Origin of the sequence: Haladaptatus sp. CMAA 1909 (assembly GCF_043952005.1) — an archaeon.
GTDB lineage: Archaea > Halobacteriota > Halobacteria > Halobacteriales > Haladaptataceae > Haladaptatus.
The window spans coordinates 2080840-2190307 of the sequence record NZ_JBIOAV010000001.1 but is presented as its reverse complement, the minus strand read 5'-3'; the positions used below and the strand labels follow the sequence as shown (position 1 = coordinate 2190307).

Annotated in this window: 117 protein-coding genes, 4 tRNA genes and 1 riboswitch (2 of these 122 running past the window's edge); of the genes, 61 read left to right on the top strand and 60 right to left on the bottom strand. The window is 62.5% G+C overall.

Annotation, left to right across the window (positions count from 1 at the left end; all coding sequences use genetic code 11):
• On the top strand, positions 1-837 hold the 3' portion of the coding sequence (locus ACGYLY_RS12000; RefSeq protein WP_395281383.1) for a hypothetical protein. The gene continues 306 nt to the left of window position 1, outside the view; 837 of the gene's 1143 nt are visible here — the last part of the coding sequence; its start codon lies off the left edge, out of view; it ends in the stop codon at positions 835-837.
• Here ACGYLY_RS12000 and ACGYLY_RS11995 read toward each other — a convergent pair.
• Positions 748-2061 carry a sodium-dependent transporter gene (locus tag ACGYLY_RS11995; RefSeq protein WP_395284118.1) on the bottom strand — a complete coding sequence of 438 codons (1314 nt, stop codon included), beginning with the start codon at positions 2059-2061 and terminating at the stop codon, positions 748-750. The two genes, ACGYLY_RS12000 and ACGYLY_RS11995, sit on opposite strands and share 90 nt — an antisense overlap.
• A gap of 191 nt (positions 2062-2252) precedes the next feature.
• Positions 2253-2326: transfer RNA gene (locus ACGYLY_RS11990), tRNA-Val, on the bottom strand.
• A gap of 85 nt (positions 2327-2411) precedes the next feature.
• Between ACGYLY_RS11990 and ACGYLY_RS11985 the strand changes: the two genes are divergently transcribed.
• Positions 2412-2681, top strand: coding sequence for a hypothetical protein (locus ACGYLY_RS11985; RefSeq protein ID WP_395281385.1), 270 nt, complete (start codon positions 2412-2414; stop codon positions 2679-2681).
• A 184-nt stretch (positions 2682-2865) separates the two neighbouring features.
• A complete protein-coding gene (locus tag ACGYLY_RS11980) occupies positions 2866-4821 on the top strand; it encodes an ABC transporter ATP-binding protein (RefSeq protein ID WP_395281386.1) in 1956 nt (651 codons plus the stop codon).
• Positions 4822-4885: 64 nt separating this feature from the next.
• On the opposite strand, the gene ACGYLY_RS11975 is transcribed toward ACGYLY_RS11980, so the two are convergent.
• The 4 genes from ACGYLY_RS11975 to ACGYLY_RS11960 form a co-directional block, all read right to left on the bottom strand.
• A complete protein-coding gene (locus tag ACGYLY_RS11975; protein ID WP_395281387.1) occupies positions 4886-5464 on the bottom strand; it encodes a hypothetical protein in 579 nt (192 codons plus the stop codon).
• Between the two features lie 109 nt (positions 5465-5573).
• Positions 5574-6416, bottom strand: a complete 843-nt coding sequence (gene otsB / locus ACGYLY_RS11970; protein ID WP_395281388.1) for a trehalose-phosphatase — start codon at positions 6414-6416, stop codon at positions 5574-5576.
• Positions 6413-7915 carry a trehalose-6-phosphate synthase gene (locus ACGYLY_RS11965; RefSeq protein WP_395281389.1) on the bottom strand — a complete coding sequence of 501 codons (1503 nt, stop codon included), beginning with the start codon at positions 7913-7915 and terminating at the stop codon, positions 6413-6415. Before ACGYLY_RS11965 ends, otsB begins: the two co-directional genes overlap by 4 nt.
• 192 nt (positions 7916-8107) lie before the next feature.
• Entirely contained in the window at positions 8108-8422 is a 315-nt protein-coding gene (locus ACGYLY_RS11960; RefSeq protein ID WP_395281390.1) for a hypothetical protein, read from the bottom strand.
• A gap of 81 nt (positions 8423-8503) precedes the next feature.
• Between ACGYLY_RS11960 and ACGYLY_RS11955 the strand changes: the two genes are divergently transcribed.
• The gene (locus ACGYLY_RS11955) at positions 8504-9241 is read left to right on the top strand and encodes a creatininase family protein (protein WP_395281391.1); all 738 of its coding nucleotides are present in this window, start codon (positions 8504-8506) and stop codon (positions 9239-9241) included.
• Positions 9242-9245: 4 nt separating this feature from the next.
• Here the strand turns inward: ACGYLY_RS11955 and ACGYLY_RS11950 are convergent, their stop codons facing one another.
• Together ACGYLY_RS11950 and ACGYLY_RS11945 are read right to left on the bottom strand one after the other, a co-directional pair.
• Positions 9246-9707, bottom strand: a complete 462-nt coding sequence (locus tag ACGYLY_RS11950; protein ID WP_395281392.1) for a DUF5790 family protein — start codon at positions 9705-9707, stop codon at positions 9246-9248.
• A 291-nt stretch (positions 9708-9998) separates the two neighbouring features.
• A complete protein-coding gene (locus ACGYLY_RS11945; RefSeq protein ID WP_395281393.1) occupies positions 9999-10331 on the bottom strand; it encodes a dihydroneopterin aldolase family protein in 333 nt (110 codons plus the stop codon).
• 85 nt (positions 10332-10416) lie between these two features.
• On the opposite strand from ACGYLY_RS11945, the gene ACGYLY_RS11940 reads away from it, so the two are divergent.
• The 6 genes from ACGYLY_RS11940 to ACGYLY_RS11915 all read left to right on the top strand — a co-directional run bounded on the left by ACGYLY_RS11940 (position 10417) and on the right by ACGYLY_RS11915 (position 13693).
• A complete protein-coding gene (locus ACGYLY_RS11940; RefSeq protein ID WP_395281395.1) occupies positions 10417-11025 on the top strand; it encodes a translation initiation factor IF-2 subunit beta in 609 nt (202 codons plus the stop codon).
• Between the two features lie 49 nt (positions 11026-11074).
• Positions 11075-11293 carry a hypothetical protein gene (locus ACGYLY_RS11935; protein WP_231184805.1) on the top strand — a complete coding sequence of 73 codons (219 nt, stop codon included), beginning with the start codon at positions 11075-11077 and terminating at the stop codon, positions 11291-11293.
• Positions 11294-11354: 61 nt separating this feature from the next.
• A complete protein-coding gene (gene azf / locus ACGYLY_RS11930) occupies positions 11355-12101 on the top strand; it encodes an NAD-dependent glucose-6-phosphate dehydrogenase Azf (RefSeq protein WP_395281396.1) in 747 nt (248 codons plus the stop codon).
• A 129-nt stretch (positions 12102-12230) separates the two neighbouring features.
• Positions 12231-12782, top strand: a complete 552-nt coding sequence (locus ACGYLY_RS11925; RefSeq protein WP_395281397.1) for an NUDIX hydrolase — start codon at positions 12231-12233, stop codon at positions 12780-12782.
• Positions 12779-13297 carry an NUDIX hydrolase gene (locus tag ACGYLY_RS11920; RefSeq protein WP_395281398.1) on the top strand — a complete coding sequence of 173 codons (519 nt, stop codon included), beginning with the start codon at positions 12779-12781 and terminating at the stop codon, positions 13295-13297. The genes ACGYLY_RS11925 and ACGYLY_RS11920 overlap by 4 nt, the downstream gene beginning before the upstream one ends.
• Positions 13298-13345: 48 nt before the next feature.
• Positions 13346-13693 carry a rhodanese-like domain-containing protein gene (locus ACGYLY_RS11915; protein WP_395281399.1) on the top strand — a complete coding sequence of 116 codons (348 nt, stop codon included), beginning with the start codon at positions 13346-13348 and terminating at the stop codon, positions 13691-13693.
• A 100-nt stretch (positions 13694-13793) separates the two neighbouring features.
• On the opposite strand, the gene yciH is transcribed toward ACGYLY_RS11915, so the two are convergent.
• The 6 genes from yciH to ACGYLY_RS11885 form a co-directional block, all read right to left on the bottom strand.
• Positions 13794-14087, bottom strand: a complete 294-nt coding sequence (yciH, locus tag ACGYLY_RS11910) for a stress response translation initiation inhibitor YciH (RefSeq protein ID WP_007979767.1) — start codon at positions 14085-14087, stop codon at positions 13794-13796.
• A 65-nt stretch (positions 14088-14152) separates the two neighbouring features.
• Positions 14153-16390 (bottom strand): DUF3488 and DUF4129 domain-containing transglutaminase family protein, encoded by a 2238-nt coding sequence (locus ACGYLY_RS11905; protein ID WP_395281400.1) that lies wholly within the window; start codon positions 16388-16390, stop codon positions 14153-14155.
• Positions 16387-17430, bottom strand: coding sequence for a DUF58 domain-containing protein (locus ACGYLY_RS11900; protein ID WP_395281401.1), 1044 nt, complete (start codon positions 17428-17430; stop codon positions 16387-16389). The genes ACGYLY_RS11905 and ACGYLY_RS11900 overlap by 4 nt, the downstream gene beginning before the upstream one ends.
• Position 17431: 1 nt before the next feature.
• Complete coding sequence (locus ACGYLY_RS11895; RefSeq protein ID WP_395281402.1) at positions 17432-18430, bottom strand: AAA family ATPase; 999 nt, start codon at positions 18428-18430, stop codon at positions 17432-17434.
• Between the two features lie 243 nt (positions 18431-18673).
• On the bottom strand, positions 18674-19981 hold the full coding sequence (locus ACGYLY_RS11890) for a PQQ-binding-like beta-propeller repeat protein (RefSeq protein WP_395281403.1): 1308 nt from the start codon (positions 19979-19981) through the stop codon (positions 18674-18676).
• 65 nt (positions 19982-20046) lie between these two features.
• Complete coding sequence (locus tag ACGYLY_RS11885; RefSeq protein ID WP_395281404.1) at positions 20047-20313, bottom strand: hypothetical protein; 267 nt, start codon at positions 20311-20313, stop codon at positions 20047-20049.
• 72 nt (positions 20314-20385) lie between these two features.
• Here ACGYLY_RS11885 and ACGYLY_RS11880 point away from each other — a divergent pair, with 72 nt between their 5' ends.
• Entirely contained in the window at positions 20386-20592 is a 207-nt protein-coding gene (locus tag ACGYLY_RS11880; RefSeq protein WP_395281405.1) for a hypothetical protein, read from the top strand.
• Here the strand turns inward: ACGYLY_RS11880 and ACGYLY_RS11875 are convergent.
• The 3 genes from ACGYLY_RS11875 to ACGYLY_RS11865 are packed head-to-tail and all read right to left on the bottom strand — an operon-like array spanning position 20555 to position 22867.
• Positions 20555-21535, bottom strand: a complete 981-nt coding sequence (locus ACGYLY_RS11875) for a 5,10-methylenetetrahydromethanopterin reductase (protein ID WP_395281406.1) — start codon at positions 21533-21535, stop codon at positions 20555-20557. The genes ACGYLY_RS11880 and ACGYLY_RS11875 overlap by 38 nt on opposite strands.
• The gene (locus ACGYLY_RS11870; protein ID WP_395281407.1) at positions 21522-22283 is read right to left on the bottom strand and encodes a coenzyme F420-0:L-glutamate ligase; all 762 of its coding nucleotides are present in this window, start codon (positions 22281-22283) and stop codon (positions 21522-21524) included. The genes ACGYLY_RS11875 and ACGYLY_RS11870 overlap by 14 nt, the downstream gene beginning before the upstream one ends.
• 53 nt (positions 22284-22336) lie before the next feature.
• The gene (locus tag ACGYLY_RS11865; protein ID WP_395281408.1) at positions 22337-22867 is read right to left on the bottom strand and encodes a metallophosphoesterase family protein; all 531 of its coding nucleotides are present in this window, start codon (positions 22865-22867) and stop codon (positions 22337-22339) included.
• 82 nt (positions 22868-22949) lie between these two features.
• On the opposite strand from ACGYLY_RS11865, the gene ACGYLY_RS11860 reads away from it, so the two are divergent.
• Positions 22950-24080 (top strand): PQQ-binding-like beta-propeller repeat protein, encoded by a 1131-nt coding sequence (locus tag ACGYLY_RS11860; RefSeq protein ID WP_395281409.1) that lies wholly within the window; start codon positions 22950-22952, stop codon positions 24078-24080.
• Between the two features lie 65 nt (positions 24081-24145).
• The gene (locus ACGYLY_RS11855; RefSeq protein ID WP_395281411.1) at positions 24146-25390 is read left to right on the top strand and encodes an NUDIX domain-containing protein; all 1245 of its coding nucleotides are present in this window, start codon (positions 24146-24148) and stop codon (positions 25388-25390) included.
• A 141-nt stretch (positions 25391-25531) separates the two neighbouring features.
• Here the strand turns inward: ACGYLY_RS11855 and ACGYLY_RS11850 are convergent, their stop codons facing one another.
• Entirely contained in the window at positions 25532-26104 is a 573-nt protein-coding gene (locus tag ACGYLY_RS11850; RefSeq protein WP_395281412.1) for a hypothetical protein, read from the bottom strand.
• A 111-nt stretch (positions 26105-26215) separates the two neighbouring features.
• On the opposite strand from ACGYLY_RS11850, the gene ddh reads away from it, so the two are divergent.
• Both ddh and ACGYLY_RS11840 read left to right on the top strand, forming a co-directional pair.
• On the top strand, positions 26216-27151 hold the full coding sequence (gene ddh / locus ACGYLY_RS11845; protein WP_395281413.1) for a D-2-hydroxyacid dehydrogenase: 936 nt from the start codon (positions 26216-26218) through the stop codon (positions 27149-27151).
• 219 nt (positions 27152-27370) lie between these two features.
• Positions 27371-28762: an FAD-binding oxidoreductase gene (locus ACGYLY_RS11840; RefSeq protein ID WP_395281414.1), complete on the top strand. Its 1392-nt coding sequence runs from the start codon at positions 27371-27373 to the stop codon at positions 28760-28762.
• 36 nt (positions 28763-28798) lie between these two features.
• Here ACGYLY_RS11840 and ACGYLY_RS11835 read toward each other — a convergent pair whose 3' ends face one another.
• From ACGYLY_RS11835 to ACGYLY_RS11815, 5 genes are all read right to left on the bottom strand, one after another.
• Positions 28799-30022 carry a M20 family metallopeptidase gene (locus tag ACGYLY_RS11835; RefSeq protein WP_395281415.1) on the bottom strand — a complete coding sequence of 408 codons (1224 nt, stop codon included), beginning with the start codon at positions 30020-30022 and terminating at the stop codon, positions 28799-28801.
• On the bottom strand, positions 30015-31517 hold the full coding sequence (locus tag ACGYLY_RS11830) for an APC family permease (RefSeq protein WP_395281416.1): 1503 nt from the start codon (positions 31515-31517) through the stop codon (positions 30015-30017). The genes ACGYLY_RS11835 and ACGYLY_RS11830 overlap by 8 nt, the downstream gene beginning before the upstream one ends.
• Positions 31518-32407: 890 nt before the next feature.
• On the bottom strand, positions 32408-33601 hold the full coding sequence (locus ACGYLY_RS11825) for a redox-regulated ATPase YchF (protein WP_395281417.1): 1194 nt from the start codon (positions 33599-33601) through the stop codon (positions 32408-32410).
• 120 nt (positions 33602-33721) lie between these two features.
• Positions 33722-34777: a dipeptide epimerase gene (locus ACGYLY_RS11820; protein WP_395281418.1), complete on the bottom strand. Its 1056-nt coding sequence runs from the start codon at positions 34775-34777 to the stop codon at positions 33722-33724.
• The gene (locus ACGYLY_RS11815) at positions 34777-35814 is read right to left on the bottom strand and encodes a DUF1611 domain-containing protein (protein ID WP_395281419.1); all 1038 of its coding nucleotides are present in this window, start codon (positions 35812-35814) and stop codon (positions 34777-34779) included. The genes ACGYLY_RS11820 and ACGYLY_RS11815 overlap by 1 nt, the downstream gene beginning before the upstream one ends.
• A gap of 151 nt (positions 35815-35965) precedes the next feature.
• On the opposite strand from ACGYLY_RS11815, the gene ACGYLY_RS11810 reads away from it, so the two are divergent.
• Both ACGYLY_RS11810 and ACGYLY_RS11805 read left to right on the top strand, forming a co-directional pair.
• Positions 35966-36655, top strand: coding sequence for a helix-turn-helix domain-containing protein (locus ACGYLY_RS11810; protein ID WP_395281420.1), 690 nt, complete (start codon positions 35966-35968; stop codon positions 36653-36655).
• A gap of 37 nt (positions 36656-36692) precedes the next feature.
• Positions 36693-36815 carry a hypothetical protein gene (locus ACGYLY_RS11805; protein WP_395281421.1) on the top strand — a complete coding sequence of 41 codons (123 nt, stop codon included), beginning with the start codon at positions 36693-36695 and terminating at the stop codon, positions 36813-36815.
• 445 nt (positions 36816-37260) lie between these two features.
• Here the strand turns inward: ACGYLY_RS11805 and engB are convergent, their stop codons facing one another.
• Positions 37261-37878: a GTP-binding protein EngB gene (engB, locus tag ACGYLY_RS11800; protein ID WP_395281422.1), complete on the bottom strand. Its 618-nt coding sequence runs from the start codon at positions 37876-37878 to the stop codon at positions 37261-37263.
• 151 nt (positions 37879-38029) lie between these two features.
• Here engB and ACGYLY_RS11795 point away from each other — a divergent pair, with 151 nt between their 5' ends.
• A complete protein-coding gene (locus tag ACGYLY_RS11795; protein ID WP_395281424.1) occupies positions 38030-39358 on the top strand; it encodes a TIGR00341 family protein in 1329 nt (442 codons plus the stop codon).
• Positions 39359-39390: 32 nt separating this feature from the next.
• The gene (locus ACGYLY_RS11790; protein ID WP_395281425.1) at positions 39391-40686 is read left to right on the top strand and encodes a TIGR00341 family protein; all 1296 of its coding nucleotides are present in this window, start codon (positions 39391-39393) and stop codon (positions 40684-40686) included.
• On the opposite strand, the gene ACGYLY_RS11785 is transcribed toward ACGYLY_RS11790, so the two are convergent.
• Positions 40656-41615, bottom strand: a complete 960-nt coding sequence (locus ACGYLY_RS11785; protein ID WP_395281426.1) for an NOG1 family protein — start codon at positions 41613-41615, stop codon at positions 40656-40658. The genes ACGYLY_RS11790 and ACGYLY_RS11785 overlap by 31 nt on opposite strands.
• A 101-nt stretch (positions 41616-41716) precedes the next feature.
• Here ACGYLY_RS11785 and ACGYLY_RS11780 point away from each other — a divergent pair, with 101 nt between their 5' ends.
• The gene (locus ACGYLY_RS11780) at positions 41717-42082 is read left to right on the top strand and encodes a DUF5518 domain-containing protein (protein ID WP_395281427.1); all 366 of its coding nucleotides are present in this window, start codon (positions 41717-41719) and stop codon (positions 42080-42082) included.
• Positions 42083-42230: 148 nt separating this feature from the next.
• Here ACGYLY_RS11780 and ACGYLY_RS11775 read toward each other — a convergent pair whose 3' ends face one another.
• On the bottom strand, positions 42231-42662 hold the full coding sequence (locus tag ACGYLY_RS11775) for an ester cyclase (protein WP_395281428.1): 432 nt from the start codon (positions 42660-42662) through the stop codon (positions 42231-42233).
• A 234-nt stretch (positions 42663-42896) separates the two neighbouring features.
• Between ACGYLY_RS11775 and ACGYLY_RS11770 the strand changes: the two genes are divergently transcribed.
• Positions 42897-43211, top strand: coding sequence for an ASCH domain-containing protein (locus ACGYLY_RS11770; protein ID WP_395281429.1), 315 nt, complete (start codon positions 42897-42899; stop codon positions 43209-43211).
• A 68-nt stretch (positions 43212-43279) separates the two neighbouring features.
• On the top strand, positions 43280-44146 hold the full coding sequence (locus ACGYLY_RS11765; RefSeq protein WP_395281430.1) for a RimK family alpha-L-glutamate ligase: 867 nt from the start codon (positions 43280-43282) through the stop codon (positions 44144-44146).
• Here ACGYLY_RS11765 and ACGYLY_RS11760 read toward each other — a convergent pair.
• From ACGYLY_RS11760 to ACGYLY_RS11750, 3 genes are all read right to left on the bottom strand, one after another.
• Positions 44133-44522 (bottom strand): Hsp20/alpha crystallin family protein, encoded by a 390-nt coding sequence (locus ACGYLY_RS11760; protein WP_231184772.1) that lies wholly within the window; start codon positions 44520-44522, stop codon positions 44133-44135. The genes ACGYLY_RS11765 and ACGYLY_RS11760 overlap by 14 nt on opposite strands.
• A 198-nt stretch (positions 44523-44720) precedes the next feature.
• Positions 44721-45056, bottom strand: a complete 336-nt coding sequence (locus ACGYLY_RS11755) for a hypothetical protein (protein WP_395281431.1) — start codon at positions 45054-45056, stop codon at positions 44721-44723.
• 423 nt (positions 45057-45479) lie between these two features.
• Positions 45480-46493 (bottom strand): type II glyceraldehyde-3-phosphate dehydrogenase, encoded by a 1014-nt coding sequence (locus ACGYLY_RS11750; protein ID WP_395281433.1) that lies wholly within the window; start codon positions 46491-46493, stop codon positions 45480-45482.
• 182 nt (positions 46494-46675) lie between these two features.
• On the opposite strand from ACGYLY_RS11750, the gene ACGYLY_RS11745 reads away from it, so the two are divergent.
• The 6 genes from ACGYLY_RS11745 to ACGYLY_RS11720 all read left to right on the top strand — a co-directional run bounded on the left by ACGYLY_RS11745 (position 46676) and on the right by ACGYLY_RS11720 (position 51053).
• Entirely contained in the window at positions 46676-47620 is a 945-nt protein-coding gene (locus ACGYLY_RS11745) for an aminopeptidase (RefSeq protein WP_395281434.1), read from the top strand.
• Positions 47621-47635: 15 nt separating this feature from the next.
• A complete protein-coding gene (locus ACGYLY_RS11740) occupies positions 47636-47968 on the top strand; it encodes a CHY zinc finger protein (protein WP_395281435.1) in 333 nt (110 codons plus the stop codon).
• A gap of 95 nt (positions 47969-48063) precedes the next feature.
• Positions 48064-48576 (top strand): hypothetical protein, encoded by a 513-nt coding sequence (locus ACGYLY_RS11735; protein WP_395281436.1) that lies wholly within the window; start codon positions 48064-48066, stop codon positions 48574-48576.
• Positions 48577-48647: 71 nt separating this feature from the next.
• Positions 48648-49298 carry an HVO_0476 family zinc finger protein gene (locus ACGYLY_RS11730; RefSeq protein ID WP_395281437.1) on the top strand — a complete coding sequence of 217 codons (651 nt, stop codon included), beginning with the start codon at positions 48648-48650 and terminating at the stop codon, positions 49296-49298.
• 49 nt (positions 49299-49347) lie between these two features.
• A complete protein-coding gene (locus ACGYLY_RS11725; protein WP_395281438.1) occupies positions 49348-50259 on the top strand; it encodes a class I SAM-dependent methyltransferase in 912 nt (303 codons plus the stop codon).
• Positions 50260-50285: 26 nt separating this feature from the next.
• Positions 50286-51053, top strand: a complete 768-nt coding sequence (locus ACGYLY_RS11720) for a protein-L-isoaspartate O-methyltransferase (protein ID WP_395281439.1) — start codon at positions 50286-50288, stop codon at positions 51051-51053.
• Positions 51054-51127: 74 nt separating this feature from the next.
• On the opposite strand, the gene ACGYLY_RS11715 is transcribed toward ACGYLY_RS11720, so the two are convergent.
• From ACGYLY_RS11715 to ACGYLY_RS11695, 5 genes are all read right to left on the bottom strand, one after another.
• Positions 51128-51772, bottom strand: coding sequence for a class I SAM-dependent methyltransferase (locus ACGYLY_RS11715; protein WP_395281440.1), 645 nt, complete (start codon positions 51770-51772; stop codon positions 51128-51130).
• Positions 51773-51859: 87 nt separating this feature from the next.
• Complete coding sequence (locus ACGYLY_RS11710) at positions 51860-52876, bottom strand: hypothetical protein (protein ID WP_395281441.1); 1017 nt, start codon at positions 52874-52876, stop codon at positions 51860-51862.
• 122 nt (positions 52877-52998) lie between these two features.
• Positions 52999-54249, bottom strand: a complete 1251-nt coding sequence (locus tag ACGYLY_RS11705; protein WP_395281442.1) for a hypothetical protein — start codon at positions 54247-54249, stop codon at positions 52999-53001.
• A 141-nt stretch (positions 54250-54390) separates the two neighbouring features.
• Positions 54391-54513 carry a hypothetical protein gene (locus tag ACGYLY_RS11700; RefSeq protein WP_395281443.1) on the bottom strand — a complete coding sequence of 41 codons (123 nt, stop codon included), beginning with the start codon at positions 54511-54513 and terminating at the stop codon, positions 54391-54393.
• Positions 54514-54646: 133 nt separating this feature from the next.
• Positions 54647-55132, bottom strand: a complete 486-nt coding sequence (locus ACGYLY_RS11695; RefSeq protein WP_395281444.1) for a carboxypeptidase-like regulatory domain-containing protein — start codon at positions 55130-55132, stop codon at positions 54647-54649.
• Positions 55133-55208: 76 nt separating this feature from the next.
• Here ACGYLY_RS11695 and ACGYLY_RS11690 point away from each other — a divergent pair, with 76 nt between their 5' ends.
• The 3 genes from ACGYLY_RS11690 to crcB (ACGYLY_RS11680) all read left to right on the top strand — a co-directional run bounded on the left by ACGYLY_RS11690 (position 55209) and on the right by crcB (ACGYLY_RS11680) (position 57136).
• Complete coding sequence (locus ACGYLY_RS11690) at positions 55209-56297, top strand: ATP-binding protein (protein ID WP_395281445.1); 1089 nt, start codon at positions 55209-55211, stop codon at positions 56295-56297.
• Between the two features lie 9 nt (positions 56298-56306).
• A riboswitch (Fluoride riboswitch) is annotated at positions 56307-56375 on the top strand.
• Positions 56376-56384: 9 nt separating this feature from the next.
• Positions 56385-56777, top strand: a complete 393-nt coding sequence (gene crcB / locus ACGYLY_RS11685) for a fluoride efflux transporter CrcB (protein WP_395281446.1) — start codon at positions 56385-56387, stop codon at positions 56775-56777.
• Positions 56774-57136 carry a fluoride efflux transporter CrcB gene (gene crcB / locus ACGYLY_RS11680; protein WP_395281447.1) on the top strand — a complete coding sequence of 121 codons (363 nt, stop codon included), beginning with the start codon at positions 56774-56776 and terminating at the stop codon, positions 57134-57136. The genes crcB (ACGYLY_RS11685) and crcB (ACGYLY_RS11680) overlap by 4 nt, the downstream gene beginning before the upstream one ends.
• Here the strand turns inward: crcB (ACGYLY_RS11680) and ACGYLY_RS11675 are convergent.
• The 6 genes from ACGYLY_RS11675 to ACGYLY_RS11650 all read right to left on the bottom strand — a co-directional run bounded on the left by ACGYLY_RS11675 (position 57133) and on the right by ACGYLY_RS11650 (position 62841).
• On the bottom strand, positions 57133-57570 hold the full coding sequence (locus tag ACGYLY_RS11675) for a universal stress protein (RefSeq protein WP_395281448.1): 438 nt from the start codon (positions 57568-57570) through the stop codon (positions 57133-57135). The genes crcB (ACGYLY_RS11680) and ACGYLY_RS11675 overlap by 4 nt on opposite strands.
• Before the next feature lie 52 nt (positions 57571-57622).
• Positions 57623-60073 (bottom strand): RND family transporter, encoded by a 2451-nt coding sequence (locus tag ACGYLY_RS11670; RefSeq protein ID WP_395281449.1) that lies wholly within the window; start codon positions 60071-60073, stop codon positions 57623-57625.
• Between the two features lie 6 nt (positions 60074-60079).
• Positions 60080-61681, bottom strand: a complete 1602-nt coding sequence (locus ACGYLY_RS11665) for a hypothetical protein (protein WP_395281450.1) — start codon at positions 61679-61681, stop codon at positions 60080-60082.
• Positions 61682-61870: 189 nt separating this feature from the next.
• A tRNA-Asp gene (locus tag ACGYLY_RS11660) sits at positions 61871-61943 on the bottom strand.
• A 119-nt stretch (positions 61944-62062) separates the two neighbouring features.
• Positions 62063-62482: a group I intron-associated PD-(D/E)XK endonuclease gene (locus tag ACGYLY_RS11655; protein WP_395281451.1), complete on the bottom strand. Its 420-nt coding sequence runs from the start codon at positions 62480-62482 to the stop codon at positions 62063-62065.
• 286 nt (positions 62483-62768) lie between these two features.
• Positions 62769-62841 (bottom strand) — tRNA-Asp (locus ACGYLY_RS11650).
• A gap of 285 nt (positions 62842-63126) precedes the next feature.
• Here ACGYLY_RS11650 and ACGYLY_RS11645 point away from each other — a divergent pair.
• The 9 genes from ACGYLY_RS11645 to ACGYLY_RS11605 all read left to right on the top strand — a co-directional run bounded on the left by ACGYLY_RS11645 (position 63127) and on the right by ACGYLY_RS11605 (position 73422).
• Positions 63127-63354 carry a DNA-directed RNA polymerase subunit H gene (locus ACGYLY_RS11645; protein ID WP_395281452.1) on the top strand — a complete coding sequence of 76 codons (228 nt, stop codon included), beginning with the start codon at positions 63127-63129 and terminating at the stop codon, positions 63352-63354.
• Positions 63354-64910 (top strand): DNA-directed RNA polymerase subunit B'', encoded by a 1557-nt coding sequence (locus tag ACGYLY_RS11640; RefSeq protein WP_231184752.1) that lies wholly within the window; start codon positions 63354-63356, stop codon positions 64908-64910. The genes ACGYLY_RS11645 and ACGYLY_RS11640 overlap by 1 nt, the downstream gene beginning before the upstream one ends.
• On the top strand, positions 64910-66736 hold the full coding sequence (gene rpoB / locus ACGYLY_RS11635; protein ID WP_395281453.1) for a DNA-directed RNA polymerase subunit B: 1827 nt from the start codon (positions 64910-64912) through the stop codon (positions 66734-66736). The genes ACGYLY_RS11640 and rpoB overlap by 1 nt, the downstream gene beginning before the upstream one ends.
• Before the next feature lies 1 nt (position 66737).
• Positions 66738-69668, top strand: coding sequence for a DNA-directed RNA polymerase subunit A' (locus ACGYLY_RS11630; RefSeq protein ID WP_395281454.1), 2931 nt, complete (start codon positions 66738-66740; stop codon positions 69666-69668).
• Between the two features lie 44 nt (positions 69669-69712).
• On the top strand, positions 69713-70894 hold the full coding sequence (gene rpoA2 / locus ACGYLY_RS11625; protein WP_395281455.1) for a DNA-directed RNA polymerase subunit A'': 1182 nt from the start codon (positions 69713-69715) through the stop codon (positions 70892-70894).
• Complete coding sequence (locus tag ACGYLY_RS11620) at positions 70894-71325, top strand: NusA-like transcription termination signal-binding factor (protein WP_395281456.1); 432 nt, start codon at positions 70894-70896, stop codon at positions 71323-71325. The genes rpoA2 and ACGYLY_RS11620 overlap by 1 nt, the downstream gene beginning before the upstream one ends.
• A 330-nt stretch (positions 71326-71655) precedes the next feature.
• The gene (locus ACGYLY_RS11615; protein WP_395281457.1) at positions 71656-72222 is read left to right on the top strand and encodes a hypothetical protein; all 567 of its coding nucleotides are present in this window, start codon (positions 71656-71658) and stop codon (positions 72220-72222) included.
• 151 nt (positions 72223-72373) lie between these two features.
• Positions 72374-72802 (top strand): 30S ribosomal protein S12, encoded by a 429-nt coding sequence (locus tag ACGYLY_RS11610; protein WP_007979666.1) that lies wholly within the window; start codon positions 72374-72376, stop codon positions 72800-72802.
• Positions 72803-72804: 2 nt separating this feature from the next.
• On the top strand, positions 72805-73422 hold the full coding sequence (locus ACGYLY_RS11605; protein WP_395281458.1) for a 30S ribosomal protein S7: 618 nt from the start codon (positions 72805-72807) through the stop codon (positions 73420-73422).
• Between the two features lie 278 nt (positions 73423-73700).
• On the opposite strand, the gene ACGYLY_RS11600 is transcribed toward ACGYLY_RS11605, so the two are convergent.
• Positions 73701-74462: a DUF5781 family protein gene (locus ACGYLY_RS11600; protein WP_395281459.1), complete on the bottom strand. Its 762-nt coding sequence runs from the start codon at positions 74460-74462 to the stop codon at positions 73701-73703.
• A 141-nt stretch (positions 74463-74603) separates the two neighbouring features.
• Here ACGYLY_RS11600 and ACGYLY_RS11595 point away from each other — a divergent pair, with 141 nt between their 5' ends.
• A complete protein-coding gene (locus tag ACGYLY_RS11595; RefSeq protein ID WP_395281460.1) occupies positions 74604-76790 on the top strand; it encodes an elongation factor EF-2 in 2187 nt (728 codons plus the stop codon).
• A gap of 208 nt (positions 76791-76998) precedes the next feature.
• Here ACGYLY_RS11595 and ACGYLY_RS11590 read toward each other — a convergent pair whose 3' ends face one another.
• The gene (locus tag ACGYLY_RS11590) at positions 76999-77142 is read right to left on the bottom strand and encodes a hypothetical protein (protein WP_395281461.1); all 144 of its coding nucleotides are present in this window, start codon (positions 77140-77142) and stop codon (positions 76999-77001) included.
• A gap of 187 nt (positions 77143-77329) precedes the next feature.
• On the opposite strand from ACGYLY_RS11590, the gene ACGYLY_RS11585 reads away from it, so the two are divergent.
• The 9 genes from ACGYLY_RS11585 to ACGYLY_RS11545 all read left to right on the top strand — a co-directional run bounded on the left by ACGYLY_RS11585 (position 77330) and on the right by ACGYLY_RS11545 (position 83182).
• Positions 77330-77869: an amino acid-binding protein gene (locus ACGYLY_RS11585; RefSeq protein ID WP_395281463.1), complete on the top strand. Its 540-nt coding sequence runs from the start codon at positions 77330-77332 to the stop codon at positions 77867-77869.
• Positions 77866-78816, top strand: a complete 951-nt coding sequence (locus ACGYLY_RS11580) for a homoserine dehydrogenase (protein ID WP_395281464.1) — start codon at positions 77866-77868, stop codon at positions 78814-78816. The genes ACGYLY_RS11585 and ACGYLY_RS11580 overlap by 4 nt, the downstream gene beginning before the upstream one ends.
• 145 nt (positions 78817-78961) lie before the next feature.
• Positions 78962-80227: a translation elongation factor EF-1 subunit alpha gene (tuf, locus tag ACGYLY_RS11575; RefSeq protein WP_231184741.1), complete on the top strand. Its 1266-nt coding sequence runs from the start codon at positions 78962-78964 to the stop codon at positions 80225-80227.
• Positions 80228-80230: 3 nt separating this feature from the next.
• Positions 80231-80539 carry a 30S ribosomal protein S10 gene (gene rpsJ / locus ACGYLY_RS11570; protein WP_007979652.1) on the top strand — a complete coding sequence of 103 codons (309 nt, stop codon included), beginning with the start codon at positions 80231-80233 and terminating at the stop codon, positions 80537-80539.
• 117 nt (positions 80540-80656) lie between these two features.
• The gene (locus ACGYLY_RS11565) at positions 80657-81274 is read left to right on the top strand and encodes a rhomboid family intramembrane serine protease (RefSeq protein ID WP_395281466.1); all 618 of its coding nucleotides are present in this window, start codon (positions 80657-80659) and stop codon (positions 81272-81274) included.
• Positions 81275-81279: 5 nt separating this feature from the next.
• A tRNA-Ala gene (locus ACGYLY_RS11560) sits at positions 81280-81351 on the top strand.
• Positions 81352-81527: 176 nt separating this feature from the next.
• The gene (locus tag ACGYLY_RS11555) at positions 81528-81875 is read left to right on the top strand and encodes a hypothetical protein (protein WP_395281467.1); all 348 of its coding nucleotides are present in this window, start codon (positions 81528-81530) and stop codon (positions 81873-81875) included.
• Positions 81876-82288: 413 nt separating this feature from the next.
• The gene (locus ACGYLY_RS11550) at positions 82289-82765 is read left to right on the top strand and encodes an Lrp/AsnC family transcriptional regulator (RefSeq protein WP_395281468.1); all 477 of its coding nucleotides are present in this window, start codon (positions 82289-82291) and stop codon (positions 82763-82765) included.
• 108 nt (positions 82766-82873) lie between these two features.
• Entirely contained in the window at positions 82874-83182 is a 309-nt protein-coding gene (locus ACGYLY_RS11545; RefSeq protein ID WP_395281469.1) for a HalOD1 output domain-containing protein, read from the top strand.
• Here the strand turns inward: ACGYLY_RS11545 and ACGYLY_RS11540 are convergent, their stop codons facing one another.
• The 5 genes from ACGYLY_RS11540 to ACGYLY_RS11520 all read right to left on the bottom strand — a co-directional run bounded on the left by ACGYLY_RS11540 (position 83183) and on the right by ACGYLY_RS11520 (position 86817).
• The gene (locus tag ACGYLY_RS11540; RefSeq protein ID WP_395281470.1) at positions 83183-83791 is read right to left on the bottom strand and encodes a uracil-DNA glycosylase family protein; all 609 of its coding nucleotides are present in this window, start codon (positions 83789-83791) and stop codon (positions 83183-83185) included.
• 33 nt (positions 83792-83824) lie between these two features.
• Positions 83825-85126, bottom strand: coding sequence for a ribonuclease catalytic domain-containing protein (locus ACGYLY_RS11535; RefSeq protein WP_395281471.1), 1302 nt, complete (start codon positions 85124-85126; stop codon positions 83825-83827).
• Positions 85127-85168: 42 nt separating this feature from the next.
• Complete coding sequence (locus tag ACGYLY_RS11530) at positions 85169-85471, bottom strand: hypothetical protein (RefSeq protein ID WP_395281472.1); 303 nt, start codon at positions 85469-85471, stop codon at positions 85169-85171.
• 46 nt (positions 85472-85517) lie between these two features.
• The gene (locus tag ACGYLY_RS11525; RefSeq protein WP_395281473.1) at positions 85518-85997 is read right to left on the bottom strand and encodes an RNA-binding protein; all 480 of its coding nucleotides are present in this window, start codon (positions 85995-85997) and stop codon (positions 85518-85520) included.
• 106 nt (positions 85998-86103) lie between these two features.
• Positions 86104-86817: a DUF1028 domain-containing protein gene (locus ACGYLY_RS11520; RefSeq protein WP_395281474.1), complete on the bottom strand. Its 714-nt coding sequence runs from the start codon at positions 86815-86817 to the stop codon at positions 86104-86106.
• 274 nt (positions 86818-87091) lie between these two features.
• Between ACGYLY_RS11520 and sepF the strand changes: the two genes are divergently transcribed.
• Positions 87092-87451, top strand: coding sequence for a cell division protein SepF (gene sepF, locus ACGYLY_RS11515; RefSeq protein WP_231184694.1), 360 nt, complete (start codon positions 87092-87094; stop codon positions 87449-87451).
• Here the strand turns inward: sepF and ACGYLY_RS11510 are convergent.
• Genes ACGYLY_RS11510 through ACGYLY_RS11500 form a run of 3 tightly spaced genes read right to left on the bottom strand, consistent with a single transcriptional unit; the run spans position 87448 to position 89421 of the window.
• Positions 87448-87840, bottom strand: a complete 393-nt coding sequence (locus ACGYLY_RS11510) for a DUF5611 family protein (protein WP_231184693.1) — start codon at positions 87838-87840, stop codon at positions 87448-87450. The two genes, sepF and ACGYLY_RS11510, sit on opposite strands and share 4 nt — an antisense overlap.
• Before the next feature lie 50 nt (positions 87841-87890).
• Positions 87891-88730 carry an oxidoreductase gene (locus ACGYLY_RS11505; RefSeq protein WP_395281476.1) on the bottom strand — a complete coding sequence of 280 codons (840 nt, stop codon included), beginning with the start codon at positions 88728-88730 and terminating at the stop codon, positions 87891-87893.
• A 52-nt stretch (positions 88731-88782) separates the two neighbouring features.
• Positions 88783-89421 (bottom strand): FAD-dependent oxidoreductase, encoded by a 639-nt coding sequence (locus ACGYLY_RS11500; RefSeq protein WP_395281477.1) that lies wholly within the window; start codon positions 89419-89421, stop codon positions 88783-88785.
• A gap of 91 nt (positions 89422-89512) precedes the next feature.
• Between ACGYLY_RS11500 and ACGYLY_RS11495 the strand changes: the two genes are divergently transcribed.
• From ACGYLY_RS11495 to ACGYLY_RS11480, 4 genes are all read left to right on the top strand, one after another.
• A complete protein-coding gene (locus tag ACGYLY_RS11495) occupies positions 89513-91270 on the top strand; it encodes a 2-oxoacid:acceptor oxidoreductase subunit alpha (RefSeq protein ID WP_395281478.1) in 1758 nt (585 codons plus the stop codon).
• A complete protein-coding gene (locus ACGYLY_RS11490; RefSeq protein ID WP_231184689.1) occupies positions 91267-92130 on the top strand; it encodes a 2-oxoacid:ferredoxin oxidoreductase subunit beta in 864 nt (287 codons plus the stop codon). The genes ACGYLY_RS11495 and ACGYLY_RS11490 overlap by 4 nt, the downstream gene beginning before the upstream one ends.
• Positions 92131-92322: 192 nt before the next feature.
• Entirely contained in the window at positions 92323-92520 is a 198-nt protein-coding gene (locus ACGYLY_RS11485; RefSeq protein WP_395281479.1) for a hypothetical protein, read from the top strand.
• Positions 92517-93749 (top strand): digeranylgeranylglycerophospholipid reductase, encoded by a 1233-nt coding sequence (locus ACGYLY_RS11480; RefSeq protein WP_395281480.1) that lies wholly within the window; start codon positions 92517-92519, stop codon positions 93747-93749. The genes ACGYLY_RS11485 and ACGYLY_RS11480 overlap by 4 nt, the downstream gene beginning before the upstream one ends.
• Positions 93750-93764: 15 nt before the next feature.
• Here ACGYLY_RS11480 and ACGYLY_RS11475 read toward each other — a convergent pair whose 3' ends face one another.
• On the bottom strand, positions 93765-94073 hold the full coding sequence (locus ACGYLY_RS11475; RefSeq protein WP_395291144.1) for a MazG nucleotide pyrophosphohydrolase domain-containing protein: 309 nt from the start codon (positions 94071-94073) through the stop codon (positions 93765-93767).
• 122 nt (positions 94074-94195) lie between these two features.
• Here ACGYLY_RS11475 and ACGYLY_RS11470 point away from each other — a divergent pair, with 122 nt between their 5' ends.
• Positions 94196-95347: a glycoside hydrolase gene (locus ACGYLY_RS11470; RefSeq protein ID WP_395281482.1), complete on the top strand. Its 1152-nt coding sequence runs from the start codon at positions 94196-94198 to the stop codon at positions 95345-95347.
• Here ACGYLY_RS11470 and ACGYLY_RS11465 read toward each other — a convergent pair.
• Both ACGYLY_RS11465 and ACGYLY_RS11460 read right to left on the bottom strand, forming a co-directional pair.
• A complete protein-coding gene (locus ACGYLY_RS11465; RefSeq protein WP_395281483.1) occupies positions 95344-96087 on the bottom strand; it encodes a 4-phosphopantoate--beta-alanine ligase in 744 nt (247 codons plus the stop codon). The genes ACGYLY_RS11470 and ACGYLY_RS11465 overlap by 4 nt on opposite strands.
• A gap of 51 nt (positions 96088-96138) precedes the next feature.
• Positions 96139-96972, bottom strand: a complete 834-nt coding sequence (locus tag ACGYLY_RS11460; protein WP_395281484.1) for a pantoate kinase — start codon at positions 96970-96972, stop codon at positions 96139-96141.
• Positions 96973-97090: 118 nt separating this feature from the next.
• On the opposite strand from ACGYLY_RS11460, the gene ACGYLY_RS11455 reads away from it, so the two are divergent.
• Both ACGYLY_RS11455 and ACGYLY_RS11450 read left to right on the top strand, forming a co-directional pair.
• Complete coding sequence (locus ACGYLY_RS11455) at positions 97091-97393, top strand: UPF0175 family protein (RefSeq protein WP_395281485.1); 303 nt, start codon at positions 97091-97093, stop codon at positions 97391-97393.
• A complete protein-coding gene (locus ACGYLY_RS11450; RefSeq protein WP_395281486.1) occupies positions 97390-97929 on the top strand; it encodes a hypothetical protein in 540 nt (179 codons plus the stop codon). The genes ACGYLY_RS11455 and ACGYLY_RS11450 overlap by 4 nt, the downstream gene beginning before the upstream one ends.
• 107 nt (positions 97930-98036) lie before the next feature.
• Here ACGYLY_RS11450 and aspS read toward each other — a convergent pair whose 3' ends face one another.
• The 6 genes from aspS to ACGYLY_RS11420 all read right to left on the bottom strand — a co-directional run bounded on the left by aspS (position 98037) and on the right by ACGYLY_RS11420 (position 103462).
• The gene (gene aspS / locus ACGYLY_RS11445; RefSeq protein WP_395281487.1) at positions 98037-99332 is read right to left on the bottom strand and encodes an aspartate--tRNA(Asn) ligase; all 1296 of its coding nucleotides are present in this window, start codon (positions 99330-99332) and stop codon (positions 98037-98039) included.
• A gap of 89 nt (positions 99333-99421) precedes the next feature.
• Entirely contained in the window at positions 99422-100036 is a 615-nt protein-coding gene (locus ACGYLY_RS11440; protein WP_395281488.1) for a TetR/AcrR family transcriptional regulator, read from the bottom strand.
• Entirely contained in the window at positions 100033-100836 is an 804-nt protein-coding gene (locus tag ACGYLY_RS11435; protein WP_395281489.1) for an ABC transporter permease subunit, read from the bottom strand. The genes ACGYLY_RS11440 and ACGYLY_RS11435 overlap by 4 nt, the downstream gene beginning before the upstream one ends.
• Positions 100829-101803: an ABC transporter ATP-binding protein gene (locus ACGYLY_RS11430; RefSeq protein WP_395281491.1), complete on the bottom strand. Its 975-nt coding sequence runs from the start codon at positions 101801-101803 to the stop codon at positions 100829-100831. Before ACGYLY_RS11430 ends, ACGYLY_RS11435 begins: the two co-directional genes overlap by 8 nt.
• A gap of 164 nt (positions 101804-101967) precedes the next feature.
• Entirely contained in the window at positions 101968-102690 is a 723-nt protein-coding gene (locus tag ACGYLY_RS11425) for a phosphoglycerol geranylgeranyltransferase (protein WP_395281492.1), read from the bottom strand.
• Positions 102691-103024: 334 nt separating this feature from the next.
• Positions 103025-103462: an ester cyclase gene (locus ACGYLY_RS11420; RefSeq protein ID WP_395281493.1), complete on the bottom strand. Its 438-nt coding sequence runs from the start codon at positions 103460-103462 to the stop codon at positions 103025-103027.
• A 127-nt stretch (positions 103463-103589) separates the two neighbouring features.
• On the opposite strand from ACGYLY_RS11420, the gene ACGYLY_RS11415 reads away from it, so the two are divergent.
• The gene (locus tag ACGYLY_RS11415) at positions 103590-104234 is read left to right on the top strand and encodes a helix-turn-helix domain-containing protein (protein ID WP_395281494.1); all 645 of its coding nucleotides are present in this window, start codon (positions 103590-103592) and stop codon (positions 104232-104234) included.
• Between the two features lie 136 nt (positions 104235-104370).
• Here the strand turns inward: ACGYLY_RS11415 and ACGYLY_RS11410 are convergent, their stop codons facing one another.
• Positions 104371-106854 (bottom strand): DNA topoisomerase I, encoded by a 2484-nt coding sequence (locus ACGYLY_RS11410; protein ID WP_395281496.1) that lies wholly within the window; start codon positions 106852-106854, stop codon positions 104371-104373.
• Between the two features lie 178 nt (positions 106855-107032).
• Here ACGYLY_RS11410 and ACGYLY_RS11405 point away from each other — a divergent pair, with 178 nt between their 5' ends.
• Together ACGYLY_RS11405 and ACGYLY_RS11400 are read left to right on the top strand one after the other, a co-directional pair.
• The gene (locus ACGYLY_RS11405) at positions 107033-109243 is read left to right on the top strand and encodes a histidine kinase N-terminal 7TM domain-containing protein (RefSeq protein ID WP_395281497.1); all 2211 of its coding nucleotides are present in this window, start codon (positions 107033-107035) and stop codon (positions 109241-109243) included.
• 95 nt (positions 109244-109338) lie between these two features.
• A protein-coding gene (locus ACGYLY_RS11400; RefSeq protein ID WP_395281498.1) for a response regulator crosses the window boundary here: on the top strand, positions 109339-109468 show its start. The gene runs 443 nt beyond the window's last position; only the first 130 of its 573 coding nucleotides appear in the window; the start codon lies at positions 109339-109341; the stop codon falls past the right edge of the window.

Here is a 109468-nt window from a genome sequence, read left to right as displayed (position 1 = left end):
GCGTTTTCGGCCATCCTCCTCTGGCGGATCTGCGCCGAACGGAACGCCCCCCGCGTCGGATTGATGGCCGGACTACTGTTCCTGACGAGCGTCCCCGCGACCGGCGGTACCGTCATCAACGTCCGCTCGTTCGCCATCGCGGGCATCCTCCTCGCGCTGTGGTTCGATCACCCCCTCGCACGCGGTGTAACTATCGCCGTGGCGGGTCTGTTCTCCCAACACGCCGTGTTCGCCATCCCCGTTCTCGCCTACGACGGTCTTCGCTACCTCGAACGCGATGACTGGGTGGAATGGCTCGCGACGTTCGTCGCCGGTGGACTCGGCGTCGTCGCCGTCTCCTTCGGGTTCGTGTATCTCGCGTGGGGACCCGCGTCCTTTCAGGGCGCGCTCTACTGGTCGTTCGGTGCCGCGAAGAAGTACACCACCAACCCGGTCGTTCCGTCCCTCATCGGCGACACGAGTCGCTGGCTCGCCGCTCTCTACCGTTCGACCATCAAACACCTCTTCCTCCTCGTCCCCGCCGCGGCAGTCGTCTACCAACTCCTCACTGAACGCGGGTCGAAGCGCATCCTTCGCTCGACGAACGCCCCCGTCGTGACCGCAACCCTCCTCGCGTTCTCGATGACGATTCCCCTCTTCGTCCGCGCCTACCGCGCTTACTGGTTGTATCCGCTTCCGTTCCTCGCCCTCCTCGCGAGTATCGGCTACCAGCAACTCTTCACGCTCGGACGGGTGGAGTACCTGTCCTCAGACGAGATGAATGCCGAAGAACGTCGTCACGCTGATCACGAGCGTCATCGTAACCGCAATCAGCACGACGATACGGACGTGCCATAGCCAGTATCTCGGCAGGAATCGCTCGTGGAGACCCTCCCCGAGTTCCGACATCGCTTCTCGACCGTACACCCATCCGACGAAGACGGTCACGAGGAATATTCCGACCGGCAGTAACACTTCGCTTGCAAACGAGTCATACAGTTCCAGCGTGTTCGTGTTCAATGCGGTCGGCAGGCCGAAGAGGAACGCGGCGAGGCCGAGTCCGCCGGCGATGACCGGCCGTCGAACGTCGAAGTTGTCCACGAAATACGCGGTCGGTATTTCGAGCAGGCTGATGGACGACGAGAGGGCGGCGATGAGGACCACGAAGTAGAACACGACGCCGAACGCTTCGCCGATCGGCAGTGTTCGGAACGCGTTCGCGATACTCACGAAGATGGCTCCCGCCCCGGCCTCTCCCGGCTTCACGTTCTGTGCGAACAGCAGCGGGAACACGGTCAGTCCGGCCAAGTAGCCGACCAACGTGTTCACGATGACGACGGCAAACCCATCCGTAACGAGGCTGTCGGACTCCTCGACGTACGAGGCGTACGTTATCATTATCCCCGAACCGAGCGACAGCGTGAACAGCACCTCACCGATAGCGGACGGGATGAGCGTGTCGAGGTTTGCGAAGAGATAGCCGAAGTCCGGGTTGAGGAAGTAGTCGTATCCTGCACCCGACCCCGGAAGCGTCACCGCGTAGATGGCGAGCCCGACCATCAGAACGACTATCGACGGAACCATCACTTTCGTCGCGAGTTCGATACCTCGCTCGATGCCGAACGTCACGATTCCCACCGTAATGAGCAAAAAGACGGCGGCGAAGGCGACCGCATCCAGTCCGGCGGCGGCGAATTCGAAGTGCGAGGCCGGATGGCCGAAGTACGCTCCGCCCGGACTCTCGATGAGATAGCGAATGACCCACCCGCCGACGACGCTGTAGTATGCCAGCACCCAAAACGACGCTATCGCGGCGATAACGCCTGCAACCTTCCAAACGCTCCCGCCGCGTCCGTACGCGTCCACGACGTTTCGATGTGCCCGCCGTCCGATCGTGAACTCCGCGAGCATCGCAGGGAGCCCGATGATGAGCACCGCGACGAAATCTGCGAGGAGAAACGCCGCCCCACCGTTCTGTGCCGCCTCGTACGGAAACCGCCAGATGTTGCCCAACCCCACCGCGCTCCCGATAGCGGCCATGATGAACCCGAGCCGCGACGTCCAATGTTCTCGAGGTGTTATTCCCTCTCGAACACCCCCGATTACAGTGTCAATACTTGTCACGAGATATGCACACTATTAGCATGACAATACCTTTGTTGACCGATTTCTCGAAAGTCCGGAACCGAAAACGACGGATTCTGCTCCTCTTTTCGCTTCTACGAATCTTCCCTACGTCATGTCCTGATGCGGCAACTCCTCGCAAAATTCGATGGGTTCGGGCGGATTCGAACCACCGACCTCGGCCTTGTAAAGGCCGCGTCATAACCAACTAGACCACGAACCCGTACCCGGGAAAAATCGCTCCGGAGGAATAACTGTTACTTTCTCCGTTTCGTAACGACTACCACGCTCGCTAGCAATCCGCAAGTATGGACGATACGCTCTCCGCGCTCGGCGAGCAGGACGGTTGGAAGGTGGACGGATTCGCCGCCCGCGTACACTATCGCGGCGCTGACGACTTCTACAGCATCGAGTACTACCAACCCAGCGACTGCGTCATCTACTGGAAAGTGAAGGGGGACGGTGACGTGGCGGTTCCGGTTGGGCGCAACACGGTGCCCGACCCGCTTCGTGACCGCGTGCGCATGGATTTGACCGAGGCCGGTATCGACCCCGACGTCGAAGCCCGCAAGTTGTAACGCCGTACGATCGTATGCGTGTCGGCAGCGAGTGAACTGCTTCGTCTCCGCATTTTCCTTACATCTGCCCGAATATTTATGCACGAATCGGCCGCACCATGTGTCGGTGAAAACACGAACCTGCGAGTGAGTGTTTCGATTCGTAGGAAACTCTTATCAATACGGTGTCCCTTGAGAGAGAACAATGAGCATACACGCAGACGAAGACGACCCGTTCGAGGAACAACGGGAAAACGCCGACAACCCGATGCGGCGTCTGTTCTTCGAATACGGGGGCGAGAATCGGCTCGCCTTCGTCGTCGGGGTCCTCTCCAGTTTCTTCGCCCGGATTCTCAACCTCTTACCGCCGATAATTCTCGGTGTCGCCCTCGACTCGCTAATCTCCACTGAAGAGCAAATTCCCTATTCGAAAGCCCTCTCCGGACAAGTCCCGTTTCTGTCCGTGAACGCGGCACGCCGGATTACGCCGCCCACCGAAACCGGTCAGTTCTGGTTCTCCGTCGTCGTTATCGGAATCGCGTTCGGCGTGGGGGCGATGTTCCACTGGGGACGTAACTGGGGCTGGAACTCGTTCGCCCAGAACATCCAGCACTCCGTTCGGACCGACACGTACGACAAGATGCAGCGACTCGACATGGAGTTCTTCTCGGACAAACAGACGGGGGAGATGATGTCCATCCTCTCGAACGACGTGAACCGATTGGAACGGTTTCTCAACGACGGGATGAACTCCGCGTTTCGTCTGGGTGTGATGGTCGTCGCCATCGCGGCTATCCTCTTCACCATCAACTGGCAACTCGCGCTCGTGGCGCTCGTTCCGGTGCCGCTCATCGCGCTGTTCACCTACAAGTTTATCCAGATAATCCAGCCGAAATACGCGGACGTGCGCTCCTCCGTCGGCGAGGTCAACTCCCGACTCGAGAACAACCTCGGCGGGATTCAAGTCATCAAGACCAGCAACACGGAGTCGTTCGAATCCGACCGCGTCGAGGACGTGTCGGGCGACTACTTCGGCGCGAACTGGGACGCCATCGTCACTCGCATCAAATTCTTCCCGTCCCTGCAGATTCTCTCGGGTCTGGGGTTCGCCCTGACGTTCGTCGTCGGCGGTCTTTGGGTATTCCGCGGCGGGGCTCCGTGGTTCTTCTCGGGGGACTTGGGTCCCGGCGAGTTCGTCACGTTCATGCTCCTCACCCAGCGGTTCATCTGGCCCATGGCGCAGTTCGGATCCATCATCAACATGTACCAGCGCGCGTACGCCTCCAGCGCCCGCATCTTCGGCCTGATGGACGAACCGAGCCGGATTCAGGAGGACCCGAACGCGGAGGACCTCGTCGTCACGGAGGGCGAAGTCGTCTACGACGACGTGACCTTCGGCTACGACGAGAGCGAAACCATCGTGGAGGACATCACCTTCGAAGTCGAGGGCGGCGACACGCTGGCACTCGTCGGCCCCACCGGCGCGGGCAAATCCACCGTCCTCAAACTCCTCCTCCGCATGTACGACGTGAACGAGGGAGCGATCCGCATCGACGGCACCGACCTCCGCGACGTGAGTCTCCCCAGCATCCGGCGGAACATCGGCTACGTCAGTCAGAACACCTTCCTGTTCTACGGGACGGTCAAGGAGAACATCGAATACGGGACGTTCGACGCCACGGACGAGGAAATCGAGGAGGCCGCGAAAGCCGCCGAGGCACACGAGTTCATCAGTAACCTGCCCGACGGCTACGACACCAAAGTCGGGGAACGCGGCGTGAAGCTTTCCGGCGGCCAACGACAGCGTATCTCCATCGCCCGCGCCATCCTGAAGGACCCGGAGATCCTCATCCTCGACGAGGCGACCAGCGACGTGGACACCGAGACGGAGATGCTCATCCAGCGCAGTCTCGACAAACTCACCGAGGACCGCACGACGTTCGCCATCGCCCACCGCCTCTCGACGATCAAGGACGCGGACAAGATCGTCGTCCTCGAAGGCGGCAAAATCGTGGAACGCGGTCGCCACGACCAACTCATCGCGAACGACGGCCTGTACGCTCACCTCTGGGGCGTGCAAGCCGGAGAAATCGACGAACTACCACAGGAGTTCATCGAACGCGCCGCCCGTAGAACGGCACGAACGGACGCTAACGACTGATCACGATCGGGCATCGACCGCCGGCGACTGACCGCGGCGGTTCGCATCCGCATCGCCTCGGCGGCTATCGTCGACCGCGGTGATAGCGCCGTCCGCCTTTTTCGACCTGCAAATCCCCTTGTCGGGTGAGCGCGGCGTCCGTCCGCCATTCGTACTGTCGTATCTCGTCGTCGCGTTGCCGTCGTCGCTGCTCCGTTCGCTCCCTGACCAACTGTCGTCGTCGTTTCCACTCCGGGTCACGGGGGCCGCCGTACTTCGGTATCTCCCCCGTCTCCTCTTTCCGCGTCTCTTCTTCCTCTTTCCTTTCACCCTTCGATTCCGCCTCGGATTTTCGGACCTCTATTTCCCGTCCCCCCTCGTCGTTTTCTTCCCGCTCGTGTTTGGGAATCCGACTTCCGTACCGGCCACGATACGAGGAGGACCCCACCGGGCGTTCAAACTCACCTTCCGGCGGCCGTCTTCCTTCGTATCGTGCCGACCCCGCTGGCGGGTGAGGTCGCTCCTCGTGAGATTCCCCTTCGTGCCGTCGCTCTTCATGTGAACGCCCTTCGTGTCGTTCCTCCGATCTCGATGCGTCGTCCGCCTCCCCTCCGGTGGCTCGCCCCTCTTCTGCTTCTCGCCCGGTGTTCTCGTCGGGTACCATTGGCTCTCTGCCCCAGAATATTCACAAAACCGAATAAACCGGCGTGACCGTTCAGACGGTTCGGTTCCTCCGTCACCGGTTTCGTGACGGGTAACGGTGGGTTTCCCCGCTACTGCGTCGATGCCGTGTTCACCGTCGGCTCGGAGTGAAGGAACTCGACACCGTACTCGGCCAACCACGAGAGCGTCGTCCGTACCGCCGCGGGGTCGGCGACCCGATAACTCGCCATCGTCGGTGGTTCGTGTCCGACTTTGACCCCGAGTCCCGTCTCGGGAAGGACGTGGAACGCGTCCTCGTCGGTTCTGTCGTCGCCGATGTAGAGCGGGAGCCACGTCTCGTCGTCCGGTACACGCCGATCGTAGAGCCAGCGAATCGCTCGGCCCTTGTGCCACTCCACGTCCGGTCGCAGTTCGATGACCTGCTTTCCGGTCGTAACGCGCACGTCGGCAGTATCTTCGACGGTATCACGCACCGCTTCACGAACCTCCGGGACTCGCTCCTCGCTCGCGAGCCGATAGTGAACCGACGCGGTGACGCCTTTGTCCTCGACGAACGCTCCCTCCACGTCGGCGAGTTTCCCGTCGAGGGACGAGGTGAGACGGGCGATGTCGTCCGCGGCATCCTCGGCAACCGGATGCGTATGTCGTTCGCCGTCGGTACTGATCTCCAACCCGTGGTTTCCCGCGTAGGAGATGCCGTCGATATCGACCCGTTCCCGCAGGTCGTCCAACCCGCGGCCGCTGACGATGCCGACTTGGACGTCCTCAGAATCCCGAAGTGCTTCGATGACCTCTCGGGTCGCAGGCGGGAGTCGAACATCGTCAGGGTGCTCCTCTATCGGCGCGAGCGACCCGTCGAAATCGAACATGGCCAACATGCCGTCCGTGTCCCGCAATCGCGTCACCAGCGCATAGAGGTGATGACGGAGCGGGTCGGGTACGTCGTCGCTCATTGTCGTCGTAGTGATTTCGACGCCACTTCACGACCTCGTTGAATCGCTTCGATGGTCCGGAACTGGGTGTTCATCCACGCGTACACATCGTTCGAATGCACTTGTTTCCTGAGGCCGTGCATCCGTCGTTCCCGATCCGATTCGGGAAGCGTAAGCGCGCGTTCGATCGCATCAACGAACCCCTTCGTATCGTGTGGATGGACCGACACCGCCTCGTCGCCGAGTTCCTCGTCCGCACCCGCTAGCTCGCTCAGGAGGAGTACCCCCGAATCCTCGACTTGGGAGGCGACGAACTCCTTCGCCACGAGGTTCATCCCGTCCCGCCGAGCGCTGACGATGCAGAGGTCAGCCTCGCGGTACAGCGCCGCCAAGCCCTCCTTCGGCAGGTGTTCGTTCAGGTAGACGATGGGCGTCCACTCGTCGGTTCCGAAGCGGTCGTTGATGCGGTCAACTTCGTCTTCGACCTCCGCCTGTAACTCGCGGTACGCGTCGATTTGGGTCCTGCTCTCGCTCGCCTTCTGAACGTACGTGAACTCGCCGCGCCACTCTGGGTGCTGGTCCCAAAACCGCTCCAATGCGGCCAGTCGTTCGGGGATTCCCTTCGTGTAATCGAGCCGTTCGACGCCGACTGCGACCGCTTCGCCGAGTTCGTGCTCCCGTCGGAACTCCCGCCAGAACGTCGTCGCATCCTTTGACGTGGCGAGTTCCCGTCGTCCGTCCGCGTCGATACCGAGCGGGAAGGGACGAACGAACGTCCGTCTCCCCTCGTAGACGACGCTCCGAGTCGCCCTGTCCACTCGGGTTCCCGGCAGCATCGCGGCACAGTCGAGGAAGTTCTGACAGTAGCGTTCCGTGTGAAACCCGAGGAGGTCGTTCGCCAGCAACCCGTCGAGGAGCCGTTCGTACTGTGGGCACGCCTGGAACGCGTCCCAAGAGGCCCACGGAATGTGCCAGAACTGCATGCAGAACGCGTCCGGACAGTTCTCCCGAACCATCCGGGGTGCCACCCCGAGATGATAGTCTTGGAACCAGATCAGCGACTCCTCGGTCGCTTCGTCGGCGATGGCGTCCGCGAACGCACGGTTCGCCTGCCGATAGTGGTCCCAGAACGTCGTCTCGGTGTTCATTTTCGACGGGTAAACGTGACAGATGGGCCAGAGAACTTGATTGCTGTAGCCGTAGTAGTACCCCTCGACCCGTTCCTCGTCGAGTTCGACTCGTCGGAGGTCGTACGCTGGCGACTCCGGCGGGACCCGAACGCTCCCGTTCTCGTTAGTCACGTCGAAGTCCGCGTTTCCGCTTCCCCACGCGACCCACGTACCGCCGGCGGACTGCATTACGGGGTCGAGTGCCGAGGTAAGCCCACCCGCGGGACGGGTGACGGTGATCTCCCCGTCTTCACGTACGTGACTGTACGGTTGTCGATTCGATGCGACTATCAGTTCCCGGTCCCCGAGGAGCGAGGAGACCGTTTCCGCCGTCACTTGGTCCCCTGTCATGATTTCGTTCGTGACCCGTGGTCGAGACTTGCATGTCTGTATTCGCTGTTCATCAGTTGTCGGTTGGTCGTGACTCCGACGAATAAGGCAGTCGTCCGTTCAACTGGTTTCGCCCTAAAAAACGATGGTAACGAGCGCCTACGCCACTCGTAGCGAAAGCCTATCCTGAAGAAATCACTCCTTGCGTCCGGTTCAGAACGACTCCTGATCCGGGTCCTCCTCGGAGGTTTCCACGCCCCCCGCCCCGCGGTCCGTGTACCGTTGGCGACCGACCGCATCGCTATCCGCCATGTTGAGTATCGACTGTCGTACGTCGTCCGGTGACTCGTACGTCTCGTTGAGCGGTCCGATGACCTCTTCGAAGGTTTCGGAGCCGTTCGGATAGCCGATTTCGTACTCGCCGTACTCCGAGACGAGTTCGTCCACGTCCGCGGGATAGTCGTGGTCGTCCAGTTTCTCGCTCAGTTCCCCCAACTCCACGCCCTGTTCTCGTTCACGATCGGACATGGGAACGACGACAGCGGTGAGTCAGTAAGTCCTTCCGGCCGACCCGGCGATTACAAGGGGCTTCCCGCCCACGAAATCGATATGCATCTCTCCGACGCGACGTGGACCGACGCCGACGACGTGGAGACGGACCTCGCGCTTCTCCCCGTCGGAAGCACGGAACAGCACGGCCCGCACGCACCGCTCGGAACCGACTGGCTGAACGCCGACGTGGTCGCGGACGCGGGCGCGTCGGCCTACGACGGCGAGGTGGTCGTCGCCCCGCCGATTGCCGTCGGCGTGAGCGAGGAACACCGCCAGTTCACGGGCACGCTGTGGGTGTCGGAGGACACCTTTCGCCGGTACGTCCGCGAGACGGTCGCCAGCCTCGCCCATCACGGATGGGACCGGGTCGTCATCGTCAACGGCCACGGCGGCAACGTGGCCGCGCTTCGGGAAGTCGCGGGGACCATCACCCGCCACGACGAGGCCTACGCCGTCCCGTTCACGTGGTTCGAGGCGGTCGGTGACCACGGGAGCGACATGGGCCACGCCGGACCGCTCGAAACCGCGTTCCTCCGCCACACCCGCCCGGAACTCGTCCACGAGGACAGAATCGAGGACGCCCGCGAGGGCGCGAGCGACGGCTGGGGCGAGTGGGTATCCCACACCAACCTCGCCTACGACAGCGCGGAGTTCACGGAAAACGGCGTCGTCGGCGACCCGACGGACGGCGACGAGGAGCGCGGGGAGGAACTGGTCGAACTGGCGACGCGATCGCTGGTGAAACTGCTCGCGGCGGTCGAATCGCGGGACGTCGCTCGCCCCGACCACGAGTAGACACTTACTCTTCGTCTTCCTCTTCTTCTTCCTCGTCCGCCGCTTCCGCCTCGCCTTCGTCCGCGTCCTCCTCGTTCTCGGCTTCCAACTCCTCCAGCGACCCCTTCAGGCTCGGAATCGTACTCGCCAACTCGCCGACCTGCTCGCGGGCGTCCTCGATATCCGAGATGGCCGCGTCGATGGTCTCTATCTCCTCTTCCAGGTCGTCCGCGTCCTCGAACGCTTCGGCTCGCTGCCCCATCGCGTACCACTTCTTCGCGTCGTGGAGGTGTTCTTCCGCGTCGCCCACGTCGAGTGCCGACCGAAGCGCGTTGAGGGCCCCGAGCGTGTTCTCGGCGTCCGTCTTCCAGACGGCTTCGACGGCGGGCAGTTCTTCGCGGGCCGCCGCGAGGTTCTCCTCGACGTCCTCCCGCATTTCGTTCGCCGCTTCGCCGAACAGTTCATCATCGAAGGAAGCTTGGCTCATGTCGGTTGATTGGACGGGATTGCATTTAAAAGATAACCCGAAACCGGAAGTGAAACTCCACCTTTTGCTGCGCGGAAATCGCGGCGCAGCCGCGATTCTGCTGGCAAAATCTGGACCGAAACCTCGGTGCTCCCTCGACTCACGGCTCACTGGCGTTCGCCGTTCGTTTCCGTCCGCGCCGAGTCCGCTCGCTCCTCCGTCGCTCGCGGCGGGGTTGCTAGTTCTCGGCGGAAAGTCGGACGGCCTATCGCTCACGTTCGTTCGCTGGCCGAATTCGGTGTTTCACTCCTCTCAAATCGACTCGATTTTCATCAGCGGGTAGCCGTCCTCCATCTCCATTCGAGTGACGACTTCGGTTCCCTCGTGGTCGACGACGATTTCGACTTCCATGAACCGGCCTGTTAACTCGGTGTACCCATGGTCGATTTCGTCCGCGAGTTTTTCGGTTAGGATGTTCACTTCGACCGATTCGCAGAACGGTTGGTTCTCGATGCTCTCCTCGATTGCGCGTTCCAGACTGTCGGCGCTCTCGGGGCTGACGGGCGTCCCCGCGAACTGGTGATACAGCGCGCCGAACTTGATTCCGGCTTCGAAACAGGCGGCGTCTCGGGTCGTCGGTTCCATGGCCGAGACGAGGTCTCGGGGGGTTAAAGTTCGTGATGACATGGAACACGGAGAACCTTTACGTCTTCACCTCTCAACGAAGAATATGGATTACAATTCAGCCCTCGACAGAGGCATGGACGCCGTTCCGGAGCTCGAAACGAGCGACGAGCGGTTCAGCTATCCCGACCCGGCCGTACAGAAGGACGGGTCGTTCACGCGACTGACCAACTTGGACGACATCGCCGACGCCCTTTCGCGGGACGGCGAGCACGTTCACAGCGCGCTCCAGCGCGAACTCGGTACCAGCGGGAAGTACGAGGACGGCCAAGCGCGATACAGCGGGTCGTTCACGGAGTCCGACTTCAACACCGCGCTGGACGAGTACGTGGAGGAGTTCGTCATCTGTTCGGAGTGCGGCCTGCCGGACACGCGACTCGTGCGCGAGAACCGCAACCTCATGCTCCGCTGTGACGCCTGCGGTGCGTTCCGCCCGGTCACGAAACGAACCACGACGAACCGAACGCAACAGCGCGACGCCGTCGAAGAGGGTCGGACCTACGAGGTCAAAATCACCGGCACCGGACGCAAAGGCGACGGGGTCGCCGAACGCGGCGAGTACACGATTTTCGTCCCCGGCGCACAGAAGGGCGACGAGGTCCAGATTTACGTCGAGAGCGTCCGCGGCAACCTCGCGTTCTCCCGTCTCGCCTGAGCGGACTCCCAACGAAAGCTTCTTTTGGACCACGTTCGGATGAACGAGCATGTACGAATCGCTCCTCGAACTCGGCGTGTTCGCGCTGTACGTCGCCGGGTCGGGACTGTTGACGGTTCTCGGCGCACTGACGGAATATCAGGGGATCCAGAACGCACTCTCCGGCGATAACATGATGGCGCTGTGGTTCGTCTGGATGGGAACCGTCGCGCTCATCGCGGGCGTCATGCTCGCCCGTGACAAGGTTCTCCGCCGCGTCACCGCCTAAGTCCCCCATCCCACCCGAAAACCGTATGGTACTTATCGGGGTTGTGCCTCTAGCCGATTGAATGGACGATCCCGTTCTGCTCACGGGTTCCGAGGGCCGCGTCGGGTCGGCGATTCTCGGCGACCTCGAATCGAAGTACGAGTGGCGATTGCTCGACCGAGAACCACCAGCGGCGGAACCGTCTCACGAATTCTTCGTCGCGGACATCACCGACTACGACGCCGTGTACGAGGCGGTGGACGGCGTCGGTGCGATAATCCACCTCGCCGGGGACCCTCGCCCGGAAGCGCCGTGGAACAGCGTGCTCGGAAACAACATCGACGGTACCCACACCATCCTGCAGGCGGCGGTCGATGCGGGCGTCGAGAAGTTCGTCTTCGCCTCGTCGAACCACGCCGTCGGCGCGTACGAAACCGACGAGCGGAAACCCGACCTCTACCGGACCCACGACGAGTTCCGATTGGACGGCACCGAACTCCCCCGTCCGAGCAACCTGTACGGCGTCAGCAAGGCGGCGGGCGAAACGCTCGGCCGATACTACCACGACGAGTTCGGCATCAGCGTCGCCTGCGTCCGAATCGGCAACCTGACCGAGGGCCACCCGCCGATAGATTACGAGCGCGGACAGGCCATGTGGCTCTCCTACCGCGACTGTTCTCACCTGTTCGATTGCTGTCTGACCGCCGACTACGGCTACGAAATCGTCTACGGCATCTCGGACAACGACCGCAAATACTACTCCATCGAACGGGCACGCGAGGTGCTGGGCTACGACCCACAGGACAACTCGGCCCACCACGACGACTGACTTCGTTACCTCCCGCTTCCCCCTCGTCATCCCGCTTACCCCCTTCGTCCGTTTCTCTTCGTCCTCCACCTTCCCCTCCGCTTTCTCCCACCAGTTCGATTTTACCCACGCGTCACATCGGTTGCGACGATGACCGACGACTGGCGCGACCACGACTGGCCGGTGCTCGAATCCGAAGCCGAGTACGAAACCGGCTGGTACACCGGCGGCTACGACCTCGTGGAACAACCCGACGGGACGACGAAGAAATACTACTGGGCGGACCTCCCGCCCGCCGTCGTCATCCTCGCCGTCGAGGACGGACGGGTCGTCTTCGTCGAGCAGTACCGTCCCGCGATTCGAAAGGCCTGCTTGGAGTGTCCCGCCGGTATCGTCGAGGACGGCGAATCCTACACGACCGCCGCCGCCCGCGAACTCCGCGAGGAAACCGGGTTCGAGGCGGACGGCCTCTCGCTGCTCGAAACGTTCTGGGTGGCGACCGGCGTCCTTCGGCACGAACGCGGCATCGTCTTCGCGGAGGGGCTGACCCCCGTCGAACGGGAATTGGACGACAACGAGTTCCTCTCGGTGCGGACGATTCCGGTCGAGGACGCCCTCGCCGCCGCCCGCGAGGACCCGGCCAACGATGCGACGATAGAAGCGCTCCTCCTCGCGGAGGCGGAGAACCTGCTCGACCCATGAACTGGAAACTCCGCGCGCGACGCGGCCTGTCGCTCCTCGGGCACGCGGTCGGTTACGACACCCTCGAACGTCCGGACGGGAAGCGGGTTCGACGGAGTTGGTTCGACCCGCCGGACGCCGTCGCAATCGTGGCCCGAACGGGCAACGAACTCGTCCTCATCGAGGAGTACCGCCCGCGACTCGGCGAGCGAGTGCTCTCCTGTCCGGCGGGTCGAATGGACCCCGGCGAATCCTACGAGAGCGCCGCGAAACGCGAACTGTACGAGGAGACCGGCTATCGGGCAACGAACGTCGAACTCCTCGAAACGTACTATCCGTCGGCGGGTATGCGAAAACAGCGGGCGGTCGTCTTCGCGTCCGGCCTCTCGCCGGGCGACCAACACCTCGAATCGGACGAGTTCATCGACGTTCGGACGGTTCCCGTCTCCGACGCCATCGACGAAGTTTGCTCCGGGCCGACGTGCGGATGGGGACTTCCGCCGCTTCTTCTCGCACGCGAGGAAGGGTTGCTGTAGGGTTCCCAACCGGGTGGCTTATTCTTCCGGCACCCATAGCCTCGGCCGATGGATGCGGAAATTTCCACGGACGACGTGCACGAACTGGTCGAGTCCGACGAGGACGTTCGAATCGTCGATATCCGACCGGAACCACAGTTCGAGAGCGGGCACATTCCCGGAAGCGAGAACATCCCGTTCCACACGCTCCCCGACCGAATTTCCGAGTTGGACGGTGCCGACCGCGTCGTCACCGTCTGTCCCCTCGGCAAATCGAGCGTACAGGCCGCCCGACTCATCGGGTCGTACGAGGGCGTCCCGACTGACACATCCGTAGAGAGCATGGCCGGCGGCCTGAGCGACTGGGAGTACGATCTCGAATCGGCGGCCGACGCCGAACACGACGCGCCGTTCTGAGGTCGGATCTTCGTCTTCGGGTGCGGGAGTGACACCTCTCGACGCTTCGAAGACGGCTGAAGAATGAACGTGTAGTTGTATTCGGCCGACGGGCGCTTCGTCAGGCGACGTTGAACCCGCGGTCGCGGAGGAAATCCTCGACGCGCCCGGTATGGTTTCCTTGAAGTTCTATCTGACCCTGTTCGACCGTGCCACCGCAGGCAAACTTCGATTTCAGGTCCGAAGAGAGACTGTCGACGTCCACGTCTTTCGGGTCAAATCCTTCGATTATCGTTACCTCTTTTCCATAACGGCGCTCGTCGATGCGGATGGTGATCTGCTGGGATTCTTTTGCGACGTCTTCACAGACGCAAAGTTCCTGAGGCAGCCCGCACGTCGAGCAGACTTCCGACATTACGCATGGGGCTACGAAACCAACCTATTAAACATTGTCGGGTGTGTTGCCATATCGAACGGTGATTAGCCGTTCGTTCCGCCCCGACCCGCCCCGCGGACGATGTCGTTTACGAGCGACACGGCCTCGTCCGCGTTATCGCGCGTCACTTCGCCCGCGTACCGGGTCTTTTCGTACAACGACCCGACACGTTTTGCCCGCTCGTCCACGCCGACGTGCGAGAGCGAACTGATGTACTCGCGCGGCGTCTCCCCCGGGCGGCGCTTTCGATGCTTGCGCGACAGGTGGTACTCCAGCCTGTCGAACGCCCGTTCGACGTCCGAGTCCGGTTCGTCCCGCGGTTGCCAGCGCACCCACATGCTTCGATACGCGCGCTCGGCCAGTCCCGTCCGTCTCCCGATGAGCAACAGTCCGAGGAGCAACAGACCTGCGTAGAGGACCTGCGATTTCGAAGGCGGTTCGATGTGAATCCCGCCACCGCCAGTGCTCGCGTTCGTCGTCGTGGTGGTGCTCGTTGGACCGTTCGTGCCGATACCCGGATTGTTCCCGTTGCGGCGTTCGGGGACCGCCCCGCCCGTCGACCCGTTCGAGGTGTCGTTCGTCTCCTCGGACGTGGTGGGCGTGGGCGTCGTGGTCGTCGGTGTCGTGGTCGCGGGCGTCGTGGTCCACGTTCCGTTTTCGCTTCCCGCCGCGTCGATTCCGGTTTTTCCGTTCGTACGTGCGGTTTCGACTATCGACTGCTCGGTATCGACGCGCTCGTCGGTGGGTGTCGGGTCGAACCGGACCCATCCCGTGTCGGGGAAGTACACTTCGACCCACGCGTGCGAGTCGAGGCCGCGAACCACCCATGTATCCTCGCTCGTCCGCTGTCCGGAGGTGTAGCCGGTGACGAACCGCGCAGGAATCCCTTGCGTGCGGAGCATGACGACCATCGACGTCGCGTAGTAGACGCAGTATCCCTCGTCCATGTCGAAGACGAACGAGTCGGCGACGTTTCCGTTCGGCCGCTCCACGTCGAGCGAGTACTCCTTGTTCGTTTCCAACCACTCTTCGATGGCGACGGCCTCGTCGTAGGGGTTTTCCGCGTCGTTCGTGATTTCGGCCGTCCGCTCTTTCAACCGCTGTGACGTGCTTCCGGGAACGTGGGTGTACCGCTGTCGAACGTCGCTCGGGTAGTCGGTTCCGGCGTTCCGCAGCGTGCTCGGGATTTTGCTCGGAACCTGACTGACGACGCTGTAGGACTGGTTCTTCGTCAGCGGTTGTTTCGGTGAGAGGCTTCCGCTGCTACTGATTCGCGTGTTGCCCCGCTGATTCCCGAGGACCCGAATCGGCTTCCACGCGGCGGGCATCGCGTCGGCTCGGGTCGCTTTGACCGTGAACGTCTGCCGAATCTCGTAGGAGCTTCCCGGCGGCGGCGACTGCCGTTCGTAGGCGCTGCTGCCGCTGGTTTGAATCCAACCCTTTCCTGTGTAGCGGTCGTAGGACGCGACCTTCCAGTATCCCGAGTCGCTCGCGGTAACGGTGTACTGCACTTTCGGCGACAGTTCGATGCTCCCCTGTATCGAGAGCCGTGCGCTGTTGCTGACGAGGCCACCGCCACCGCCCGACCCGCCGCCGGTGTTCGACAGTATCGGACTCGCGCGTCCGCCGGGGACGACGCTCATCGTCGCCGAGAGGAGTATCATCGCGACCAGCGCGACGACCAACACGTCTATCTGACCGACGGTTCCGCCGTACCGCGCCATCGTCCCGAAGGCGACGATACCGAGCGCACCGAGCATCCCCGCGAGCGTCACGAGCGAACCGGCATCACCCGTGAGGACGAAAAAGGCGAGCGCGATGCCACCGCTCGCCGCCGCGAGTACGTATCGGCGGCGGCAGACGAGATACCACGGGACGAAGACGGTGGCAGGTGCGACACCCAGCGCCCACGCGCCGACCTTCCGCATCTCCAGAATCGAGAGGCCGGTCAACAGGGCGATGTTGTCCGCGAGAATCTGTCCGGCCTGCGAAATCACGTTGACTCCGCCCGGTATAGTCGCGTAGTAGGTGAACATCCCGCCGACGAACAACACCGTTCCGACGGCGAACGCGACCCACACCGGCAGTTTTCGCGCCAACAGGGTCGCCCCGACGAACGCACCGGCGGCCAACAGGAGGAGGTCCCCTCTGTCGCCCGCGATGTTCGCGATGTCGTAGAGGATGGTCAGATACGACCCGATGAGGACGGCGGTCGAAACCATCGCGAGCCCTCGATACGGAACCGTGACGCCGCCGAATTCGAAGCCCTCCGCTGTACTCATCGGTTCTCACCTCCGTCCGCACGGGCAACTCCGTCCGCACGAGGTGTTTCCGGCGCGGACGTCCCTCCGTCACCCGAGATGAACCGGTCGAACGACATCCTGTCGCCGCCCCACTCGATTTCCGCGCTTTCCCGCTCCGTCGGTCCCCGGACGAGGACGTCCGCTCGCGCTCGCTCGCGCTCGTGAACCCGTCCGCTCTCCATGCGCGCGAGCAGGGTGAGTATCTTCGTCTGCTGTTCCGGCACGCCGGACGGGGCGACGCGGCCTTCCGGCGTCGTCACGCCGACGGAGACGCCGCCGTCGAGGAGGGCCGACGCGATGCTGGCGGCCGCGTCCGCCACCGAATCGACGCGACCCGCGTCCGCATCGGCCGCGATCTCTATCCGTTTGCTCTCCTCCTGTGCTTCGAACTGCCGGACGAGCATCTCGCCCGTCGGCCGCTTCGCGCTCGACTTCCAGTGAACGTCCCGGAGCGGGTCGCCGGTTCGATACTCCCGTAGTTGCTCGAACTCGCGTCGGGCCGCGCTCACGTGGCTGTCTTCGAGCGCTTTGACCGTCGTGTCGCCGCTCACCGGCTCTATTCGCGGAAAGACGAGGATGGTCTCCCGTATCTGATGGGTGAACGTCCGCTCGAACAGGCCGAACACGTCCTTCGCGACGACGCGAACCGGTCCGATGGACTGCTCGCCGCGCTCGGCGAGGCGTACGTCGAACTCGACCGCCGTCTCGCCGATGCTCGTCTCCTTTGGCCCGCCGTCGTATTCGAGTCCGTCGCCGAGTTCCAACTCGACCGTTCCGGCGAACGGGTCGGGTGCGGTGAAGTCGAGTGCTACGGTCGCCTCCTCCTCGCGCGACCCGACGCTCGGCGCGGACACGTCGAGTCCCGGGTGCGTCGTCCGTTTCAGTTGGACGTACCCCACGACCAGTGCCACCAGAATCGGCCCGACGACGGCGTTCAGCGACCGTGCGCCGAACGTCCACGCCAGCAGGAACCCGGCGACACCGACGGCGACGAAGGTCGCGCCACGTCGCGTCAGCATCTCACTCCACCGGGACGTTGTCGAGGGCGTTTTGAACCATCTTGCGCCCCTCTTCGCCGCCCATGACGCCGGAACTACCTCGGATGCGGTGGGCGAGGACGACTTCCGCTTCGGCCTTCACGTCGTCCGGGATCACGTAATCGCGGCCGTTGAGGACGGCCCGCGCCTGCGCCGCGCGGAGGAGCGAAATCGACCCGCGCGGACTCACGCCGAGTTGACTGCGGTCTCGGGTGTAGTTGGCGAGTCGGGTGACGTACTCCCGAACAGGTTCTCGTACCGTTACTTTCGTGATGGTCGCCCGCGCCCGCCGGATGTCGCTCGCGCTCGCAATCGGGTCGAGTCGGCGAATTGGATGTTCGCCGACGACACGCCGGAGGACTTCGGATTCGTCCTTCGGGTTCGGATAGCCGAGCGAGAGTTTCTTCATGAACCGGTCGATTTCGGCGACCGGCAGTTCGTAGGTTCGGTCCTGTTCGATGGCGTTCTGCGTGGCGATGACGGTGAAGGGATTTGGGACGTCGTGGGTTTTCCCGTCTATCGTCACCTGCTCTTCCTCCATCGCTTCGAGGAGGGCGGATTGCGTTTTCGGCGGCGCGCGGTTGATCTCGTCCGCGAGAACGACGTTTCCGAATATCGGTCCGGGTTGGAAATCGAACTCGTTCGTCTTCTGGTTGTAGATGTTGACGCCGGTCACGTCGGACGGGAGGAGGTCGGGCGTGAACTGCACGCGCTTGAACGAACAGTCGATGGAGCGCGCCAACGAGCGGGCGAGCATCGTCTTTCCGACGCCGGGAACGTCTTCGAGAAGGAGATGGCCGCGCGCGAGAATCGTCGTCAAAATGTGTTCCGCGACGTCGTGCTGACCGACGATAACGTGTTCGATGTTGTCGATGATGCGTCCTGTCAAATCCGCCGCGTCCTCGACCGAAAGTGGGTCCGCAAATTCGTCTGTGGGTCGCTCTACAGGGGTCGGCTCGGGGTCTTTGTTAGCTTCCTTCATGCTATGAATGCGCTATTGAGTCGAAACGGGTCCTGATGGGCAGTGAAAACGCTGCTCCTGCGTCTTCCTCGTTACACGTACTATGGGGGCGTGCCTTTGTAACTTTTGTCGCTATTCGAAGAGGTGTTCCAGTTACCGTTGAATACTTTGTGGATTGGTCTTTCAACCGAAACGACAAATAGGGCAGGGTACTCCGTCTAACATGATTTCAAGGGAACAGTCCGGAACGAAAGGACAAGTCGGTTATCCAACCACGCAGTGTCCCGCTATTTCCGTGTCGCACTCGCCGACCGCAAACAGCCGACCGGCGTTCGAGTTGACGAAGACGAGTTCGTCCGCGACTGCCGGGGAACTCCGAGAATATCTGTTCCGTCCGAGCGCGAACTGTCCCCGCGTTTCGCCCGTCTTCGTGTTCAGAACGAACGTTCGACCGTACATCGTTTTCCGCTGCTCGTAGCCGTTCACGTAGACCGAATCTCCGGCGACGACGGGTGTCGTTCTGAGGTCGATTCGTCGTTTTTCCGACCCGCCGAACGTCCACACGCGCTCACCGGTTTCGACGCGACGAGCCACGAGGTTGAACTCCCCGATGTGATACACCAGTCCGTCGGCCACCGCGAAACCGGAATCCGCCCACCGCGGGCCGATTCGTTTGCGCCACAGTTCGGTCCCGTTCGTCGGGTCGAACGCGCCCAGATAATCGCGGTCACTGCGTCCGTCGTTGAGGCCGGAAAACAGCCGTCCGTCGGCGATGGTCGGGGTACCGTTCACGGGAATCCGTCGCCGCCATAGCTCTTCCCCAGTTCGCACGTCCAACGCCACGAGCCACCCGTTCGGATACCGGAACGGCACGTACACCACGCCGTCGGCGGCCGACAGTTGCCACATCCCGTCGAGTTCGGGGAACTCGGTCCGCCAGCGTTCGCTCCCGTCGTTCGGGTCGATTCCGTATACGGTCTCGACTTCCCCTCGCTCGTCGTACGACGTACTGTAGGTCCCCGCGATGACTACGTCGTCCGTCACGACGGGCGACACCACGTCCGGCGTCTGTTGTGACTCGTAGAGGTTGTCGAACGTCCACCGGACGGTTCCGTCCGTCCCCACCGCCTTCAGTCCCGGTTTCGTCTGCACGTAAACCGTATCGCTGTCGAGAACGAGGGAGTCCGAGGCGTAGAAGTAGTAAAATTCGTCCGAACGAAACAGTTCGGTCTTCCACCGTGATTCACCGCTCCCCGCGTCGAACGCTTCGAGCCACGCGCCACCCGCATCCGATTCGTTCGTCGTGCTTTCGCGGGAATAGACGGTGTAGACCCGCCCGTTTCCGACGACTGGCGAGGCCTGCAATGCGCCCCCGTCCGGTCGGTCGCGGTGCCAAACCTCGTACAGCGAAGTCGTGGGACCCTCGATCTTCGAACGGCCGGTATGTGCATTGTCGATGGCACTGCGAGGCCACGTCCCGGTCGTCGCGGGCGGGTCGAACGTCACGCACCCTGACAGCGCGGCGAGGGTGGTCCCGGCGGCGGCGAGAAACGAGCGTCGGTCGGAGGGCATCGTCGAATCGCTCTCGACCGCTCGGAATAAGTCTTCTCGAACGACGGTCACTTCGCCGGCGGACCTCACCACTCCTTGCAGTCGGCACAGACCATCCCGTCCTCGTCGCGCCAGCGTTTCTCGACCGTGGACCCACAGCACGCACACGCCGCACCCGTCGGCGTCCAATCGTACGTCGCTCGGGCGGGTTCGACTTCGGGAACCTCCGCCGATTCGTCGACTTCGGGAACCTCCGCCGACTCCTCCCGTTCACTCGGTTCTCCCGCTTCTTCCGTTTCATCCGACTCGCCCGTCTTCCCGGCGAAATCCGAGAGCGACCTATCCTCTGACACGTTCCCGCCTACGAAGCGCCCGGTCGTAAGCGTGACGGAGCATCCAAGTACCCCCGGTACGGAGTATCGGCCATGGCAGGACTCCTCTCCAACTTCACCGAAATGGCTCGGCTGTTCACCGACGTGGCGACGGCGACGTCGAACCCCATCCCGGCATTAATGTTGCTCTTCGGGGCCGTCTTCGTCGGCTTCTCCGTGCTGTTTTTCGCCTACCTGACGCTCGGCGGACTGGGTTCCGCGCTCATCTCCGACGTGCCCGGTCGAACGCCGCCGCAATAAGACCGATCGCATTCTCTCGGTCCGGACCGAGCGGCGATCCGGCGACGAAACTGTCGGCGTAGTCGAGGACGGCGGCGATTCGGTCGGCCACCGTCTCCGGCGTCCCGGCGATGCAGAAGGCGTCTATCATCGCGGGCGTCACCGCCTCGAAAGCCGCGGAGAACTCGCCGGTTTCGATTCGCTCGCCGATTTCTCCCGCCGCCTCGTGGTCGATTCCGTGTCTGTCGAGCACCGGCTCCGCCGTCCCGCCTACGACGAACGCCACCGGCGGACGGGCGGCCTCGCGTGCTTCATCCTCGTCTTCGGCCACGCTCACGCAGGCGTAGGCGGCGAAATCGAACTCGCCCCGCTCGTCCGGGCGCTCGGCCAACCCCTCCTCGATTCGGTCGCTCGCCCAGTCGAAATCGCGCGGATGTGAGGCGTTGACCAGCGCACCGTCCGCGTGTTTCGCGCTCATTCGAAGCATGTGCGGACCCTGTGCGCCGACGTACACCGGAATCTCCCCGACGTCGTAGTTCAGGCCCGCGTCCCGCGCGGTGAAGGTCCCCTCGTGGGTGACGCGCTCGCCCGCCCAAAGCCGCTGTGAAACCTTCATAGTCTCCAGAACGCGCCGGAGCGGTCTGTCGCGGTCGATGCCGAGGTTTCGGAGCGTCGAGCGGTCGCCCGCACCGACCCCCAGCACCGCGCGTCCGCCGCTCGCCTCGTCGAGCGTCGCGACCCGCGAGGCGAGCGTCACCGGATGGCTCTCGTAGGGGTTGACGACGCCCGGTCCGAGGCGGATGTCCTCCGTCGCGTCGGCGACCCGCGAGAGGACGGTGAACGGGTCGCGGTTGTTGTAGTGACTGCTGGCGAACAGCGTGTCGAAGCCCTCCTCTTCGGCGCGCTCGGCGAGCGCGACGAGATCGGAAACCGGTTCTTCGGGCGTGAGCTCAATCCCGTGCAAACTCCCACCCCCGGAGCGCCTGTCGGACGAAGTCGCCGTCGACCGACCGGAACAGGTTGTCGCTTCCCTCGTGGTCGCCGAACTCCCAGTCGCGGACGACGACGACCGGCAGGCCGTCGGCACCCTCGCCGCTCACGAGGTTCGCCGCCGAGGCGAGTTCGTCCACGACGGATTCGACCGTCACTTCGAGTTCGTGGCCGTCCCTGTCGCGTTCGCCCCGCCAGTCTCTGCTCGCGGGCAGTCCGTCCCACCCGATGGCGACGCCGCGTTGCCCGTGGCGGAACGGCCTACCGCAGGTGTCGGTGACGACCACGGGCACGTCGATGGAGAGTCCCGACCGAATCCGTGCGGCGCTCTCCCCCGGTCGTTTCGGGAGCAAAAGGAGGTCCGCATCCCCCGTGTTCGACCGGTCGATGCCCGCGTTGACGCCGGTGTGACCGAACCGCGTCGCGGTCAACAGGAATGGCGCTTCCATGATCAGTTCCGTGCTCTCTTCGAGGACGGCCTGTGCGAACCGCGGGTCCTTCTCCTCGCCCGAAATCTCCGACAGACGGCCCGCGATCTCCTCCGCTCGCGGGCTCGCCGGGAAGTCATCGAGCGTTGCGGTCCGCCCTTCCGCTTTCGAGACGATGGTACTCGCGACCAACAGCACGTCGCCGGGTTCGAGGTCCACCCGCTCCTCGACGAGGGTTGCGATGTCGTCGCCGGGTTCGACCTCGGGAATCCCGGATACCGCGAAGACGTTCATGGCTGGCCGTTGGTGCGCGCCGATAAAAACCCGACCGGAAGGTGCAAAACGGGTCAGCTTTCGTGTCGCTGAACGTCGATCTCGCCGTCCTCGACGGTAACGACGAACATCGTCGCCGTCTCCGCCGGGGCCGCCCCCGTGGCGCTCCCCGGATTCAACAGTCGGACGCCGTCGACGGTTTCGTCCATCGGTTCGTGCGTGTGTCCCGCGACGCCGACGACGGACGCATCGGTCGATCCTTTCGTCGTGGCTCCGTCCGCTTCCACCGTCTCTCGAACGATGCGTGCGACACGCTCCCCGTATCCCCGTTTCGGTCCCGTCCCGTGCGTGACGACGAACGTGACGCCGCCGAGTTCGAGGGTCGCCACCTCGGGCAGCCGAAGCGACGCCGGGTCCGTGTTCCCGCTGACGGCGGTGTAGTTTCCGTCGGTCAGTTCGTGGACCGACGCCAGCGCGTCCGCCGAATCGAAATCGCCCGCGTGGACGGTGTGGTCCGCCCGCATGACTCGGGTACGGACCCAGTCGGGGATTCGATTCGCGCGTGACGGGATGTGCGTGTCGCTGATGACGGCGACCCGGATCATGGTCGTGATTTCATCGTCCGGGTAGAAAAACGTTTGAGGGGTCGTCGCAACGTTTTAGTCCCCGCTTCTGGACTCCATAGGTATGGTCGGTCGTTCGTCCCGACGCGACTTTCTCCGCGCTACCGGTCTCGGCCTGTCCATCGTCGGCAGTGGCTGTACCGACCTTCAGGCGCAGTCCCCCAAGCAACAGCCACGCTGGTCGGTCGAGTTCGACGGAACCCCGGCGCGGGCCACGACGCTCACCGATGACGGTCTCGTCGTCGCGACGACGCTCACGGCCGACAGCGAACTCGGCCATCTTCGGTTCTCGGGTGCCTACGACCGACTCGTCGAACTGCCGCGAATTACGACACCTCCGGTGGTCTCCGACCGCGGCGCTCTCGTCGAGTCCGAGGGCATCATCCGCACCGTTCCGCTCGACGGCGAGGCTATGAGCCGGGTTCGGACCGGCTACTTGACGTTCGGTCGCTATCCGCCCGTCATCTCCGATTCCACGGTGTACGGAATCGCCTACAGCGACGAGTATGGGAAGTTCGTCGTCTTCGCCCTCGACGTGACCGCCGGGCGAATCCGGTGGCTTCGCCCGTTCGGGACCCTTCGGGCGTCCGTCTCCACCGACGGCGAACGCGTCTTCGCGGCCTCCCCGTCCGGCGTCGTCCGGGCCTACTCGGCCGAAGACGGGGCGACGCTCTGGCGATGCGGCGTCGGGAACGGCGCACGGTTGGCATACGCGGACGACGTCCTCGCCGTCGCCACGAGTAATGGAGTGGTCGCGCTCGACGCGGACGACGGCGCGGAGCGGTGGCGAACGGAGAGCGATTGGATAGCGTCCGTGGACGCCGTCCCCGAAATCACCGACTCGACCGTTTACATCGTGATATCGCTCTACTCGAACTATCATCGAAGCGTGCTGGAAACGGAGACGTACCTCATCGCGTACCGTCTCGACTCCGGTGCGGAGCGGTGGCGAACGCGCGTCAATTACGGGACTCCGATGACCGTGACGGCGGATTGCGTCGCCGTCGAGACGATGGAGGAAGTGGAAACCGACCGCGGCGACCGCGAGTTCCGAAACTATCTCACCGTGTTCGCTCCCGGCGGGCGACGACTGGTGAAGTACGACCTGCCCGAACGAGCGACCATGCGCCCCGTCGTCCGCGACGACGCGGTTATCGCCGGCTTCGGGAAGACCATCGCTTCCTACGACCGCTGAGTCGTCGGGCCACTCTCTCCCGTTTCATCCGAGACTTCAACTGTCGCTCTCCCGTCTATCCTCGTATGAACGAAACCCACGTCGTCACCTGCTTTCTGCGCAACCGCGGGGAGGTGTTGCTCCTCCGCCGAAGCGAGGAGGTCGGATCGTACTCCGGCAAGTGGGGCGGCGTCGCCGGACACGCCGAAGGCGACCCCGACGCGCTCGCACGCGAGGAAATAGAGGAAGAGACCGGACTGCTCTCGTCCTGTACGTTCGTCCGCGCTGGCGACCCGTTCGATGTGGACGACGACTCGCTCGACAAGCGTTGGGTCGTCCACCCGTATCTCTTCGACTGTTCGAGTCGAGACGCGACCACTGACTGGGAGACGACCGAGACGGCGTGGGTCCCGCCGACCGAACTCCTTCGGCGCGAGACGGTACCGGACTTGTGGACCTCCTACGACCGCGTCGCGCCCACGGTCGAATCCGTCGCCGAGGATACCGAACACGGGTCCGCGTACATCTCGGTCCGGGCGCTCGAAGTCCTCCGCGACCGGGCCGGATTGTGCGCGGTTCACGGCGGCGACTGGGACGAATTGCCCCACCTCGCGGCGAATCTCCTCGACGCCAGGCCGAGCATGGCCGCGTTGACGAACCGCGTGAACCGCACCATGTCCGATGCGACCGACGACGGCCGAACCCCCGCGGCGGTCGAACGTGCCGCAATCGACGGCATCGAACGCGCCTCCCGCGTGGACGAAGAGGCGACGGGCACCGCCCGCGAGCAGGTCGCCGACGAAACGGTGCTGACGCTCTCGCGCTCCGGGACGGTGCTGGACGCGCTTCGCGCCGCGGACCGCGTGTTCGTCGCCGAATCCCGACCCGCCCGCGAAGGCGTCGGTGTCGCGGAGTCGCTGGCCGACGGGACGGACGTGACGCTCCACACCGACGCCGCGATAGCGCACGTGCTGGCGACGGAGGACGTGGACCGCCTCGTCGTCGGAGCCGATTCCGTCCTCCCGAACGGCGACGTGGTGAACAAGACCGGAACCCGAGTGGCGGCGATGGCAGCGAGGAACGAGGACGTTCCGGTGTTCGTCGTCACCGCGACGGACAAGGTTCGAACCGGGGACGACCCCGTGCTGGAAGAAGGTGACTCGGACGCGCTGTACGACGGCGACGCGAACCTGTCGGTCCTGAACCCGACGTTCGACGTGACGCCCGCGAAGTTCGTCTCCGGCTACGTCACCGAACGCGGCGTTTTGGAGCGGGCAGATATCGGCGCGGTAGCCGACGAACTGCGGGAATTAGCCGAGTGGAACGACTGACCGAACGCGCAAGAGTCAAACCGCTCTGGTGGCTACTCCCGCTCGGGCGGCGGTGACGAAAGTTACCCCCTCCGAGCCCCTTGTGACGAGGATTTCTCCCGAGCCGCCCCTTCGATACGCCCCGAGAATCATCGCTCCCGACTACACGCTTTCCAGAACGGCGACGGCTATCACGCCAGCGGTGAGCGTGGTCCGTGGAATCGCTCCGGGACGCTCGATGTGCACGTCGTAGACGGTTCGCGGCGAGAGGCGTCCCGAAATCGTTCCGATGTGTTCGCCGTTCGGTGCCGTGACAGTGAACGTGCGCGGGAACGGCGAGAACACGTCCACGACGGTGTTCAGCGCGCCGGAGATGCTCCGGCGGGAGGAAAGTTCGGCGAGGGTCCTCCCGTCCGGTCGGTCGATGGTCCAGTGGTGGCGGCGAAAGTCCAACTCCTGTGAGAGGACGAGTTTCGTCTCGTCGGTCCCCGCTTCAACGAGCGCGTACTCCCCGGCGATGTCGAAAGTCTGGCCCGAATTGACGCGAAAGGCGAGGTTTTCGTCCGCATCCCGAAACGGAAAGGTGGCCCGGCCTTCCGACACCTTGCGTTCGGTCGTGAGCAGGGTCTCCCCGTCCGCGTCCGTAATTCGGAACTCCTCGCGGAGGAGGTGTTTCCTGACCGTACACTCCGTCTCCCCGAACGACCACCCGCCGATGTCGCCGCGTCCCGTCATTGTGCCTGCTTTCCCGCCGAATCGACAGTAAACTACCGATGCCGCGTGGGGCAATCAACGCCGCCTTCCCCCTTCCGAAGATTCATTCCGAAGCCGTGGATACCCCTCCCCATGGAGATTTCACACCTCGGAATCCACGAGTCGGTCGGTGCCATCTTCCCGGCGGAGCAACTGCGCGAGGAACTCTCCGCGCTCGACCCGACGGTCGTCGTCGTGGCGGACGGGGACGACGCGCTCTCGGACTGCGACGCGCTCGTCACGTTCGCCCACCGGGATGCCTTCCTCGACGCCGATCTCGAATGGGTGCACTCGATTCAGGCGGGCTACGACCGCTTCCCGCTCGACGAGTTCGGGGACGCGGGAATCGTCCTGACGAACAGCACGGGGATTCACGGCACGAGCGTCGGCGAGACGGTGTTGGGAACCATGCTCGAAATCGCCCGCCGCCTCCACAGATTCTCCCGTCAGCAGGTCGCTCACGAGTGGAACCGCCCCGACTGGGACGAACCGTTTACGCTCCAGCACGAGTCGATTTGCGTGGTCGGTCTCGGTACCCTCGGGCAGGGAATCGCAAAGCGCGCCGACGCCATCGGCATGCAGGTCACGGGCGTCCGTCGCTCCGCCGAATCGGTCCCGCACGTTCGGACGGTGTACGCGAACGAAGACCTCCACGAAGCCGTCTCGAACGCCCGGTTCGTCGCGTTGGCGACGCCGCTCACGGAGGAGACGGAAGGACTGATGGATGAAGCGGCGTTCGAGGCCATGCGCAACGACGCCTACTTCATCAACGTGAGTCGCGGCGACTGTGCCGACCAAGACGCCTTGGTCGCGGCGGTGCGGGACGGCGAAATAGCGGGTGCCGCCCTCGACGTGTTCGAGGAGGAACCGCTCCCCGAGGACTCCCCACTGTGGGACATGGACGACGCCATCGTCACGCCCCACGCCGCCGCCGCGGAGGTCGATTACTACCGACACATCGCGGAACTCGTCCGAGAGAACACACAGCACATCGACGCCGACGAGGAACTCACCAATCGAGTCGTGTAGCCGCTCGTCTCCGGTTCCGAGTTCCCGGTGATTTCGTCGATGGTGTCCACGTTTACCGAACTTCGTCCGAACGTACTGTGGATTCTGCGGATATCGCCGCCGTACGTTGACAGTTGGTAACATCTAACGTCGTCGGTGAAGTAGGGCAACTAGCGCCCGCTGCGATGGTGACTCGGACGCGAGGGACGTCCGCACGGGCGCGACAGGAGGAGGGGTACAATGGCAACGACAGCCAAAGACGCTGACGAAACGAGCATCGAGCGATTTCGGGAGGGCCTTCGAGGAACGTTGGTTCGGCCGGACGATCCGGAATTCGACGACGCGCGCACGATTTATAACGCGATGATAGACAAACGTCCCGGACTCATCGTCCGGTGTGCCAACGTCGGGGACGTCATCGCGGCCGTGAACTTCGCCCGCGAGAACGATTTCGACGTCGCCATACGAAGCGGCGGTCACAGCGGCCCCGGTCTGGGGTTGGTGGACGACGGACTGGTCATCGACCTGTCGGGCATGACGGGCATCCGCGTGGACCCGGACGCGAAGACCGTGCGAGTCGAACCGGGGTGCACCTGGGGTGACGTGGATTCCGCGACCCACGCGTTCGGCCTCGCGACCGTGAGCGGGCTCATCTCGACGACCGGCGTCGGCGGCCTCACGCTCGGCGGCGGGCACGGCTATCTGACCCGGAAGTACGGGTTGACGATCGACAACCTGCTGAGCGCGGACGTCGTGCTCGCCGACGGGCGCTTCGTTCGCGCGAGCGAAGACGAGAACGAGGACCTGTTCTGGGCGCTTCGGGGCGGCGGCGGCAACTTCGGCGTGGTCGTCTCGTTCGAATACGAGTTACACCCGGTGGAGACGGTGATCGCGGGGCCGCTGTTCTGGCCGATATCGGAACTCGAAACGACGATGCGCTGGTATCGCGAGTGGCTTCCGCAGGCGCCGGAGGACGTGTACGCGTTCTATCTGATCGCCGAGGTGCCGGGCGAACCGTTCCCGGAAGAACTCCACGGTGAGAACGTGTGCGGACTGGTGTGGTGCTGTCTGGGGTCGGAGTCCGACGCCGACGCGGCGCTTCAGTCGGCCCGCGACGTCGCCGAACCGCTGTTCGAACACGTCGATGAGATGCCCTATCCGGCGGTCCAGGGCATGTTCGACGGCCTGTACCCGCCGGGCGACCAATGGTACTGGAAGGGCGATTACGTGCGCGAGTTGACCGACGACGCCATCGCCGTCCACGAGCGGTTCAGCGAGGTGCCGACTCCACAATCGACGATGCACCTTTATCCCATCGACGGGGCGGTCCACGACGTCGCACCGGACGGGACCGCGTGGAACGTTCGCGACGCGAACTGGTCGATGGTCATCGTGGGCGTCGACGGCGACCCGGAAAACGACGAGAAGATCATCAAATGGGCCCGCGACTACTGGGACGCGCTCCACCCGCACACGGTCGGTGGCTCGTATATCAACTTCATGATGGAGGAAGGGGACGATCGGATACGGGCCAGTTACGGCGACAACTACGAGCGGTTGCGTGCGGTCAAGGCGGAGTACGACCCCGACAACGTCTTCCACGTAAACCAGAACATCGAACCGGCGGACTGAGAGTCGGGGGAACCCCGGTTTCTTCTCGTTACTTTGCTACTCCGACCCGACGAATCGCATTGCACCCTCGGCGACGATCCGCGCCGTCTCGACCACCTCGTCGGTGTAGACGAACTCGCCCGCGCCGTGGATGTTTTCGCCGTCCGGGCCGACGATGACGGTCGGCAGGTCCGCCCGGTCGCCGAGGTAGTTGAAGTCGCCGACGCTGGCGAAGTAGCCGAAGTCGGGAGAGACACCCGAGACGGACTCCGTCGCGCCGACGAGCGACGTTACGAGGTCGTGGTCCTCGGGCGTGACGTAGGGGCCGTATTTGATGCCGGGGTCCGGCGACTCGCGGAAGCCGATTTCGACTTCGCTCTCGATGTCGAGGTCCGCGACGGCCTCCTCGGCCTGTTCGCGTACTTTCTCCTCCGTTTCGCCGATGACGACGTGGCGGTCGACCATGAGGTGGGCGCGTTCGGGAACCGAGAGCGTCTGGCTGCCGCCCTCCAGCAGGAGGGGACAGACCGACCCGTCGCCGAGTTTCGGGTGACTTCCGACGTCGAGGTTCGAGAGCGCGTCGGCGACCTTCCCGGCATCGACGACGGCGTTGATTCCCTTGTGCGGTTGCGACCCGTGGGCCGCGTGGCCCTTGACTTCGATGTCGTAGAGGAACCGCCCCCGAGCGCCGAGGAGGAGCGCGGGATTCCGAATATCCTCTTCCTGTGCGAGAATCGGTCCCGGTTCGGTCACGATGGCGGCGTCGTAGTCGTCGGTGTAGCCGTCGCGGATGAGGCGGTCGGTGCCGAGTCCGTACGGTCCCTCCTCGTCCACCACGGCGGAAAGGACGACGTCGCCCGCGAGTTCGCCCTCCATCTCCGCCAGCGTTTCGAAGGCGACCATGACCGCGGCGAGGCCGCCCTTCATGTCGCAGGCCCCCTGTCCGTACAGTTTGCCGTCCTCGATTCGTCCCGAACAGGGGTCTTCCTCCCAGTCCTCGACCAACAGCACGGTGTCCATGTGCGCGTTGAGCAGGAGCGTCGGGGCGTTCGGGTCGTTGCCCTCCAATCGAGCGAGGACGTTGTCGCCCTCGTACTCCGTGATGTTCGGTTCGCTGACGTGGTGGTACTCGGGGTCGAGGCCGCGCGAATCCAGCCAATCGTACACGAACTCGCTCAGTTCGTGTTCCTCGAAGTACGGCGAGGGGATTTGCACCATCTCCTGTAGGAGGGAGATGGTCTCGTCCGGGTCGATTCGCGCGTGTTCCGCGGGTTCAGTCATCCGAGGTCACATCCCCGATGGTCGGGTCGTGGTCGTCGCTCGATACGCCTGGAAGCGTGTCGAGAATCGCGCCCACGTCGGTTCCGCGCCGGTTGCCGAGTCGCCAGTAGACGGCGAAGATGCCGAGTCCGACGACCATCCACGGCAGGTAGATGCGGAGCGTCGGCGCGCCCTCGAACGCGGTCCAGTACGCACTGGCGAGCGGGATGTTCCCGGCGAACGGCGACCCGAAGAAGTCCGCGAACGCACCCGGCAATCCCCCGAAGTTCGCAGCCTTCGTCAACAGGCCGACCGCGCCGAGGGCGGCAATGACGCCCGTGATGGGGGTGAGCCATCCGTAGTCGAATCCCGCCTGTTCCACGAGGTCCGGACGCGAGGCTCGGACGTACAGTAGGGTCAACGACACGGTGGCGTACGCGATGAGGTAGCTGAACGTGGCGATGACGATTGCCTCGTCGAGGCCGTCGCTCCAGAACGTCAGCGCCGCGGCGACGAGGTACAGCGTCAACAGGGAGTAGTGCGGCGTGCCGAACCGCTGACTCACCGCGGAGAACTGCTTCGGGAACACCTCGTCCCACGACCACGAGTAGGGCATCTTGATGCCCGCCGCCATCACGGCGTGGACGCTGGAGGCGGTGGCGAGCAGGCCGCCGAACGCGACGACTGCGGTCGCACTGTTACCCAAGAACGCCTCCGCCGCCGTCGCCAGCGGTCGCTCGGAGTTCGCCAGTACGGTGTAGTCGCCGACGACGCCGTAGATGACGGCGGCCGTCCAGACGTACAGGACGACGAGGAGAAGCGTCCCGCCGACCATCGCCAGCGGGAGGTTCCTGGACGGATCTTTGACTTCCGCGCCCATCTGCCCCGCGACGGCGATGCCGATGTACGCGTAGAACAGCGGGACGGCGGCCCCGATGAACCCGTCCATTCCACCGGTGAAGAACGGCTGGTAGTTCGCGGAGTTGACGTGGAACGACCCCGGAATGACGAGGACGAGGATGGCGAGCATCAGCACCGCCATGATGGCGTTCTGCGAGAGGCTGTACTCCTTCGTCCCGACGAGGTTGACGAGGAAGAGGACGGTGAGGAGCGCGAAGCCAGCGATTTTCGGGTCGATGCCGGGGTAGAACACTTGGAGATAGCTGCCGAAACCGAGCGCGAGCACGGCGTCGGCGGCCATGTACCCCAACCACTTCGACCACGTGACGATGAAGCCCGGAAGCCGACTGTCGAACGTCCGGGAGATGTAGGCGTACGACCCGGCGGCGGCCGGGAAGATGGTCGCCATCCAACTGTAGTTCACCGCGATGGCCATCGCCAGCAGTCCGGAGAGGACTACCACGAGGATAACACTCGGTCCGGTCGTGGAACTCGCCGTGCCGAGCGTGACGAACAACCCGGCACCGAGCGTCCCCGCGACGACGGTGCTCATCGCCCCGAACAGCCCCATGTCCCGTGAAAGGCTATTGCTGTCTTTGCCGTGTGATGATGACATATGATGACATACCTCTATGTTCCCGCTTAGTCCCCGTCCCTAGCATGTGCGGTGTGACGACTGGGAAATGGGCGAGACTACGGGTTTTCAAGCGAAAATGGTAGAATTGACGTATTTTCGATATTCCCTGTTGCTAGGGAACACGAAGCCCTCGTTCGCTTCGCTCACTCGCCCTTCATCCGCCAAGGACAGCCACGTCCTCCCCAACCGATTCTTTCGCCCGGAAGAGACAGGCTCTTCCGGGTTCTCGTCCGCTCCCTTCGGTTGCTCCTGAGAACTTCGCTCAGTCATCCCTCGCGTGATAGCCACGCAGGTTCGCGGCCGATAGCTGGCCGCGAACCTGCTGGCGCACGCGCCACGGCGGTTAGTCAGTAGCGGGTATCCCTGTTTCCGAATGGCGCGCGCTGACAGACCGACGCGGCCAACCATCGGCCGCGTCGGTCCGGTGAAGTCGTGCGAGGGATGAGTGAAGTGAGCGATGTGAACGGAACGAATCGGTTGGGGAGGGAGTGGCTGGTGCGGTGCGGTCGTCTGGGTGGATGAAAGGGGCCGCCCGGTCCCGCGAACGGAGTGAGGGGGACGCTGTCGGAGCTTCGCTCCGACTGAAGTCGCGCTTGTGTGGTCGGCTGTGCGGGCACTATCCGCGCGAACTGTGCGGAGAGTGCGGATATCCCGCACAGCGGCCGCGAGCGTGGCGGGGGCTTTCTGGGACTTCAATCCAGCAGTTGCAGTCACAGTGAAGTCAAAACCACTTCGTAGCGAGCGAACGGGGGATTTCGAGGGCTGCTTCCCAGCAACTGAAATCACGGCGAACGCATGCTCACGACGAGCAACAGGAGCCACGAAATGAGAAGAGCACAGTAGAGAAGATCAACTAGCGGATTTCATCGTTACTGACCCGTAGAGACGATTTCGACGACGGAACGGTGGTCCAACTCGGAACTGCTTCCGATCTGGCGCTTGCTCCGGCAGTCGATACCGTGGAGGAAGCCGTCGCCGATATCGCTGTGCAGGTGATAGGCGAAGTCCTCCGCCGTCGAACCGCCGGGAAGCAAAAAGCAGTCGCGGAAGACGCCTTTCTCGCTGGCGCTGCCGTTGGCCGACCCGGGGAACACGGCGATGAGGTTGAGTTCGTCGAACAGCGCGGCTTCGAGGGCGCGCTGGACGCCCGTCCCGTCGAACTCGGTGGTGAACTCCCGAATCTGGGCGAGGCCCTGTTCCTGTTCTTCGCTCACGTCGCCCGTGATTTCGAAGTCCGAATCGCCCGCGTCGTAGTCGATGACGCCCTGTTCGGCGGCGTTCTTGAGCGCCTTCTCGGCGTGGGCGCTGGCGGGGATGATGGTCAGGTGTTCGTACTCGGGGTCAGAAGTTATCTCCTCGTAGTTCGCTTGCGCCGCGGGGGTGTCCATCTTGTTCGCCGCGATGACCATGGGTTTGGTGCGCTTGCGGATTTCGCGCGCGAGCGCCTCGCGGTCCTCCCCCTCCCACGTCTCGGGGTCCAAATCGAGACCGAGCGAGAGGATGATCTGCTTGATCTCGTCCTTGTTCGTCTTGAACGCCGACATCTGTTCCGCGAGGTCCACCTCGATTTGTTTCTCGTCGCCGTCGTAGCCCGAGCGGAAGCGCTCGATGCCCTTCTCCAGAATTTCGAGGTACCACATGTCGAGTTCGTTTTCGAGGAAGTCGATGTCGTCGCGCGGGTCGTGGCCCTCGGTCTGTTCGCCCTCAATGTCGGTCATTCCGGAGAAGTCCACAACGTGAACCAGCACGTCGGCCTCGTTGAGGTCGGTGAGGAACTGGTTGCCGAGGCCCTTGCCCTCGTGTGCGCCGGGGATGAGTCCGGCGACGTCCACGAGTTTCGTCGGGACGTAGCGCGTTCCCTCCTCGCAGAATCCGACGCTCGGCGAGCAGGATTCGTCGAACTCGGGTGCCGCACAGTCCACGCGGGCGTAGGCCTCGCCGATGGACGGGTCGATAGTGGTGAAGGGGTAGGCACCCTCCGGCACATCGTTCATCGTCGCGGCGTTGAAGAAGGTCGATTTCCCCACGGAGGGTTTCCCGACCAGGCCGATTTTGTAACTCATTAGGCCGGATTGGGTGATTCGAGGCTAAAGGGGTTTTCAAACGTTGACACGACTGTCGAATGATACCGAGTCACTCGGAGTCACTCGGAATATTCGGAGTCACTCGATGTGACTGTCGAGTTACTCGATTCCGCTCGGGACGACCCCGTGACCCGGCCCGGAGATGTCGATGGTCGGTCCTCCGTCCGTCGAAATCACGTCCTCCGCGATGAGGAGGTTGCCGTCCAAATCGACGTGCGAGAACGACCCGAGTCCGGAGACGAGGTGTGCGCTAGTGTGAATTCCGATGGCGCTTTCGAGCATGCATCCCACCATCAACTCGACGTTCGCGGCCTCGGCGATGGCGGCGATGTCCCGCGCGGCGAGGAGTCCCGACTTGCCGAGTTTCACGTTTATCACGTCCGCCGCCTCCTCGCGGACGATTCGAACCGCGTCCTCGGGCGTGAACACCGCTTCGTCGGCCGCGACGGGAACCGATACGGCGTCCCGCGCCCGCGCGAGTCCGACCACGTCCGTCGCGGGGGTCGGCTGTTCGACCAGCGAGAGCGGAATCCCGCGCGATTCGAGTTCGTCCACGAACGCGACGGTTTCCTTGGGCGTCCACCCCTGATTCGCGTCCACCGTCAGTTCCGCGTCTGGTGCGCCCTCGTGCACCGCGGCGACGCGGGCGACGTCGTCCGCGACGGTCGTTCCCGTCTTCACCTTCAGGTTGTCGAAACCGCGTTCCGCCGCCCTCGACGCGCCGTCCCGCGCCTCTTTCGGCGACATGATGCCGATGGTGAAATCCGTCGTCACGGGGTCCGGCGACCCGCCGAACAGTTCCGAGAGGGCCATCCCCCGCTCGCGGCAGTAGGCGTCGAGAATCGCGGTTTCGACCGCGAACAGCGCCGACACCATGCCCGGAAACGCGTTCCGTACCTCGGCGACGAGGCCGCGATAGTCGGCGACTGATTTTCCTTCGAGCAACCTCGTCGCGGCGCGAGCCGTTGCGAGCGCCGCCTCCTGCGTCTCGCCCGTTACCGGCGTCAGGGGCGAGCCTTCGCCGTAGCCGGTCTCGTTCTCGGTTTCGACCGTGACCAGCACGTTGTTCGCACGATGCTGTGTTCCCAGCGAGATTTCGAACGGTTCGTGCAGCGGCAGGTCGAGCGGTTCGACCGTCGCACGTTCGATTCGCATCACAGCGCCTCGCGAACCATCGCGAGGAGGTCGTCCGCTCCCCCTTCGTCGTAGACGTTGGCGGCGGGGACGGAGTAGTCGATCTCGGCGGGGTCGGCCCACGTCGAAACGGCGGCGACCGTCGCGTCCGAGAGTTCCTCCACGAGGTGGCGTTCGGCCTCCACGCCCGCGACCGGCCACTGGTGGAAGTGGGTCCTGCTGTCACGGTCAGGATCATCGACCAGTACGACCGCGTCGGGCCACGCGCCGTGGAGGAGTCCGAGCGTGACGCTCGAATACGCGCGATGCATGAGCGACGCTTGGCCCTCCACGAAGACGATGTCGTGGTCCTCGGCGATGGCGGACACGAGGTCTTCGACGACGCCCGCGGTGAAGTCCGCCGGAACGCGGTCGATGACGACGCCGCGGTGCGCGCCGACCATGATTCCCGTTTGTCCGGTCGCGACCCACCCGGCGTTCAGTCCGGCGCGCTCGGCGGCCCGATAGAGTTCGAACGTCGTGGTTCGCTTTCCGACCGCACAGTCAGTCCCGGCGGTCAACACGATTCGCGCGTCCGCCTCGTCCACGCTGCCGTCACCGACGCGGAGATCCTCCTCTCCCGGCGGCTTTCGCACGTCGAAGAGGGTGACGCCGTGTTCGTCCGCGAGGCGCTTCCATCGGTCCCGCTCGGAGAGGAAGACGTGCAGTCCGGAGACGATGTCCAGTCCCGCGCGGATGGCCTCCTCGATGTCACTCACCCATTCGTCGGGCAGTTCGCCACCGGCGGGAGCGACCCCGATGACGAGGGCTTCGGCGTCGGGAGCGCGTTCGAGCGCGTCCTCGGTCGAGGGGACTATCGGAACGTCGGTGACGTCCGCGCGTCCGAGAACGTCACTCGTCGCTTCGTCGGCGTGCGTAGAGTCGATGACGGCCTGCGCGTCGAACAGTTCGCTGTGCATGACGACGCCGTTGGCCGTCTTTCCGTCCATCGTTCCGAACGCACCTTCGGCGAGAACGAGCGCTGGCGCGGGGGCGTCGAACGCGTCCCGGAGATTCATGTGCTACACAGGCGCACTGTCGATCAAAACAATGCCCCCTTTCATGGAAGGGTGACCGACGCCCGGTCTCGATTTTGACACGACGGTCTGACAGCATCTGTCACTCCCACAGCCATACACTTTTGCACACATCATCCGTGTGTCACACCAGATGACCACGCCGGAGCACGCTGGCCTCCGAGTCACGCTCGACATCTGGCACCCCGACTGCTGGACGCTCGAAGTCACCGAGGGGCGGGCGGCGGGCCTCCTCGGCCACGGCGTCCACACCATCGACGGACTGGCGACCGGCCGGTTTACGGTCTACGGCAACACGCGCGAGGAGGTGGACGAACTCGTGGAGGCGATTCGGGAGTCGGACCTGACCGACTCGGTATGGGAAACCGACCACCCGCACGCGACCGAGGATTCGCTGGCTTTCGGGAGCGCGAGTTGCGGCATCGTCGTCCACTACGACCTCGGGAACAGCATCAACGACGCGCTCGTCTCGCGCGGATTCATCCCGGACGAACCGGTGCGGATGTACGGCGGGCGCGAATACTGGACCGTCATCGTCGAGGTGGACAAGGACGAACTCCACGACCGAATCGAGGCGGTCTGTGAGGAGATGAACGCCGATATCCGCGTTCGCCACGTCGCAACCGCCGAAACCGGCGCGGGCATCCTCCGCACCGACGACCTCTCGGAACGCCAGCGCGAGGTGTTTGAACTCGCCCGCCGCCGCGGGTACTACGACTGGCCGCGGCACGTGACGGCGTCCGAACTGGCCGACGAGATGGACGTGTCCAAAACCACGCTCCTCGAACACCTGCGGAAGGCCGAGGCGAAACTGCTCGGATGAGTCCGTGTTTTTCGACCAATCGAATGATCAACGTGGCGTGTGCTGGCGAGACGACGCGGCCATACTCGGCCGCGTCGCCTCGCTGAAGTCGCGCGAGGTCTTCGTGAACGTCAGCGAACGAACGGCTCGTCAGGGCTTCGCTCTGACGATGGATGACTGAGCGAATGCGAAGGAATCGGTTGGGGAGGGTGTGGCTGATGCGGTGCTGTGCGGTCGATCTGTCTGGGAGGACTGAAAGGGGCCGCCTGCTCGCGCTTGCGTGGTTGCTGTGCGGGCAACTATTCTGGCCGTGCGTTGCGGAGAGGCCAGAATATCCCGCACAGCGACCGCGACGGGGGCTTTCGAGGGCTGCTTCTCGGTGATTACAATCACAAAAATATCAAACCCAGTTCGTAGCGAGCGGACGGGGGCTTTCGAGGGCTGCTTCCCAATAGCTGTGATTCAGTCGTTCTCGACTACAATTCGTAACGAGCGTGACGGCGTTTTTCGAAGAAATACTCCCTGTCTCCGCAACCCCAGCCTTCTCCGAACGTTTATACGTGATACCGGGACCAAAACGGTCAGTGACCGACGAATCGCTACGCAGTCCTTCGCCGAAACCCTCCCTAGAAGAACTTGAACAGGTCGTCGCGCTTCTGTTCGTGCAGGTGAGTCTTCACGGCCTCGTTCAGCGCGTCGATACTGCCGCGCTTGGCGCTGATGGGTGCGATGGTGTCCTGCCACTGCTTCCACGGCGGGTGAAGACCGAGGCGGTCACAGAGGTCGTCCAGTCGCTCGTCCTCGTCGTCGACCTTGTCCATCTTGTTCACCGCGACGACGACGGGGATTCCCATCTCGCGGAGGAAGTAGAACATCTCCACGTCGTGCGGGATTTCGTCCTCGCCGGAGTGACGGTCGATGATGTCCACGACGCTCTTTCCGTCCACGACGAGGACGCCGACCAGCACCTTCTCGGCGTTCTCCTCGATGTACTGCACGATGTCGGTCTTTATCCGCTCGCGCCGGTCCTCCTCGACGCCGGACATGAAGCCGAACCCGGGCAGGTCCGTGAGCATGAAATCCTCGCTGGCCCAATCGAAGTGATTGGGTTGACGCGTGACGCCGGGTTTGCCGCCAGTCTCGAAACTGTGGCCCGTCAACTCGCGCATGAGCGTGGATTTGCCGACGTTCGAGCGCCCGACGAAAATCACCTCTGCACCCCTGCCGGGTCGATTTTCGAACATAGTCGTCTCTTGGCGCCTCCACGCTTAACCGCCGTGGTTTCCCGCGCCGAGCGAGTCGATGCGTACACTCCACCTGCTTCGGTGAAATCCGGCCTCGAATTCCGAGCTATCGGCCCGCGATTATTTCAATCTGTACGACCCATCGGACGATGTGCGACTTGTACAGGTATCTATCCCGACGGGCGAGCGAGAAACCGTCGTCGACGCGCTCGAATCCGAAGGAATCGATTTCTTTCTCACCGACGAGACGGGTGGGCGGAAATACGCCGCGCTCGCGACGTTTCCGCTCCCGCAGAACGCCGTCCAGCCGGTCATCGACAAACTCCACGACGCGGGCCTGAGCGACGAGGCTCACACGGTCATCATCGACGCCGAGACGGACACGTCCCGCCAGTTCGAACAACTGGCGAAACGATACGAAGCGGAGAACGGCGGCGACCGAATTGCACGCGACGAAATTCTGACCGAAGCGCGCGAACTCTCGCCGCGCTTTCGAACGTTCGTGTTCATGACCGTGGTGAGCGCCGTCGTCGCAACCGCGGGGTTGCTCCTCGACTCCCCGGCGGTCGTCGTGGGTTCGATGGTCATCGCGCCGTTGGTCGGCCCGGCGCTCTCGACGGGCGTGGGGACGGTCTTGGACGAAACCGACCTGTTCCGCCGCGGCGTCAAACTGCAACTCCTCGGCATGGTCATCGCCATCGGCAGCGCGACCGTCTTTGCATTCTTCGTGAGAACGCTCTATCTCTTCCCGCCGAACACGGATATCACGCAGCTATCACAGATAAGCGGCCGATTGACCCCGGATTTCCTCTCGCTCATCGTCGCACTCGGTGCGGGTGCGGCGGGCGTCATCAGCCTCGCCGCGGGCGTGTCCGTCGCCCTCGTCGGGGTTATGATAGCGGCGGCGCTCATCCCGCCCGCCGCCGCCGTCGGCGTCGGTATCGCGTGGGGGATGCCGATAGTCGCGTTGAGTGCCGGGGTCCTCGTTCTCGTCAACGTCCTCTCGATCAACCTCTCGGCCATCGTGACGCTCCAGTACATGGGGTATCGGCCGAAGAGTTGGTTCAAGACCGAACGTTCCCGCGAGGAAACCGTCAAACGAATCGGCGCGCTGGTCGTCGGTATCGCCGTCCTCTCCGTGTTCCTCGGCGGCGTCACCTACTTCTCCTATCAGGGCTCGCAGTTCGAGGACGGCGCGGACGCGGCGGTCACGCACGTCTTCGAACGGCCACAGTATCAGCAGGCCGAAAAGCTCCAGATGCAGGTTCAGTACCGCCAGACCTTCCCGCTCGGCAAGAGCACTTACACGCAAAACCTCCCGTTCCGCGAACCCCATCGCGTCGTCGTCACCGTCGGTCGACCGAGCGACGAGCGGTATCCCCATCTCGCCAATCGCATCCACGACCGAATCGAACGGCAGACGGGTCGCGCCATTGCGGTTCAAATCCGATACGTCGAAACGGACGGCGTATCGGCCTGAACCCTTTTGCCCCGGCATGTGGTTGTCCTCCCGTGCGTCTGATACACGTCTTCATCCCCGAGGAGCAACAGGACACTGTCCTCGGGGTGCTCGAAGACCGAGATGTCGATTACGTCGTCACCGCCGCCTCGGGCGTCGTTGACGGCGGTCTGTTGGTCGAGTTTCCGCTCCCGACCGATGCGGTCAACGACGTCCTCGACGGGCTCCGCGAGGCCGGGCTGGAGGAGGAGTCGTACATCGTCGTCGGGGCAGCGGAGACGGCCGAAACCGGGACGATGGAACTGCTGGAGAACAGATACGCGAGCGATTTTTCGCCGCTCGCCGCCCCCGAACTCCGGTCGAAAGCGCGGGACCTATCACACGACTTGTACTCGTACGTCGCGTTGGTCGTCCTGTCCGCGGTCATCGCCGCCGGCGGATTGCTCGTCGATTCGCCCGCGGTCGTCGTGGGGTCGATGGTCATCGCGCCGCTGGTCGGTCCGGTTCTCACGACCAGCGTCGGTGCCGTCGTCGGTGACCAACGAATGTTGACCGACAGCATTCGCTTCCAAGTCATCGGTCTCGTCGCCGCTATCGGCACGGCGACCCTGTTCAGTTTCGTTCTCCGTTTCACCGGTTTCGTTCCGACCGGACTCGCGCTCTCCTCGATAGAACTGATGAGCGTTCGCCTCGCACCGACGCTCGTCACGGTTGCCGTCGGTCTGGCGGCGGGGTCCGCCGCCACCTTCGCGCTCACGACGAAAGGTCCGACGGCGCTCGTCGGTGTCATGATCGCCGCGGCGCTCCTCCCGGCCGCCGCCGCCGTCGGTATCGCTCTCGTTTGGGGGAACCTCGTCGTCGCGTTCGGCGCGGCCGTCTTGCTCATCGTAACCGTCGTACTCATCAACGCTGCCGCTATCGTCACGCTCAGCTATCTCGGCTACCGGTCCGACCAAACCCAGCTCACGATACCGTCGAACGGCGTGCGGATCACCGAACTGGTCGTGTTGCTCCTCGTCGTCGGTAGCGTTCTCTTCGGAACCACCGTCCAACTGTCGTTCGAGCGCGGAGCGTCCAGCGCGGTCGATGACGTACTCCAGCGCCCGGTCTACGACGCGCTCGACGCGGTGGCGGTACGAACCAGCTACAACGCGCTTTCGGAGTCCCGGACTGTCACCGTGACGGTGAGTCGGACGTCGAACCGGTCGTACCCCCGCCTCGCACGAAGAATCCAAGGTCGAATTACGGAACGAACGGATCGCTCGCCCGAAGTTCGCGTTCGGTATCAGGATTATCAGGTCGTCGAACCGGGCACCAGTTATCCGTCGAACGGCAGTTCGGGTTCGTAGCCGATGGCTTCGACGGCCGCATCGAGCGTCCCCGTGACGTTCTCGTCCTCCTCGATGCTCATGTACTCGTCCGCCTCCACGTCGGTCGAGAGGTCGGACTTGTTGCAGACGGTGAGGACGGGCACGTCGCCGAACTCCGCTTCGACCGAATCACGCAGTTCGAGTTGCGCGTCGAGCGGATAGCCGCAGTACGCGCTCGGGTCGACGAAGAACAGGATGCAGTCGGCGAGGTGCGTGAGCGCCGACACCGCCTGCGATTCGATAGTGTTTCGCTCGTCCGCGGGTCGGTCGAGGAGCCCTGGCGTATCTACGATTTGGTAGCGGATGTGGTCGCGCTCGAAGTGACCGACGTGAATCCCCTTCGTGGTGAAGGGATACTCCGCGATTTCGTTGCGGGCGTTGGTTATCGTGTTGACGAACGACGACTTTCCGACGTTGGGATAGCCGGCGACGACCACCGTCGGGTCGTCGGGGTCGATATCCGGGAGGTCTCGGAGGTCGTTGCGTGCCGCGTTGATTCGGTCGAGGTCGTCTTCGACTTCCTCCACGATGGACGCGAGGCGGGCGAACCCCTGTTTTCGCACCTTCCGGGCGTAGTTGATGTCGCCTCGGAGTTTGCCCTGATACTCGCGGCCGATGTCCTTCGTCTTGCGGGAGGCCCATTGGATTTCGGACAGGCTCTTTCTGACCTCGTCGACGTTCACGACGGCGTCGGCCAGTTCGTAGTAGAATGGGTCCACCTCCTCGAAGTCCGGCCACGCGGTGACGACGTTCTGCATATTGTCCGACAGGATGTTCGAGGCGGTTTGGAGCATGGACTGTTGGGCCTGAATGCCGCTTTTCGCTCGCCCGGCCCGTGTCGCCCGCGAAAACGCCTTGTCGATGAGTTCCTCCGACGTGGGCGTTGTCGGTAGGGTCTCGAAAATCATGGAGATTCGTATGCCCTCCCTCCTTAAAAGGGCGTTCATACCGTCGTGCGAGCGGATTCCGGCGGGAGACTTTTGTTTTCCGACTACCAACGTATTTACTCATGACTAACTGGTACGCGGTTTTCGTCGGGTTCGTCGTCTCCGTCCTCGCCGGTATCGTGGCGTTCGCCCTCCCCGGAATCGGACACGTCGCCGCGGGACTCGCCGGTGGCTTCGTCGCGGGATACGTCGCCGGCGGCGGACTGGGCAGCGGTTTCTGGCACGGCCTGCTCGCCGGGTCCATCGGCGGTATCGTCGTCGCCCTGTTTCTCGGACTGGGCGGCACCATCATCGGCGGACTCGCGGGCGGCCCCGTCGGGTCGCTGTTCGGCGGCCTCGGCCTGTTCCTCGTGGCCGTCTTCGTCGCCCTCGTTCTGGCGCTCGACAGCGCTATCGGCGGTGCCATCGGCGGCGTACTGAAAGGGTGATTGGGTCGAGTTCGACGGCGACGCGAACGTGGCCGGTGCGAGGGTAAGGAAACCGTTCTCGATTCGCGCGTGCTACGATGGGAATAAAATAATCACAGGATCGGTTACATCGATCCCGATTATTTCGTTGACGACGATCTTCGGTCGATTATTCGGCGGTTTGTTCGGGTATGGCACCGAGCTGTTCGAGCATCCCGAGAGCGTCGAAATTGCCCCACATCTCGGAGATCTGCCCGTCTTCGATGCGCATTTCGACCATTCCGGTCACATCGACTTCCTTTCCGGTCGGCTCGACTCCCATGATCTCCCCTTCCTGTGTGCCGCGTAATCTCCACCGATACATCACCGTGTCATCTTGCGTGATGATGTTCTCGATGGATTCGTGGTAGTCCGGGAACGCAGTCCGGTTCATCTCGATGAATTTCTTGTATTCATCCCGACCGACCACGTCCGCTGCGGCCGGGTCGTGGCGCACGAAATCCTCGGCGACGTACTCGTCGGCCGCCTCGAGCTTCCCATCGTTGAACGCTCGGTCGACGAATTGCCGGACGATTTCGGTATTCTCGAATGTTTGTGGCATTTTCCCTCCCCCAGAAGGACACACGTCATAGATACGCATAGACGTTATTGAAACTGAATATTCAGGTCAGAACGGTACCTCCTCAAAATGGCGAGAGCCTGCTCGGGAAACTCGTACAACTGATTCTCAACGATACTATAGTTCGCCACCTCCTCTCACGGGCACCGATCAGAATACTTCGAATCGGAACGGTCCTCCGGGAGTGATTTTTACGGGGAGCACGAAAAATCGAACATGGCGAACATCGACGCTGACACGATACTTCCGTCCGAACACATCCAGCGAGCGGTCACGGCGGGACGCGTTTCGCAACTCCACCGCGGCAACCCGTACGCCGAGGAAGGTGACACCTTCGACATCGACGGCGAAACGTTCGACGTCGTCGAAGTGACCGAGCGAAAACTGGGCGACCTGACGGACGAGGACGCACGGGCCGAAGGGTCGGAGGATTTGGCGGCCTACCGCGAACGCCTGAATCACGCCCACGACGACTTCGAATGGGACGACGATGCGACGGTGTACAGACACCGGTTCGAACGCGTCGAGTGAGAACGGCGGCGCGGGGCGAACGGACGAGACGGGCGACCTTTTTATCGACGGATGCGAATTCACGACCGATGCTGGATCTGGCGGTCGCGTACCGGGAGGAGACGTTCGAGCGAATCCGCGACCCGCTCGAAGAACGCGGAATCAGGGTCCGTCACGTCCCGAGCGAGGCGCGGACGTTCGACCTCGCGGACCCGCCGTGGGGTCCCGACGAGTTCGACGTCGGGTTCGTCTATCCCTCCCGGATGATGGAAGGTGGAATCGTCGACGGCCTGCTCTCGGTCCCGTGGGTAAACGACCGCGAGGCAGTCCTCGCCTCGCGAAACAAAGGTGGAGTCATCGCCCGACTCGGACGGGCAGGAATTTCGGTTCCGAAGACAGTAGTCGTCTCGAACCCGGTCGACGAGGACGAACTCGTGGACGCCTTCGAGGCGTTCGACCCGCCGGTCGTGGTGAAACCCAACTCCACGACGCGGGGAACGGGAATCGCGAAAGTCGATGATTTAGACTCGTTTCTCGGCGTGATCGACTACCTGAATCTCGTCCACGATTACCGCGCGACGGGGGACAAATCGTTCCTCGTGCAGGAGTACCTCCCGAAGGCGGTTGATTATCGCGCGATGGTCGTTGACGGCGAGTACGTCGGCGCGGTCGAACGGCGACTTCCCGACGATGCGCTGGCCGCCGGTCGCTGGAAACACAACGTCCACCGCGGTGCCGAGGCGCGCGGCATCCGCTTATCCGAGGAGTGCAGGGACATCGCGGAACGGACGGCCGAAACGCTCGGAATTCCGTTCTGTGGCGTGGATCTGCTTGCCGTCGGGGACAGGGTGTTCGTCAACGAGACAAATGCACGGCCGACGATAGACGTTGAAACGAAGTACGAAAATGGGTTGTACGACCGCCTCGCCGAACTCGTTCGGACTACTCGACGCTGATGTTCGCTGATTCGTCGGTCTTTTCGAACGTGACTTCGAGGACGCCGTTGTTGTAGGTCGCTTTCGCGGAACTCTCGTCCACGCGCGCCGGGAGCGTGATACGCTCGTCGTACTCGCGGTGGTCGCTTGCGGCGCTGATGGTCATCGATTCGCCGTCGCATTTGAGGTCGATGTCGTTCTTCTCGACGCCGGGGAGGTCGGCGATGACGCGGACCAACTCGTCGTCCTCGTGGATGTCGACGTGCGTGTCAGCACCGAACCCGGTCGCGCCGGTATCGACCTGCATATCGACGTTGCCGCCCATCATGTCGTTCATCATGCGTTCTATCTCACGAAAGAGGTCGTCGAAGGGGTCGTCGCGATCGTCTCGTCGCATACCTGAGGCTAAGCCCTTCCGGGGCAAAAGGCTTTGGACAGGCATCAAACCCGCCGTTTCCGGTGGCTCGAAAACGGATTCTGTCGGAAAACGGTACTTCGGGAATATCACCGGAGACCTGCGGACGATATCGAGATGTCGCTGCTCGATGGGTGATTCGTACGAAAAAATTACTTCGCCGTCAATTTACGAATCTACTTAGTCTTCCCACTCTTGCTCGTTTTCGTTCTCGGCGTTCGACCACGCGCTCTGCGAGTTATCGTTGCTCTGGTAGCTGGCTTGAATCGCGTACGCGTCGCCCGATTCGGCTTCGCCGCTACCGAGGTTGCCCGCGGCCGAAACCGCGTAGTTGTCGTCCTGGTGGTTAAAGTTGCCTTGTGCGACGTACTGCTCTTGGTCGACGTGCGAACTCGCCCACTGGAAGTTCTCCTGCGAGTCGCCGCCTCTGTCTGCCGCCGCGTTACCTGCGAATCCGACCGCGAACAAGCTACCCACGATGGTCATCGCGAGCAGGATCTTGAGTGACTTTCTCATGTATTTCTCTCCGGGCGGGAGAGACCGTTGCTGGACACCACCGTGCTGGTGTGTGTCCGCCCCACCCATCGCACACCATCGGGGGAGTGGTAAATGAACGCCGGGTATCGTTGAGTCCGTTCGCAGTATTTGCAAACGATTGAAGGCGGGGCTAATCGACAGTAACGAAGAAAATCAGAGTCGCTGTCTCTTTTCCCCAACTATCTGGGTCTGACGTAACCCTCGTAGACTCGTTCGTGAACGATGGAATCCGTCGATACGGCGCGGAGATTCCGAACGGATTTGACCACTGATAACGACTGTCACGACGTTTGGCGCGCCTTTCCGACCGCTCGTACCGACGATATCGTCGTTACTCGGACATCCGGACGAACCTCCGGCGCTCTTCTCGCCGAAAAAACGAACCCTACCGAATACAGGTAATTAGAAGCCGATACCGAGTGCGTCGTTCGTCGTCTCGATGCTCTCTTCGGCATCGGCGGCGTTCGTCACCGCACGGATGGCGTCCACGTTCTCGGGAATCACGTCGCTCTCCTGGTGGATGGCTTGGAAGAGGTAGAGATCGTTTCCTTCCATCGATACCGACTCGCCCCACACGCAGTTCTCCCAGAAGTCCCCACGCGGGCGACCCCTGTCCATGGCGAACTCCTTCAGTTTCCCCGCGCCGTCGATGTTCATGTGTTCCGAAATTACGAACAGGCGCGACTGGCTTTCGAGCAGTTCGCGTACCTCCTCGGCGTCCGGTTCGGCTTCGAGCGAGACGTTGATGCTGTGCATGTGCATCAGCGTTGCCGGAACCTTCAGTCCGAGCGTGTCGATGGCGAGGTCCGGGAAGATGGTCTTCACGTCCGGGCCGTGGTGTGACGGCAGCGACACCGGGTTCGGCACGATGTCGTTGATGGGACCGCGACCCGTCTGGGCCGGGTCGCCGCCGCGGCGGACGAGGGTCGCACGGACCTTCTCGACGCCGTACTCCTCGCGCAGCGGCGCGACGAGTCGGGAGAGTCCGGTCGTGTTACACGACACGACGCGAACGTGCTGTGCGCCGACCGATTTCTCGTAGTTCGCACGCGCGTTGAAACTCGCGTCGGCGACGCTCGCGTCCTCGCCGCCCTGATACAGCGCGGGCGTGTCGTACTCGTCGTACAGCGATTTGTTGTCCGCGCCGATGCCGGACGGGCAGGCGTCAACGACCACGTCCGCCCGCTCGACCATCTCGTCCACCATCCCCGCGAGTTCGATACCCGCGTCCTCGAACTGGTCCGCCCGCTCCTCGATGGCGGCGTACAGCGGATAGCCGCTCTCGACGGCCCCTTCGGCCTCGAAGTTGGGCCGGGTTTTTGCGACACCGACGATTTCCATGTCCGGTTGCGCCCGAACGGCGTCAGCGACTCGTTTCCCGATAGTCCCGTACCCGTTAATGCCGACCTGTAGCATGTACACCTGCGGGTCCAACCCCCGCGACTAAAACGGTTTCGAGCGACGATGCGACAAAACAACTCGATAGCGAGTAATTCGGTGGTTTTCGGGGGAATTCACGTCTCGGAGAACCGAGGTTTTCCGGTCCCATTCGCACCGAAAGGGAACACCTAACCGCTCCGGAACGCAACCGCCCAACCATGAGCATGGACGACGCCGCGAAGACGGCCGTCGAGCAGTGTATGGCGCTCGAAGCCGACGAGTCGTGTGCGATAATCACCGACGACAAACGCTGGGACATCGGTAAGGCGCTATACGACACCGCCAGCGAGACAACCGACGACGTCACCATCACGCGTTATCCGGTCGGAAACCAACACGGGGAGGAACCGCCAGCGGCCGTGGCCGCTGCGATGGCCGCCGCCGACGTCGTCCTCGCCCCGACCACGAAGAGTCTCAGCCACACCCGCGCCCGTGGAAACGCGAACGACGAGGGCGCGCGGATCGCCACCCTTCCCGGCATCACGAAGGAAGTGATGGTCACCGGTCTCGCCGCCGACTACGAGACCATCGACCGGCACTGCAAGGACGTGCTCGAACAGGTCGAGGGTGCCGAGGAAATCCGCGTCATGACCGAGGCAGGCACCGACATCACCTTCGAACCCGGCGATCGCGAGTGGTTCGATGACACCGGCCTCTGTCACGACCCCGGCGACTTCACCAACCTCCCCGCGGGCGAGGTGTTCGTCAGCCCCGAGAACGTCAACGGCAAATACGTCGTGGACGGCACCATGCGCCCCCACGGCCTCCTCGACGACGGCCAGACCCTCGAATTCGAAGTCGAGGACGGCTACGTCACCGAAATCAGCGACGACGAAATCCGCGAGCAGGTCGAGACGGCGGCCGAGGAAGTCGGGCGGGACGCCTACAACCTCGCCGAACTCGGCATCGGAACCAACGTCGCCGTGTCCGAACTCGTCGGCTCCGTCCTGCTGGACGAGAAGGCGGGCGGCACGGTCCACATCGCCATCGGCGACGATGCTGGCATCGGCGGCGACACGGACGCCCCGCTTCACTTGGACGGCATCGTTCGGGAGCCGACGGTGTACGCCGACGGCGAGGAAGTCGAACTGCCACGACCGTAGAATCTGATTTACAGCATGCAAATCGTCCACGGAACCGAAGTCCACGGCGTCGAAGTAGACGCAGAGACGCGCTGTTCGCACTACGACAGCGAGTGCGACGTAATCGCCATTCGGTTTCCGTGTTGTGACGAATACTATCCCTGTTTTCGGTGTCACGACGCGGTTGCCGACCATGCGCGGGAGACGTGGGCCGAAAATCGGCGGGACGCGGAGGCGGTGCTGTGCGGTGTGTGCGGTACAGAGCTGACGATTGCGGAGTATTTGGAGTGTGATTCGAAGTGTCCCGAATGCGACGCCGAATTCAATCCGGGGTGTGCGAACCACTACGAGTTGTACTTCGACGGGTGAGTTCGGGTCGAATCCGTCACGTCGGATGCTCGACGGATACGGTAACCGTTTCACTCACCACAAAAGCATTAATTCGTGCTGGCTGAATGGTTGGTATGAATCGCCGTGCCCTCCTCGCAGGACTCGCCGTCCCGCTCGTCGGCGGGACTGCTGTCGTCGCTCAACGGTTCGATTATCGCCGCGACAAGAAGTTCTCCATCCGAACTGAACCACCGATAACGGGTCATCGGTTCGAACTCGTGGACTTTGATGAGCGCTATGCCTCCGGAGACATGCCGGATGACTCCCTCTCCAATCACGCGAACGTCGAGTTCGATTCGGCTGACGGTCGCATTCGAGTTGGTGGCCGGATTCCAAGCGGCAGTCGTTCGTGCATGGAAACTGAACTCAGGACGGTTCGGTATGTCGAATCGTCCGATACCCTCATCGTCGCCGTCTTCGATGACTACATTCACCACGATACCTGCAATTTGGAACTGGGACCCATCCTGTATGTCACTGATGTCCGATTTGAATCGAGCCTCCCATCTCGGGTTGTCGTCAAGCACGTCACGGATGACGACGGCGTCGTCTACGAGAAACCGTTCAGCAACGATAATCGAAACTGAACGACAGTCGTCCGATTTCCGCCTTCGTCCAACTCCACGCACTTTTACGGCCTGACTTCCTACACCGCTCCATGAGCGATACAGCGGAACGCGTGGCAGTCGTCTGCCCATCCTGTTCCCCCGATTTGGAGACGGTTCACGAAGTCCTCAAGCCGGGCGGACAGGCGACGGTGCGATGTACGGAGTGCGACCACGTTCACAAGACGAAAATAGAGGAGGAGAAGACCGAGGAGATAGACGTCGTCGTCTCGCAGGACGGCGAGTCGTTCACCGCGAAGGCCGACGTGCCGGTGGAAGAGACGCTCGCCGTCGGCGAGGAGTTCGTCCTCGAAACCGACGAGGCAATCTTCGTCGTCAGGATCACCAGCCTCGAACAGGACGGGGACCGCCGAGTAGAAGAGTCGTTGGCTCCCGACGTGGAAACCATCTGGACGCGCGCCGTGGACAACGTCAGCGTCAACGTCACGATTCACCCCAACGACGGCCGTCGGGACAACTCCCGCGGGGTCAAGGTGAGCATCCCCGGCGACTACGAGTTCGTCGTCGGCGAAACCGAGGAACTGGCGAACGAGGAGTTCACCATCGACGGCATCCTCGTCACGGACGACGCGTCCGGTTACGACCACGACCGACTGGACTTCGACGGGGACGCCGTCCTCGCCAAGGACGTGAAGCGAATCTACGCCGAGGACGAGGGTTCGACGGCGTGGTCGGCGTGGTAGGCCGACCGTCCGGCGCGTAGCTTTTTTGCCTCCCGATAGACGGTTCCGCATGGACTACCGCGAACTCTGTCTGTTGTGGGCCGCCCGGGAGACGGGCATCGTCGACGCAGTCATGTTTCACGCCGGAACGCCCGAGGCGGTCGCCGCCGAAACCGACGTTACCGAGCGTTCGGCCCGAATCACGCTCTCCGCCATGGCCGAGTTGGGATTCCTCGAACCCGTCGACGGCGAGTACGAGGCGACCAACCGGGCGCTCGGCTTGTTTGCCAAAACGGACGTGCGCTCTATCGGAACGGTACCACACCAGATGGACTGCCTCGACCGCTGGTTTTCGCTCCCCGAGACGATGCGAACCGGGACTCCTCCCGAACACTCCGACTCGTGGACGACGAACTTCATGGGCGCGATGGCGACGGTTGATGAGACGACGGTTCGTTCCGCCGTGACCGAAGCGGTCCACGAACACCCGGAGGCGGAACGCGTCCTCGACATCGGCGGGGGTCCCGGGAGTTTCTCCACCGAGTTCGCCCGCCGCGGCTACGACGTGACGCTGCTGGACCGACCGGCCGTCATCGACATCGACCGGAAGTTCCTCGAACGCGAACCCGTCACGCTCGTCTCCGGTGACGCGACGGACGACCTCCCGACCGGGTTCGACATCGCGTTCTGCGCGCGGGTCGCACACGCCTTCGGCCCGGAGGAGAACCGCGAACTCGTAGCGAACGTCTACGACGCGCTCGACCCCGGCGGCGTCGCGGTTTTCATCGACCACGTTCGAGGACGCACCGACGGCGCGGCAATGTTCGGCGCACACATGCTCGCCGTGACCGAAAACGGGGATACTTACACCGCCGACCAGTTCCGCGGGTGGTTCGACGACGCCGGTTTCGAGACGGTCGAAATTCGGGACGTCCCGGGCACGAATCAGCAAGCAGTCGTCGGGCACAGGCCGCGTCATTGAAGAACGTCGGTACCCAATCCGAATCCATGGAACCGGCGGCGCTGCGCGACGATATGGTCGCCAGCCTCGAACACGAACTGAAGGGTGGCCTCGTCAGGAGCGAGTCCGTCAGCCTCGCGCTTCGGACGGTCCCCCGACACGAATTCGTCCCCCTCGAAGCCAGCGACGGCGCCTACTCGGACCAGTCGTTCGACCACCGAGGGACACGAATTCTTGCCCCGAGTACCGTCGCCCGACTGCTGGAAGCCCTCGACGTCCGCGAGACGGACTCCGTCCTCGTCGTCGGTGCCGGCGTCGGGTACACGTCGGCGGCGCTGGCCGAAATCGTCGGCGAGGAGAACGTCCACGCGGTCGATATCACGCGCACCATCGTCTACGAAGCCCGGCAAAACCTATCTTCTGCTGGTTACGGCGGCGTCTTCGTGGACTGTCGCGACGGTGCCGACGGTCTGCCCGAATACGCCCCGTTCGACCGCATCCTCGTGGAAGCGGCGGCCATCGAACCGCCGCGGACCCTCGTCGAACAGTTGCGTTCGGACGGTCGATTGGTTATTCCGCTCGGGGGCGGGGCACAGAAGTTGACCGCCGTCGAACGAACTGCCGACGGTGCCCCCGAAATCGAACGGGAGTTCGGCACGCTTTCGCTCGCACCGCTCCTCGTGGACGGCGAGCAGTCGGACACGATCGAACGCAACCGCACCGACCGCGAGGACCGCGAGTTCGCCGAACGTCACGCCCAGACACGCCGTGGATGGGAACACGATTGGATAGACTGGGACGGCTACGGGTTGTAATCGTCGCGAGCTATCCTCCCCTGCCCTCCTCTTCTCTCTTTCTCTTGCTCTACTTTACTCTCTCTTACTCTACTTTACTCCCGCTTTTCCCCTTCAGCGCATCGAACGACCGCCAACCACGCTTCGACGCTATCGCCGTTCGACGGATTTACCTCGTCGTGCCCGGCGTTGACTTCGAAGCGAGCAGGGTCGATGGATTCGACCGTCCAGCCATCGGAAAACGCCGTTCGAAGCTCCCTCTCGCTGATTCGGCGCGGACCCCATTCGCCCGGCTCTCGGTCGCTAAAGCAGAGAATGACGACGTGTCCGTCCGACGCAACGATACTCTCCAACGACGACACGTAAGTTCGTCGGGTTTCGTCGTCGAAGACGTGAAACAGGCCGCAGTCGAGGACGACCCCGAACTCCTCGCCGAGGTCCGCGAGCGAAAGCGCGTCCTGCACTCGAAAGTCGATATTCCCTTCTACGTCGCGGGTTTCCGCCTTTTCTCTCGCCTTCTCGATGGCTCGTGGGGACGCGTCGACGCCGAGAACCGAATAGCCGCGGTCCGCGAGGAAGAGCGAATTTTCCCCGGTTCCACAGCCGACGTCGAGAATCGGTCCCTCGAACGATTCCGCGTCCGTCTCGAACAGGGAACGGATGGCCGACTGGGGTCGGCCGATGTCCCACGGCGGTGTTCCGGCGTACGCCTCGTCGAATCCGTCTTCGGGGGAACTCATCACGAGAATCGACGGACGGAACTCCCATAGGTTTCTAGGCCGTCGGCGCGGAGTGGGGACGGCGGTGGACGGGTACCGTCGGGAGCGTCAGTCGTCCCAACTGATGAGCGGGTCGCGCTCCGACTCGTGAAGCACGAACGGACCGATCGCTCCAGTTTCTTTCGCTATCGAGGCCGTTCGGAGGACGTAGGCGGTGAAGACGAAGAACGGGATCAACGCGAACGTGACGCCGAGGGTGACCAGCCAGATGAGCAGTGGAACGGTGAGAAGCGAACCGGAGACGGTTGCCGGTTTCAGATAGAGTGCGCCGGCGACCAAGACGATCAGCGCCGGGATTCCGGTGAAGAGGATCCGACGCGAGAGGTTCACCAGTTCCCACTGGAGATAGTGCGCCTTGAAGAACTCCTCCGCCGGACCGAACAGTTCGAGGATATCGACGACGTCGGCGAACGCCTCCTTTTGCTCCTCGTTCAAACTCTCCCGGTGTTCCCGAAACACCCGACGAATCATGTATATCTTCCACGAGTAGTTGTAATCGAGGGCGGCACGCATTATCGTGAACTCGCCGAACTGTGCATCTTCCAACTGGTCGTCGATACCGTCAGCGCTCTCGGTGATCCGTTCGACCATTTGGCCGACCCGCTTTCGAAGCGTTCTATCGGGGTTTCCCTCGACGGAGTCCTGAACCGCGAGCGCCCGATCGACGCTCGTATTGATCAGCGTTTCGAGGAACCGATCCGGTTCCGGCGGACCGACCCATCGAAACTCCTCTTCGGACTCTTCGCGGAACTCCATCGACTTCTCCATTCGTTCGTTTTGCCGACCTAGCGATCCGAACTCCTGGGAGAGGACGAGTTGGTTTATCGAGACGACGAGCGTCATTCCGGTGATAAGAACGCCGAGGAGGGTTTGAAATAGCGTTTCTATCGTATCTCCGCGGCGAAACATCTCCGCGAAGGGGAGACCGAGCGCGCCGAGACTCAACAGCAGCACGAAGCAACTGACAGTCAGAACGCCCACGATGACCATCCGGTTGGCATCCAACAGAAACCACCCGACGGCCGAACCTCTCGCGGTCGAAGACGGGTTTTCGGATCGATTCATGCACGGAAAAGAGTGGAGCCAACAACGTAGAATTTCTCCCCACATTCGAGCGACCTATCGCACGAACCGACCACGACTCTTCCGTTCGTCTGCTGTCCGCTCGGTGCCGAGTCGAATAGCCGTCACTCCGTCCCAGTGTCCAACCGTGCGGCAACCGCATCGGAGACGTTGGATAGGTGTGTCGCACCCCACACTGCGACGATGACTCCGCCGACGCTGTCGAACACCAGGTCGAGCATCGTGTTTTCGAGCGAGTATTGGGACAGGACGCTCGTCGTTCCCAGTATCGTCGCGAGTCCATCGAGGCTGAACTCCAACAGCTCCCAGAGGACGCCGAACGCGAGCGTGAACAGCAGGATGAACAGTACCATGAACTTTTTCGGGAGGTAGACGGAATCCGCGTGGATGTCGAGCGCTCGAACCGTCGTGTAGCCCGCTGCGGCGACGAGCGACGACGAGAGGGTGTGGGTCAGTTGATCCCACAATCCGATCGATTGGTATAGCCCGATGGTTCCAACCGCGTGCAGAAAGACCGGGACGACTATCCAGAGCGTCAGGCCCGTGTCGATGGGGAGACGGTAATCCCGTTCGAGTACCGCCGGTAACTCCATCAGCGCGAGCGCGACCGCCGTGTTGACGATGATGCCGATGTTCGCTCGGTACACGCCGAACGCAAGCACGCCGACGAGAACCACCTGAAGCGCTCGTACCAGACGCCGTTGCTGTCGATCCGAGAGCCATCCCTCGGACGATTCCACGGCCGTGGTCTCATCCGACTCGTGTCGCTTGCCGCCGTCCCGAAAGCCGAACCGCCGCGGATCGATGCGTTGGAAGTACACTGCGAACAGGATCCCGGCCCCGATTCCGACCCCGGTGGCCGCGAACAGCGACCACATCACGGCACGAAGGTTCCGCAGGTTCTGCATCCCCGTCGTCACGTCGACGACCCATTGGACGACTGCCCACGCACCAGCGATGGCCATGGTCGTGACGACGACGAACAGGACCGCGAACGACGGGGAGAGTTCGACCGTGCTGAAGGCGTCCAACTCCACCGATACCACGAGCGCGAGCGCCGCGACGGCCAGAAACACGGCGACTGATCGGGGCAAAATCGGTCCGAACGGAACGCTCAGGATGGGAATTGCGACGAGGAGAAGGGATTCCCACGGAACCATCGCCGTCGCCCGGCGGTACGTTCCGGCGGGTATCAGCACAACCCCGAGCGCGACGAGCCCGAATCCCGCCCACAGGAAATCGCCATCGAGAACGCTGGTGAGAACGGCGATGCCGACCGATACGATGAGTGCCCACGCGGCGAGCGCGTTTCGCTTCCCTCGTTCGATTCCTTCTTCGGTCGTTTCTCGAGGCATACATCTACTACGCGCAACACTCCCTAAAGGGAGAAGGTCGCGTGGAGTAAAACGCCCCTTTTCGTGACCGCGTTTACAGTGCTGTCCTCCGACTCGCTCGGACGAGAAATTCGTCCGAATACGCGAGCGTTTTCGCCGTGGTTACGCCTGAACCCACGCTTTCGGATGCGTTTCCCGAAGGTGGTCGTGGTACCATTTCATCGCCTCGGGGTAAGACGACCCTATCATCTGCACACCGCAGTGGCGGCAACGTGCCATTGCCATTGACGTGACGGTAGTGGAGGGGGTTGATAGCTGTTCCTATTTCAATTAAGGAGATACAATTGAACAGCTCCCACGAGTAACGACGCCATTCCTCATCGAAATGCCGGTGGGAAACCGGGTTTGCCTTCGTTTCCTACCCGGACACCACCAAAATTCGCGTGTTCTCTCGCTTGTCGGCGAACTCGCTACCCGCGGGTGGCTTGATGTCCACTTCGAGCGTTCCTTCCTCCTGATTCGGTCCCAGCCCGGGTCGTATCGAGAGCGTGGCTTCCCCGTTCTTCCCGGTCGTCGCCGTCCGAATATGCTCCAGCGTGGCGGAATCGCCTTTCACGACGACGGTCGCCCCCGCGACCGGTTTCCCATCCGAATCGATGACCGATATGTCGACGGACCGGTGGCCCGGTTGCACCACTTCGGGGGCCGGTTTCGCGTCCAGTTCGCTCACCGCCAACCCGTTGAGGCCCGACAACATGTTCATCATGACGCTCAGGCTGGCGACGCCCACGACGAGCGCGATGACGAGTCGAATCGGAAGCCCCTCGATGGCGCGGTTGTCCGACTGAAACAACTGGACCGTGCGGTGAGTTCGTACCTCCTCGAACCGCTGACGGATTGACATGCCCCGGAGTGGTTCCGGTTTCGGACATAAACCTTCGTCCGAGGGTTTATCATGGAAGCCGGGACCAGCACCGGACATGATGGACGTTCTGGGGCGAGCGGACGACGGCGGTATCTCGGGTGCGCTCGGAACCTACCGGGCACGAGACGGCAGCGCGGGTGCCGCCGTCGAAATCGATTTGGACGGTCCACACGCCGCGTTGATCGTCGGCAAACGCGGGTACGGAAAGTCCTACACACTCGGTGTGCTGGTCGAAGAACTCGCGGCCGCCGCGGGGGTTTCCCCCGTCGTCGTCGACCCGATGGGCGCGTTTCGTACGTTCGCGGACGTTCCGGGGTTTTCGGTCGTCGACGAACCTCGCGTGTCCGCGGGCGCACTCTCGCCGCGAGCGTGGTGTGCGTTACTGGGCCTCGATCACGAGAGTTCGGCCGGGTCGCTGGTCTGGCAGGCGGCCGCGAAGACGGACACACTCGCCGCGATGAAGGAATACGTCGGAAACGCGGACGCGGTGCAGGCAACCCGCCGGACGGCCCGGAATCACCTTGCACTCGCCGATTCCTGGGGCGTGTTCTCTCCCGATGGACTCACCGCGGCGGACTGTCTCTCCGGGGCGACCGCGACGATACTGGACTGTTCGGGCTACGACGCCGCGCCGATGAACGCCGTCGTTCGAGCGGTCGCAGAGGACCTGTATCGCGCTCGAGTCACGGACTCGGTGGCGACGCTCCCGTGGTTGGTCGTGGACGAGGCACACGCCTTCTTCGACGGAATCGCCGCTCCGGCGCTTCGGACCGTCCTCACCCGTGGACGGCGGCCGGGCGTCAGTTTCGTCGCCGCGACCCAACGCCCGGCCGCGCTTCCGGAGGATGCGGTTTCACAGGCCGACATCTTCGTGGCTCATCGCTTGACCTCGCGGGCCGACCGCGAGGCGCTCGCCCGCGCCCGCCCGACCTACATGCACGGGTCGTTCACCGACCGGATGCCCGAAAAACCGGGGTCGGCGCTCGTCGTGGATGACGCGACCGAAAGCGTTCACGCCGTGCAAATTCGCACGCGACGGGTCGAACACGGCGGCGGCAGTCCGAGTGCGAGCGCACTGACCAGTGAGACGGGAGAAGAGAACGAATTGCCGCGTCCTTTCGAGTCCGTTAAGTGCGTTCGATAAGGAGTACCGGAGTAACCGGGCGATGGAGTCCGCCTCCCACAACCGCCGAGCACGTCGGCTGATGACTCCTTTTCGAGAGCCACAGATATGGGAAGCAAGCATCCACTCCACACGATAGAAATCCTGTTGCTGATAGGCGTCGGCGGGTTTGCGGGATCCAATCTTCGGTACTTCGTCAGCCTCGCCGAACCCGGATTGACGGGAACGCTCATCGCGAACGTCGCGGGCTGTTTCGCGCTCGGATTCATCCTGTACGAGGCCATCTACATGGGTTACCTCGCGGACCAGACCCACTTCGTCGTCGGCACGGGGTTTCTCTCCTCGTTCACCACGTACAGCACGTTCGCCGTCCAGACCACGCAGGCGGCGTCGCCGCTTTGGATGGCCGGAAACGTCGTCGCCAACTACGGACTCGGGCTTTTGGGTGTCTTCCTCGGTCGTTCGCTCGCCCGACGATTCAACGGAGGGGTCGGCGAATGACCTCACTCGACCCCGCGCATATCGTGGGAACCGGCGGGGCGATCGGTGCGTTGTGCCGCCACTTCGTCAGCGAACGAATCGACGCCGAGGAGTTCCCCATCGGGACGCTCACGGTGAACGTCGTGGGGAGTTTCGTCCTCGGACTCATCACGTTCCTCTCCGTCGACAATCAACTCGCGCTCCTGCTCGGAACCGGCGCGTGCGGGTCGTTTACGACCTTCTCGTCGTTCTCCTTCGAGACGTTTCGACTGTGGGAGACTGGCGAACGCTTCCGGGCGACGGCGAACGCACTCGGCACCCTTGTCGGTGCCGGAGTCGCCATCGGGCTGGCGTGGGGCGTGGTCCAACCCCTCGGTTAGGATTCCCTCGTCACTCGGACGACGAGTACGGGTAAATCGGTGTTTCTGATGACCTTCTCGGTGACGCTCCCGTTCAGAAAATGCTGGAATCCGCTTCGACCGTGGGTTCCCATCACGATGATGTCGACTCCGTGGTCGTCCGCGTACGCCAGTATCTCCTCGTGGGGCAGTCCCCGGAGGAGTTCGGTTTCCACCGGAACCCCTCGTTCGTTCGCCCGCTCTCGAACGGTCGAAATCGCGTGTTCTCCCCCCTCGGCTCTGTCGCGTTCGATAGTGAGCCACTTCGCGTCGGAGAGCGTGCTGTACTCGCGCGTATCGACGACGGACACCGCATGAACGCGCCCGCCTGTGAACGCCGCGAGGTCGAGCGCTTCCGCGATGGCGTCCTCGATTTCGGCGCTGCCATCGGTGGGAACGAGTATCTCGTCGTACATCCCCGGGAATTTGGACGGGCGACGGCATAACTGTGCCCGGTTCCGCGAATCCTCACGCGAAATAGCGTTGCCACACGACGATGACGGATGGTGTCAGCACGAGCGCCGTGAGGTAGGAGTAAAAGATGCTCAGTGCCGTCACGAGTCCGAACTGGCCGAGGACGGGCGTGATGGCGAGGACGAGGACCCCGGTTCCGGCGACGGTCGTGAGCATGCTGCCGGTCAACGCTCCACCGGTTCCTCGAACGGTGCGGGTGAGGGCGGCGAACACGTCCGACTCGTCTTCGAACTCGTCGGTGAACCGGTGGACGACGTGGGCGGAGTAGTCCGTTCCCAGTCCGAGAGCGATCGCTAACACCGTCGCCGTCAGCGCGTTGAACGGAATGCCGAACAACCGCATCGTACCCGCCAAGAGCGAGACGGCGACGACGATGGGAAAGAGGTTGATGACGCCGAAGGCGGCCCGACCGACGAGCATGCGATAGACGAGCGCGAGGAAAACCGCCGTGGCGATGAGCGCAGTTGCGAGACTTCGCAGCGCGGACGCGAAGATGATGGCCGCGATGGATTGGAAGACGACGATTTCGCCGGTCGCGGTCGCGTCGAGGCGGTAGCGTCCGGCCACTTGCTGTGCGTCACGAGTGATTTCCCCCTGCGACGCACCGCTTTTCATCGTGTAGACGACCTGTGCGCTCCGCTGGTCCTCCGTGATGTACTGAAGCGCTTGCCCACGGGCGGGCGAGGAGAGCAATCGGTCGTAAATCGCTCCAAGGTCGTCGTCGGGAACGCCGTCCCCGTCGTCGTCGTTCCGAGCGACCAACCGCCGAAACTCGGGCGACTGACTGCTGTAATTCCGAATGACTGTGATGATGCTTTCGGACTCCGCCCGTCGGTTCGTTTGAGCGAACGACTTCGGCGGATTTCGGTTGGCGTGCTGAATCGATTCGAGCGCGTAATCCTCGCGAAGCGGCCCCTGTACGTATATCGTCACGGTATCCCCCTCGACGCGGGCGAACTTCTCGTCGAGGAAGTTCGTCGTCTCGGTGACGGTGTACGTCCCCGGCGCGAACGGTTCGGGAAGCGATTGCAGATATCCCGGCGTCTGCTCCGGCGGCAGGAAATCCTCGTTCGAAAACGACGTGTCGATGCCGGTCGCGTAGTAGCCCGAAACGGCGGTGGTGAGGAGTGCGACGGCGAGAACGACCGGGGCACCGCGGCGGGCGAGCGTGACGCTTCCCTGCAGCAGTCGGCCCAAAACGGACCCCTCCTCGCCGAGCGGTCGAAGGCCAAACACGGGCAGTCCGACGCGGTATCGGAACCTGTCGGTCGCCACCTTCGCCGCCGGGAGAAATATGCCGAAGATGAGCGCCGTGACCGAGATTCCTATCGCGGCGACCAACCCGAACTCCCGAATCGGTTGTAGGTTGCTGGTCAGGTTCGACGCGAACCCCAACACGGTCGTTCCGGTGACGATGAAGAAGGCGACGAGGAGTTGATCCGTCGTTCGCCGCATCGACCGTCCGATTTCGAGTCCGGTGACGCGTTCCTCGCGGTAGCGGTTGATGGCGTGGATGCCGTAGTCGATACCGACCGCGAGGAGCAGGGGCGGCACCGCGACGAGCAGTTGCGTGAACGGGATGCCCAACCACCCCATGAACCCCAACGTCCAGAGGATGGTCATCACCAGCGAGACGACGCCGAGCAGGAGGTCCAGAGGGTCGCGGTAGGCGAAGAGCAGGAAGACAAGTATCAGCACCGCCGCCGCGGGCGTGACGATGATGAGCGAGTCGAACGTGACGCTGGACAGTTCCGAGGAGATGATACCGCTTCCGAACACGCGAACGTCGCTATCGACGCTTCCGACGACCGACTGTGACTGAACTTGAATTCGTGTCAGAGGGTCGTTTTCGCTCGCTTCAGCGCCTGCTTGCTGTTCGAGCCCCCGCGGAATCTCGTGTTCCACGATGCCTATCGTCGCCGAAGCGGAGACGGAGCGGCGGTTGAAATCCTTGCTCAGCAACGCGCGAAATTCCGGACTCGTCGCCGCTCGCCGGACCGCCGCTTCGACGTCGGAGTCTGGCGCACGCCGAACGGCACGAAGTTGGGCTTCGAGCGTCGTCGCGTTCGGGTCGAGCGTGACGGCGACGATTCTCGCCGCGCTCGTCGTCGAGGAAACCCGAAGGTCGGCGCGGCGTTCGAGGCGATACTGCGCCTCCAACATCGCCACCAATTCCGGCTTCGAGAGCACGTTCCGACCGGTTTGGATGAGCTGTGTGCTCCCGTTTTCGACCGCGAACGGCGGCGTGAACTCGCGGTTGACGGCATCGAACGCCTCCTGTTCCGGGCTGTTTTCGGTGAACTGGCTCGTCCCGGATTCGGTGGAGACGCGGGTCAGTCCGACGCTGAAAACGACCGTCAGGACGAGAAAGACGAGGATCACCGTTTTCGACCGGTCGGCGATCCACACGTCGAGCCAATCGATGACGCGCTGGTAGTCCACCATCGGGACTCACCGCCGTTGTCGCCGACGTCGCAGGAAGAGGACGACACCGATGGCGAGCAGAAGGGTGATTATACCGACCACGATGAGCCCACCGGACCCGCTCGAAAACGACAGCACTCCTCCCCGTTCCGGCGTCGTCACTCGAACCGGGACCTCGTACGTGCCGGTGAGTTTCGTCTCCCCGGCCGGCGTGTCGTACTGGAAATCGACCGACATCGGATACGTGTTCGCGAGCGTTCCCCCGTCTGCACCGACGTCGAACCTGATGGTCGCCGATTCGTTCGGTTCCAGTTTCTCGATGAACGCCCCGTTGTCGTTTATGGTCAATGGACTGTCCACGAACGCCTGCGCGTCGATGTTTCGGAGGGTCCGATTCTCGTTGTTCGTGACGACGAACGAAACCGTCGCCGTCGAACCCGATTCGACCGAGGTTCGCTTCGCGTCCAGACGGAACTCGTCCCGACGTGGACCTACCGTCACCTGTGCGTCGAGGGATTTGCTCTGTCGCGGGTCGCCGTCCTGATTCTGGTATCGCACCACGAACGACAGTTGTCGCGGGCCGCGGTCCGCGGCGTCGCTCACGTCGACTTGAAAATCGAACGGGGACGATTCGCCCGAATCGAGCGTTCCGAGCGCGTACTCCGTCTCCTTCGGCGACACGGTGGTATTCCCTCCGCGTGATACGAGGACGAGAACGGCGCTCGGCGCGCGCTGTGGCCCTTCGTTCGTCACGGTTCCGGAGACGGTTCCCTCCTGTCCCACATGCAATGTGCTGTTCAGGTTCCCCAGCGAAAACGACTGTTCCGGGTCCGGTATGACGCCGATGAGGTGTGGTTCCGTTCGATTCCGCGTTCCGTTCTCGCGATAGGAAATCGAGAGGCTGAACGGGTAGTTCCCCCCTACAGTGTCGTTGCTCGCCGTCACCCGATACTGGAAGGTTTCCCGTTCGTTCGACGACCACTCGCTCACGAACTGACTGGCGTTCTGCGACCGTCCGAGCGTGAGCTGTTCGTTCGCGGACTGAAGCGACACGACGGCGTCGTTCACGTCGCGTCCCGTATTCTCCACGGTCAGCGAAACTACCCCCGTATCGCCGGACTGGGCGTTCGAAGAAACGCTCGTCACCTCGAACCGCTCCAGTTGAACTCGGTCGGTCGGCTGCACGTCGAACGTGTACGGTCCTGCCCGTTCACGCTCCCCGTCAGCGTTGGTGAACGAGATGGTCGCTTCGAACGGGTACTGTCTCACCTCCGCGAACTCCTCGGCGAGCAGGCCGTATTTGACCGTCCGCCGCTCGCCCGCCGACCAATTCCCGACGAATTTACGCGCCGTCTGCGACGGCCCGAACCGAACGCTCTCGTTCGGGGAGCGCACCCGAATGCTCGTGTTCGAAACGTCCTCTCCCGTGTTCTCGAACGTGATGGACAGGTTCCCCGTCCCGTTTATCGGGACGTTCGAAGCGACGGAGACGATTCTGAACTCTCCCGTCGGTCCCGGCGTTCCCTGTTCGATAGCCGACTCGCTGCTCGAACCCACTGCTCCCGGCCACACGCCCGCTAGTACGACCAGCAACAGGAGTCCTATCGAGAGTCCCGTTCGACCGTTCATCCGCCGCGTCCCACCGAACTCGTCTCCCCCGTTTGCGCCATTCGTTTCCCCCGCTCTGCTGTCACGTCGTCGTGATTCCTATAGGTTGCCCCCGTCGGACTGGACTGAGCGGCGGGTTTCCGGTCCCTTCATGAAAAAGCGGACCCGATGACACAGACTCCGCTGAAGAAGCGTTGATCCGTTAGAAAGCGCCCGAGGCGGGATTTGAACCCGCGTCACGACCGTGACAGGGTCGTATGATGGGCCACTACACCACCCGGGCCTTCGCATTCACTTCTTTTTGCCGACCTTATTAAGGGGTGTCGATTTCGTCGCTCAGTGGTAGTGGTTGACTCGATGTGGGTGTCCGTATTATTTCAGTGTGACTGGATGATGCGTTGCTCAGCCGAACACCGTCGTCAGCGTGTAGTCACTAGCCCAGTTGATTTTCGACGCGGGTGCGTTTGGATGGGGGTCCTCGACTCGAAGACGCATTTCCCCGGACCCGGTTTCGCGGATGGGTACCCAGTAGACATCCTCGGTTCTTCGCGAGTACACCGCGTACACGTCTATCTCCTCCGCGGTGTATTCCGAGTCTACACGCCCGTCAGCACCGACCGTCGACGTATAGAGGTTGAATCGAACTGTCCCGTTTATCCAATTTCCAGTTTTACACTGTACTCGATGGAGGGTTTGCCCGTCGTCGGCCACGAGGTCGTACCTATCGCTGTCCCCGAACGGAACGGACACCGACAGACCGACCGCCATGAGTCTGCTCAGAATCGTACTCTCCGTTTCGTCTCCTCTTCGTGACGTGTTCATCCCTTCAGTCGGTCGTGGATGGTTCCCTCTCCCTTTTGAACCTACGTGGGTTACTCTGCCTGTTTCGTATTCCTCTCGCCGGAAGACGGGACGTGCAGAGTCACCACTCGTGCGGTATTGTTTCGTCAGAAAGCGCCCGAGGCGGGATTTGAACCGTAGTCAGTGGTTCTGCTCACGTCCGTTGCGCGGGCGTGCCGCTGACAGGATTCAAATCCCGAGAGGAGATTTCCGCTCACGATGACGAGCACACGCTACGCGGTGCTCGTCGGAGTTGTTCGCGGAAGAACGCCCGAGGCGGGATTTGAACCCGCGTCACGACCGTGACAGGGTCGTATGATGGGCCACTACACCACCCGGGCCTTCGCATCCAATCCTTTCTGGCTTGTACTCTTAAGGCTTTCCAAACACGCGCCGGATGTGGGTTTCTACCGGACCATGTTAACACATCCCGAATGCCCAAACCATTTATACCAGAACGAAGTAGATAGAGGTGTTCAGTTGGCCGCCTCCGCTTCGTGGGTGGAGGTTCGGGATAGCCGAGCGTGTGCGAACCTACTTAGCAAGTCTTAAATGAGTGCTGCGTGTAATACCCTGTAGTATCTCGTGATAGCCATTTCTCCCGCTAGCCGAAAACTCGCGCACACATGGTAGACGTAAGCCAACACAAAATGGTTCCAGAGCACTCCATCGTCGACCCGGACGAACTCGACGAGGTGCTCGAGGAATACGACATCAAGAGTACAGACCTGCCAAAGATCAAGCGGACCGACCCGGCACTGCCCGACGACGCGGATACGGGTGACGTCATCAAAATCGTCCGCGACTCCCGGACGACGGGGAACGCCGTCGTATATCGACTCGTGGTGGAATAATGCAACAGGAAGACCGACGCACACTATCGAGGGAGTATTTCTCGAAAGAACGACTCGCGGAGCATCACTACCGCTCGTTTAACGCTTTCCTGACCCGCGGCATGCAGGAAGTCGTTACCGAGAAGGGAATCATCGACACGGACATCGGCGACAAGGAGGGCGAAGAACCGGTGTTCGTCGAACTCGGCGACATCCGGGTGGTCACCCCGCGCGTACGTGAAGCGGACGGCAGCGAAGAACTCCTCTACCCGCAGGAGGCACGCCTTCGCAACATCACGTACGCCGCACCCGTCTTCATGGAGATGACCATCGTCAAGGGCGAGGGTGACGACAAACGCGTCGTCGATTCGACCGAAACGAAAGTCGGTCGGATGCCGATAATGGTCGGCTCGGAGAAGTGTAACATCGCCAACTTCGACGAGGAGGACTTGGTCGAAATCGGCGAGGACCCCGCCGACCCCGGCGGCTACTTCATCGTCAACGGTTCCGAGCGAGTGTTGATGACCTCGGAGGACCTCGCGCCGAACAAGATTCTCGCCGAGTACGACACGAAGTACGGCGACGAGATTCAGGTCGCAAAGACGTTCAGCCAGCGCCGTGGCTACCGCGCGCTGGTCCTCGTCGAGCGCTCGCGTGACGGCCTGCTCGAAGTGTCGTTCCCGTCGGTGTCGGGGAGCGTCAACTTCGTCACGCTCGTTCGCGCGCTGGGCCTCGAATCCGACGAGGAGATCGTCCACCGCGTCTCCGACGACCCGGAAATCGTGAAGTTCATGCTCGAAAATCTGGAGGCGGCGGAGGTCCAGACCCAAGAGGAGGCCATCGAGACGCTCGGGAAGCGCGTCGCCTCCGGACAGGGCAAGAACTACCAGTTGAAGCGGGCGAACTACGTCATCGATCGCTACCTCCTGCCCCATCTCCACGAGGACGGCGTCGAGGAGGAGGAGGTTCGCATCAACAAGGCGTACTACCTCGCGCGGATGGCCGAGGCGTGTTTCGAACTCGCGCTGGGCCGCCGCGACTCGGACGACAAGGACCACTACGCCAACAAACGGCTGAAGGTGTCCGGCGACCTGATGAAGGACCTGTTCCGCACGGCGCTGAATAAACTGGCACGCGACGTGAAGTATCAGCTCGAACGCGCGAACATGCGCAACCGGCAGCTGTCCGTCAACACCGTGGTTCGGTCCGACGTTCTCACCGAGCGTCTCGAACACCCTATCGCGACCGGAAACTGGGTGGGCGGCCGCTCCGGCGTCTCGCAGTTGGTGGACCGGACGGACTTCATGGGCGTGCTGTCACACCTTCGCCGCCTCCGCAGTCCGCTCAGTCGCTCGCAACCCCACTTCGAGGCGCGTGACCTGCACGCGACCCAGTGGGGTCGCATCTGCCCGTCCGAGACGCCGGAAGGGCCGAACTGTGGTCTGGTGAAGAACTTCGCGCAGGCGATGGAGTTGAGCCAAAACATCGAGGACGAACAGGAACTCAAACACGAACTGTCGTCGATGGGAGTCGAGGGGATTCCCGGAATCGAGAGCATCGAAGGGAGCGCAGACTGATGAGTCAGGGACGAGAAGCGAAAGTATACGTCAACGGCAGTCTGGTCGGAACACACCCCGACCCCGAACAGCTCGCAGATCAGGTACGTGAGGCGCGACGACGCGGCGACGTGAGCGAGATGGTGAACGTCTCGGTCAAGGAACGTACCAGCGAAGTCATCATCAACGCGGACGCGGGACGCGCCCGCCGACCGCTCCTCGTGGTCGAGGACGGCGAAACCCGCATCACGGACGAAGAAGTAGAAGCGCTCAATCAGGGCGACCTCTCGTTCGAGGAACTCGTCGAACGCGGCAAAATCGAGTTCATCGACGCCGAGGAGGAAGAGGACATCTACGTCGCCGTCGATGACGCGGAGTTGAACGGGGACCACACGCACCTCGAAATCGACCCGCAACTCATCTTCGGTATCGGTGCGGGCATGATTCCGTACCCGGAACACAACGCCAGCCCCCGTATTACGATGGGCGCGGGGATGATGAAGCAGTCGCTCGGACTGCCGTCGGCGAACTACCGAATTCGCCCGGACACGCGCCAGCACCTCTTCCACTACCCGCAGCTTTCGATGGTGAAGACGCAGACGACGGAGCAGATCGGGTTCGACGACCGACCCGCCGCACAGAACTTCACCGTCGCGGTAATGAGCTACGAAGGGTTCAACATCGAGGACGCGCTCGTCATGAACAAAGGGTCGGTCGAGCGCGCGCTCGCTCGTTCGCACTTCTTCCGCACCTACGAGGGCGAAGAACGCCGCTACCCGGGTGGACAGGAGGATCGCTTCGAGATTCCGGGCGACGACGTTCGCGGTGCCCGCGGCGAGGACGCCTACACGCACCTCGACGAGGACGGTCTGGTCAACCCCGAGACGCGCGTGGACGAGAACAGCGTGCTCCTCGGCAAGACGAGTCCGCCGCGGTTCCTCGAAGAACCGGACGACATGGGCGGTCTGTCGCCACAGAAACGCCGCGAGACGAGCGTCACGATGCGCTCGGGCGAATCCGGCGTCGTGGACACCGTGACGCTGATGGAGGGCGAGGACGGTTCGAAGCTCTCCAAGGTGTCGGTGCGCGACGAGCGAATCCCGGAACTCGGGGACAAGTTCGCGTCGCGGCACGGACAGAAAGGTGTCGTCGGTCACATCGCGCCGCAGGAGGACATGCCCTTCACGCAGGAGGGGGTCGTTCCCGACCTCATCGTCAACCCGCACGCGTTGCCGTCGCGTATGACGGTCGGTCACGTGCTGGAGATGATCGGCGGCAAAGTCGGCGCGATGGAAGGCCGTCGCGTGGACGGGACGGCGTTCACCGGCGAGGACAAGGAGGAACTCCGGTCGGCGCTGCAGGAGCGCGGCTACAAATCGTCCGGCAAGGAGATCATGTACTCCGGCGTGACGGGCGAGAAGATCGAGGCCGAAATCTTCGTCGGCACGATTCTGTACCACAAGCTCTACCACATGGTGTCGAACAAGCTTCACGCCCGTTCGCGCGGGCCGGTGCAGGTGCTGACGCGCCAGCCGACAGAAGGACGTGCCCGCGAGGGTGGTCTCCGTGTGGGTGAGATGGAGCGTGAGGTGCTCATCGGACACGGTGCCGCCCTGGCACTCAAGGAGCGTCTCCTCGACTCCTCCGACCGCGAATGGATCTACGTCTGTGGTCAGTGCGGTATGAGTGCGGTGGAGAACATCGACCAGAACCGCGTGTACTGCCCGAACTGTGAGGAAGAAACGGATATTCACGAAATCGAGATGAGCTACGCGTTCAAGCTCCTGCTCGACGAGATGAAGGCGCTCGGCATCGCGCCGCGACTCGAACTGGAGGACGCAGTCTAACATGGCAACAAGTCAAACTCCCAAGGAAATCGGCTCCATCAGCTTCGGTTTGATGGACCCGGAGGAGTACCGAGAGATGTCGGCGACGAAAATCATCACCGCCGACACCTACGACGACGACGGATTCCCCATCGACATGGGGCTGATGGACCCGCGATTGGGCGTCATCGACCCCGGTCTGGAGTGTAAGACCTGCGGGCAACACTCCGGGTCCTGTAACGGTCACTTCGGCCACATCGAACTGGCCGCCCCCGTCATCCACGTCGGATTCACGAAACTCATCCGCCGTCTCCTTCGCGGTACCTGCCGCGACTGTTCGCGCCTGCTCCTCACGGAGGAGGAAAAGGAGAAGTACCGCGGCATGCTCACGCGAACAAAGGAACTCGGCAACGATATCACCGACGTGACGAAGGCCGCGATTCGCGAGGCCCGCAAGAAGGACCGCTGTCCCCACTGCGGTGAGGTCCAGTACGACATCAACCACGAGAAGCCGACGACCTACTACGAGGTTCAGCAGGTCCTCACGAGCGAGTACTCGGAGCGCATCGCCTCCCGGATGCAGGGTCGAAACGAGGAGGGCGACGAGGACGAGGACCTCGAACCCGTCTCGCCGCAGGAGTTGGCCGACCAGACGGACGTCGACCTCTCGCGTATCAACCAGATTATCTCGGGCGAGTTCCGACCGCGCGAAGCGGACCGGAAGGCCATCGAGAAGGCGCTCTCCATCGACCTCACGACCGAGGACATGAACAAGCTGATGCCCTCGGACATCCGCGACTGGTTCGAGGACATCCCGGACCGGGACATCGAGGCGCTCGGCATCGATTCGAGTCGCTCGCGTCCCGAGTGGATGATTCTGACCGTCCTTCCGGTTCCGCCGGTGACGGCCCGTCCATCGATTACGTTGGACAACGGCCAGCGGTCCGAGGACGACCTGACCCACAAACTGGTGGACATCATCCGCATCAACCAGCGGTTCATGGAGAACCGCGAGGCAGGTGCCCCGCAACTCATCATCGAGGACCTGTGGGAACTGCTCCAGTACCACGTCACGACGTTCATGGACAACGAGATTTCGGGCACCCCGCCCGCCCGCCACCGCTCCGGGCGTCCACTGAAGACGCTCTCCCAGCGGTTGAAGGGTAAGGAAGGTCGATTCCGTGGCTCCCTGTCCGGAAAACGCGTGAACTTCTCGGCGCGGACCGTCATCTCGCCGGACCCGACGCTCTCGCTGAACGAAGTCGGCGTCCCGCGACGAGTCGCCCGCGAGATGACCCAGACGATGAACGTCACGCCGCGAAGCATCGAGGAGGCCCGACGCTACGTTCGAAACGGACCCGAGGGTCACCCCGGCGCGAACTACGTCAAGCGACCCGACGGCCGTCGCCTGAAGGTGACCGAGAAGAACTGCGAGGAACTCGCGGAGAAGGTCGAACCGGGATGGGAGGTCAATCGACACCTCATTGACGGCGACATCGTCATCTTCAACCGACAGCCGTCCCTGCACCGAATGTCCATCATGGCCCACGAAGTGGTCGTGATGCCGTACAAGACGTTCCGACTGAACACCGTCGTCTGTCCGCCGTACAACGCCGACTTCGACGGAGACGAGATGAACATGCACGCCCTCCAGAACGAGGAGGCACGCGCGGAAGCGCGCGTGCTCATGCGCGTGCAGGAACAAATCCTGTCTCCGCGCTTCGGTGAGAACATCATCGGCGCGATTCAGGACCACATCTCTGGGACGTACCTCCTCACTCACCACAACCCGCACTTCAACGAGACGCAGGCGCTCGACCTGCTCCGTGCGACGCGTATCGACGAGCTGCCGGAAGAGGACGGCACGGACGAGGATGGCACCCCGTACTGGACGGGTCAGACGTTGTTCTCGGAACTCCTGCCCGACGGCCTCGAACTCGAATTCACGAGTTCGACCGGCGATACAGTCATCATCGAGAACGGCCAACTCCTCGAAGGGACGATAGACGAGGACGCGGTCGGTGCCTTCGGCGGGGAGATCGTCGACACCATCTGTAAGGCGTACGGCGAGACCCGCGCCCGTCACTTCATCAACGAGGTCGCGACGTTGGCGATGCGCGCCATCATGCACTTCGGGTTCTCCATCGGTATCGACGACGAGACGATTCCGGTTGGCGCACAGGAACAGATCGACGAAGCCATCGACAACGCCTACGAGCGCGTTCAGAACCTCATCGAGACGTACGAGAACGGCGAACTGGAATCGCTTCCGGGCCGGACCGTCGACGAGACGTTGGAGATGAAGATCATGCAGACGCTCGGCAAGGCGCGTGACTCGGCCGGTGACATCGCGGAGGACCACTTCGCCAGCGACAACCCGGCGGTCATCATGGCCGATTCCGGTGCGCGTGGGTCGCTGCTCAACCTGACGCAGATGGCCGGTTGTGTCGGCCAGCAGGCAGTTCGGGGCGAGCGCATCAACCGCGGATACGAGGATCGAACGCTCTCGCACTATCAGGCGGACGACCTCTCCGCGGACGCCCACGGCTTCGTGGAACACTCCTACACCGGCGGTCTGACGCCGTTGGAGTTCTTCTTCCACGCGATGGGTGGACGCGAAGGTCTGGTGGACACGGCGGTCCGTACGTCCAAGTCCGGATACCTCCAGCGTCGTCTCATCAACGCCCTGTCCGAACTCGAAACGCAGTACGACGGCACGGTGCGCGACACCAGCGACAACATCGTTCAGTTCGAGTTCGGCGAGGACGGCACCTCGCCGGTTCAGGTCTCCTCGGACGAGGAGAATCCGATAGACGTCGAAAGCATCGCCGACCAGATTCTGGACGAGGAGTTCGACAGCGAGACGCGAAAACTCGAATTCCTGGGCGAACGACGGCCGCCGACGAATCTGTCCGAACACGCGGACGCACGGCAGGTGGAATCCGATGATTGAGCAAAGCCCAATCTGGCTCACCTTCAGCAAACTTCAGGTGAACGATGACTAACGTAACAAACGATATGGAAGCCATCGTCGAGGACACCGAACTTCCCCGACGACTCAAGGACGAAGTGTACGATACCGTCGAATCGCGCGATGGCGTCTCTCTCGAACAGGTAACGGACATCGCCAAAGCGGTCGAACACCGCTACCTCGACACGCGCGTCGACCCGCTTGACCCCGTGGGAACGGTGAGCGCCCAGTCCATCGGTGAACCGGGAACGCAGATGACGATGAACACGTTCCACTACGCGGGTGTGGCGGAGATGGACGTGACCCAAGGGCTTCCGCGCCTCATCGAACTGGTGGACGCGCGGAAGACGCCCGACACGCCCATTATGACGGTGTATCTCGAAGACGAGTACGCCGAAAACCGCGAGAAGGCTCACGAAGTCGTCTGGAACATCGAGGCGACGAAAATCCTCGCGCTCGGCGACATCTCGACGAACGTTGCCGACATGATCGTGTCCATCAACCTGAACGAGGACACGCTCGAAGAGCGGATGATAACCCCCGACGAGGTCTCCTCCATCATCGAGGACAGCCTCGGCGTCAAGACGACTCAGCAGGGGTCGGTCATCGAGTTCGGTCCCGACCAGCCGAGTTACCGACGGCTCCTCCAGTTGGTCGAGGAACTCCGCGAAATCGTCTTCAAGGGCATCGAGGAGATTTCCCGCGTCGTCATTCGGCGCGAATCCCTCGACGAGGGCGAGGAGTTCGTCCTCTACACCGAGGGGTCGGCGTTCGCCGACGCGCTCGAAATCGAGGGCGTCGACGCCTCCCGGACGACGTGTAACAACATTCACGAGATTTACCGAACGCTCGGCGTCGAGGCGGCGCGCGAGTCCATCATCGAGGAGACGATGGATACGCTGGAAGAACAGGGTCTCGACGACGTGAACGTCCGACACCTGATGCTGGTATCGGACATCATGACCAACCGCGGAACCATCGAGTCCATCGGCCGCCACGGTATTTCGGGTAGCAAGGAATCCGTCCTCGCACGTGCGGCGTTCGAGGTGACGGTGAACCACCTGCTCGACGCTGCCATCCACGGCGAAATCGACGACCTGAACGGCGTCATCGAGAACGTCATCGTCGGCAAACCGATCAAACTCGGAACGGGCGACGTGAACCTCCGGATGGGTTCGGTCAGTCGCGGCGCGGAACCGTCCGACTGATGACGGTCACACTCACCGACACGGCCCGCCAGTACATCGCCCTCTTCGAGGACGAAACGGGCGCGACGGCCCGGGACTGTATCGTCCTCGGTGAGGACGACGAAAAGCGAGTCATCTTCGTCGTCAAACCCGGCGAGATGGGACAGGCCATCGGGCCGGGCGGCGAACACGTTCGGAACGTCGAGGACCAACTCGGCGCGGACGTGGAACTCGTCGAGGATGCCGACGAACCGGACCGGTTCGTGGTCAACGCGTTGGCCCCGGCGGAAGTCCGGCACGTCACCATCAGCGAGAACGACGACACGGTGGCCTACGCCGAGGTGGCACAGCAGGACACCGGCGTCGCCATCGGGTCGAACGGCCGCAACATCGAAGCCGCGAAACTGCTGGTGGCGCGCCACTTCGACGTGGACGACATCCAGTTGACCTGAACCACCTTTTGCTGCGGTCGGGGGCCGAGAGCGAGCGCAAATTGCGCTCGCTCTCTGCCTTACTCCCTGGAAAAAGCTGGACCAAAAGCCGGCGCTCCTCCCGCCGCTCACTGCGTTCGCTTTGGTCGTCGCTTGGCCCGATCGCCGGTCGCTCCGCTCTCGCTCGCGGCGAGTGTTCGTCGGTGCGGTGGTTGCACGAATTGCGCTCCAGTCGGAATTTGGTCGGGCGATACATCATCGATTTTCCGAGCATCGGGAGTGGCCGGTTCGCACCCGCCGAGAGGAGGGTTCGTCTCAAGATTTATATTAGATAGCTGCCATCTTCGTGGTATGAGTCTCCGCTCTCTCGTTCAGCCCCGTCGGGCGCTCGCCTTTCCGTTCGCCGCCGTTCTGTACCCGCTCCTCTGGTTCATCGTTCGGGATGCGCACATCGCGATGGCGTATGTGAAATCCGGCGTCGGTTCATGGGCGCTCGGATTCTCCTCGGGTTCCGTGGTCGTGAGCTACGTCGTCGCAGTCGTGGTCGTTGAAGTGGTCGAAGGGGATTCGGACTCGGCTTCGACGTGGGAGCGCTGGTTGTTTGCGCCTTCGAACCGCACACTGGCGCTGTTTGCGGTCGTTTCGCTCTTACTTGGGATTCAACTACTCGACGTGACGACCACGCCGGTGTGGCTTCGCGACGCCGAGCGACTGCTCGGTGTCGTCGTCGGATGGCCGCTGTTGGCGACGTACCTCGCCGGATTCGGTCTGAGCGTACTTTTCCGCGATTCACTCGTCCAATTCGCCGCTGTGGCAGTCGGCGTCTCGCTATCGGTCGCGTGGCTGTTCATCCTGTTCGGGTGGTTCGCGGACGCCGTTTCTCGGTCGCTGGGGACAGATTCCCCGACGGGCCGATGACGTGGTTCGTCTCGAACGAAACCATTGGCTCGCCTTAGAATCACTGAAACGCTCCTAAATCGCTTTATCGACCCCTTTCGAGCAACGTGCGGCCGTTTCGTCGCTTCCAAAAGGGGACGCTTAAGTACCTTCGTCGGATAGTCCACTGCATATGGCGAACGGCAAGTACGCAGCTCGTAAGCTGAAGAAGGACCGCCAGAAGCATCGGTGGTCTGACTCCGATTACGCCCGACGTGAGCGCGGTCTCGGGGAGAAATCCGACCCCCTCGAAGGCGCGCCGCAGGGCCGAGGTATCGTGCTGGAGAAAGTGGGCATCGAGGCGAAACAGCCCAACTCCGCAATCCGAAAATGTGTCCGCGTTCAGCTCATCAAGAACGGAAAGCAAGTCTCCGCGTTCTGTCCCGGCGACGGTGCGATTTCGTTCATCGACGAACACGACGAGGTCACGATCGCCGGTATTGGCGGTGCGAAAGGTCGTGCGATGGGTGACATCTCCGGTGTCAACTATAAGGTCGAGAAGGTCAACGGCGTGAGCCTGAAAGAACTGGTTCGCGGAAACGCGGAGAAACCGGTCCGATAACCATGAGTGCAGACGAAGAACAACCAGAGCCGGAACAGGAAGTCGGCACCGAAGGCGACGAGATGGCCGCGAAGCTGTTCGGAACGTGGGACGTCTCGGAGATCGAGTTCCGCGACCCGAGCACCGAGCGCTACATCACCATCACGCCCGTCGCGCACACGATGGGCCGCCACGCATCGAAGCAGTTCCAGAAGAGCGAGATCAGCATCGTCGAGCGCCTCATCAACCGTCTCATGCAGACGGAGGAGAACACGGGCAAGAAACAGCAGACGATGAAGATCGTCCGCAGCGCGTTCGACATCGTTCACGACCGCACGGAGGAGAACCCGGTTCAGGTTCTCGTCCGTGCCGTCGAGAACGCCGCCCCGCGTGAGGAGACGGTTCGCCTGAAATACGGTGGTATCTCCGTTCCCAAGGCAGTCGACGTCGCGCCCCAGCGTCGCGTCGACCAGGCCCTGAAATTCATCGCGGAGGGTGCCCACGGCGCGTCGTTCAAGACGTCGACCGACGCCGAGGAGGCACTCGCGTCCCAGCTTATCGGCGCTGCGGACTACGACGTGCAGACCTACGCGGTCAACCAGAAGGAAGAGAAAGAACGCGTCGCCGCCGCGGCCCGCTAAATTCTCTCGGATATTCTCTCGTTTTATCGGTTTTGTCAGAGTGACGACTTCGAACGGATGGTTTTAGAGACATAGGATTTTGTGGCTCTACTGAAATCCTCAAACATTCTACTATTGGTGCGCGAGATACACTATAGCTGGACGGGCTGCGTGCTACCGACCAACCGCACGGCGCACGTGGGATGACGAGCAGAGTTCTTGTCAGCTGCCGAATGGGACCACGGAAGAGCAAGCTCGTCCAGAGCGAGGAATCGTAAAACTAGCAACCGCGGAACGTCCTAGTCCGCGGCTTGTTCGGAACTTCCCTTCTCTCCGCCGAGGACGTATTCGCGTGCGGCGCCGACCAGCGCCTTTCGGTATTCGCTTTCGGTCGGGTCGTCGGACAGCGAGAGGAACCGGTATTTGAATCCCTGTACGTCCACGGTCGGTGCGTCGCGTGAGGCGGTGCGGGCGAGGTCGTAGAGTCGGTGGTCACGGGGGACGAGGTCGTGACGCTCGACCATGGCGAGGGCGAAGGCGGCGTTGACGGCGGTCATTTCCGGGTCGGACGTGGCGGTCAGCCGTCGTCCACGAACCTCGGCGGGACGGTCCGCGACGGCCGTCGCGAGTTCCGATTCGAGGAACGTGACGAGTTTGTCGCTCGGGCCGACGCGGAGCGTGATATCGTCGGCGTAGATGTCCTTCATGTGGTTCGCGATCTGGTAGCAGTGGGTGAGCTTCCGACGTTCGACCGACCGACCGGCGAACGCGAGGAACAGCGCCTCGGCGGTGGACTGGGTGTGCGAGGGGTGGGACTGCTCGTTGCGGGCCATGTGCGAGTACTCGTGGAGCGCGAGTTCGCGGGCCATGACGCTGGTCGCGGCCTGCCGAGAGATGTTGAGAACGTGGTGGTCATCGGGATGGGCGGTCCACGTTCGTTCGTCGGGGTCGTCGCGGACGCGGACGTGAACCGGTCGTTCGAGGTCGAGCTCGGTTTCGAAGATATCGGAGGCGCTGAGGAACGGGCTCGGGGACGTCAAACCGTGTACTCGAATATCCATGCGTGTTGTTGGCACGGTCTACACGGCCATTACTCTTGTGCCATATGTGACTGTTTAGCAGGGAAATGGACCGTTTCCGGCCGTTTTTCGGGCGGGAAAACACTACGCTTTTCAACCTCGTACAGGTAGGGATACCCATATATGGGTAGACGAAAGAAGATCGTCGAACAGTGTGAGCGGCTTATGGACAACCCGGAGCGAATCCGGAACATCGCCATCGCCGCCCACGTCGACCACGGCAAGACGACGCTGACGGACAACCTCCTCGCCGGTGCGGGCATGATCGCCGACCAAGGCGAAGCCACCCAGCTGATGATGGACACGGAGGAGGACGAACAGGAGCGCGGTATCACCATCGACGCGGCCAACGTCTCGATGACTCACGAGTACGAGGGCGAAGACCACCTCATCAACCTCATCGACACGCCGGGCCACGTCGACTTCGGAGGCGACGTGACCCGTGCGATGCGCGCCGTCGACGGTGCGCTCGTCGTCGTGGACGCCGTCGAGGGCGCGATGCCACAGACGGAGACGGTCGTTCGACAGGCGCTCCGCGAGGGCGTTAAGCCGACCCTGTTCATCAACAAGGTGGACCGACTCATCTCGGAACTCCAAGAGGGTCCCGAGGAGATGCAACGCCGCCTGCTCAACGTCATCGACGACGTGAACGAGCTGATTCGCGGCATGACCGAGGACATGGACGACGTGGACGACTGGACCGTCTCCGTCGAAGACGGAACCGTCGGGTTCGGGTCGGCACTCTACAAGTGGGGTGTCTCCATGCCGTCGATGCAAGCGACGGGCATGGACTTCGCGGACATCATGGACCTCGAACGCAACGGCAAGCGCCAAGAGCTTCACGAGAAGACGCCGCTGTCGGACGTCATTCTCGACATGGTCTGTGAGCACTTCCCGGACCCCATCGAGGCTCAGCCCCGTCGTATCCCCCGCGTCTGGCGTGGCGACGACGACTCGGAACTCGCCGAGCAGATGCGCCTCGTTGACCCGGACGGCGAAGTCGTCCTGATGGTCACTGACATCGGTATCGACCCGCACGCCGGCGAGATCTCCGCCGGTCGTGTCTTCTCCGGAACGCTGGAGAAAGGCCAAGATCTCTACATCTCGGGAACCGTCGGAACGAACCGCGTCCAGAGCGTCGGCATCTACATGGGTGGCGAGCGCGAGGAAGTGGAGCGCGTCCCGGCCGGGAACATCGCAGCCGTCACCGGTCTGAAAGACGCCATCGCCGGTTCCACGGTATCGAGCGTGGAGATGACGCCGTTCGAGTCCATCGAGCACATCAGCGAACCCGTCATCACGAAGTCCGTCGAGGCAAAGAGCATGGACGACCTGCCGAAACTCATCGAAACGCTTCGACAGGTCTCCAAGGAAGACCCGACCATCCAAATCGATATCAACGAGGACACGGGGGAACACCTGATCAGCGGACAAGGTGAACTCCACCTCGAAGTCATCACCCAGCGTATCGAGCGCAATCAGGGTATCCCGGTGACGACTGGTGAACCCATCGTCGTCTTCCGCGAACAGGTCCAAGGGGCGACCACCGAAGTCGAAGGTATCTCCCCGAACCGCCACAACCGGTTCTACATCACCGTCGAACCGCTCAGCGAGGAAATCGTCGAAAAGGTTCGACTCGGCGAGGTGTCGATGGACATGCCCGAGCAGGAACGGCGTGAGGTTCTGCAGGAAGCCGGCATGGACAAGGACACCAGCCAGAACGTCGAACACATCCACGGGACGAACATCCTCATCGACGACACGAAGGGTATTCAGCACCTGAACGAGACGATGGAACTCGTCATCGAGGGCCTCACGGAGGCGCTCGACGACGGTCCGCTTGCGGGAGAACCCGTGCAGGGGACGCTCATCAAACTCCACGACGCGCGTCTCCACGAGGACACCATCCACCGTGGTCCGGCACAGGTCATCCCTGCGGTCCGGCAGGCAGTGCACAACGCACTCATCCACGGTCACGTCAAACTCCTCGAACCGATTCAGAACGTCCGTATCGACGTGCCGAACGAACACATGGGCGCCGCGTCCGGCGAGATTCAGGGTCGCCGTGGCCGCGTGGACGACATGTACCAAGAAGGTGACCTCATGGTCGTCGAAGGTATCGCGCCCGTCGACGAGATGATCGGATTCTCCTCGGACATCCGCAGTGCGACGGAAGGTCGTGCGTCGTGGAACACGGAGAACGCCGGATTCCGCGTCATGGCGGACAATCTCCAACCCGAGACCATCATGGAGATCCGCGAGCGCAAAGGCATGAAGTTGGAACTGCCGCAGGCCGTCGATTACTTCTAATCGACGTCGCGCGACGTTCTCGAACAGCAATCTTTTGTGCCGTCGCCGGAATCGGCCGAGTGACTTCTCCCGTCTCCGCGCTATGGGTGCGCTGAGATGCATCTCGCGGTCAGGGATACTAATAACAGCATCTATCGGTTTCGGCGGTATCGTCCACTCAGTCGCGTCTCTGTCCCATCGAGTACCCGGTTTGGGCCACTGCGCTCAGCTATCGGTCACCCCGGAAGACGATTTCCGCATCGCACACGGGGCAGACGCGTTCGCGGCTATCGAACGCCGTTTGGCAGAACGCACACACGTGATTCCGGGTCGCACTGGAACTACTCGCACCGATGGCATCGGTAAATCGCATCATCTATCACCGACTCGGCGTTCACTGTCGAGGGATATTACTACGACCCCGTTAACGCATGTCATAGGATCGGACTAATCTCGGTTTCGTACCGTTCGTCTCCATTGCAACCCGTTGCCCTCATTCGATTGGAGAATTTTGCGCCCGACTGAAGGTTTATTGCTCCCCGTCCCCCAATCCTGTCAGTATGACCGACCACGGCGGCGGACCGGTGCAAGCGTATACGGTTCGATTGGAACTCTCGGACGAACCGGGCGAACTGCTCCGGGCCCTCGAACCGATTGCCGACTACGGCGGCAACTTACTCAGTGTCTTTCACGAACGCGGGTCGCTTACCCCTCGCGGCAACATTCCGGTCGAAGTCGATTTCGAGTGTCACCCCAACCGCTTCGACACCATCGTTTCCGCGCTCCGAACGGCGAGCATCAACGTCATTCGCGCAGGGGCGGAGCGATACGATGAGGAGGTCACGGTGATTCTCACCGGGCACATCATCGACACCGACGTGTCGGATACCCTCTCCCGGATTACGACGGAATCGAACGCGTCCGTGGTCGATATTTCGCTGTCCGCACCCGAAGGAACGGGCGACGTATCGAGTGCCCGGTTGCGCCTCGCTACCGATTCGGCCGACACGCGCGACGTCCTCGACACCGTGGGGACGGTCGCCGACGAGAAGGAGTTACGCGTCATCGGACCGCTGACCGATGGGGAGGAAGTCGCATGAAAATCGCCGTGTTCGGTGCGGGTGCCGTCGGTCGGTCCGTCGTCGAACTGGCGGGGGAGTACGGACACACCGTAACGGCGCTGACGGATTCGTCGGGTGCGGTTGTAGACGAAAGCGGCATCGACGTGGCGAACACGCTCGAACGCAAGGCTAGCGACGGCACCGTCGGGGACGCCGACCCGCAAACCGCACTGGAAAGCGAGTACGACGTGTTAGTCGAGGCGACGCCGACGACGCTCGGGGACGCACAACCCGGATTCGACCACGCACGCGAAGCCTTCGCGACCGACCGACACGTCGTACTGGCGAACAAAGGTCCCGTCGCGGAGCGCTACGACGAACTACGCGAACTCGAACGCGATAGCGAGGGAGGCCTCCTCTTCGAGGCGACCGTCGGTGGTGCGATCCCCGTCCTCTCGACCATCACCGACGTCGGCACCGAGAACGTCACGGCGGTTCGCGGCGTCCTCAACGGGACCGCCAACTTCGTCCTGTCGCGAATGGCGACCGAGGGGCTGAGCTACGAACACGTCCTCGCTGAAGCACAGGACCTCGGCGTCGCGGAGGCCGACCCGTCGTTCGACGTCGACGGCACCGACGCCGCCCTGAAATGTGCCATTCTCGCGAACGTGCTGTTCGACGGGGGCTACACGATTGCGGACGCCGACATCGAGGGCATCCGAGACCTGCCGGGAAGCGCGCTCGAGCTCGCAGCGGAGGACGGATGGACGATTCGGTTGGTCGGCGAAGTGTCCCCGAACGGGGTCAGCGTCGGTCCACGTTTGGTACCCGAAAACGGGACGCTTGCGGTCTCGGGAACGAGAAACATCGTTCAGTTCGAGACGAAACACGCGGGGCAGCTGAACATCAGCGGTCGCGGTGCCGGCGGCGACGAAACCGCTACCGCCGTTTTGGCCGATGTGACCCGTCTCGATCGGGAGTCGTGACGACCGTCCGTGTTCCGTTCCACCATGACATCTGTTGCCATTAACCGCCAGACGGCGGCGAGATGGCCTGCATAGCGTATCGAAATGGTTTTAACCGCTTCTGCCAAATAATTCCTCCAGAGCGCATCTGCGCGTGAGATATACAATGAGCGACAAACCACACCAGAACTTGGCCGTCATCGGCCACGTCGACCACGGTAAAAGCACGATGGTCGGGCGACTCCTCTTCGAGACAGGGAGCGTCCCGGAGCACGTAATCGAACAGCACCGCGAAGAAGCGGAAGAGAAGGGTAAGGGCGGCTTCGAGTTCGCCTACGTGATGGACAACCTCGCGGAGGAGCGAGAGCGTGGTGTCACCATCGACATCGCCCATCAGGAGTTCGACACCGACGAGTACTACTTCACCATCGTCGACTGTCCGGGCCACCGCGACTTCGTGAAGAACATGATCACGGGCGCGTCGCAGGCGGACAACGCGGTTCTCGTCGTCGCCGCCGACGACGGTGTCGCGCCGCAGACCCAAGAGCACGTCTTCCTTTCGAAGACGCTCGGTATCAACGAGCTCATCATCGCGGTCAACAAGATGGACGTCGTCGACTACAAGGAAGACACCTACAACGACGTCAAAGAGCAGGTTTCGAAGCTCCTGAAGCAGGTCAACTTCAAGTCCGACGACGCGACGTTCGTCCCCACCTCGGCCTTCGAGGGCGACAACGTCTCCGAGTCCTCGGACAACACGCCTTGGTACGACGGCCCGACGCTGCTCGAGGCCCTCAACGACCTCGAAGCACCCGAGCCGCCGACGGACGCGGACCTCCGTCTGCCAATCCAGGACGTCTACACGATTTCCGGTATCGGTACGGTGCCGGTCGGACGTGTCGAGACCGGTACGCTCAACACGGGCGACAACGTCTCGTTCCAGCCCAGCGACGTCGGCGGCGAAGTGAAGACCGTCGAGATGCACCACGAGGAAGTTCCGAAAGCGGAACCCGGTGACAACGTCGGATTCAACGTCCGCGGCATCGGCAAGGACGACATCCGTCGCGGTGACGTCTGTGGTCCGGCCGACAACCCGCCGAAAGTGGCCGACACGTTCACGGCCCGTATCGTCGTGATGCAGCACCCGAGCGTCATCACGGCCGGCTACACGCCTGTCTTCCACGCCCACACGGCGCAGGTCGCGTGTACCATCGAGTCCATCGACGCGAAGATCAACCCGTCCACCGGCGAAGTCGCGGAGGAGAACCCCGACTTCATCAAGTCCGGTGACGCAGCAAAAGTCACGGTTCGACCGCAGAAGCCACTCAGCATCGAACCCGCGGGCGAGATTCCGGAACTCGGCTCGTTCGCAATCCGTGACATGGGCCAGACCGTCGCGGCCGGTCAAGTCCTCGAAGTCAACGAGAAGTAAACGATGCAGCAAGCACGTGTCCGACTTGCGGGAGCCAACCCCTCGGACCTCGACGACATCTGCGACGATGTCCGCGAAATCGCCGAGAAAACCGGCGTCTCCCTGAGCGGCCCGATTCCGCTCCCGACGAAGACGCTGGAAATCCCGACGCGCAAGTCGCCCGACGGAGAGGGCACTGCGACGTGGGAACACTGGGAGATGCGCGTCCACAAGCGCCTCATCGACCTCGACGCCGATGAACGCGCGCTTCGACAGTTGATGCGCATTCAGGTCCCGAACGACGTGAGCATCGAAATCGTCCTCGAGGACTAAGGGATACCTCGTATCCCCGTTTTCGGAAATCCGCGCGATCTTCTTTCGTTTTTCACCCGCCGACCAGCGGTCGCTCCGTGGGGTTCGTTTTTTGTGGTTTCGGTGATGAGTAGTGGTATGCGTCTCCCCCGCTCGCCGACGATACAGACGCTCGTCGCCTTCGCCGTCGTGTTCGCCCTCCAGTCCGCACTCGGGTTCATCAAGCCCTTCTGGGCGGTCAGCCTGTTCGCACTCGCACCTCCCGTCGGGGTTCGCCCGTGGACGCTCCCGTTGAGCGTCTACTCCCACGCCAACTTCGGCCACCTGTTCTCCAACGCCATCGCGCTGGTGGTGGCCGGACTTCTCGTCGAACGTGTGACGACGACCGCGCGCTTTCACGCCTTCTTCATCACCGTCGGAATGCTCTCTGGCCTCGTGCAGGTGTGGGTCGGCGGCCTGTTCTCCGCCGGTGCTCCCGCCGTCCTCGGAGCCAGCGGCGCGGTCCTCGGCCTGTACGGCTACCTCCTCGCTGGGAACCCCGTCTCGGACGCCGTGTTCGGACGGCTTCGCCTCTCGCGGCGCGCACAAGCCGCCATCGTCGTCGTCTTTACCGCCCTCATCACGCTGATGACGGCCGCGCCGGGCGTGGCGCTCCTCGCCCACTTCACCGGCTTCGCGGTCGGCCTAATCGCGGGACGCCTTCACATCCTTCGCGTCGAAACACAAGCTACAAGTAACGACCGAGCGGTACAATAAGTCGAGGGCTCGTAGATCAGTGGCAGATCGCTTCCTTCGCAAGGAAGAGGCCCCGGGTTCAAATCCCGGCGAGTCCACTTCCACCTTTTACGACGGTCGCTATCAGGAGTGACGACGTTTGTCGTCACTCCTGACGGCTCCCTGTAAAAGCTGGACCAAAAGCACTCCTCCTTCACTTCGCTCCGTTCAGTCGTCGGCCCGCTCGCTTCGCTCGCGAAAGAACTTCGAGGAAGACCTCTGCAACCGCTTCCCGATGGAACTCGTTTGGGATAGCTACTTCGACGCCACGTTCTATGCAGAACACGACCCGTACCGCGAGTTCGACGTTTCGAACGCCATCGACCTGATGGAAGCGGACGGGACGAAGGTGCAAATCAAAGGCTGTCTCGAATGGACGAAGACGGCGACCGGACGACGACGCGGTCGGTATCGGCTGTGGCTCCCGGACCACGTCCAGCTGGTCGAGGACGACGCAGTGTACCTCTTCGTCGTCTACGACCCGACGCTCCCGAATCCCATTCAGAAAACGCGGTTCGTTCGTGCCTGCGACCTCGAACGCGTTGCTGGTTGCTCCATTGGAGGGCACCGAGTCGGAGTATAATTCATTCCGATCGAATTCGTTCCAGTGGCAGTCACCACTCTCCAATGAGTCACTCGTTCCCCCATCATATGTCGGTTCTCTCACCGTTTCACACCCTAAAACCCCGCGAAAACCGGCCTGAAACCCGGAATCCGAATGAACCCGCGACTTCGATTCGACTACCGTTTCACCCAGTTCTCGCCCGCCGCATCCGGATTAGATGGAATATAATAAAGCCGATAGCGGTACTCGTATGAAATACGCCCGAAGCCCGGGTGTGACGGAATTGGCAAGTGTTCGACGGTGCCGGAGGCCCTGGTGGCGAGTTGGCTTCTCGCCGTGTTTCGGCCACTCCTCCCACGAAAGTTTGTCATCTCGAACGCGTGCCGACTTTTTAGGACCGAAAACCGAGAGACCATTTACAGACGACAGCAATGAGCCACGACACACTCGACGACGTTGACCGGGGCATCCTTCACTTGCTCCAACAGGACGCGCGTAACGTGACGACGACCGAAATCGGCGATGCGGTGGGCGTCTCCGCCAGCACCGTCGGTAACCGACTCCAACGACTCGAAAAGAAGGGCGTCATCGACGGCTACCATCCCAAAATCGACTACCACGACGCGGGATTTCCGCTTCGGGTCCTCTTCATCTGCACCGCGCCGATTCCCGACCGCGAGGAGTTGGGCGAAAAAGCGCTCGACGCGTCGGGAGTCGTCAACGTCACGGAGATCATGGCCGGAGTGGAGAACCTCCACGTCGAAGCAGTCGCACGGACCCGTGACGACGTGACCGCCATCGCCCGGAAACTCGATGAAATCGGGTTGGACGTCGTGAACGAAGTGCTGGTCAAAAACGAGCACAGCCGACCCTTCGACCATTTCGGGGAGAAGTCCGTCTCGGAGTGACACCGAGGAGATTATTTCGAAATCGCGGAAATTCTATCTTTAGAATCCGAATCGCACAGATTTATCCGACATACTTATCCATTGACGAATCTTAAAGCAGGTACTGGAATGGAACATACTTCCTACCGTTTGCAGGACGGTGAACGGCCCAGTACCGCCATCGTCAACGCGATCGCGGAGCACGAGGGCACGTCATCACCCAACGACATCGGGCCGCGCCTGTACGACGCCGTGGACCCGGACGCACTCGACTCGCTGTTCCGACAGCGGGTCGATGGGAAGATTCGAGACGGTGGCAAAGCGGTGTTCAGATACCGTGGCTACGAGATTACGTACGAAAGCGACGGATGGATTCGAATCGCGGATGACCCGACTTCGACGTCGGGTACGTCCGGAGCGGCCCCTGCAGACGAGTGATCAAACGAGAGCCGTGAGCTTGGACTCGATGGCAGCGACGTACCCCGACCGGTCGTAACCGAGTCGTTCACGCCAGATGTTTTCGTAGGATGGATGTAAGAGTGGCAACAGCGTCACGCCGAGCCGTTCGCACTCGACCGGCGACAGCACCCGGTCGAGGAAGCCGTCCACGGAAATCGACTCGAAATCGAGTACGGTTTCGGTGGCGTACTTTCCCGTCGAGACGACGACGGAGGGGCCGATTCGTTCGATTTCGGTTCGCAGGTGGTCGAAACAGTTCTCCAACTCCCCGGCGTGCGGCTCCCGGTTCGACCCGTCGTCTCCCTCGGGAAAGCACTTCACGGCGTTCGTGAAGTACGCCTCGTGGCCGAGGTCGGCAAACAACGACCGGATTTTGCGCCCCGAGTGGCGCGTGGTGTAGGCCATCCCCGTCCAGTTGCCGCCCTGCCACCGCTCGGCGTCCGGTTCTCCAGCGCCGGGTGCCTCGCCGACGACCATCACGTCGGCAGAAAGCGGGCCGGTCCCCCAGGAGATACGGTTTCGACACTCGACGAGTTCGGGACACCGCGAACAGTTCGGTTCGAGGATGTTGCGCGAGTCGGGGAACATGGATGAAAACGTGGAATCGGCCGTTCGACCGCTTCAGCCCTCGTTTTCGTCGCCTTCGTCGTCTTTGACGATTTCGATACCGCGGTTGTTGACCGCGTTGGGGTCGAGGCCGACCTCTTCGAGGAACTGTTTGTATTCGCGCTCGCAGGCTTCGGCGTCGGCCTGTTTGTCGCTGGCGCGGTCACACAGCGCCACGAGGTCCTCCGGCACGTCGTTCGTGTAGACGATCCAGTGGTTGATGAGGTCCGAAAGCCGTCGAATCGGGCTGGTGAAGTGGCCGTAAATCTCGAAGTTCAGCGCGTGATGCCCCCCGAACGGGTCGCTCATGTAGCGGGCGCGGGGCATCACCTTCATCACGGCCCACTGGATTTTGTCGAGCTGTCGCCCCGGTGCGTCCTCGAGCGTGGCGTTCACGGCCATCCGCGGGTCGTCCCACGTGCTGCCCGGAATCGAGACGCCGTTCAAATCCTGAATCTCCTGCAGCGCCTTCCCCCACTCGTCGGGCGTCGGTTGCGGATGGACGCGGTACATCGCCTCGACGCCGCGGCCCCACATCAGTTCGTGCGTGACGGCCTTGTTCGCCTTCAGCATCGACTCCTCGATGATGGTGTGGGCGCGGTCGCGTCGCGGGTTCAGGACGAGGCTGCCGTCCTCCTTCCGCTGTTCGTGCATCCGGTCCGCGAGTTCGAACGAGAGTTTACACTCCTCGTGGAGCGGCGCATCCTCGTCGTCGAGTCGCTCCTCGGCCTGCGAGTAGGTGAGTCGTTCGTCGCTCTGGATGACGGATTTGTAGATGTCGATGGTCTCGTAGGAGAGGTTCTCCTTGTCGAGGTGCATCTCGACGGTGTGTGCGAGGCGGTCCTCGTTCGGGACGAGCGAACAAACCGTCTCCGCGAGCATCGGCGGCAGCATGTGAATCGTGTACCCGGGGAGGTACACCGTGTTCCCGCGTTTGACCGCCTCCTCCCACATGTTCGATTCGGGGTGAACGTAGTGGGTCACGTCGGCGATGTGGACCCAGAGGACGTACTCGTCTTCGCGCTCTTCGACCGAAATAGCATCGTCGAAGTCCTGTGCGTCGATGGGGTCCGTCGTCCATGTCGTCATGTCCCGCAGGTCGGTTCGCTCGTCGGCCTCGTCCTGAATCTCCTGCTGGATGTTCTCCGTTCGCTTCTCCGCCTCGGTCATCACGGCCCCCGGAAACCCGTCCCTGATTTCGAACTTCTCGAACAGCGTTTCGCGCTTGCTGTCCAGTCGCTCGGCGAGGTCCTCGGAGATTTCGACCGGCCCTTGGCCTTCGGCGGTTCCCGCCTCGGCCTGTGCGTCGCTCGTCATGGCCGCTGGTAAGGGTCTCGGGAAGTTAGGCGTATCGACTGACTACCCTTCCCGTTCTCCCAGTGGGCCGTAACGGTCTTTGACGGCCGTTTCGTACCGGGCCAAAAATTCCATCTGCTCGACACTCCCCGCGTCGATATCCACCAACAACCCTTCCAGTTCGTCACGTGGTTGATGACACAGTTCGCGGTGACACGCCTTACAGAGGTGTTCGAACGTCTTCCCGTTCCGCTCCCAGCGATTTCCCTCCTTGTCGTACTCGCGGGCCGCGGAGCGACGAACGGCGTCGCCACACGCGATGCAGATGACTGACTTTTTCTCCCGGTTCCGCCGGGAACCCCACATGCTAGTTCCTTCGACGCCCCTTCACTTCCCCTTTGTGCCACTCGATTCAGATCACGAACTCGTACAGTTCGTCGCCGACGAAGTGAACCGATTCGACGACCTTCCCCGAATCACCGACCATCTCGCCGCCGTCGGTTTTCGCACGTCCGATGGCGAGGACCTTGCCGTGCGTCTCCTCCGCGATGGCGACCAGGTCGCCCGGTTCGATGTCGTCGTTCGCCTCGACGATGCCGGGCCGCATCACGTCCGCGCCGTCGCTGACGAACGAGACGGCACCCGCGTCCACCGTGACGACTCGTTTCGTCGGCGGGTAAGAGTTCGCACCCTGCACGGTGAGAAACGGTTCCTCCTCCACGTAAACGACCGTCGGTTCCCCGTCGACCAGCACGATGTCGAACTCCGAGTCCTCCAACTCCACGAGTTCGTAAGTGTCAGCGTCCAGTTCGACGCCGAGGCTGTCTTCGAGCGCGGTTTCTATCTCTCGAACCTCGTCGCTTCGGAGATGGTGGCGAGATTTGACTTCCATGATCCGACGTGCGTTCGTCTCGTGCATAAACCCACCCGTTTGGACCGACTCGGGTCGGATACCGACGGTTCAGCGACCTACGGAGAGCCGACACGGCGATCCGGACTCACTCGTCACGTTCGTCCGCGTCCCGCGCCGCCTCGTAGCGCTCTACGGCGGCATCGAACCCGTCACTCGCGAGCGAATACGCCTCTCGCAGGTCCGCTATTGGCGTTTCGGTGGCGTCCACGCGTAAATCGTTGTAGTAGGGGTCCCTCCCGTCCGTCTCCGCCGTCTCCGTCGTCTCCACGAGGAGCGCCGCACTTTGGACGTGCAACGCTTCCCGTTTGTCCCCTCCCTCGGCCTGCCCCGCGGCCAACGCGTCGATGAGACGTCTCGCCAGTGGTCGGTCCTCGTCCTTACTCTCGCGGTACGCTCGCGCGGTTTCGGCGACGACGGACTCGCCGGTCAGTAGGTTCCCGGCGACGGTGTAGTTCTCGCCGCTCTCGTGGCCGTACCAACCGTTGCACTCCTCGCCGGAGAAGGTGAACGTCCCGTCCGTGTCGATGCCGTGGAGTTGGCGGTTTTCCGCCCCGTCGTCGGCGTTGAGGAGCGCCGAGAGAGCGTCCTCGATGGCGAGTCCGTCGTCCACGTATTCGATTCCCTTTCGTCCGAGTTCGACGTTGACGAGGCTTTGGGTGGCGATCGCTCCGTTCTCGCTGGCGAACGGACAGAGCGTTCCGACCGCCGGGAGTCGTGTCGTGACCGCGACGCCGAACCGCGTCCGATCCGTTCCCTCCTCGTCGGTGTACCGTTCCCTGACACAGATGCTGAACGTCATGAACCGGGGGACACAGCCCGCGACGAAAAAAGTCCGTTTTCCGGCGAACGAGTCGCACGTCGCTCGAACCCGCCGATATCGAAATCGACACTCCCGCTGAACGGTCCGACTTCACCCGTCGGCTCGTTGGAGTTATCCGGTACTCTCTTACACTATTTCCACACTTAATTTGTCACAATGCGTGCTCGTTAGAACTGTTCTGCCTGCCGCCGCCGTGTTTTCGTACGCGCCGTCTGACGTAAGAACTATACTCGTTCGATGGCCCCGTAGTTCTATGGGATTCATGGATAAGATTCTCGGCGACGCTCCTTCCGGAGGCGCCGGGGATTACGTCGAGCTAGATTTGGACGACTTCGATGCCGCGCCCGACGAATCGCGCGTGAGCGTTCACATCGCGGAAATCCAAGGCCAGCAGGACGTCATCGACATCAAGGACGCCGTGTACGACGGCGACATCGTCATCGCCGATATCACTCGACTTCGAACGCAGGATACCACCGTTGAGCGTATCACGGACGAACTGCAACAGGTCGCCCGCGAAGTCAACGGTGATATCGTTCAGAAAGGTGACGACCAACTCATCGTCACGCCTACCAGTGTCAGCATCAGTCGAACAAAACTCGGTCGGAATTAGACGCTGTCCGGCGTATCCGCGTCGTCTTCTACGGTCCGCTTCAGCGAGTCACGGCGTGCCTTCGCGTCGCGGCCGGTCGCTTCGAGGAGGAACTCGTTTTTCTTGCTCACCGCGTCGGCGGCGGCGTCGGCGTTACCTTCCGCGATGACGTCCTCCGCGGGACGCTCTTGAAAGTCCACGGCGAGTTTGTCCTTCTTCCCGCTGTAGGACGCCGCACCGGCGACGATTCGCTTGAACACCGGGTTGTCGGGTTCCTCGACGACGTAGAGGTCGTGTCCGTTGAACTCCTCCGTCGCCGTTACGGGACCGAAATAGTCCTCGATGCTCGCTTTCAGGTCCGGCATTCGGTCTTCGAGATGCTCACCGCGTCGCATTTTGTATTCTTTCATGAGTTGGCCCCAGATTGGAGGGGTGGATGTTTACTCTTTTCGCGTCGCGTCTACTCTTGTTCGCTTAGGTATCCCTTCCGACATTCGGGGCAGATGTCGCCCGCGCGAAGCGAAGACCCGGACGCTGTCCCACCGAACTGTCCGCATTCGGGGCAGACGAGTTCAGCGTCGGCGCTCGAATTCGAGGCTTGGTCGGGTTTCGGCGCTTCCCGCGCCCGCGTGAAACCGGTATCTGTCTGTGGGCTGGGTCGCGTGGTCCGAACGAATCCCGTCTCTTCGCGCGGTTCGGCTTCCACGAACTCGGTCTCGTCGTCCATCGCCGGCGCGCTTTCGGGGGTCAAACTCCCGCCGAAGCTCACTTCCGCGTCGCTGCTGTCGCCGACCTGTGCGTCGAATCCCTCGTCTTCGAGCCCCGTATCCGGCCACTCCGCGGGTTCGCTCGTTTCGTCTCCCGCGTTCGTATCGTCCGCTTCGGGCCATTCGCCGTGTCCGCGTTCGCCGTCGTCTTCCACCTCGTCTTCGGCGTCTTCGAGGATGACGCCGTCGTCGTCCTCGGCGCTCTCCGGCGGTTCGAAGTCGTCGTCGTTGAACGTCGCGGGTTCCGATTCCGATTCGAATTCCGTGGTCGGAGAGGAGTCGATGATTTCCGTCTCGGCCGGTGGTTCCGCCCGCCGGTCCGCCGACCTGCTCTCGATGGGTTCCGGCGTCGGTTCCGGTTCCTCTATCGCCGTCACCTCCTTGTTCTCGCTCACGACCTTCTCGTTCCCACAGCGTCGGCACTCCGCGAACTCTCGGACCGTCACGATGACTTCGTTACCCTGCTCTTCACGCTCTCGCTCTATTTCGGACTCGCCGTAATCGTGTCCTATCAGCGAACATCTGAGACCCATTGAGTGAGGGTTATTTTCACGGTGTGATAAAAGGGTATTGTTTTTTGGGACGTCAGCCGAAGTTCTCCTCCTTCGCGTCGTCCGGGTCGTGTCCCGTCGCCGCCAACACCCCGTGTGCCTCCGACAGGAAATCCGCGAACCCGTACACGAACACCTGCCCGTCCGCCCGCGAGAGGACGTCCCGCACCGCCGCGCTTTCGGTCAGCGACCCCTTGGTGACGAGTACCGTCGCGCCGTCGGCCTCCAGTTCCCGCAGTCGCTCCTCGTGGGCCGGTTCGTCGTCGCGGTACACGATGGTCACGTCACCTCCGTCGGCCAGCGCGCGCGCGCCGATTCCGACCGCCGGACCCACGCCCGGCCCGCCTGCGAGGAGAACGACGCGGGACTCCCCCTCGTAGTACGAGCGGCCGAACGGGCCAGCAACGGTCACGGTCTCTCCGGCCTCGCGCTCCGCGAGCCACGGGCTGAGGTCTCCTTCGGGGTCGACACCCACCGTGATCTCGAACGTCCCGTCCGCGTCGGGCGAGGAAAGGGTGTAATGACGCGTGACCCGCTCACCATCGACGGTTCCGGCGACCTGTAGGAACTGTCCGGGCCGGGCGTCGAACTCCGGCGGCGACTCGATTTCCAGCACGATTGTCCCTTCGCCGACATCTCTCACGGCCTTCACTTCGACTTCGGTACCATCCATAGGTGGATCGTCGGCCGTAAGAACCAAATTCCTTGTCGCTTCGCCGACTCCGCTTCAGAAGGCTTTTGATTTGCCACCGGGTAACGTAGCAGTGATGCAAGACCTGAACTGGGCCATCGGCGGCGAAGCCGGCGATGGAATCGATTCGACCGGGAAAATCTTTGCGCAAGCGCTCTCCCGTGCGGGCCGACATGTCTTCACTTCGAAGGACTTCGCGTCCCGTATTCGAGGAGGGTACACCGCGTACAAGATCCGGTCGTCTACAGACCGAGTCGAGAGCGTCGTCGACCGACTGGACATCCTTGTAGCACTAACCCAGCGGACCATCGACGAAAACCTCGACGAACTTCACGAAGACAGCGTGATCATCTACGACGGGGAGCGAACGGAGATGGAGGACGTCGACATCCCCGAGGAGATGATCGGATTGGCCGTTCCGCTTCGCAGTCTCGCAAAGGACGCGGGCGGAACCATCATGCAAAACACCGTCGCGCTCGGCGCGGCGTGTGAAGTGGCGAACTTCCCCATCGAGAACCTCGACAGCGCGCTCGACAAGAAGTTCGGCGCGAAGGGTGAGGCCATCGTCGAGAACAACAAGGAAGCCGCCCGTCTCGGGCAGGAGTACGTCCAAGAGGAGTACGACCACGACTTCGAGTACGACGTGGAAACGACGGACAACGACTACGTCCTGCTCAACGGTGACGAGGCGATCGGCATGGGTGCACTCGTCGCCGGCTGTCGCTTCTACTCCGGCTACCCCATCACGCCGGCGACCAACGTGATGGAGTACCTCACGGGTCGAATCGAACACTTCGGCGGCACCGTGATGCAGGCCGAGGACGAACTGTCGGCCATCAACATGGCGCTCGGCGCGGCGCGCGCGGGCGCACGCTCGATGACGGCGACGTCCGGACCGGGTATCGACCTGATGACCGAGACGTTCGGCCTCGTCGCACAGAGCGAGACGCCGCTCGTCATCTGCGACGTGATGCGCTCCGGTCCCTCGACCGGGATGCCGACCAAACAGGAACAAGGTGACCTGAACATGACGCTGTACGGTGGGCACGGCGAGATTCCGCGGTTCGTCGTCGCACCGACGAACGTCGCCGAATGTTTCCAGAAGACCGTCGAGGCCTTCAACTTCGCCGAGAAGTACCAGACGCCGGTTTTCCTGCTCGCGGACCTTTCGATGGCCGTCACGGAACAGACGTTCTCGCCCGAGGTGTTCGATATGGACGCGGTCGAAATCGAACGCGGGAACATCGTCGACGAGGACGACATCGAGGCGTGGACGGACGAGCAGGATCGCTTCCAGCCTCATTTCCCGACTGCCGACGGCGTCAGCCCCCGTGCGTTCCCCGGAACCAAGGGCGGTGCGCACATGTCCACCGGTCTCGAACACAACGCGCTCGGTCGTCGGACCGAGGACACCGAAATCCGTGTCGAGCAGGTCGACAAGCGAAACCGCAAGGTCGAGACGGCACGGGAAGAAGAGGATTGGAGTCCGCGCGAGTTCGGCGACGAAGACGCCGACACGCTCGTCATCTCGTGGGGATCGAACGAAGGGCCGATGCGCGAAGCCCTCGACTTCCTCGAAGCGGACGACGTGAGCGTTCGGTTCCTCTCGGTTCCGTACCTCTTCCCGCGCCCGGATCTCACCGAGGACATCGAGGAAGCGGACACGGTCATCGTTGTGGAGTGTAACGCGACCGGACAGTTCGCGAACGTTCTCGAACACGACGCACTTACCCGTGTCGAGCGGATAAACAAGTACAACGGTATTCGATTCAAGGCCGACGAGTTGGCCGAAGACATCAAGGCGAAACTCGGACAGGAGATAGAAGCATGAGTTCAGAGGTTCGATTCACCGACTTCAAGTCGGACAAGCAACCGACGTGGTGTCCCGGATGCGGTGACTTCGGGACGATGAACGGGATGATGAAGGCACTCGCCGAAACCGGTAACAGCCCGGACGATACTTTCGTCGTCGCCGGTATCGGCTGTTCCGGTAAGATCGGCACGTTCATGCACTCCTACGCGATTCACGGCGTGCACGGACGTGCGCTCCCGGTCGGCACCGGCGTCAAACTCGCCAACCCCGACCTCGAAGTGATGGTCGCGGGCGGCGACGGTGACGGCTACTCCATCGGTGTGGGTCACTTCATTCACGCCGTGCGCCGGAACGTGGACATGTCCTACGTCGTCATGGACAACCGCATCTACGGACTGACGAAGGGACAGGCCTCGCCGACCAGCCGCGAGGACTTCGAGACGAGCACGACGCCGGAAGGCCCGAAACAGCCGCCGGTCAACCCGCTCGCGCTCGCCCTCTCGGCGGGCGCGACGTTCATCGCACAGTCGTTCTCGACGGACGCACAGCGTCACGCCGAAATCGTTCAGAAGGCCATCGAACACGACGGCTTCGGCTTCGTGAACGTCTTCTCGCCGTGCGTCACGTTCAACGACGTGGACACGTACGACTACTTCCGCGACTCCATCGTCGACCTCGCGGACGAGGGCCACGACTCCTCGGATTACGACGCGGCCAAGGACAAGATTCTCGACGCCAGCAAGGAGTATCAGGGCGTCATCTATCAGGACGAGGACAGCGTCCCGTACAGCGAACTCCACGGTATCGAGGGCAACATGTCCGAGATTCCCGACGGCGCACCCGACGACGCGATGGACCTCGTGCGCGAGTTCTACTGAATCACGGTCCGATTCTCGTCGGCTCGGTTTTCTCCCGTTTTCGCTCGCCTCGATAGCGACCCGTCCCCCGTTTTGCGTCGATATTTCGCGACGATCTCCGTTCAATTTCTGACCTACATCGTACGACCAAATCCGTTTCTCGCGGCCGTTTGCGTCTGTTTTTTATGACGTGGCCGGTAAGAATGGATAGAGATGACTGCGGAGATACGCACTGTCGTCAGCGGTGTCGGGTACTCCCCCGCCGCGGCGACCGTTTTACCCGACTCCCTCGACACTGGCCGGATTTGCGACGCGACCGACGGCCGAACGGCGGCCGACCCCTCGTCAGTTCGAGCGACCGGAACGGCGGAGCAACGACCCTCGCTCTTCGACCGAAGGGTGATGGCATGAGCGAGCATTTCGACGTTATCATCGCGGGTGCCGGTCCCGCGGGCGCACAGTGTGCGCGGGACTTGGCCCAGCGAGGCTACGACGTCGTCGTCCTCGAAGCCGAAAAGGAAGACACGTTCCCGCGGCAGAGCAACAAGTCCACCGCCGGAACGTTCTCCTCGATGATGGCGGCCTTCGGCATTCCGGACGACGTGGTGATGAACTACACCGACAACGTGGTCCTCGAATCGCCGAGCGAACACTTCGTCCAATCGCAACCCGGTGCAGTCCTCGAATTCGCGGACTTCAAGCGGTTTCTGGTGGCCGACGGACGGGACGAGGGTGCCGAATACTGGTTCGGCGCCCGCGTCTCGAAGCCCATCATGAGCGGCAACGAAATCGTCGGCGTCCGCTACGCCGGAGACCAAGAGGTGTACGGCGACATCGTCATCGACGCCACCGGCCCGAGCGCGCCCCTCGCGAAGAGCCTCGGCGTGAGCAACCTGAAACGCGAGAATCAGGCCATCGGCGTCGAGTTCGAGATGGAAGGCGTCGACGTGAATCCACAAGGCTACGCCGACCTCACGGATGCGATGATGCTGCGACTCGACCACAACCTCGCGCCGGGCGGCTACTCGTGGATCTTCCACACCGGCGAGGACACGGCGAAGGTCGGCCTCTGTTACATCCAGAACGAGAGCCACCACGACTACGCCAAGGAGGGCATGGGAATCGACGACTACCTCCAACACTGGTTGGACACCGACCCGCGCTTCGAGAACGCGGAGCGGCTGGAGGGAAAACAGCACCGCGGGTCCGCCCACATCCAGATGCCCGGCGGCCTCTCCACGGACAACTTCATGGCCATCGGCGACACCGTGCCGACCATCGACCCGCTCTGGGGCGAAGGGATTCACACCGGCATGAAGTCCGCCCGCGCGGCGGCGATAACCGCGGACCGGTGTTTCATGACCAGCGCATCGGACACCTCCGCGGAGAAGATGTCGATTTACGACAAGCTCTGGCACGGCGACGTCGCCCCGCAGATGCGAACGCGGTTGCTGATGACACAGCTCCTCTACCTCGCGGAGAACGAGCGCTACGATACGCTGATTCGCGACCTCAAACAGCTCACCCACAGTTCGCGTGCGAACGCGAACAACGGCAAGCTCCGCGGCATCATGAAGCTCCTCCACTGGGAGGACATCCCGCTGCTCAAGCGGTTCGCCCGAGAACGGCTTCCGATGTAACCGTCCGTTTCGACCCTACTTCTCCCCCGAACTCGAGTCTCCCGTCTCCCGAATCCGTCGCCGATATTTTTCGAGCGTGTCGTCCAACGCCTCACCTGCATTCACGTCGAGTGCGTCCGCCACCGCGAGCAACGAGAACAGCGCGTCGCCGATTTCGTCCCGCTTCACGTCGAGCGCCTCGGGGTCCTCTCCCCACTCGGTCGATTTCGTCGCGTCGGCCGCTATCTCGCCGATTTCGGCCACCAAATCGAGGATTCGATACGCCGGGTCACTCTTCATGTCGTTGTCGGCCACGAACGCCGCGACCTGCTCCTGTTCTTTCACGTTCGGTGAATCGAGCCACGCCATCTAAACGGTTCGCCGGACGCTGATTCCATCGACGACCCCACAGAAACCGTACACAAACGGTATAGTTCACGCAGTGGACTGGTTGGTTGGATACTCAGATGGGGGGACGAAACCGAACGCGGCGAGCAGTGCTTCGACTCGGTGCGGTAGCCTGCGGTATCGGCGTGACGGGGGATTTGGGGTGGCGAACCGCGAGCGACGTCGATTGTCTGCCCGATGACGGCGCAACGAACGACGAAGCGGACGCCCCGGTGGACGTCCGCGGAGCCATCTACTTCCCGTCCAGGGCGTACAACACGTTTCAGATGTGGCACGGCTACGATTCCGCCGTCATCGAACGCGACCTCTGTTATGCGAGTCGGTTGAACCTGAACGCCTTGCGGGTGTGGCTGAGTTTCGAGGCGTGGCGACGGGAGCCGACGCGGTTCTGGCTTCGACTCGAACACTTCCTGACCACGGCGGCGAATCACGGGTTGCGGGTCCTCCTCGGCATCTTCGAGGGTATCGGGACCAATCCCACGAACCACCAGTTGACGAACGACGACCCGCTCACCGCTCGTCCAGTGTTCTCGCCGTCGCGGGGAATCATGGAACACTCGGACCGATGGCACCTCCCGCGGCGGTTCATCCGGTGGTTCATGGAGCGCTACCGCGACGATTCCCGACTGCTCGCCATCGAACTCATCAACGAACCGTGCTGGCGGCCGTGGAAGATGCGGTTCGCGGAGGCGATGTTCCGAACGCTGTCGAGCCAAGAGGGGACCGTTCCGCTGTCGGTCGGTTCGACCAACATCCCCAACAACGAGGAGTACCGCGATTGGGGAAGCGAGGTGTTCCAGTGTCACAGGAACTTCGGGCACACCGAAGCGCAGTATCGACGGTTGCTCCGGCAGATCAACGCGGCGGAACGCCGGTTCGGTCGCCCCATCTGGTTGTCGGAGTGGCAGTGTCTCTCTCCGCCGCGTAAGGGAGAGGGGACCAATCCACCCAACTACTCCTCGCTCGCACCGCTGATTCGGGAGGCGGGCGTCGGAAACTTCTTCTGGTCGCTGATGGTCAAACCGGCCTATCAGGTCTATCGGCGAAAACAGGGCCTCATAAGCGGAATCTTCCACGAGGACGGCGCGGTCTGGAGTCTGGACGACGCGAGAGCCATCAAGACGATGTCCGGAGACCCCACCTTCTCGGCCGAGGAGCGTCCCGAGTGGCCCGCGTGGGCCGAACCAATTCGGGAGTCCCTCAACGACTAGACGTCACGAATCGCCCGCTCCGCGTCGTCGAGCGCCGCGTCACGGTCGAACCCGTCGACGATGGCTTCCAGTTCTTCGGGAGAGGCGTCCGCGAGTTCGCGGGCGTGTCGCGTCACGTTCGGTACCGCCCTGATGATGTTGTCGATTATCGGAATCGCGGCGGTTCGCGGCGAGCGCGAGAGCGGATTCAGGTCGATGACGATTTCGGTCTTCCCCATCTCGGCGAGGGCTTCGGCCCTGTCGCCGTCCTCCAGCGGCACGAGAACGATGTCCGCGTCGAAGATTCCGTCCGCGTCCACTTTGCCCCGTTCGTGTTCCAGTCCGGGTATCCGCGCGTCCGCGGCGAGTCCCTTCACGTTCTCCGCACCGTGTTCCCGGAGGTGGTCGGCGATGGCCCGCATGCGCTCTTCCGTCCGTCCGAACAGGTTGACCTCGATGTCCGCGCCGGTGGCCTCGGCGAGCGAGACGATTTCTCCGGGAACGAGCGCGGCCACGTTGCCGTTCACCGAGAGGACGGCGTGGTCCGCGAGCAACAGTTGCGCCGCCGCCGCACGCTCCGCTTCGTCCGCACTCGGGATGGTCTCCTCCCCGAGGAGGTAGTCGAACGACTCGCCGCGCCCCTCGGCGATGAGTCCCTGCTTGCTCGTGATGCCCTTTTCGACGCCCTCCTCGATTCGATGCCGCGTGAGGAGCGACTGGTATCGCGGATGGTCCTCGGGAATGTCCACCTCGTCGGTCATACGCGCCCCTCCGAAGCGGAACGGCAAAACAGCCGTGATTCGGTTTTCGGGTTATTCCACCAACGTCGCTCCGGCGTGGTGCGTCCGACAGGCGCGGGCGTCGTACCCGGCGTCCGAGAGCCCCGAATCGAGCGCGAAGACGGTTTTACCCAGCATCGCCATCGAGGCTGCACCTCCCGCGGCGTGGACATCGTCGATGACCTCCCTGACTTCCTCGGTCAGCAAGCCGGTTCGCTCCGCGAATCCGTTCGATTCGGCCATGAACGTCTCCAACGTCGGTTGATTCACCAGCGCGACGAGCGCGTCCACGCCCGCACGCGAGAGTCGACTCGTACTCCCCGAGAGCACCTCGGCGGTGGACAGTTCGCCGAACGAGAGGTACTCTATTTTCGCCCGCGTCGGCACGCCGTCGAGGCGGTTGTGTTCGGGTCCCCCCGGTTCGAGTCGAATGGGAATTCCCCCACGGGCCTGCGCCACCACGTCGCCGAGTCCGGTCCCCGCCGCGACTTCCGCCGTGTGTGCGTGCGTCACAAGTTCGTTTTCCGACCGCCCCTCGCCGAAGACATCGTTCGCGGCGAACGCGGTTCCGAGCGCGACCGCGCCCGAGACGCCGAATCCCGCGCCGAGCGGCAGGGACGTTTCGGCGGAGATGCGCGCCGTCTCGTCCAGCGCGTCCAACACTCGCCGCCCGGATTCGACGGCGACGAACTCGCCGTTCAGTTCGATACTCGTCTCATCGGCTGGTTCGACGGTCACGGTGACACCTTCCGACAGCGTCACCCCCGCCCCTCGGGACCCCGCGCGTTCGGGGTCGTCGGCCTCGTGAATGCTGAAAAAGCCCGTGATGTGGCCGGGAACGAACGCACGGCCAACCTCGTCGCTCATACCCGACGCTTTCGGGCGACAGCGTATAACCGTTAAAATCCGTCGTCGCCACTCGGCGTCCTCGATGTGTACGAGAGCCGTAGATTGATGTGTGATTACGATGTACTACAGCGTATACATGCCCTCGATAAGCGCTCGTATCCCGGATGACGAGAAAAAAACCCTCGAAGAAGTCGCGGAGTTGCTACAAGAAGACAAAAGCACGACGATTCGAAAAGCGCTGCAAGAAGGGCTTCGAGATATTCGGGTTCGAGTCGCCGTCGAGCGGTATCAATCCGGTGAGGTGTCGGTTAACGAGGCGGCACGGATTGCGGGAGTTAGCTTAGCAGAGTGGTTAGAAATCGCTCGTCGGCGGAATTTAACCTCGCAGTTGTCTCCCGAGGACTTGGAGGGTGATGCTGATGCCGCTCGTGAACTATGATTTTAGTCGATGCGACGACTCTCATTGCACTCGGTTATATCGGCGAATTGAATCTACTGCTCTGTTTCGACCGCTCAATTCGTATCGAAAAAGAGGTACTTACGGAAGTTTCCACGGAACCCGCCCGAACCAACGTAGCTAATTTTATATCCGAGGACAGTGTCGGGATGTCGGCAGAGGCTAGCGACCTATTCCGCGAAGCTGCGGAGGCAGAACGCGAAGCGAAAAAGATTCTCGGAGAAGAAACCGTGAACGGCGACGTTCAGATTATCGCGAACGTGCTTCGAGCTGATGGCAACAGTGCAGAGAGAGCGGTCGTCTCCGACGATAAACGAGTTCGAACGGTTGCTAGCGGTCTCGGTGTGACGGTTACGGGTACTATCGGTGTCATTGCTCGTGCTACCGAGGAGTACGACTTGACCGCTGAAGAAGGAAAGTCACTCGTTCGTCGCGTGGACAGTGAGGGGCTGCACATGACCGGTGAACTTCGGGAAAAAGCGTATGAGTTGATCGAACGAGCGGCAGAAAGCGAATAACCAGTCCAGCGATGCACTTCGTCTACGGACTCAGACGTTGGCGATCTCGCGGGAACTGAGCGGAATCGGAGATTCCGCATGCTCCCGCTCGAAGACAGCGGTTTCGTCTACGGACTCAACCGCTGTCTGTCTCGCGGGAACAGAACAGCCTCTCGAATGTTGTCCAACCCGAGCATCGTCATGATGAGGCGCTCGCCGCCGAGGCCCCATCCGGCGTGCGGCGGCATGCCGTACTTGAACATCTTCGTGTAGTAGTCGAACGCCTCGGGGTCCAATCCCTGCTGTTCGAACCCTTCCACGAGGCGGTCGTAGCGGTGTTCGCGCTGGCCGCCGGAGACGAGTTCCATGCGCGGGTGCATCATGTCGAACCCGGTCGAAAGCTCCTCGTCGTCCTGATCCATGATGTAGAACGGCTTGATCTCGCTGGGCCAGTCGGTGATGAAGTAGTGGCTGCCGACGTCCTCGCCGAGCGCCTTCTCGCCCTCGGTCGGCAGGTCGTCGCCCCAGACGAGCATCTCGTCGAGTTCGCCGGTCGCGTTGATGCGCTCGATGGCCTCCTCGTAGGTGAGTCGCGGGAAGTCGCCCTCGGGGACTTCGAAGTCGATGTCGAGCGCGTCGAGTTCGTCCCCACAGTTCTCGGCGACGGCCTCGTAGGCGGCCGTGACGACCGCTTCGCAGGCGTCCATCGCCTCGTGGTGGTCGTAAAAGGCGCTCTCGAAGTCGATGCTGGTCGCCTCGTTCAGGTGGCGGGGCGTGTTGTGTTCTTCCGCGCGGAAGATGGGGCCGATTTCGAAGACGCGCTCCAGTCCGGAGCCGACCATGAGCTGTTTGAACAGCTGCGGCGACTGGTTCATGAACGCCTCCTCGCCGAAGTAGGTGATGGGGAACAGTTCAGTTCCGCCCTCCGTCCCCGTTGCCACGATTTTCGGCGTGTTGATTTCGCTGCAACCGAGGTCACGGAACTTCTCGCGGACGGCGCGAAGCACTTCGGCGCGAATCTTGAACACGGCCTCCACGTCGCCCTTGCGCGCGTCGAGCGTTCGGTTGTCGAGGCGCGTCGAGAGGTCGGCGTCGACCTTGCCGCTGGGGTCGAGCGGGAGTTCCGGTTCGGCCTCCGCGATAACGTCCACGCCCGTCGGGACGATTTCGACGTCCGTCGGCGCGCGCGGTTCCTCCTTCACGTCGCCCGTGATTTCGACGACGCTCTCGCGGTTGACGCCGAGGCCCGTCTCCACGAGGTCCTCGTCCATGTCGTCCTTCTCGAACTTGACCTGAATCTTCCCCGTCGTGTCGCGGACGATGAGGAACGCGATTCCGCCGAGGTCGCGGATCTCGTGGACCCAGCCAGCGACCGTGACGGTGTCGCCGGGTTCGGCATCCGCGGTGTAGGTTCGGTTCTGCATACGGCACAGTTCTTCCGCGGCGGGCTTAAACGCCCTCATTTCGGTCGTCGTCCGCGAGCAGAAGAGACGTTCACACGCGTCGAAAAAGACTACTCGCCGGTCTGGGTGAGTCCGGCGGCGACGATTTCGATGAACATGTCCCGGACGGCTTCGTAGTAGTCGCGCCCGATTTGGTCGCGATAGAGCGGAAGCAGTTTCACGGTTCCCATCACACCCGCGATGGTTTCCGGATTCCCCGCTCGAACGTCGTCCGTTTCCTGCCACGCTTCGATGTAGGGGAGGACGTAGGCGAGGGACTCCGCCCGTCGCTCTTCGAACTCCTCGGGCGAGATGTCGCCGACCACCTGCATCACTTCGATAAACTCGTCCTCCACGAGCAGTCGTCGCATCAGCCGATTCTCCTCGATGGTCTCAACCAGTAGCCGCATGAACGTGGCGATGGCCCGCTCGGGGTCATCCTCGCTCGCGAGGGATTCGTTGACGAGTTCGTCGGCGAGCGCGTGGCCCTCGCGCTGGAGGATCTCGAAGTAGAGTTCCTCCTTCGAGTCGAAGAATCGATAGAACGTGCTGTCGGCGATGCCTGCCGCGTCGGTGAGGTCGGCGATGGTCGTCTTCTTGAGCCCGTATCGTTCGAACAGGTCTCGGCCGTCGTCGAGGAGGAGACGGCGGATGCGGTCGCGTTCGTCGTCGCTGAAGCCCTTCATGAGATGTCTTTACGTTGGAAGATGACGCGGCTCACCAGTACAAGCGCTACGATTCCGGCGAGCAAGACGACGGCGCCGGTCCAGTCGTACTCGCCCGAAACCAGAATCGCGGTCGGGTCGTAGTAGTGCGTGGGACTGATGGCTCCGAGCCACCCCATGTCGGCCGAACTCGCCACGGAATCCAGCAGGAACAGCGCGAAGATGGCACCGAGGCCGCCGCGCTGTGCGACGTCCGCGTGGTCGAACACCACCGAGAGCAGCAGGCCGATCGCCCCGCAGGCGAGGAGGTACGGAATCGACAGCAGGTGTGCAACGACGAGGTCCGAAAGCGACACCGACTCGCCGATGGCGACGACGCTCACGTAGACCACCGCGCCGACGATGACGTTCAACACGACCAGCGTCGGGACGAGCGAGAGGAACTTCTCGACGATCACTTTCGAGCGCGAGACCGGCGTCGCGAGGAGCACGTCGAGTCGTCCGCGTTCCACGTCGCCCGCGATGAGTCCCCCGGCGATGTATGCCGTGTAGATTCCGAGCAGGAGGAGCCAGAAGAACTGGTACAGTTCCACGGCGAGGAACCCCTCCATCGTCGTCAGCGAGAACGCGCCGCCGGACGCACCGAACGCCGCTTTCATCGCCGGCGGAAGGCTCTGCCAGTACGCTTCGAGGTCGGCACCGGAGGTCTCGATGGAGGGAAAGAGCGCCACGATGCCGAAGGACATCACGGCGAGCAGGACCGCGAGCACGACCGCTCCTTTGACCCGTCGGTCGAACTCGTAGCGGGTGATCTCAAACATCGTCCTCACCCCCGTCGTCGGGGACGGCGACGGCATCCGCCGTTTCGGTGGCGTCGGCCGTCGGACCGCCGGGTTCCGCTTCCTCCTCGATTTCTTCGTCCCCGTAAAAGCGCATGAAGATGTCCTCCAGCGGTGCTTCGTCGATTTCGAGGTCCTGAACGGTGTAGCGTTGGAGGTGGTCGAGCAGCACGTCGTAGTCCCCGGTGAACGTGAACGAAATCGTCCCGTCCACCGTCAGGTCGTGGACGCCCTCGAACTCGAAGTCCGTCCGCTCGACCGCCTCGGCGACGACGACGCGGACGTGTTTTCCGCTCCTGTCGAGCAGGGTTTCCACGGCTTCGAGCGTGACGAGTTGCCCGTCGCGGATGATGCCGACGCGGTCACAGACCTTTCGCACCTCGCTCAGAACGTGACTGGAGAAGAATATCGTCGTCCCGCGGTCGCGCTCCTCGCGGACGAACTCGTAGAACCGCTCCTGCATCAGCGGGTCCAACCCCGAGGTCGGTTCGTCCATGATGACCAGGTCCGGGTTGTGCATGAACGCCTGCACGATGGCGAGTTTCTGGACGTTCCCCCGCGAATACTCGCCGATGTCGCGGTCGATGGGGGGATCGAACCGCTCCAGCAGTTCGTCGCTTCGCACGTCGCCTTTCAGTTCGGCGTGGTAGTCGAGCAGTTTCCGCCCCGTGATTTCGGTGTCGAACCCGGGGTCGCTCGGCAGGTAGCCGATGTGGCGCTTCGCTTCGATGAGCGCGCGTTCGTCGCGCACGTCGTATCCGAGAACCGTCGCCTCGCCGTCGGTCGGTGTGATGAATCCGAGAAGCGTCCGAATCGTCGTCGTCTTCCCGGCCCCGTTCGGGCCGAGGTAGCCGAACACCTCGCCCGATTCGACGGCGAGCGTCAGGTCTTCGATACCCCGCGTCTCGCCGTAGTACTTCGTCAGACCGACCGTTTCGAGTGCGGACATGTGTATCCCGACCGAATATCCGAACCGTGAATATATGAATATTCCGTTCTTTTATTTTTGAACGGCGAATACGCCGCTTTCAGCGTTTCTGCCTGTGTCCTATCTGCTTTCCCGATCACGAAGCGGCGTCGCCTCTTCGAACGGCCGACGAAAAACGAGTCCGTTTACGCCGACTCCGCGCGCGCCTTCTTCGCGTCCTTTGCCCCCTCGACCGTCTCGCGGACGGCCTCGACGCCATCGTCGTGGACGAGGTCACCGACGACCACGACGTCGGCGTGTTCCGCCATCGTGTTCGCCGACTCGTAGTCGTGGATGCCGCCGCCGTAGAACAGCGTCGCCTCGTCCAGTGCGTCCTGCGCCGCCGCGACCACTTCGGGGTCGCCGAACGTGCCCGAACACTCGATGTAGATTATCTCCTGGCCGAGCATCCGTTCCGCGAGTTCGGCGTAGGCCGCCACGTCCGCCGCGGTCTGGTCGCAATCGGCGTCGGCGTACTGGGCGACGCTCGCGTCCGGGTTCAGGATGATGTATCCCTCGGTGTGGGTTTCGGACCAATCGATATCCGACATCCGAATCCACTCCTTGTGTAGCCCGGCTATCCACGCCACGTCCCGCGTGTTCAATACGGTCGGCACGAGGTAGCCGTCCAGCGCGTCGCTCTCCACGACCACGGCGGGGTTGCTCGGTTCCTGATAGAGCGGCACGTCGTACTCGGAACAGGCGTCGATGACCCGCTGCATCTTCTCCGCCGTGATGTCGAGCGTTCCGCCGATCTCCAGTGCGTCCGTCCCCGTCGCGCACACATCGGCGAACGTATCGCCATCCGCGAGGCTTTTGTCCGGGTCGAGTTTAGTTATATGGTCCCAGTCGTCCCATGGCGCGGTCATAGCGTTCCTTTCAAAACTCCCGGCTAAAACAGCTTCGAAACCAGCTTTTGCTTCAGTCGAGAGCCGAGGGGGAGCGCCAAGTTAGCGCTCCCGTCGGCCGTTCTTCCAGCAAAAGCTGGACCAAAAGCACTCCTCCTTCATTTCGTTTCACTCCATTCAGTCGTCGGCCCGGAAAATCTCCGATTTTCCGGAGAAGATGCTAGCGACGGGCGGCCGTGTCGCTGCTGGTCTCGGGGGTCCTATCGCACGCCGACTCCGGTCGTTCGTGTCGCCCGTTCGGCTTCGCCGTCCCTGTGGACGCCTTGGACGACTCCGAAAAAGGCGAAGAAATCGACTACGCCAACTCGGAGTCCACGACGCCGAGTTGCTGGAGCATTCCGAGGTTGTCCGGATGAAGCCACCGTTCGACGATTTCACCGTCCTCGATGCGGGTGAACACCGTCTGTTGCACCTCGACCTCCCTCCCGGTCGGTTCGAGGTCCATCATCGGCCCCTCGTGCGTTCCGCGGGCAGTGAGGCGCATGGCGACCGTGTCCCCTTCGGCGACGACGTCTTCGACTTTCTGTTCGATGTCGGGGAACGCAGCGATGAACCCCTCGTAGGACTCGCGAATCGCCGCCCGCCCACGCAGATCCCCGAACGGATTGTGTTCGATAGCGTCCTCGCCGTACAACTCGTCCAGCAGGTCGAGGTCCCCGTCCGCGAACACCCGTTCCGGGATGCTCCGGGCGAGTCGCTTGTTCTCTTCCAATTTCGTCGCTTCGCTCGTCATTTCCGCTCCTCCTCGATTTCGTGGGTGTGTATCATCGCGACCACACCCGCGGTAGGTTCCGAAACGGCCTGCGTCCGTGGCGCAACATGTTGCTACATCCATATGGCTACGACGCCGACTTCCGAGCATGCCGACGGTTCAACTGCGGATCGACGGGGCGACGGTGGACGATTGGCTGGCCGACCTCTCGACCGAGTTCCCGGAAAGCGAGTTTCGACTGCTGGCCACGCAACCGCGGGAGGACGACGCGCTCGCACTCCTCGAAGCACGAACGCGGGACGGGGATCGATTCGTTCGTCGGTTCGAGGCGTCGCCGGAAGTGCTGTCGTCCGACCCCATCTATCGGGACGACCGACTGGTGCTGATTCAGTTCACGGCCGTGGTGACGGACCTCTACGACGCGCTCCGCGGGTCGGATAACGTCTCGGTCTATCCCACCGTTCTCCGGAACGGCTGGTTTTCCGTGACGCCCACGGCGTCACACGAACGCCTGTCGAACTACGCGAGCGAGTTGGCGGCAATCGACATCCCGTATCACGTCTCGTCGCTGGAACAATCGCATGAATCGGACACGCTGCTCACGGAGCGCCAGTGGCGAATCGTCACCGAAGCGGTCGAACGAGGATACTACGATTCCCCCCGCTCCTGTTCGCTCACCGAGTTGGCCGAGGTCCTCGGCATCCACAAATCCGCCGCGAGCAGGTTACTTCACCGTGCCGAAGGACGGGTCATGAAGCAGTTCGTGGGACGAGGCAGCGCTACATCCCCCTAGGGTCTCCGCGACTGCCACGATCTGCCGGTGACGCCCACCTCGATACCGACGCTCGTACATCCCGTGTACCGCGCTGCTCACGGCACCAGGGACGAGTGAAAAATCGCGACCGGCGCTGGAAAATCGAACTTCGTCCTCAGTCGGCCTTCGCCTGCCAACTTCGCAATCTGTCCTCGCTGACGCCGCTGACCTCGTCTGCGACCGACTCGACCTCGGCGTCTTTGAGGTCGTCGATGGTATCGATACCGGCCTCGGCCAGCTTTTCGGCCGTCTTCGAGCCGATGCCGTCGATGGCTTCCAACCCGCTCTTTTCCTCGCGTTGCTTGAACTCCTCGTAGTTGCAGATGGGACAGCCGAGTTCCCACGGTTCGTCCCCGTTGTGAACGACGAGTTCCGGCAGGTCGTGGTCCGGACACCGCTCGTCCGTCACTTCGATTTCGCCCCGGCGCGGGAGTGGCAGCGAGTAATCGCAGTCGGGGTACCGCGTACAGCCGACGAGTCGCGAACCGGTCTGGAGCTTTTTGATGGCGAGTTCGCCGCCGTGTTCTTCACCACATTCGGGACACTCCCCGATAATCTCGTCTTCGGCTTCCTCGGCCTCCTCGGCCTTGCAGAGCGGACAGCCGTGGACGAAGGTTCCCCGTCCGGCGAGCATCTTCACTTCCCGAAGGTCGTGGTCCTCGCACGTTTCGTCCAGGATGAGCGGCTTGCCCTTGTTCGGCAACGGGAGGGTGTACGTGCAGTCGGGATAGCCGTCACAGCCGACGAAGTACGACCCGCGCCTGCTCTGGCGGACGAGCAGGTCCTCGCCGCAGTCGGGACACGGCCCGAGCGTCTTGTCCTCCTTGAGCGACTGCTGGAGCTGTTTTCCGATCTCCTCCCGCGACTCCTCCAACTCGTCGAACACTGCACCGAGGAGTTCCCGCGAGGAATCCGCGACGTCTTCCAAGTCCGCTTCGCCGTTGGCGATGGCGGTCATGTCCTCTTCGAGTTCGCGGGTCATGGCCTCGCTCACGACGAGGTTCGCGTAATCCTCCGCGGCCTTCACCACGGCCTGTGCGAGACGGGTCGGTCGCGGCGGGTCGCTCTCCAGATAGCCGCGGTCGTAGAGCTTCTGGATGGTATTGTGGCGGGTCGATTTCGTCCCGATGCCCATCTTCTCCATCTTCTCGATGAGTCTGGACTGGCCGTACCGGCGTGGCGGTTGGGTCTCCTTGTCCTCGATTCGTGTGTCGGCGATGGCCAACGTCTCCCCTTCCTCCACGTTCGGCACGTAGTTCTCGCTGGTGTTGAAGTACGGATAGACCGCGTGGTAGCCCTCCTTGAGCAGGCGCTTTCCGTTGGCCTTGAGGGTCAACTCCGAGACCATGGACACCACCTTGAGGTGTTCCCACTTCGCCGACTCGGCGACGGTGGCGAAGAAGCGTCGAACGACCAGTTCGTACACGTCCCACTCGTCGTCGCTCAAATCCCCCTTCGTCGGGATGTCCTCCGTCGGATGAATCGGCGGGTGGTCGGTGGTCTCCTCGTCCCCTTCGGTCGGGTCGATGTCGTCCTGTTCGAGCAGGCCGTCGGCGTCCTCGCCGAAGTGGTAGTCCCCGACGAACGTGTCGAGGAGTTCCTCGGGGTCCAAATCGTCCGGATAGACGGTGTTGTCGGTCCGCGGGTACGTGATGTACCCGGCGGTGTACAGGTCCTCCGCGATGCTCATCGCGCGCTGGGCGGAATAGCCGAGACTGCCCGCCGCGCGGATGAACTGCGTCGTGTTGAACGGCGCGGGCGGGGTGTCGGTCCGCGTCCGCCGCGAGACGCTCTCGACGATCGCTTGTGCGGCTCCCGAGAGCGTTTCGTACGCTTTCTCGGCCGTCTCCTCGTCCCAGACGCGTTCGGCTTCGTTGCCGTCCTCGTCGCGGTAGAAGTACTGCGATTCGAACGCCTCGTCGTCCTTCTGTAGGTCGGCGAACAGTTCCCAGTAGGCTTCGGGGTCGAACGCCTGAATCTCGCGTTCGCGATCCACGATGAGTTTCAGCGTCGGACTCTGGACCCGCCCGACGCTGATGAAGTCGTTGCCGAGTTGTCGCGCCGAAAGCGAGAGGAACCGCGTCAGTGCGGCCCCCCAGATGAGGTCGATTATCTGGCGGGCCTCGCCCGCGGCCGCCAGATCGAAGTCGAGTTCGTCCGGGTTCTCGAACGCCGAGGAGACCTCGTTTTTCGTGATGGAGGAGAACCGAACCCGATTGATGGGGACGTCCTCGTTCACTTCGCGGACGAGTTCCCACGCTTCCTTCCCGATGAGTTCGCCCTCGCGGTCGTAGTCAGTCGCGATGGTCACGCGGGTCGCATCGCGTGCGAGCAGGCGAAGCGTTCGAACGATGTTCTCCTTGGTCGGTTGTTTCTCGACGGTCGCGTCGATGAGTTCTATCGGTTCCACGTCGCGCCAGTCGTTGTACTCGGGAGGGAAGTCCACCCCGACGACGTGGCCCGACAGGCCGATACAGCGTTTGCCGCCCCATTTGTAGACGTTGACGCCGTTCTGTCGGTCGGCCTCCGCACTCTCGCCGGAAAGGATATCGGCGATTCGACGTGCGGCGTTGTCCTTCTCGGTGATGATGAGTTCCACTCACACACCACCCCGGTTCGCATCGGTCATCGCCCACCGCTACGGGTATGGCGCTGGTAAACGTTTCGCCGGCGAAAGAAATCGGATTTCCGCGAAACCCGACGCTCATCCGATTATCTAGGGTGATAATGGAAGAAACTCCTATGTGGGTGTCTGCCGTATAAGAATTTATCCTGACATGTTAGGTTCTCTGTCATTTTCGGGCGTCGTCGTCCTCGTGGGAACCGTCCTCGGCGGCGCTGTCGGGTTCGGTCTCGCGTGGTACGCGTGGTCGAATCGTGGCGTCCCCGGGGCGACGCCGTTCTTCCTCCTCATCTCCGCCGTCGCCGGGTGGTGTGTCTCCTCGATTTTCCTCCTGACGAGTTCGTCGCTCGCTCCCGCTCGCCTCTGGATGTCGCTCATCGGAATCTGTAGTACGGCCGTTCCCGTTCTCTGGCTGATTTTCGCGCTCGAATACACCGGTCGGCACGACTGGGTGACGGCGAAAACGCTGCCGCTCATCTGTGCGGAACCGATACTCTACACCGTCTTCTCGCTCGCCAGTCCCGACCACGGGATCGCGAACGCGAGCGCGACGGTGATGACGAACGACACGCTCACGACGCTGTCGGTCAACTATACGCCCTCGTTTTACTTTCATCTCGTCTACCTCTTCGTCGTCCTCCTCTCCGGATTCGTATTTCTCACCGCGTTCCTGATACAGGCGGACCGTCTCTACCGGAAGCAGACGGTCGCCATCATCCTCGCCGGGTTCGTTCCGTTCCTCGGCATCTCCCTGTTCGCGTTCGTCGATCTCGGCGTCGCGTTCGGGTTGACGCCCGTTTTCTTCGCCGCGAGCGGTATTTTGGACGCTCTCGCGCTCTTCCGATACGACTTCCTCAACGTCGCTCCGCTCGCGTCCGAAGTCGTCCTCGCCGAAATGGACGACCCCGTCATCGTCGTCGCCGATGAACGAGTCATCGAATACAACCCGGCGGCCCAACCGCTGTTCGACGGCGACGCCACCGTCGGCAGTGGGATCGAATCGGTCCTTCCGGGCCTCCTGGATGCCGTTTCCAACGAAGAATCGTTCAGCCCCTCCACGGTTCGACAGGATGGCGGCGCGGAAATGCCGGTTTACGACCCCCGTTCGACGCCGATACGCGACCATCACGACGTTCATCGCGGCGACATCTTCGTCCTCCGCGAGATAACCGACCGGAAACGACGCGAGGAGACCCTTCGCACCCTCCAATCCGCGACCCGACAGTTCATGAACGCCGAGCGGCCCGAAGACATCGCGGAAATCGCGGTTCGAACGGCCGACGAGGTGCTCGACCATCCCTACTCCTCCATCCTCTTTCCGGACGACGACGGGTCGGTTCTCCGGTCGGTTGCGATGACGAACCTACTGCGGAGCGGTCTCGACGGTGGGTTGTCGTTCTCAGACGACGCCGAGTCGATGTGGTCGGTGTTCGAATCCGGGGAACCGGTCGTCTACGAATCCGTCGAGCAACTCTCGAAACAACCGTACGGCTATCTCCCCGTGGGCTGTCTGTTGTTGCTTCCGCTCGGCGAACACGGCGTTCTCGCCGTCGGAAGCGATCTGCGAAAACGGACGTTCACCGGAAATGACCGTCGGTTCGCCCGCATTTTGGCGAGTACGACCGAGACGGCGCTCGACCGCGCACGACGGGAGCGCGAACTCCGGGAGAGTCAGGCGATGGTCGAGGAGCGAACCGACCAGATAGAGTTCTTCAACGGTGTCCTGCGCCACGATATCCTGAACGGAATAACCGTTATCAACGGCAATCTGGAACTCCTCGAACCGCACGTCGAGGCGTCCGGCAAATCCCACTTCGAGACGGTTCGCAACTGGAGCGCCGACATCGGGCAGTTGACCGAAAAGGTGCGGTCGGTCAGCCAGACCGTCACCGCTTCGGAGTCGGTGTCGTTGGAGACGGTTTCCCTCTCCATGGCGCTATCGCGTCGTGTGACCAAGATGCGAAACACGTATCCGAGAGTCGATGTCGAGGCCGACATCCCGGAGGAATTGTTCGTCCGCGGCAACGAACTACTCGGTGAGGTGATCGAAAACGTGCTGTTGAACGCCATCGAACATCACGACGACGAATCACCGTCGCTCGTGGTTCGAACGCGGCAGGCGGACGAGTCTGTTCGCGTCGAAATCGAGGACGACGGACCGGGAATCTCCGAGGACATGAAAACGCGAGTGTTCGACCGAAACGTCACGTCGGCGGCGACCGGTTCCATCGGGTTCGGCCTCTACTTCGTTTCGGTGATGATGGACCAGTACGACGGCTCGGTGTGGTTCGAAGACGCCGATCCTCGTGGAACGATCGCCGTTCTCTCCTTCCCCCAGTTGTCGCCGAACGATTCACTTGCATGAATCGTCGCTTCAGAAGAAAGTTACAGATAAACTATTAAAGAAACCAAAGATATATGTGGTGCTGATTGATTATCTCTATCACTACGAATCAACACATGACTGGTGATGGAGGACTCGGCGTGCTAATCGTGGACGATGAGGCCGAGGTCACTGCCCTTTACGAAGAGTGGCTGTCCACGCACCGGACGTTCGTTGCACACGACGGACGGGAGGCTCTCGCGGTGC

What these genes read in the sequence shown, in the direction of transcription:
- ACGYLY_RS11835 (WP_395281415.1), bottom strand. Translation starts at nt 30,022, where the DNA reads ATGACTGAACCCGCGGAACACGCGCGAATCGACCCGGACGAGACCATC.
- ACGYLY_RS11510 (WP_231184693.1), bottom strand. Translation starts at nt 87,840, where the DNA reads ATGAAAGAATACAAAATGCGACGCGGTGAGCATCTCGAAGACCGAATG.
- ACGYLY_RS11655 (WP_395281451.1), bottom strand. Translation starts at nt 62,482, where the DNA reads ATGAACACGTCACGAAGAGGAGACGAAACGGAGAGTACGATTCTGAGC.
- ACGYLY_RS11640 (WP_231184752.1), top strand. Translation starts at nt 63,354, where the DNA reads ATGCAACAGGAAGACCGACGCACACTATCGAGGGAGTATTTCTCGAAA.
- ACGYLY_RS11620 (WP_395281456.1), top strand. Translation starts at nt 70,894, where the DNA reads ATGACGGTCACACTCACCGACACGGCCCGCCAGTACATCGCCCTCTTC.
- ACGYLY_RS11540 (WP_395281470.1), bottom strand. Translation starts at nt 83,791, where the DNA reads ATGTTCCCCGACTCGCGCAACATCCTCGAACCGAACTGTTCGCGGTGT.
- sepF (WP_231184694.1), top strand. Translation starts at nt 87,092, where the DNA reads ATGGGATTCATGGATAAGATTCTCGGCGACGCTCCTTCCGGAGGCGCC.
- ACGYLY_RS11740 (WP_395281435.1), top strand. Translation starts at nt 47,636, where the DNA reads ATGCAAATCGTCCACGGAACCGAAGTCCACGGCGTCGAAGTAGACGCA.
- ACGYLY_RS11730 (WP_395281437.1), top strand. Translation starts at nt 48,648, where the DNA reads ATGAGCGATACAGCGGAACGCGTGGCAGTCGTCTGCCCATCCTGTTCC.
- ACGYLY_RS11935 (WP_231184805.1), top strand. Translation starts at nt 11,075, where the DNA reads ATGTACGAATCGCTCCTCGAACTCGGCGTGTTCGCGCTGTACGTCGCC.
- ACGYLY_RS11450 (WP_395281486.1), top strand. Translation starts at nt 97,390, where the DNA reads ATGATTTTAGTCGATGCGACGACTCTCATTGCACTCGGTTATATCGGC.
- ACGYLY_RS11585 (WP_395281463.1), top strand. Translation starts at nt 77,330, where the DNA reads ATGACCGACCACGGCGGCGGACCGGTGCAAGCGTATACGGTTCGATTG.
- ACGYLY_RS11830 (WP_395281416.1), bottom strand. Translation starts at nt 31,517, where the DNA reads ATGTCATCATCACACGGCAAAGACAGCAATAGCCTTTCACGGGACATG.
- ACGYLY_RS11700 (WP_395281443.1), bottom strand. Translation starts at nt 54,513, where the DNA reads ATGGCAATGGCACGTTGCCGCCACTGCGGTGTGCAGATGATAGGGTCG.
- ACGYLY_RS11465 (WP_395281483.1), bottom strand. Translation starts at nt 96,087, where the DNA reads ATGACCGACGAGGTGGACATTCCCGAGGACCATCCGCGATACCAGTCG.
- ACGYLY_RS11630 (WP_395281454.1), top strand. Translation starts at nt 66,738, where the DNA reads ATGGCAACAAGTCAAACTCCCAAGGAAATCGGCTCCATCAGCTTCGGT.
- ACGYLY_RS11480 (WP_395281480.1), top strand. Translation starts at nt 92,517, where the DNA reads ATGAGCGAGCATTTCGACGTTATCATCGCGGGTGCCGGTCCCGCGGGC.
- ACGYLY_RS11920 (WP_395281398.1), top strand. Translation starts at nt 12,779, where the DNA reads ATGAACTGGAAACTCCGCGCGCGACGCGGCCTGTCGCTCCTCGGGCAC.
- crcB (WP_395281446.1), top strand. Translation starts at nt 56,385, where the DNA reads ATGGGAAGCAAGCATCCACTCCACACGATAGAAATCCTGTTGCTGATA.
- ACGYLY_RS11485 (WP_395281479.1), top strand. Translation starts at nt 92,323, where the DNA reads ATGACTGCGGAGATACGCACTGTCGTCAGCGGTGTCGGGTACTCCCCC.
- ACGYLY_RS11890 (WP_395281403.1), bottom strand. Translation starts at nt 19,981, where the DNA reads ATGCCCTCCGACCGACGCTCGTTTCTCGCCGCCGCCGGGACCACCCTC.
- engB (WP_395281422.1), bottom strand. Translation starts at nt 37,878, where the DNA reads ATGTTCGAAAATCGACCCGGCAGGGGTGCAGAGGTGATTTTCGTCGGG.
- ACGYLY_RS11645 (WP_395281452.1), top strand. Translation starts at nt 63,127, where the DNA reads ATGGTAGACGTAAGCCAACACAAAATGGTTCCAGAGCACTCCATCGTC.
- ACGYLY_RS11965 (WP_395281389.1), bottom strand. Translation starts at nt 7,915, where the DNA reads ATGACAGGGGACCAAGTGACGGCGGAAACGGTCTCCTCGCTCCTCGGG.
- ACGYLY_RS11945 (WP_395281393.1), bottom strand. Translation starts at nt 10,331, where the DNA reads ATGGAACCGACGACCCGAGACGCCGCCTGTTTCGAAGCCGGAATCAAG.
- ACGYLY_RS11610 (WP_007979666.1), top strand. Translation starts at nt 72,374, where the DNA reads ATGGCGAACGGCAAGTACGCAGCTCGTAAGCTGAAGAAGGACCGCCAG.
- ACGYLY_RS11555 (WP_395281467.1), top strand. Translation starts at nt 81,528, where the DNA reads ATGGAACTCGTTTGGGATAGCTACTTCGACGCCACGTTCTATGCAGAA.
- ACGYLY_RS11710 (WP_395281441.1), bottom strand. Translation starts at nt 52,876, where the DNA reads ATGAATCGATCCGAAAACCCGTCTTCGACCGCGAGAGGTTCGGCCGTC.
- ACGYLY_RS11520 (WP_395281474.1), bottom strand. Translation starts at nt 86,817, where the DNA reads ATGACGTTCAGCATCTGTGTCAGGGAACGGTACACCGACGAGGAGGGA.
- otsB (WP_395281388.1), bottom strand. Translation starts at nt 6,416, where the DNA reads ATGAGCGACGACGTACCCGACCCGCTCCGTCATCACCTCTATGCGCTG.
- ACGYLY_RS11535 (WP_395281471.1), bottom strand. Translation starts at nt 85,126, where the DNA reads ATGACGAGCGACGCACAGGCCGAGGCGGGAACCGCCGAAGGCCAAGGG.
- ACGYLY_RS11825 (WP_395281417.1), bottom strand. Translation starts at nt 33,601, where the DNA reads ATGAGTTACAAAATCGGCCTGGTCGGGAAACCCTCCGTGGGGAAATCG.
- ACGYLY_RS11705 (WP_395281442.1), bottom strand. Translation starts at nt 54,249, where the DNA reads ATGCCTCGAGAAACGACCGAAGAAGGAATCGAACGAGGGAAGCGAAAC.
- ACGYLY_RS11815 (WP_395281419.1), bottom strand. Translation starts at nt 35,814, where the DNA reads ATGAATCTCCGGGACGCGTTCGACGCCCCCGCGCCAGCGCTCGTTCTC.
- ACGYLY_RS11435 (WP_395281489.1), bottom strand. Translation starts at nt 100,836, where the DNA reads ATGTTTGAGATCACCCGCTACGAGTTCGACCGACGGGTCAAAGGAGCG.
- ACGYLY_RS11960 (WP_395281390.1), bottom strand. Translation starts at nt 8,422, where the DNA reads ATGTCCGATCGTGAACGAGAACAGGGCGTGGAGTTGGGGGAACTGAGC.
- ACGYLY_RS11715 (WP_395281440.1), bottom strand. Translation starts at nt 51,772, where the DNA reads ATGAGTTCCCCCGAAGACGGATTCGACGAGGCGTACGCCGGAACACCG.
- ACGYLY_RS11760 (WP_231184772.1), bottom strand. Translation starts at nt 44,522, where the DNA reads ATGCGACGAGACGATCGCGACGACCCCTTCGACGACCTCTTTCGTGAG.
- ACGYLY_RS11940 (WP_395281395.1), top strand. Translation starts at nt 10,417, where the DNA reads ATGGATTACAATTCAGCCCTCGACAGAGGCATGGACGCCGTTCCGGAG.
- ACGYLY_RS11590 (WP_395281461.1), bottom strand. Translation starts at nt 77,142, where the DNA reads ATGCGATTTACCGATGCCATCGGTGCGAGTAGTTCCAGTGCGACCCGG.
- ACGYLY_RS11505 (WP_395281476.1), bottom strand. Translation starts at nt 88,730, where the DNA reads ATGGGTCTCAGATGTTCGCTGATAGGACACGATTACGGCGAGTCCGAA.
- rpsJ (WP_007979652.1), top strand. Translation starts at nt 80,231, where the DNA reads ATGCAGCAAGCACGTGTCCGACTTGCGGGAGCCAACCCCTCGGACCTC.
- ACGYLY_RS11925 (WP_395281397.1), top strand. Translation starts at nt 12,231, where the DNA reads ATGACCGACGACTGGCGCGACCACGACTGGCCGGTGCTCGAATCCGAA.
- ACGYLY_RS11550 (WP_395281468.1), top strand. Translation starts at nt 82,289, where the DNA reads ATGAGCCACGACACACTCGACGACGTTGACCGGGGCATCCTTCACTTG.
- ACGYLY_RS11870 (WP_395281407.1), bottom strand. Translation starts at nt 22,283, where the DNA reads ATGAACGTCTTCGCGGTATCCGGGATTCCCGAGGTCGAACCCGGCGAC.
- ACGYLY_RS11605 (WP_395281458.1), top strand. Translation starts at nt 72,805, where the DNA reads ATGAGTGCAGACGAAGAACAACCAGAGCCGGAACAGGAAGTCGGCACC.
- aspS (WP_395281487.1), bottom strand. Translation starts at nt 99,332, where the DNA reads ATGCAGAACCGAACCTACACCGCGGATGCCGAACCCGGCGACACCGTC.
- ACGYLY_RS11785 (WP_395281426.1), bottom strand. Translation starts at nt 41,615, where the DNA reads ATGATTTTCGAGACCCTACCGACAACGCCCACGTCGGAGGAACTCATC.
- ACGYLY_RS11865 (WP_395281408.1), bottom strand. Translation starts at nt 22,867, where the DNA reads ATGATCCGGGTCGCCGTCATCAGCGACACGCACATCCCGTCACGCGCG.
- ACGYLY_RS11770 (WP_395281429.1), top strand. Translation starts at nt 42,897, where the DNA reads ATGGCGAACATCGACGCTGACACGATACTTCCGTCCGAACACATCCAG.
- ACGYLY_RS11420 (WP_395281493.1), bottom strand. Translation starts at nt 103,462, where the DNA reads ATGACGAGCGAAGCGACGAAATTGGAAGAGAACAAGCGACTCGCCCGG.
- ACGYLY_RS11455 (WP_395281485.1), top strand. Translation starts at nt 97,091, where the DNA reads ATGCCCTCGATAAGCGCTCGTATCCCGGATGACGAGAAAAAAACCCTC.
- ACGYLY_RS11460 (WP_395281484.1), bottom strand. Translation starts at nt 96,972, where the DNA reads ATGAGCGACGAGGTTGGCCGTGCGTTCGTTCCCGGCCACATCACGGGC.
- ACGYLY_RS11430 (WP_395281491.1), bottom strand. Translation starts at nt 101,803, where the DNA reads ATGTCCGCACTCGAAACGGTCGGTCTGACGAAGTACTACGGCGAGACG.
- ACGYLY_RS11545 (WP_395281469.1), top strand. Translation starts at nt 82,874, where the DNA reads ATGGAACATACTTCCTACCGTTTGCAGGACGGTGAACGGCCCAGTACC.
- ACGYLY_RS11425 (WP_395281492.1), bottom strand. Translation starts at nt 102,690, where the DNA reads ATGACCGCGCCATGGGACGACTGGGACCATATAACTAAACTCGACCCG.
- ACGYLY_RS11470 (WP_395281482.1), top strand. Translation starts at nt 94,196, where the DNA reads ATGGGGGGACGAAACCGAACGCGGCGAGCAGTGCTTCGACTCGGTGCG.
- yciH (WP_007979767.1), bottom strand. Translation starts at nt 14,087, where the DNA reads ATGTCGGAAGTCTGCTCGACGTGCGGGCTGCCTCAGGAACTTTGCGTC.
- ACGYLY_RS11975 (WP_395281387.1), bottom strand. Translation starts at nt 5,464, where the DNA reads ATGGTACCCGACGAGAACACCGGGCGAGAAGCAGAAGAGGGGCGAGCC.
- ACGYLY_RS11860 (WP_395281409.1), top strand. Translation starts at nt 22,950, where the DNA reads ATGGTCGGTCGTTCGTCCCGACGCGACTTTCTCCGCGCTACCGGTCTC.
- ACGYLY_RS11595 (WP_395281460.1), top strand. Translation starts at nt 74,604, where the DNA reads ATGGGTAGACGAAAGAAGATCGTCGAACAGTGTGAGCGGCTTATGGAC.
- ACGYLY_RS11850 (WP_395281412.1), bottom strand. Translation starts at nt 26,104, where the DNA reads ATGACGGGACGCGGCGACATCGGCGGGTGGTCGTTCGGGGAGACGGAG.
- ACGYLY_RS11490 (WP_231184689.1), top strand. Translation starts at nt 91,267, where the DNA reads ATGAGTTCAGAGGTTCGATTCACCGACTTCAAGTCGGACAAGCAACCG.
- ACGYLY_RS11905 (WP_395281400.1), bottom strand. Translation starts at nt 16,390, where the DNA reads ATGAGTACAGCGGAGGGCTTCGAATTCGGCGGCGTCACGGTTCCGTAT.
- ACGYLY_RS11840 (WP_395281414.1), top strand. Translation starts at nt 27,371, where the DNA reads ATGGCAACGACAGCCAAAGACGCTGACGAAACGAGCATCGAGCGATTT.
- azf (WP_395281396.1), top strand. Translation starts at nt 11,355, where the DNA reads ATGGACGATCCCGTTCTGCTCACGGGTTCCGAGGGCCGCGTCGGGTCG.
- ACGYLY_RS11985 (WP_395281385.1), top strand. Translation starts at nt 2,412, where the DNA reads ATGGACGATACGCTCTCCGCGCTCGGCGAGCAGGACGGTTGGAAGGTG.
- ACGYLY_RS11600 (WP_395281459.1), bottom strand. Translation starts at nt 74,462, where the DNA reads ATGGATATTCGAGTACACGGTTTGACGTCCCCGAGCCCGTTCCTCAGC.
- ACGYLY_RS11580 (WP_395281464.1), top strand. Translation starts at nt 77,866, where the DNA reads ATGAAAATCGCCGTGTTCGGTGCGGGTGCCGTCGGTCGGTCCGTCGTC.
- ACGYLY_RS11750 (WP_395281433.1), bottom strand. Translation starts at nt 46,493, where the DNA reads ATGCTACAGGTCGGCATTAACGGGTACGGGACTATCGGGAAACGAGTC.
- ACGYLY_RS11895 (WP_395281402.1), bottom strand. Translation starts at nt 18,430, where the DNA reads ATGAAGGAAGCTAACAAAGACCCCGAGCCGACCCCTGTAGAGCGACCC.
- ACGYLY_RS11735 (WP_395281436.1), top strand. Translation starts at nt 48,064, where the DNA reads ATGAATCGCCGTGCCCTCCTCGCAGGACTCGCCGTCCCGCTCGTCGGC.
- ACGYLY_RS11405 (WP_395281497.1), top strand. Translation starts at nt 107,033, where the DNA reads ATGTTAGGTTCTCTGTCATTTTCGGGCGTCGTCGTCCTCGTGGGAACC.
- ACGYLY_RS11525 (WP_395281473.1), bottom strand. Translation starts at nt 85,997, where the DNA reads ATGGAAGTCAAATCTCGCCACCATCTCCGAAGCGACGAGGTTCGAGAG.
- ACGYLY_RS11695 (WP_395281444.1), bottom strand. Translation starts at nt 55,132, where the DNA reads ATGTCAATCCGTCAGCGGTTCGAGGAGGTACGAACTCACCGCACGGTC.
- ACGYLY_RS11855 (WP_395281411.1), top strand. Translation starts at nt 24,146, where the DNA reads ATGAACGAAACCCACGTCGTCACCTGCTTTCTGCGCAACCGCGGGGAG.
- ACGYLY_RS11690 (WP_395281445.1), top strand. Translation starts at nt 55,209, where the DNA reads ATGATGGACGTTCTGGGGCGAGCGGACGACGGCGGTATCTCGGGTGCG.
- ACGYLY_RS11775 (WP_395281428.1), bottom strand. Translation starts at nt 42,662, where the DNA reads ATGCCACAAACATTCGAGAATACCGAAATCGTCCGGCAATTCGTCGAC.
- ACGYLY_RS11755 (WP_395281431.1), bottom strand. Translation starts at nt 45,056, where the DNA reads ATGAGAAAGTCACTCAAGATCCTGCTCGCGATGACCATCGTGGGTAGC.
- ACGYLY_RS11765 (WP_395281430.1), top strand. Translation starts at nt 43,280, where the DNA reads ATGCTGGATCTGGCGGTCGCGTACCGGGAGGAGACGTTCGAGCGAATC.
- ACGYLY_RS11675 (WP_395281448.1), bottom strand. Translation starts at nt 57,570, where the DNA reads ATGTACGACGAGATACTCGTTCCCACCGATGGCAGCGCCGAAATCGAG.
- ACGYLY_RS11810 (WP_395281420.1), top strand. Translation starts at nt 35,966, where the DNA reads ATGACCACGCCGGAGCACGCTGGCCTCCGAGTCACGCTCGACATCTGG.
- crcB (WP_395281447.1), top strand. Translation starts at nt 56,774, where the DNA reads ATGACCTCACTCGACCCCGCGCATATCGTGGGAACCGGCGGGGCGATC.
- ACGYLY_RS11440 (WP_395281488.1), bottom strand. Translation starts at nt 100,036, where the DNA reads ATGAAGGGCTTCAGCGACGACGAACGCGACCGCATCCGCCGTCTCCTC.
- ACGYLY_RS11615 (WP_395281457.1), top strand. Translation starts at nt 71,656, where the DNA reads ATGAGTCTCCGCTCTCTCGTTCAGCCCCGTCGGGCGCTCGCCTTTCCG.
- ACGYLY_RS11915 (WP_395281399.1), top strand. Translation starts at nt 13,346, where the DNA reads ATGGATGCGGAAATTTCCACGGACGACGTGCACGAACTGGTCGAGTCC.
- ACGYLY_RS11415 (WP_395281494.1), top strand. Translation starts at nt 103,590, where the DNA reads ATGCCGACGGTTCAACTGCGGATCGACGGGGCGACGGTGGACGATTGG.
- ACGYLY_RS11670 (WP_395281449.1), bottom strand. Translation starts at nt 60,073, where the DNA reads ATGGTGGACTACCAGCGCGTCATCGATTGGCTCGACGTGTGGATCGCC.
- ACGYLY_RS11720 (WP_395281439.1), top strand. Translation starts at nt 50,286, where the DNA reads ATGGAACCGGCGGCGCTGCGCGACGATATGGTCGCCAGCCTCGAACAC.
- tuf (WP_231184741.1), top strand. Translation starts at nt 78,962, where the DNA reads ATGAGCGACAAACCACACCAGAACTTGGCCGTCATCGGCCACGTCGAC.
- ddh (WP_395281413.1), top strand. Translation starts at nt 26,216, where the DNA reads ATGGAGATTTCACACCTCGGAATCCACGAGTCGGTCGGTGCCATCTTC.
- ACGYLY_RS11955 (WP_395281391.1), top strand. Translation starts at nt 8,504, where the DNA reads ATGCATCTCTCCGACGCGACGTGGACCGACGCCGACGACGTGGAGACG.
- ACGYLY_RS11950 (WP_395281392.1), bottom strand. Translation starts at nt 9,707, where the DNA reads ATGAGCCAAGCTTCCTTCGATGATGAACTGTTCGGCGAAGCGGCGAAC.
- ACGYLY_RS11530 (WP_395281472.1), bottom strand. Translation starts at nt 85,471, where the DNA reads ATGTGGGGTTCCCGGCGGAACCGGGAGAAAAAGTCAGTCATCTGCATC.
- rpoB (WP_395281453.1), top strand. Translation starts at nt 64,910, where the DNA reads ATGAGTCAGGGACGAGAAGCGAAAGTATACGTCAACGGCAGTCTGGTC.
- ACGYLY_RS11565 (WP_395281466.1), top strand. Translation starts at nt 80,657, where the DNA reads ATGCGTCTCCCCCGCTCGCCGACGATACAGACGCTCGTCGCCTTCGCC.
- ACGYLY_RS11745 (WP_395281434.1), top strand. Translation starts at nt 46,676, where the DNA reads ATGAGCATGGACGACGCCGCGAAGACGGCCGTCGAGCAGTGTATGGCG.
- rpoA2 (WP_395281455.1), top strand. Translation starts at nt 69,713, where the DNA reads ATGACTAACGTAACAAACGATATGGAAGCCATCGTCGAGGACACCGAA.
- ACGYLY_RS11820 (WP_395281418.1), bottom strand. Translation starts at nt 34,777, where the DNA reads ATGCGAATCGAACGTGCGACGGTCGAACCGCTCGACCTGCCGCTGCAC.
- ACGYLY_RS11880 (WP_395281405.1), top strand. Translation starts at nt 20,386, where the DNA reads ATGGCAGGACTCCTCTCCAACTTCACCGAAATGGCTCGGCTGTTCACC.
- ACGYLY_RS11900 (WP_395281401.1), bottom strand. Translation starts at nt 17,430, where the DNA reads ATGCTGACGCGACGTGGCGCGACCTTCGTCGCCGTCGGTGTCGCCGGG.
- ACGYLY_RS11980 (WP_395281386.1), top strand. Translation starts at nt 2,866, where the DNA reads ATGAGCATACACGCAGACGAAGACGACCCGTTCGAGGAACAACGGGAA.
- ACGYLY_RS11500 (WP_395281477.1), bottom strand. Translation starts at nt 89,421, where the DNA reads ATGGATGGTACCGAAGTCGAAGTGAAGGCCGTGAGAGATGTCGGCGAA.
- ACGYLY_RS11725 (WP_395281438.1), top strand. Translation starts at nt 49,348, where the DNA reads ATGGACTACCGCGAACTCTGTCTGTTGTGGGCCGCCCGGGAGACGGGC.
- ACGYLY_RS11780 (WP_395281427.1), top strand. Translation starts at nt 41,717, where the DNA reads ATGACTAACTGGTACGCGGTTTTCGTCGGGTTCGTCGTCTCCGTCCTC.
- ACGYLY_RS11665 (WP_395281450.1), bottom strand. Translation starts at nt 61,681, where the DNA reads ATGAACGGTCGAACGGGACTCTCGATAGGACTCCTGTTGCTGGTCGTA.